A 115,343-nucleotide genomic window follows, 5' to 3' on the forward strand; every position below is an offset into this window, starting at 1 on the left:
GGGAGCTTGACTGCGAGACCTACAAGTCGAGCAGGGACGAAAGTCGGGCTTAGTGATCCGGTGGTTCCGCATGGAAGGGCCATCGCTCAACGGATAAAAGCTACCCCGGGGATAACAGGCTTATCTCCCCCAAGAGTCCACATCGACGGGGAGGTTTGGCACCTCGATGTCGGCTCATCGCATCCTGGGGCTGTAGTCGGTCCCAAGGGTTGGGCTGTTCGCCCATTAAAGCGGTACGCGAGCTGGGTTCAGAACGTCGTGAGACAGTTCGGTCCCTATCCGTCGTGGGCGTAGGAAATTTGAGAGGAGCTGTCCTTAGTACGAGAGGACCGGGATGGACGCACCGCTGGTGTACCAGTTGTTCTGCCAAGGGCATAGCTGGGTAGCTATGTGCGGAAGGGATAAGTGCTGAAAGCATCTAAGCATGAAGCCCCCCTCAAGATGAGATTTCCCATAGCGTAAGCTAGTAAGATCCCTGAAAGATGATCAGGTTGATAGGTTCGAGGTGGAAGCATGGTGACATGTGGAGCTGACGAATACTAATAGATCGAGGACTTAACCATATAATATGTAGCAATGTTATCTAGTTTTGAAGGAATATGCCTTCATAGTTTGGTGATGATGGCAGAGAGGTCACACCCGTTCCCATACCGAACACGGAAGTTAAGCTCTCTAGCGCCGATGGTAGTTGGGACCTTGTCCCTGTGAGAGTAGGACGTCGCCAAGCAAAAACCTAAGTCGATTCGACTTAGGTTTTTTTGTGTTTATTTTTATATAACCTTAAAGAATAAAAAAGAATGAAAATAAGGATATTCAGATTTTCCGAGTGCTCCTAAAATAATCTCTATGATAGGAAACGTTAAAAGTGTGATGGTATAAAGGGGTATTCGATCATTTCAGCAATGACTGCAATACAAAGGAATAAATGAGAAAGAGTGTAGTTGTTTTTTTGTTATTGTTCTCCCTTTTAAATGAATATAAACGATTATATGTAAGATAGATCTCTAGAAATATATATTCTAATTTCTTATCCTTCTTGCATATAGTTACAATTATCCTTTTGAATATAACTAAAACACGAACGTTATTGGTAAGTAATAAAAAAACATTCGATTATTTATTGACATTGTTTATGAAATATTGTTAATATAGCCATAGAAAGAATAATATATAAGACCTCATATAATCGCGGGGATATGGCCTGCAAGTCTCTACCTAACGACCGTTATTCGTTAGACTATGAGGGAAAGTCACTCGGTATTTTTCTATTCACAAGGGATACGTATGCCTGAGTAGAGCACTTTCTCTCATAGTAAAAGAGAAACTGTTCTATTTCAGGCTTTTTTTATTTGAATCGGGGGGATTCTAATATGAAATCACTAGTTGGAGTCATAATGGGAAGCACGTCAGACTGGGAAACAATGAAATATGCTTGTGACATTTTAGATGAATTAAATATACCGTATGAGAAAAAAGTTGTATCAGCTCATCGGACTCCGGATTATATGTTTGAATATGCAGAAACGGCTCGTGAACGTGGATTGAAAGTTATTATTGCTGGAGCTGGTGGAGCAGCGCATTTACCAGGAATGGTTGCAGCGAAGACGAATCTTCCTGTAATCGGAGTTCCAGTTCAATCAAAAGCGTTAAACGGCTTAGATTCATTATTATCCATCGTCCAAATGCCAGGAGGGGTTCCGGTTGCAACTGTTGCAATTGGTAAGGCTGGTTCAACAAATGCTGGTTTACTTGCTGCACAAATACTCGGATCATTCCATGATGATATACATGATGCATTAGAATTGAGAAGAGAAGCAATTGAAAAAGATGTGCGCGAAGGTAGTGAGCTAGTATGACGAGAATCATTTTACCTGGAAAAACAATCGGCATTATTGGAGGCGGCCAGCTAGGAAGAATGATGGCATTGGCAGCTAAGGAGATGGGATATAAAATTGCTGTTTTAGATCCTACAAAAAATTCACCATGTGCGCAAGTTGCTGATATTGAAATTGTTGCATCATATGATGATTTAAAAGCAATTCAGCATTTAGCAGAGATCAGTGATGTCGTCACATATGAATTTGAGAATATTGATTATAGATGTTTACAATGGCTAGAAAAACATGCTTATTTACCGCAAGGCAGTCAGTTGTTAAGTAAAACGCAAAATCGTTTTACAGAAAAGAATGCAATTGAAAAAGCGGGATTACCAGTAGCAACGTATAGATTGGTTCAAACGCAAGAGCAGCTTACTGAAGCAATCGCCGAGTTATCATATCCTTCCGTCTTAAAAACAACGACAGGTGGATATGATGGGAAAGGGCAAGTTGTTTTAAGAAGTGAAGCTGACGTTGATAAGGCGCGAGAGCTTGCAAATGCAGCAGAGTGTATTTTAGAGAAATGGGTGCCTTTTGAAAAAGAAGTATCAGTTATTGTCATTCGTAGTGTAAGTGGTGAAACGAAAGTATTTCCGGTAGCGGAAAATATTCATGTAAATAACATTTTGCATGAATCTATCGTTCCAGCGCGCATTACAGAAGAACTTTCTCAAAAAGCAATTGCTTATGCAAAAGTGCTCGCGGATGAACTAGAACTTGTGGGAACACTAGCGGTAGAGATGTTTGCTACAGCTGATGGTGAGATTTACATTAATGAATTAGCGCCAAGACCTCACAATTCAGGACACTATACACAGGATGCATGTGAAACGAGTCAGTTTGGTCAACATATTCGAGCAATCTGTAATTTACCTCTTGGAGAAACAAATTTGTTAAAACCAGTTGTCATGGTAAACATTTTAGGCGAACATATAGAAGGGGTCCTAAGACAAGTGAATAGATTAACCGGGTGCTATTTACACTTGTATGGAAAAGAAGAAGCAAAAGCGCAGCGAAAAATGGGGCATGTTAATATTTTAAATGATAATATTGAAGTCGCTCTAGAAAAAGCGAAGAGTTTGCATATTTGGGACCATCAAGAACAACTGTTGGAGGGAAAAAAATGATTAGTCGTTATACACGCCCAGAAATGGGTGCAATTTGGACGGAAGAGAACAAATTTAAAGCGTGGTTAGAAGTTGAGATTTTAGCTTGTGAAGCATGGGCTGAGCTTGGCGATATTCCAAAAGAAGATGTTAAAAAAATTCGTGAGCATGCATCATTTGATATTGATCGTATTTATGAAATTGAAAAAGAGACACGTCATGATGTAGTTGCATTCACTCGTGCTGTATCAGAAACACCAACATTAGGTGAGGAACGTAAATGGGTTCATTACGGTTTAACATCTACAGACGTAGTAGATACAGCGTTATCTTATATCTTAAAACAAGCGAATGAAATCATATTAAAAGACTTAGAAAACTTTGTAAGCATTTTAGCTAACAAAGCGAAAGAGCATAAGTACACGATCATGATGGGAAGAACACACGGTGTTCATGCAGAACCAACAACATTTGGTTTAAAACTTGGTCTTTGGTATGAAGAAATGAAACGTAACGTAGAGCGTTTCAAACAAGCTGCTGATACAGTTCGCGTTGGTAAATTATCTGGTGCGGTTGGTACATACGCAAATATCGATCCATTCGTAGAAAAGTATGTTTGTGAAAACTTAGGCTTAGAAGCAGCGCCAATTTCAACACAAACATTGCAACGTGATCGCCATGCTCATTACATGTCAACACTTGCACTAATTGCAACATCTATCGAAAAGATGGCAGTTGAGATCCGTGGTTTACAAAAGAGTGAAACACGTGAAGTTGAAGAAGCTTTCGCAAAAGGCCAAAAAGGTTCTTCTGCAATGCCACATAAGCGTAATCCAATCGGATCTGAAAACATGACTGGTTTAGCTCGTGTTATCCGTGGTTATATGATGACAGCTTATGAAAATGTTCCATTATGGCATGAGCGTGATATTTCTCACTCTTCAGCAGAACGCGTAATTTTACCAGATGCTACAATCGCGTTAAATTACATGTTAAATCGCTTTGGTAATATCGTTAAAAACTTAACTGTATACCCAGAGAATATGAAACGCAATATGACAAGAACATACGGCTTAATTTATTCACAGCGCGTAATGCTTACACTAATCGATAAAGGTATGGTACGTGAAGAAGCTTATGATATCGTACAGCCTAAAGCGATGGAAGCTTGGGAAACACAAGTACAATTTAAAGACCTTGTAGAAGCTGATGAGCGTATTACGAGCAAATTAACACAAGAAGAAATTAATGAATGCTTCAACTATGAGCATCATATGCAACACGTTGATACAATCTTTGAACGCCTAGGATTAAACGAAGCGTAAAATTTCATATGGCACAGAATAGAGTCATTCTGTGCCATTCTTTATAAAAACATTATTCACATTTTTCAAACTACAGGGGGCTTGCGAAATGCAAAAGCTAGAATTGCTGTATGAAGGTAAGGCAAAAAGAATTTATCGTACAGAATTAGCAGATATGGTTTGGGTAGAGTATAAAGATAGTGCGACTGCTTTCAATGGGGAGAAAAAAGAGACGATTACAGGAAAAGGTCGTTTGAACAATGAGATTACAACTTTATTGTTCAGAAAGTTACAAGAAGTAGGAATTAAAACACATTTTGTTGAGAAGTTATCTGAGATAGAGCAACTTGTTAAAAAAGTGAGTATTATTCCTTTAGAAGTTGTCACAAGAAATGTAATTGCAGGAAGTCTTTCAAAACGATTAGGAATGGAAGAGGGAACTGTACTTGCAGAACCAATCGTAGAATTTTACTTCAAAGATGATGATTTAGGAGATCCGCTTGTAACGGAAGATCATATTCGTGTATTAAACGTTGCATCGCCAGAGCAAGTAAGCGTATTACGAGAAATGGCTCTACAAATCAATCAAGTGTTGATTGATCATTTCGCAAGCTGTCGTGTAAGATTAGTAGATTTCAAATTAGAGTTTGGTGTAACGGAAGAGGGAAAAATTATTTTAGCGGATGAAATTTCACCAGATACTTGCCGTTTATGGGATGAAACGAGCAATGAAAAGTTTGATAAAGACGTATTCCGTCGCGATCTTGGAAATTTAACAGATGCTTATGAAGAGATTTTAAAACGTTTAGGGGGAATTTCACATGTATAAAGTTAAGGTATATGTAACATTAAGAGAAAGCGTATTAGATCCACAAGGAACAGCGGTAAAAGGAGCACTTCATAGTCTTTCATTTACAGAAGTACAAGACGTTCGAATCGGAAAATACATGGAACTAACAATTGATAAATCGGTATCTGACCTTGACGCAAAGGTAAAAGAAATGTGTGAAAAACTATTAGCAAACGTTGTAATGGAAGACTTCCGTTATGAAGTTGAGGAGGTTGTCGCACAGTGAAATTTGCCGTAATAGTATTTCCAGGTTCGAACTGTGATGTTGATATGTTCCATGCAATTAAAGATGAGCTCGGCGAAGAAGTAGATTACGTTTGGCACGATACAGAGAATTTAGATGAATATGATGCAATCTTACTACCAGGTGGATTCTCTTACGGTGACTACTTACGCTGCGGTGCTATTTCTCGCTTTGCGAATGCAATGAAAGCAGTGCAAAAAGCTGCTGAGCAAGGAAAGCCGATTTTAGGTGTATGTAATGGATTCCAGATTCTTGTTGAATCAGGATTACTACCAGGAGCGTTAATGAGAAACGAAAACTTAAAATTCATGTGTCGCACTGTTCAGTTGCGAGTTGAAAATAATGAAACGATGTTTACATCACAATATGAAAAAGATGAAGTAATCAATATTCCAATCGCGCATGGTGAGGGTAATTACTATTGTGATGAAGAAACGCTAAAAAGATTAGAAGAGAATAATCAAATCGCATTCCGTTACGTAGAAAATCCGAATGGAAGCGTTTCAGATATTGCTGGTATTGTAAACGAAAAAGGAAATGTACTTGGTATGATGCCACACCCAGAGCGTGCTGTAGACGAATTACTTGGCGGTGCTGAAGGGTTAAAAGTCTTTCAATCTATCTTAAAACAGTGGAGGGAAACATATGTCGTTAATGCTTGAACCAAATCCAACACAAATTAAAGAAGAGCGCATATATGCGGAAATGGGGCTAACAGACGAAGAGTTTGCCATGGTTGAAAAGATTTTAGGTCGTCTGCCAAATTATACAGAAACAGGATTATTCTCTGTTATGTGGTCTGAACATTGCAGTTATAAAAATTCAAAACCAGTACTTCGAAAATTCCCAACAACAGGTGAGCGCGTTCTGCAAGGACCTGGGGAAGGTGCTGGAATTGTAGATATCGGTGATAATCAAGCGGTTGTATTTAAAATGGAAAGTCACAACCACCCATCTGCTATTGAACCATATCAAGGAGCAGCAACAGGCGTTGGTGGTATTATCCGTGACGTATTCTCTATGGGAGCACGCCCAGTAGCTCTATTAAACTCACTTCGCTTCGGTGAATTACAGTCACCACGTGTGAAATATTTATTCGAAGAAGTAGTAGCAGGGATTGCAGGATACGGTAACTGTATCGGCATTCCGACTGTTGGCGGCGAAGTACAGTTTGATCCATGTTATGAAGGAAATCCACTTGTAAATGCAATGTGCGTAGGCTTAATTAACCACGAAGATATTAAAAAAGGGCAAGCGCACGGTGCTGGAAATACAGTAATGTACGTAGGAGCATCAACTGGTCGTGACGGTATTCACGGTGCAACATTCGCATCTGAAGAGTTATCTGAAAGCTCAGAAGCGAAGCGCCCAGCAGTTCAAGTAGGAGATCCATTTATGGAGAAACTTCTGATTGAAGCTTGCTTAGAACTTATTCAGTCGGATGCACTTGTTGGAATTCAAGATATGGGTGCAGCTGGTTTAACATCATCTTCTGCAGAAATGGCAAGTAAAGCGGGAATGGGTATTGAAATGTACTTAGATGATGTACCGCAGCGTGAAACAGGAATGACACCATATGAAATGATGCTATCTGAATCACAAGAACGTATGCTAATTGTTGTGAAAAAGGGTAGAGAGCAAGAGATAGTAGATTTATTTGAGAAGTATGGCCTTGCAGCCGTTACGATGGGGAAAGTAACGGAAGACAAAATGCTTCGCTTATTCCATAAAGGTGAAAAGGTAGCTGAAGTACCAGCTGATGCTCTTGCAGAAGAAGCACCGATTTATCATAAACCATCAAAAGAAGCAGCATACTTTGCTGAATTCCAGGCAATGAAAATGGAAACACCAAAAGTAGAAAATTATAAAGAAACGTTATTCGCTCTATTACAACAACCGACGATTGCAAGTAAAGAGTGGGTTTATGATCAATATGATTATCAAGTTCGCACAAGCACAGTTGTTACACCAGGTTCAGATGCAGCAGTTGTACGTGTACGCGGTACGGAAAAAGGATTAGCAATGACGACAGATTGTAACTCTCGCTACATTTATTTAGATCCAGAAGTGGGCGGTAAAATTGCAGTAGCAGAGGCAGCACGTAATATCGTATGTTCTGGGGGAGAGCCACTTGCAATTACAGATTGCTTAAACTTCGGTAATCCAGAAAAACCAGAGATCTTCTGGCAAATTGAGAAATCAGTAGATGGTATGAGTGAAGCTTGTCGTACATTACAAACGCCAGTTATCGGCGGAAACGTATCAATGTATAACGAACGTAGTGGTGAAGCTGTATATCCAACACCGACAGTTGGGATGGTTGGACTTGTACACGATTTAAAACATGTAACAACACAAGAATTTAAGCAAGCTGGCGATTTAGTTTATGTAATTGGAGAGACGAAAGCTGAGTTTGGTGGAAGTGAATTACAGAAAATGATTCACGGCAAAATTTTCGGTCAATCACCAAGCATCGATCTAGATGTAGAATTAAAGCGTCAAAAACAAGTATTAGCAGCGATTCAAGCTGGCCTTGTTCAATCTGCTCATGATGTTGCAGAAGGTGGTTTAGCAGTTGCGATTTCAGAAAGTGCGATTGGTGCTAAGGGCTTAGGTGCTACTGTGAAATTAGATGGAGAAGCAACAGCCGTATTATTCGCTGAATCACAATCTCGCTTCGTTATAACTGTAAAACGTGAAAATAAGGAAGCGTTCGAGAAAGCGGTAGAAGCAATTCAAGTTGGAGAAGTGACAAATACAAATGAAGTAACAATTCATAATGAAGAAAATGAAGTATTACTTACAGCAAATGTAGATGAAATGAGAAAGGCTTGGAAAGGGGCAATCCCATGCTTGCTGAAATAAAGGGGTTAAATGAAGAATGTGGCGTTTTTGGAATTTGGGGGCATGAAAATGCAGCACAAGTTTCGTATTACGGATTGCATAGTTTGCAGCACCGTGGACAAGAAGGCGCAGGCATCGTCGTAAATAATGGTGAGAAAATTGTCGGTCACAAGGGGTTAGGTTTAATATCGGAAGTATTTTCAAGAGGTGAGCTAGAAGGCTTAAACGGAAAATCAGCAATTGGACACGTACGATATGCGACAGCTGGCGGAAGTGAAGTTGCTAACGTTCAACCATTATTATTCCGTTTTTCTGATCATAGTATGGCATTAGCTCATAACGGAAACTTAATTAATGCAAAAATGCTTCGCCGCGAATTAGAAGCAGAGGGAAGTATTTTTCAAACAAGTTCAGATACAGAAGTACTTTTACATCTTATTAAACGTAGTACGAAAGATTCATTAATTGAGAGTGTAAAAGAGGCTCTAAATAAAGTGAAAGGTGCGTTTGCATATCTTTTACTAACTGGAAATGAAATGATCGTTGCGCTAGATCCGAATGGATTCCGTCCTCTTTCAATTGGAAAGATGGGGGATGCTTACGTTGTAGCATCGGAAACATGTGCTTTCGATGTAGTAGGTGCAACATACATTCGTGATGTAGAACCAGGTGAACTACTTATCATCAATGATGAAGGAATTCACGTAGATCGTTTTACAAATGAAGTAGATCATGCAATTTGTAGTATGGAGTACATTTACTTTGCACGTCCAGATTCTAACATTGCAGGTATTAACGTCCATGCAGCACGTAAAAACATGGGAAAACGTTTGGCGGTAGAAGCTCCTATTGAAGCTGATGTTGTTACTGGCGTGCCAGACTCTAGTATTTCGGCAGCAATTGGTTATGCGGAGGCAACAGGTATTCCATATGAGTTAGGATTAATTAAAAATCGTTACGTTGGACGTACGTTTATTCAACCTTCTCAAGAACTGCGAGAGCAAGGGGTTAAGATGAAGCTTTCAGCAGTAAGAGGTGTAGTTGAAGGAAAACGAGTTGTTATGATTGACGATTCTATCGTAAGAGGAACAACGAGTAAACGAATTGTTCGTATGCTTCGTGAGGCTGGAGCGACAGAAGTTCACGTAAGAATTGCGTCACCACCTCTGAAATATCCATGCTTCTATGGCATTGATATTCAAACGAGAAAAGAATTAATTGCAGCAAATCATACAGTAGAAGAAATTCGTGAAATAATCGGTGCAGACTCATTAACATTTTTAAGTGAAGATGGATTAGTAGATGCAATTGGACGTCCATATGAAGGGAAATATGGCGGTCTATGTATGGCGTACTTCAATGGAGATTACCCAACAGCTCTTTATGATTATGAGCAAGAGCTTTTAGAAAGTATGAAATAAGAAGAAAAAGGCTTCTACTTCTTTTGATGTAGAAGCTAGCTTCTTTCTTACAACGGCCGGCCCTAGATAGGGAGAAATTAAAAGACGAGGTGTAGATAACGATGGCGAATGCATATAAGCAAGCAGGAGTAGATATTGAAGCTGGATATGAAGCGGTATCTCGCATGAAAAAACACGTACAAACAACAATGAGAAAAGAAGTGCTAGGCGGTTTAGGCGGTTTTGGAGGTATGTTTGATCTATCAAAATTTGCATTAGAAGAACCTGTATTAGTATCTGGAACAGATGGCGTGGGAACGAAATTGATGCTCGCTTTTATGGCAGATAAACATGACACAATTGGTATTGATGCAGTAGCAATGTGTGTAAATGATATTGTTGTCCAAGGAGCAGAGCCGCTTTTCTTCCTTGATTATATTGCTTGTGGTAAAGCTGAACCTAGTAAAATTGAAAACATCGTCAAAGGTATATCAGAGGGCTGTCGCCAAGCTGGTTGTGCATTAATTGGTGGAGAAACAGCTGAAATGCCAGGGATGTATTCTACGGAAGAATACGATTTAGCTGGTTTTACAGTTGGTATTGTTGATAAAAAGAAAATTGTAACAGGTGAAAAAATTGAAGCTGGTCACGTATTAATTGGCTTAGCATCTAGCGGTATTCATAGTAACGGCTATTCTTTAGTACGAAAAGTATTACTAGAAGATGGAGCACTATCTTTAGATCGCATTTACGGACGTTTAGAACTACCTCTTGGTGAAGAATTATTAAAACCAACGAAAATTTATGTCAAACCTATTTTAGAACTATTGAAGAAATATGAAGTATACGGTATGGCGCATATTACAGGTGGCGGATTCATTGAAAATATTCCACGTATGTTACCAGAAGGAATCGGTGCAGAAATTGAATTAGGATCTTGGAAAATTCAACCGATCTTCAGTTTACTTCAAGAAGTTGGAAAACTAGAAGAGAAAGAAATGTTCAATATTTTTAACATGGGTATTGGTATGGTAGTAGCGGTGAAGGAAGAAGAGGCAAAAGATATCGTTCGTCTACTTGAAGAGCAAGGAGAAATAGCTAGTATTATTGGACGTACTGTACAAGGGGCTGGCGTTACCTTTAATGGGGGAGCGGCACTATGAGTAGATTAGCAGTTTTTGCTTCTGGGAGCGGCTCTAACTTTCAATCTCTTATCAATGCGGTAGAAGAAAAAAGATTAGACGCCGATATTAGTTTATTAGTATGTGATAAACCAGAAGCACGCGCTGTTGGACGAGCACATTATCATCATATCCCATGTTTCGCTTTTTCAGCGAAAGCATATGGATCAAAAGAAGCGTTTGAAAAAGAAATATTAAAGAAGCTAGAAGAGTATGAAATTGATTATGTTATTTTAGCTGGATATATGCGTTTAATTGGACCGACTTTATTAGAAGCTTACGGCGGAAGGATTATTAATATTCATCCATCACTACTGCCGAGTTTTCCAGGGAAAGATGCTGTTGGTCAAGCGTTAGAAGCAGGTGTAAAAGTAACTGGAGTAACGATTCATTATGTAGATGCAGGTATGGATACAGGGCCAATTATTGCGCAAGAAGCGGTAGTTGTTTCTGAAGGGGATACGAGAGAAAGCTTACAAAAGAAAATTCAACAAGTTGAACATAAATTATACGTAAATACAGTGAATCAAATTGTTCAATCTGTGAAAGAACCAACTGTTAACTAACATACAACCAGGGGTGAAGGATAGATGAAAAAGCGTGCATTAGTAAGTGTTTCAGATAAAACAGGAGTAGTAGAATTTGTTAAAGGTTTACTAGAACAAGGGATTGAAGTTATATCAACAGGTGGTACGAAAAAATTACTTGAAGAAAACGGCTTACAAGTAATCGGTATTTCTGAAGTAACTGGGTTCCCGGAAATTATGGATGGTCGTGTAAAAACATTACATCCAAATATTCATGGTGGTCTATTAGCAGTTCGCGATAATGAAACGCATGTAGCGCAAATGAATGAGTTAGGTATGGAGCCAATTGATTATGTTGTTGTTAACTTATACCCATTCAAAGAAACAATCGCTAAGCCTGATGTAACATTTGCTGATGCAATTGAAAATATTGATATCGGTGGTCCAACAATGATTCGCTCTGCTGCGAAAAATCATAAATTTGTATCGGTAATTGTAGATCCAGTAGATTACGATGTTGTATTAACAGAACTGAAAGAGAACGGTGAAGTAAAAGAAGAAACGAAACGTAAATTAGCAGCGAAAGTATTCCGCCATACAGCGGCATATGATGCGTTAATCTCTAACTATTTAACAGAGCAAATGGGTGAAGAAAGCCCAGAAACATTAACAGTGACATTTGAGAAAAAACAAGATTTACGTTATGGAGAAAATCCACATCAAAAAGCAACATTCTATAAAGCACCATTCGCTGTAACTTCTTCTGTTGCATACGCAGAACAATTACACGGTAAAGAATTATCTTATAACAATATTAACGATGCAGATGCAGCGCTTAGTATCGTGAAAGAATTTACAGAACCAGCAGTAGTAGCGGTAAAACATATGAATCCATGTGGTGTTGGAGTAGGAACTGATATTCATGAAGCATACACACGCGCTTATGAAGCAGATCCAGTATCCATTTTTGGTGGTATTATTGCAGCAAATCGTGAAATTGACAAAGCTACAGCTGAAAAGTTACATGAAATTTTCTTAGAAATTGTTATCGCTCCTTCGTTCTCACAAGAAGCTTTAGACGTATTGCAAAGCAAGAAGAACTTACGCTTACTAACTGTAGATATTGAAAAATCGACAAGTGCAAGTAAAAAATTAACTTCTGTACAAGGTGGTCTTCTTGTTCAAGAGGAAGATACGTTATCATTAGATGAAAGTACAATTTCAATTCCGACAAAACGTGAACCGTCAGAGCAAGAGTGGAAAGATTTAAAACTAGCTTGGAAAGTTGTAAAACATGTGAAATCAAATGCAATTGTTTTAGCGAATGATAACATGACAGTTGGTGTAGGTGCGGGACAGATGAACCGTGTAGGTTCTGCGAAAATCGCAATTACACAAGCTGGCGAAAAGGCACAAGGTAGCGCACTTGCATCTGATGCTTTCTTCCCAATGCCAGATACAGTAGAAGAAGCAGCAAAAGCAGGAATTACAGCAATCATTCAACCAGGCGGATCAATCCGTGACGAAGATTCTATCAAAGTGGCAGATAAGTATGGGATTGCTATGGTGTTCACTGGCGTACGTCATTTCAAACACTAATAGAGGATGTTTAAAAATTCCGGTCAAGATAACTGTCGCATGTCGTCGTTGCATTGCCAGTGCGGTACTCATGTAGGAAAACTACACTCCGTGTCCTCCTGGCGAATGCGCCTTGACCTGCTCGGTTCTCTTGATCCTCCTTTTTAAACCTTTATTGATATGGATGTTTAAAAGGTCCGGTCAAGATAACTGTCGCATGTCGTCGTTGCATTGCCAGTGCGGTACTCATGTAGGAAAACTACACTCCGTGTCCTCCTGTCAAATGCGCCTCGACCTGCTCGGTTCTCTTGATCCTCCTTTTTAAACTTTTATTGATATGAAAACAAACTAGGAGCATAGCTTCTAGTTTGTACTTATTTAAGTATTGGGGGATGAAATATGAATGTTTTAGTAATCGGACGTGGTGGGCGTGAGCATGCTTTAGCTTGGAAGTTTGCGCAATCTGAAAAGGTGGAAAAGGTATATGTAGCACCGGGTAATGAAGGTATGCGCGATGTTGCAACACCAGTTGATATTGATGAAAATGATTTTGATGCATTAGTTCTATTTGCCAAAGAGAATCATGTTGAATTAACTTTCGTTGGACCAGAAATTCCACTTATGAATGGAATTGTTGATCGTTTTAAAGAAGAGGGACTTCGTGTATTTGGTCCAAATAAGGCGGCGGCTGTTATTGAAGGTAGTAAGGCTTTTACGAAAGAATTGATGAAAAAGTATGATATTCCAACTGCGGCATATGAAACTTTTACAGATTATGAAGAAGCAGTACAGTACATTCAAAAAATTGGTGCACCGATTGTTATTAAGGCAGATGGATTAGCTGCTGGTAAAGGTGTAACAGTAGCAATGACACTTGAAGAGGCACTACAAGCTGCGAAGGAAATGTTACAAGATGTAAAGTTCGGCGAAGCAAGTAAGAAGGTTGTTATTGAAGAGTTTTTAGATGGACAAGAATTTTCATTAATGGCATTTGTGAATGGGACAACTGTGCATCCGATGGTAATTGCGCAAGATCATAAACGAGCTTTTGATGGTGATAAAGGTCCAAATACAGGCGGAATGGGCGCGTACTCTCCAGTACCACAAATTCCAGAATCAGCAGTTCAAGAGGCGATAAAAACGGTATTACATCCAACTGCTAAAGCGATGATTGCAGAAAACCGTTCATTTACAGGGATTTTATATGCGGGACTTATTTTAACAAATGATGGCCCAAAGGTAATTGAATTTAATGCCCGCTTTGGCGATCCTGAAACAGAAGTAGTATTACCTCGCTTAGAAAATGATTTAGTTGATGTATGTAACGCTGTATTAGATGAAAGTGAGTTAACGTTACAATGGTCAGAGGAAGCAGTAATTGGTGTTGTACTTGCTTCGAAAGGATATCCAGAAGCATATAAAAAAGGTGACATTATTAACGGATTAGACGCATTGCGAGATGTAATTGTTTTCCATTCAGGCACAGCGATGAAGCATGGTGACTTTGTAACAAACGGTGGCCGTGTACTATTTGTTGCTTGTAAGGCAAATAGTTTACAAGAAGCGAAAGATAAGGTATATAAAGAAATCGGCAAAATTGAGAGTGATGGTCTATTTTACCGAAGTGATATAGGATATCGTGCAATTGGGCATGAGATGATGAGAAGCTAGTAATATTAAATTTTTTAGTGGTAAGAAAAGCGGAGAATGATGTAGGTCATTCTCCGCTTTTCATGTTATTTTATTTAGGAACTTTTACAAGATCAATAATGTCAGGGCATTGTAATTGATAAGTTATTGTTGTTGATGAAACTTTCTTTGGAATTTTTTTGGCAACTACTATTGGAATATCGAATTTCTTTGTTTTCTGTATTTCGGTCGCTTATTTTTGAGTAATCAACATCATAATACAAAGAGGTTGTCTCTCTCCCTTTTTTTACCGTTAAATCTATGATGAGAGGTTCATCTTTTTCGTTAAATCGGGTGATGCGAATGGCATGACTCTTATTTGAATTATATTTTTTAATGAAGGCATCTAATTTTTCGATATTGTAAACTGTGTCATTCTTTTGAATGACATCACCATATTTTTTTGCGGTTTCAAAACTATATTCTTTATTGGATGTATCGATCGTTGGTCGTTTATTTGAGCAAGCGACAAGATTGAATGAGAGTAGTACAATGATGAATAAACTCGTTTTTTTATAGTAATGTTTTGTAGGCAAAGCGAACCACCTCTATTAATAATGTTATATTTGCATTTTACAATATAGTTACAAAGAAAACATCATCATTGTATTAAAAAAATCCCGCTGATTTCTCAGCGGGATTTTTTATGCATCTTTATCTTTTTTTAATTTTCCTTTTTGCTTTGCCATTTCTCGAAGCAAATATTCGATGTGTGCATTGACGCTACGAAACTCATCATTCGCCCATTTTTCGATGACAGCGTGTAATTCAGGATCAATACGTAATGGAAAGCTTTTCTTTTTAGCCATAATGATTTACAACCTTTTAGTATAGGCTTCCTGTATTAATAACTGGTTGCGCACCTTTATCTGAAACGATGGCAACTAATAAATTGTTCACCATATTTGCTTTACGCTCGTCATCGAGTTCCAGTACGCCTTCCTCATCTAACATATGGATTGAATCTTTCGCCATCTTCACAGCACCTTCAACAATCTCTTTTCGGGCAGCTAATACTGCTTTTGCTTGTTGACGTTGTAGCATTGCATGGGCAATTTCTGTTGCGTAAGCTAAATGTGTTAAACGAGTTTCTAATACTTCTACGCCAGCGATTTCAAGGCGTGCTTCTAACTCACGTTTTAATTCTTCAGAGATTTCTTCCGTATTTCCGCGTAACGTGATGCAAGTTTCATCTTGGAAATTGTCATAAGGATATTTTGTTGCAACGTGGCGGATTGCTGTTTCACTTTGAATTTCTACAAATCGATCGTAATGTTCAACACCGAACATTGCTTTTGCAGAATCAACTACTTTATATACGATAACGGCTGCAATTTCGATCGGATTTCCCTCAACATCGTTTACTTTTAATTTCTTACTATTAAAGTTTTCCACACGTAACGATACAGTTTGACGGAATGCGAACGGAATCGTTAAAAATAAACCATTTTGACGAATTGTTCCTAAGTAATTACCGAAAAACGTAATGACTTTCGCTTGGTTTGGTTGAACAATACCAATACCTGTAGCAAGAACTGCGGCTAAAATAATAGTTAATGCTGCTCCTATGAAAATTTCTTGCACGAGGAAAAATACACCGATAGCGGCTAAAATCAAAATTCCAATAATCCCAAGAAAACCATTAACATAAAATACTTGTTTTTCTTTCATATGATCGCCTCCTGATATAAAAATGATATCACTTTTATATCATTTTAAGCAAGGGGTTTACACCTAATTTTCTGAAATTTATTGATTGGGTATCTCTTATGTATATTTTAAGGTTTAAAATAAGAATATACGTTCTGTTTTGTGGTAAAATAAAGAAGACTTAACCGCCCACTGCAGCAGCTAAGTCCCTTTGAGAGCATCTTGCATCGTGACAAATGATTCAAAGCGGTTTTGCCAGGATTATATCTTCAATCGCTGACTCAATCTCTTTGTCAGAAGCGTCAAAACTTCCATTTGACCGTGGTTTGTCGTGATTGGAAGTTTGATTCACTTCTTCTTTAGCATGTCCCTTTTCAGTAAAATTCATGCTAGGCATTTTAAATGCCCCCATATTCATGTATTTTCCGAATTTCCACATTTCAACAACAGGGCAGAAACGAACAATTCCCTCTGCAATTTTCATTGCACCAATCCATAGCAAGACGTTAGACCAAGTGCACCACGGCTTGCGTACAAGTTTAGCGCTACTACAGCCGAAGAGGATAAGTCCGAGTGTAATTCGAATTAGGGCGTTTATTGTACCGATGTTTTGCTTCATTAGAAAAACACTCCTTTTTATGAAAGTTGAAATAGATAATACTATTTCTCTTATTAGTATCCCGTGTGATTTTTGGGATATGTAATCCAACATTTGACGTTGAAAAAGATGTTGGAATGTGCGTGTGTGTAAGTAGCTTTTTTTGTTATAATGAAAGAATGCATAAAAGGAAGTTCAAAATTAAATCCTCTAGTTTGAAAAAATATGGAAGAGGGAATTCCAAACTTAATTCTCCGTTTTAAACAAATATTTAAGATGAAGTTAAAAAATCCTAATGAAAATAAACTGTTATTTTGAACAGAAATATATATAAATAGAGAAAAGAAAGGGTGTTTTCATGTACGATATTTCCGGGTGGAAACATGTATTTAAGCTTGATCCAAATAAGGAGTTAAGTGATGAACATTTAGAAATGATTTGTGAGTCTGGAACAGATGCTGTTATTGTGGGCGGAAGTGATGGAGTGACAATTGATAATGTACTGCACATGCTAGTTAGCATTCGTAGATATGCAGTTCCTTGTGTGTTAGAGGTTTCTGATGTAGAAGCAATTACACCAGGATTTGATTTTTATTACATCCCAAGCGTTTTAAATAGCCGAAAAGTGGAATGGGTAACAGGCGTTCATCATGAGGCTTTGAAAGAATTTGGGGATATTATGGATTGGGACGAAATTTTCATGGAAGGGTATTGTGTTTTAAATCCTGAAGCGAAAGTAGCCCAGCTTACAGATGCCAAATGTGATGTAACAGAAGATGATGTGATTGCATACGCACGTTTAGCAGACAAGCTATTACGTTTACCGATATTTTATTTAGAATATAGCGGTACGTATGGAGATGTTGAACTTGTTAAAAATGTAAAAGCAGAATTAAAACAAGCGAAGTTGTATTACGGAGGCGGTATTTCTAATGCAGAACAAGCGAAAGAAATGGCGCAGTATGCTGATACAGTAGTTGTTGGAAATATTATTTATGATGATATAAAATCCGCGTTAAAAACAGTTAAAGCAGTAAAAGGAGAGTAGGTGCAGGCATATATGAGTAAGACAGATAGATTATTAAATGGTTTAAATCCGCAGCAACAAAAAGCAGTACAAACAACGAACGGACCACTTCTATTAATGGCAGGTGCAGGTAGTGGTAAAACACGTGTGTTAACACATCGTATTGCGTATTTACTTGGTGAAAAAGGTGTAGCACCATGGAATGTACTAGCTATTACCTTTACAAATAAAGCGGCTCGTGAAATGCGTGAGCGTATTGATACACTTGTCGGACCAGAAGCAGAAGATATTTGGATTTCTACGTTCCACTCTATGTGTGTACGTATTTTAAGACGTGATATCGATCGTATTGGTATTAATCGTAACTTTACAATCTTAGATTCAGGCGATCAGTTAACGGTTGTGAAGAAAATCATGAAAGAACGTAATATTGATCCGAAGAAATTTGAGCCACGCTCTATTTTAGCGGGTATTAGTAATGCGAAAAATGAATTATTATCTGCAGATAAATATGCAAAGAAAATTACAATAGCTGATCCATATGAAAAATTAACGAGCGATGTATATACAGAATATCAAAAACGTCTTCTGAAAAATAACTCATTAGACTTTGATGATTTAATTATGACAACGATTCATTTATTTGAACGTGTTCCAGAAGTACTAGAGTTTTATCAACGCAAGTTCCAATATATTCACGTGGATGAGTATCAGGATACGAACAAAGCGCAGTACCTTCTTGTTAAACATTTAGCAGCACGTTTTAAAAATTTATGTGTTGTAGGTGACTCAGATCAGTCTATTTATCGCTGGCGTGGGGCTGACATTTCTAACATTTTGTCATTTGAAAAAGACTATGAGAATGCGCAAGTTATTCTATTAGAACAAAACTATCGTTCGTCACAAAATATTTTAAATGCAGCGAATGCTGTTATTGAAAAAAATTCAAACCGTAAACCGAAAAAATTATGGACAGACAATCAAGTTGGAAGCAAAATCTCATATTACCGTGCTGCAACGGAAAAAGACGAAGCATATTTTGTTGCGAAAAAAATTCGTGACGATATTCAAATGGGAAAACGAAAATATACTGATTTTGCAGTGTTATATCGTACAAATGCGCAGTCTCGTATGGTCGAGGAGATTTTCCTGAAATCTAATATTCCTTACAAAATTGTCGGTGGTACGAAGTTCTACGATCGTAAAGAGATTAAGGACATTTTGGCGTATTTACGTTTAATTGGGAATCCAGATGATGAGATTAGTTTCGCACGTATTATAAACATGCCAAAGCGCGGAATTGGTGCGACTTCTATCGATAAAATTATTAATTACGGCGTACAAAATGGAATTTCATTAACAGCTGTATTCGATGAGATTGAGCATGTTGGAGTAAGTGCAAAAATTACAAAGGCAGTAAAAGAATTCGCAGGTTTATTACACAACTGGGTTAATAGGCAAGAGTATTTATCTGTTACAGAATTGGTAGAAGAAGTTATTGAAAAAACAGGCTATCGTGACATGTTGAAAAACGAGCGTACTTTAGAAGCGGAAGGTCGTTTAGAGAACTTAGATGAGTTTTTATCTGTTACGCAAACATTTGAATCTCAAAGCGAAGATAAGAGCCTTGTTGCATTCTTAACAGACTTAGCGCTTGTTGCTGATATTGATCGTGTCGATGAAGATCCAACTGCTGGTGAGGAAGTTATTTTAATGACGATGCACTCAGCGAAAGGGTTAGAGTTCCCAGTTGTCTTTATTGTTGGGTTAGAGGAAGGAATATTCCCGCATACTCGTTCTCTCATGGAAGAAGATGAAATGCAAGAAGAGCGTCGCCTTGCTTATGTAGGTATTACGCGTGCAGAAGAAGAGTTATATTTATCAAATGCACAAATGCGTACTTTATTTGGTCGAACAAGTATGAACGCTGCCTCTCGATTTATTACAGAAATCCCGGCAGAGCTAGTAGAATCGTTAAATGAAACAGCGCCGAAGCGTGAAACTTCGTTTGGTGCAAAAGGCAGAACGGCTAGTAACAGCAGAACGGCAATGACAACTACAACACGCTCTCGTTCAGCTTTCGCGAGTCCTGCAGCTAAGACGACAGGTGGCGAGCAAATCGGCTGGGCAGTAGGAGATAAAGCTTCCCACCAAAAATGGGGAGTCGGTACAGTTGTCAGTGTAAAAGGTGAAGGTGATGCAAAAGAATTAGATATTGCGTTCCCAAGCCCAATTGGTGTTAAACGTTTGTTAGCAAAATTTGCACCTGTGACGAAACAATAGGAAAGGAATGAGGATATGTCAAAAGAGATAGCAAAACAACGTATAGAAGAACTGCGTGATTTGTTAAATACATTTAACTATCAGTATCACGTATTAGACAATCCTTCTGTTTCTGATGCGGAGTATGACCGTAATATGCAGGAGCTTATAAAATTAGAAGCAGAGAATCCAGAGTTTATGAGTGAGGACTCTCCCTCCATTCGCGTTGGGGGAACTGTTCTTGATATATTTGAAAAAGTAACACATAAATCACCGATGTTAAGTTTAGGAAATGCATTTAACGAAGGAGATTTACGTGATTTCGACCGACGAGTACGCCAAGGAATTGATGATGCGAATGTAAGATATATATGCGAATTAAAAATTGACGGACTTGCTGTTTCACTTCATTATGAAAAAGGACGCTTTATTCAAGGGGCAACACGTGGTGATGGTGTAACAGGTGAAGATATTACCCAAAATTTAAAAACGATTAAAGCGATCCCGCTCCGTTTAAATGAAGAAGTAACGTTAGAAGCACGAGGCGAAGCTTATATGCCGAAGCGTTCATTCGTTAAGTTAAATGAAGAAAAAGAACAAAATGGTGAAGATGTATTTGCGAATCCGCGTAATGCGGCGGCAGGTTCAATACGCCAACTGGATCCAAAAATTGCAGCGAAGCGTAACTTATCTATGTTTGTGTACGGTCTTGCGAATGTAGAAGAAAAAACAATTCCATCACATAGTGAATCGCTTGATTTCTTAGGTGAACTTGGATTCAAAACAAATCCAAATCGTCGTACATGTGAAACAATCGAAGAAGTTATAGCTTATGTAGAAGAATGGCAAGAAAAACGCCCGCATCTTGATTATGAGATTGATGGAATCGTTATAAAAGTAGATGATGTTGCTCTTCAAGAAAGTTTAGGAACTACAGCAAAGAGTCCAAGGTGGGCAATTGCTTATAAATTCCCGGCTGAAGAAGTTGTAACAAGATTAACAGGTATTGAATTAAGTGTTGGTCGCACAGGGGTTGTAACACCGACAGCAGAGCTAGAGCCAGTGCGAGTGGCTGGTACGATCGTTCGTCGTGCTTCTTTACATAACGAAGATTTAATTCGTGAAAAGGACATTCGAATTGGTGACTATGTGGTAGTGAAGAAGGCCGGAGATATTATTCCTGAAGTTGTGAACGTTATTTTCGATAAGCGTACTGGTGAGGAAGAAGAATACCATATGCCAACGCATTGCCCAGCATGTGAAAGTGAACTAGTTCGTTTAGAAGAAGAAGTAGCACTTCGTTGTATAAATCCAACTTGTCCAGCTCAAATTCGAGAAGGGTTAATTCATTTTGTTTCAAGAAATGCAATGAATATTGATGGACTTGGAGAACGTGTCATTACACAACTCTTTGATGCGGATTATATTCGTACATTTGCTGATTTATATTCGTTGACGAAAGAGCAATTATTGCAGTTAGAACGATTCGGTGAAAAATCAGCAACGAATTTAGTGCAAGCAATTGAGAATTCTAAAGAAAACTCATTAGAGCGATTACTATTCGGTCTTGGTATTCGCCATGTCGGAGCAAAAGCAGCACGTACATTTGCAGAGCATTTTGAAACGATGGATGCACTTGTGAAAGCAACGGAAGAAGAGCTAAAAGCAATTAACGAGATTGGTGAAAAAATGGCTCAATCCGTCGTGACGTATTTTGATAATGAAGACGTATTAGAGCTATTACAACAATTTAAAGAGTATGGCGTGAATATGGCATACAAAGGTATAAAAATTGCTGATTTACAAAATGTTGAGTCGTACTTCGCAGGAAAAACTGTCGTTTTAACAGGGAAATTAGAAGTTATGGGACGTAGTGAAGCGAAGAAGAAGATTGAGGCATTAGGTGGAAAAGTAACAGGAAGTGTTAGTAAAAGTACGGATTTAGTTGTTGCAGGTGAAGCAGCGGGTTCGAAATTAGCACAAGCAGAGAAGCATAATGTTGAGGTTTGGAATGAAGAGAGGTTCTTACAAGAGCTAAATAAGTAAGAGGTGCAAACTTACCATGAAAAAAATAGCATTAGCGGTATTAAGCCTTGGTCTACTTGTAAGTGGATGTAGTGCAGGTGCCGATAAAGATGAAAAAGTGGTTGAGAAATCGGGGAAAGCAAAAGAACAAGCAATCGTTCCGAAGTACTCTATTTCGGATGAATATTATAAGACGACTATTCCATTTGACGCAGGAGCTGCACGTGGTTTAGTTGTACAAGGAGTAAGTAATCGTCTTGATATAGATGAATTTGAAACAGGATTAATGCGTATTGCAAAAGAATCCTTTAGTACGAAAGATCATTTCTTTAAAGGTGGAAGTGCTCTAGATACTCAAAATGTGCAGATGCTTGTTAAAAGAAAGCGTACAGATGCTGAACAAAAGGAACTAGAGGACAAGTTAAAAAAAGATGCCGTTAAATTTCCTAACATTGGGTTAAACCCAGCGTTAGGTGGAGGATCAGAATCATTAGAGGAAAAAAATAAAAAAAATCCAATATATATTTCAAATATTTTAGAGCATGATTATTATGTGAAAAAAGGTGAAACAGATGAACTCCAAGGTATTGTAGTTGGTTTAGCAATGAATTCGGTTCACTATTACGAGGAAGAGCATGGTTATCCGCGTGAAACTAAAATCGAGCAAGAAAAAATGTTAGCCGAAGGGAAAAAAATGGCGCAAGAAGTCTTGAAATTTATGCATGAAAAAAAACCTGACACAAAAAATGTTCCGATAACGTTTGCGATGTATCGTCAGGCTCCAAAGTCTTCGCTCGTACCAGGTAACTTTGTCTCTTATGCGAATGTAGAAAAAGGTAGTGAAAAGGTTGAGGATTGGAAACAAATTAATGAGAAGTATTATTTGTTCCCATCTGAACAAGCGAAAACAGATAATAAACGTGAAGATCTTGCGAGAGTATCGAACTTTAAAGCGAAACTAAGCGATTATTTCCAGGGCGACTATACAGCTGTTATCGGTACTGGTATGTATAGAGACGATGAATTAAGGGAAATAAAGCTTGATATTCCGGTCCAGTTTAATGGGAAAGCAGAAATAATTGGCTTTACACAATATGTAGCTGGGCTTGTGACAGAATACTTCCCGAATTATATGAAAGTACAAGTAACGATTAAATCTGTAGAACGCCCAGAAGCGATTATTATACGTGAAGCGAAGCAAGATGAACCATTTGTGAAAATTTTAGATTAAATAGGAGGGCCGTTCCTTTATGGAACGGCTTTTTTTCTTGAATAATTTTGTTATAATTTAAAATGTTATAAATAATGGGGGTAAGGGGTAAGCACATGGAAGAATTAAGTTTTCAAGTCATTATTTTATTAATTGCATTCGGCTTTTTAGCAGCTTTTATTGATTCAGTTGTTGGCGGTGGAGGATTAATTTCACTTCCTGCACTTATGTTTGTTGGTTTACCACCAGCTTCGGCAATTGCAACAAATAAATTAGCGGCAACGATGGGGACGTTTACGAGTGCAATTTATTTTATTCGATCAGGAAAGGTCGATTTTAAAATTGTAGGAAAGTTAATCCCGTTAACTATTATAGGGGCGGTCTCAGGTGCTTTAGTAGTAAAGTTTATTCCGCCGGATATTTTACGTCCGTTAGTGCTTGTGATGTTGGTGTTTATTGCTATTTATATTATTGCAAAAAAGGATTGGGGAAGTGTATCTACCTATAAGAAGATGACGAAAAGAAAAACATTAATATTTTTCTTTGTTATTTTAATGATAGGGTTTTACGACGGATTTTTTGGACCAGGGACAGGATCCTTTTTAATTTTTGCATTTTTATTAATTGGTTTGGATTTTATTCAAGCGGCAGCATCTGGAAAACTTTTGAACTTTGTTAGTAACATCGTATCTTTAATTACTTTTTTATTTTTAGACGTAATTCATTTTGAATACGGTATTATTATGGGATTGTCGATGATTTTTGGCGCTTATTTTGGATCGAAGTTTGCAGTCCAAAAAGGTGTTGGATATGTGAGAACTTTATTTTTATTAGTAACTATTTTATTGATTGGAAAAAACATTTTGGAATATACTCATATTTTGTAGAGTTATACGTATGTATAACTCTATTTTTTTATTATATTTTAAAAATTAATTAATTTTTAAAATATAAGTCTAGGAATATTTGAATAAATCTAAATTATCGTGTAGAATAATGTTGTAAAATGTAAACGTTTTTCTAAGGGGAGGCTAAAAAAATGGTAGTAGCATACAAACATGAGCCATTTACAGATTTTTCAGTGGAGGCTAACAAATTAGCGTTTGAAGAAGGTTTAAAGAAAGTAGAATCTTATCTTGGACAAGACTATCCATTAATTATTGGGGGAGAAAAAATCACTACAGAAGACAAAATTGTTTCTGTAAACCCTGCAAATAAAGAGGAACTTGTTGGTCGCGTTTCAAAAGCAAGCCGTGAGTTAGCTGAAAAAGCAATGCAAGTAGCGGATGAAACATTCCAAACTTGGAGAAAATCAAAGCCAGAAATGCGTGCAGACATTTTATTCCGCGCTGCAGCAATCGTTCGTCGCAGAAAGCATGAATTCTCTGCTATTCTTGTAAAAGAAGCAGGTAAACCATGGAATGAGGCAGATGCTGATACAGCAGAAGCAATCGACTTTATGGAATATTATGGTCGTCAAATGTTAAAATTAAAAGACGGTATTCCAGTAGAAAGCCGTCCAATTGAATATAATCGTTTCTCTTACATTCCATTAGGAGTAGGTGTTATTATTTCTCCTTGGAACTTCCCATTCGCAATTATGGCAGGTATGACAACAGCTGCTTTAGTTTCTGGTAACACAGTATTACTAAAACCAGCTAGTACAACTCCTGTAGTAGCAGCGAAATTCATGGAAGTATTAGAAGAAGCCGGCTTACCAGCTGGCGTAGTAAACTTCGTTCCAGGTAATGGTTCTGAAGTTGGTGACTACTTAGTAGATCACCCTCGTACACGTTTCGTGAGCTTCACTGGATCTCGTGATGTAGGTATCCGTATTTATGAGCGTGCAGCGAAAGTAAACCCAGGCCAAATTTGGTTAAAACGCGTTATCGCTGAAATGGGTGGTAAAGATACAATCGTTGTTGATAAAGAAGCAGATCTTGAATTAGCAGCTAAATCTATCGTTGCATCAGCATTCGGATTCTCAGGACAAAAATGTTCTGCATGTTCTCGTGCAGTAATCCATGAAGATGTATACGATCACGTATTAAATCGTGCTGTTGAATTAACGAAAGAATTAACAGTTGCTAACCCAGCTGTATTAGGTACAAACATGGGTCCTGTTAATGACCAAGCTGCATTCGATAAAGTAATGAGCTATGTTGCAATTGGTAAAGAAGAAGGTAGAATCTTAGCAGGTGGCGAAGGAGACGATTCTAAAGGCTGGTTCATCCAACCAACAATCGTTGCTGACGTTGCAGAAGATGCTCGCTTAATGAAAGAAGAAATCTTCGGACCAGTAGTAGCATTCTGTAAAGCAAAAGACTTTGATCATGCACTAGCAATTGCAAACAATACAGAATACGGTTTAACAGGTGCTGTTGTTACTAATAACCGTGACCATATTGAAAAAGCACGTGAAGAATTCCATGTGGGTAACTTATACTTTAACCGTGGATGTACTGGTGCAATCGTAGGTTACCAACCATTCGGTGGCTTTAACATGTCTGGTACAGACTCTAAAGCTGGTGGCCCTGACTACTTAGCGCTTCACATGCAAGCAAAAACTACTTCTGAAACTTTATAAGAAATAGTAGGAGAGATCTTCGCAGTATGCGAAGATCTCTTTTTTTTTTGAAAAACTTGCTATATGTGGATTAAGATAGATATCAGTAGAAAAACTAATGAAGTAATAAGGTTTACTTCAGTAAATAAGATATATTATATTTGTTGGATAGATTCTCTTTAAAGATAAGAAAAGTAGGTGAACAAAGTGGGAAAATATCAATTGGATTACAAGAGTCAGGTAGCTGTGGCAAAGTTTCATGAAAAACAGACGCCTGCCAAATTTGATAAAAAGCAACAAATTGAAAAATTGCGTGCGGAGTATTTGAAAAAGAAGCAAAAACAAACAGATAAATAATATGTTACGTTTTTGATAGGAGAAACTAGTTCTAATTACCATATATTACCGTTTGGTGATTAGAACTAGCTAAACCCTATTAATATCAGGATAAACATGTAAATAGAAACAAAACAACGAGAAAAATTGACTTATTAGTCATATTTTTTAGTATTCATTTTAAGGATTTCCTGTATAATACAATTTGAAAGAAAATCTATGGTTTGACAAGAAACACTCTTTTCGGTTTTGCTCACTGAAGGGAGTGTTTTTTTGTAGCCAAAAACTCCTCTGTACTCACTACATTTGCATAGACTCCATTTAAACTAGCTAAAATTGTGTTATGAATATAAACGGCTGGTATTGTAGCATTCTTAAAAGAAAGATCTTTTGTCGCACAAGCATCATGTATAACGGTACATGGAAAGCCGAAATCAAAAGCAGCCCTTACGGTAGCGTCAATACACATATGAGTCATCATCCCGCATATGACGATGTGCTCAATATTTAAACGTTGTAATTGTTCTAGAAGATCGGTTTCGCGAAAACTATTTGGATAATGTTTGAGTATAACGGTTTCTTCTCTAAGTGGGCGTACGCTTTCATGAATATGTACACCTTCTGTATTGGGTAGGAAAAAAGTAGCGTCATCTTTAATTGCTACATGTTGGATATGAAAAATAGGTTCGTTTTTCGTTCTAAAGAATTGTAGTAGCTGACTAGCGTATTCGCTGGCTTCTACTGGATTACGCAACTCCATCTTTCCGTGCGGAAAATAATCATTTTGAATATCAACGAGTAAAAGAGCTGTTTTCATATATTTATCTTCCTCCGATTTCATATTCAAATAATGGTATTCAATTTATCCGACATTAACGGGCAGTAAAACTCCCACCTCAAAATTCGGCTGGAGCAAAGAAGTTAGGTGGGAGATCAACTGTCCGTAAATGTCCGATTGGTGAGGGCTGATAATCAGTGGGGGATGAACAAAACCCCCACTGATTATAGTTTCACTTTATAGAGAGAATTCTCCTTTTAAAAAAATATGAAGGAAAAGAATTTTACATAACTTTAAAAATCACTATTGTAGTGTGATTTTTTTATTTGAAAATTTTAATAGAATAATAATTAATATTTTTCTAAAAAATGTATTGACTCTTATTATTCTGAGTTCTATAATGAGAATTAATTAAACGACAATTAAATCGATACATTCTTATCCAGAGAGGTGGAGGGACTGGCCCTACGATACCTCAGCAACGGGTTTTTTAATACCGTGCTAACTCCAGCAAGCCTATAAAAGGCTTGGAAGATGAGAAGATGTGACCGAGTACATATAAGTGCTCTCCTTCTTATCTTTATGGTTGATAAGAAGGAGAGCACTTTTTATTTTACCTCGAAAGCTCTACTTCAAGTTTTTACAGCATATAGGAGGGAAGAAAATGATTTCTTTTAACAACGTAAGTAAAGTATATGAATCAGGTGGGCAATCTGTTCATGCAGTGGAAGACGTAACATTATCAGTTGAGAAGGGCGAAATTTTTGGCATTATCGGTTTTAGTGGCGCTGGAAAGAGTACGTTGTTACGCTTAGTAAATATGCTAGAGAGACCGACGGCAGGAACGATTTCAATAGATGATAAAGATATTACATTACTATCGACGAAAGAATTACGGAAGCTAAGACAAAGAATCGGGATGATTTTTCAAAGTTTTAATTTATTTAATTCAAGAACAGTGTTTGGGAATATTGCTTATCCATTAAAATTAGCGAAAGTACCAAAGAATGAGATAAAAGAAAGAGTAAATGAACTGCTGAAGTTTGTAGGGTTAGAAGATAAAGTAAACTATTATCCAGAGCAACTATCAGGCGGTCAAAAGCAACGTGTTGGTATTGCTAGGGCACTTGCCACATCGCCAGATATTCTTATATGTGATGAGGCAACATCAGCTCTAGATCCAGAAACAACGACAGAGATATTAAACTTATTAAAGAAGGTAAATCGAGAATATAATGTAACAATTCTTCTTATTACACATGAAATGCACGTTGTGAAAGAAATTTGTCACCGTGTAGCTGTAATGGAGAAGGGGAGAGTTATTGAAGAAGGAAAACTGTTTGACGTTTTCACACAACCCAAAACAAAGACGACTCAAAACTTTGTACGTTCTATTATCAATGATCATTTACCAGAAAGTGTTCTAGCGAAAATTCAAAATGGAGGACAGATTTATCGCTTAACATTTACTGGTGAGGAGACAGGGCAACCAGTACTATCATATATCGCAAAAAACTATAACGTCGATGTAAACGTGCTTTACGGAAATATTATTGAACTTCAAAATGTGCTATTTGGAAACCTTCTTGTAGAACTGCAAGGTGAGCAAAAAGAAATCCAAAAAGCATTACAACATCTAAGACTGCAAGTGCAGCTGAAGGAGGTAGAAGCTCATGCGAGTTGATTGGAGTATATTTTGGCCCCGCATAGTAGAGGCGACGGGGGATACCCTCTTAATGGTAATCGTAACCCTTATATTCGCTACAATTCTTGGTATACCTCTAGGTTTACTGTTGTATGTAACGAGAAAAGGAAACTTTTTAGAAAATAAATGGGTCTTTTCTATTCTTAATATCATTATTAATACAATTCGCCCGGTTCCGTTCATTATCTTCTTAGTAGCTTTAAGTCCACTAACAAGAAGCGTTATTGGAACGACGATTGGAACAGCAGCAGCGATTTTCCCAATGACGTTAGTTGCATCAATCGGTATTGCGAGAATGGTTGAAACAAATCTTGTTTCAGTTCCAAAGGGAGTCATTGAAGCAGCGCAAGCAATGGGTGCTTCACCAATTAGAATTGTTTTTGAAATTCTTGTACCAGAAGCGTTAGCACCATTGATTTTAGGAGTTACATTTATGACAGTTGGTTTAATTGAATTTTCTGCAGTTGCTGGGCTTGTCGGTGGTGGTGGCCTTGGTGACTTAGCGATGACATATGGTTATCTACGCTTTGATACATCAGTTATGTTCGTAACGGTCGTTTTACTTATTATTCTTGTACAGGTAGCTCAAAATTTAGGAAACTACTTTGCGAAAGTCTTTTTACGCAGATCATAAAAGGGAAGAGGGGAAAAGAAAATGAAGAAAATTTTAGCATTTGCATTATCAGCAATTGTAGGAATTTCAGCATTAAGCGGCTGCACAAGTGGGGACACGGGGGCAGGAGCGAAAGAGAAAACAGTTCGCGTAGGTGTAACCGGAACAGATGGAGACGCTTGGGAAATTTTAAAGAAAAAAGCTGAAAAAGAAGGAATTAAAATTAAACTGGTTGAGTTTTCTGATTACACAACGCCAAATAAAGCGTTAGCTGATGGAGATATTGAACTAAACTCATTCCAGCATATTGCTTTCTTAGAGCAATTTAAGAAGGAGCATAAGCTAGATATTACAGCTGTTGGTACAACGCAAATTGCGCCAATGGGCTTATACTCTGAAAAATATAAGAAAGCAAGCGAAATCCCAGATGGCTCAGAAATTGCGATTCCAAATGATCCAACGAACCAAGCGCGTGCATTAAAACTTCTTGATGCAGCTGGATTAGTAAAGCTTAAGAAAGACTTTGGCTTATTCGGAGATCCAAGCGGAATTGCTGAAAATCCGAAGAAGTTAAAAATTACACCGGTTATCGCACAGCAAACACCTCGTGTATTAAAAGATGTTGCAGCTTCAGTTATTAATAACGGTGTTGCTGGTCAAGCTGGATTAGATCCAGCGAAGGATCCAATCTTCTTAGAAGATCCAAAGAATGAAAATGCGAAGCCATATATTAATATTTTTGCAGCTCGTACGAAAGATAAAGATGATCCAACACTGAAAAAAGTAATTGAACTCTATCATTCAAAAGAAGTAACAGATGCAATTAAGAAAGAAACAAATGATGGTTCCATTTCAGTAGATCTTTCACTTGAGGAGCTTGAAAAAATCGTAAAATAATTATCGGGTTTAACGATTAACAGTAGGAACCCCTCCGCTGTTAGCTCGTTCAACATATAATCTACTTAACAAACAAAACCCTAATTCTGTACCTTCCAATTTTGTATAACGTAGAATCCAATGTTTGTTAAGTAGAGTGATGGACCAGGAGTTTTCCTGGTCTTTTTTTATGAATGAAAGTAGCTAGCGAATAATAAAGTAATCCAAATTATAAAAGGATAAGAAAATAAGCTGCAAATGAGTGTAATTATGAATTGTTTTTTATGAATGAGGTGTTTTTCGAATGAAAAAAAGAAAATAGAAAAGATCATAATGAAAACTGCTGATATTACGCCAGGATTATAGGAATGATAAATGAAGAACAAAATAATATGTTGAATAGAGTTGAAGAATATCGCCCCTTGTATAAAAATAATCCAGTATATAGAAGACAAAAAGTTTAGTTGATATAGAAATACGATAAGTAAGACAAAGATTGTTAATGCGGAAACGGCAATGAAAAATTGTTGGCTTGTTATAAAATGAATGGAAAATTGATTAGCAAGATATTGAGGCATTTGGAAAGATTCTTCAAGGTTATGAATGAAAAATAACAAGGGAATAATCCAAAGCATAATAGTGGAATGTTTTTTCAACAACTTATATCACTCCAATATGGGATAGAAAGCCTAGAAAGGCCCTCTATCCAGAGATGTTCATTCAATTATGATACTTTTTAAATTATCTTCGTGATCCTCTCGTTCTTTCGGATAAGCAGCTAGCTCCTCTTGTAAAATGTTTAGCATTTGCTTAGCTGATTGCTGGATTGGTGCAGGTAACTCTTCTAATATATTCATACCGACTTTTATTTTTGCATGAATTACCTTTCTTAGTAATTCCTCACGCATGCACTACACCTCCAAATCGAATGTTTAGTACATCATCTTCGAATTTTGCTCCTTGAATAGAAAGGTGTGTTAACGTTTTGGGTAATGTGATGTTTCGTTTAACAGAACCAGCACGAATGATAAGCTCGTCACCTTTTTGATTTAATGCAAGTTCACTTTTGTTAGAGAAGGGAATGGACAGAACGAAAATATACTCATCGCCATCTTTTTTTACATATTGAGTGCGACCGTTAAATTTCACTTTCGTAGGAGAAGAATCTGATTTAAATAAAGCATCTCCTACACGCTCTAACATAGACAAACCAACAACTTCTTGTTCAAACATAGGAGCTTCGTAAATAGGAAGTGGATCGAAACTATTTTGAATTAATGTTTTATATTTCTTTTGCGTATCTTTCCATGCTTGAAAATAAGGATCGGTGACAGTGTTAGGGATGACGCGGTTAATCATAATCGCATCTACGTTATAATCGTATAAATTTAAATACGTAAAGCTACGCTGAGCCTCTTTAATGACCATTTTTTCGGGATTTACAACGATGCGGATACTTGTTACGTCTCGGTTTGATAAAATATCTCTCATTTCTCCAAGCTGTTCAAGTGTATTTGTTAATTCGTCCATAATATCATCGGTTGGAAGGGGGACACCAAGAAGTGGTTGAGCTACAGGGCGAACAACTTTTAAAACTTTTCTTTTAATAGGAAAGAGTTTTTCCATCCACCAGCCAAGCATGTCTGGAAAGCTGAGCATTGCTAATGTTTCTCCTGTTGGAGCACAATCAATGATAATAACATCATATGTGTTTCGTTTATAATAATCGAGTACGCGGAGTAAGCTAATTAAATCTTCCATACCAGGAAACATCGTTAACTCTTCTGTTGTAATATCGTCAGCTGCTTTGGAAGTGAAGAGTAGTGTAATATATTTCTGTAATTTTCCCCAGCCTTTTTCCATCTCATAAATCGTATTAATTTCTTGTGCCCACAAATTTTCACGAATTTCTAGTGGCTCAGAAGATAACTTTATACCAAATGAATCTCCTAAACTATGGGCTGGGTCTGTGCTCATTACTAATGTTTTTAATCCTTGTTTTGCGCTTTGAAGTGCTGTTGCTGCTGAAATGCTAGTTTTTCCTACGCCGCCTTTACCTGTATACAAAATAATTCTCATTATTCTATCCCCTTTATTTCGAGTGTCGGATATTACGAGTTACGAAATATTTTTTTGAATAAAAACCCTAGTAGGGTTTTATTCAATCGGAATGTTTTTCATTTTAGGTGTAGAAACCTTTTCTTCTGTTTTTTGCTGTGACGTAGCAATGTGGTTCATAATCTTTTGGAAGATTTGTAGTAAGAATGCTTTTTCTTCTTCTGATAATGCTTCTGTCACTAGGTTAAAGTAATGGGCTGCATTTTGTTTTACTTCTTGAACGAGCATTACACCGTCTTCTGTTAAACGAATTAATACAATGCGTCGGTCGTTTTCATCACGGTACCTTTCAATATATCCCTTTTTTACGAGGCGATTTACAACACCTGTCGTTGTACTCATCGGTATATCGAGAAGGTCAGCGATTTTTGTCATTGTAATATCTGTATTTCGTTCCATCCAAAGTAAACAAAATACTTCTGTCTTAGAAAGTGTTAAATCTAGGCTTACCCATTCCTCAGGATAGAAAAGTTTCTTGGCGTTATCTAGCAGTAAGTCTAAAAAATGTTCGTATTGCAACAATTAATTCCACTCCCGTATATTTCGAGGTTCGTAATATTTGTTTTTATTTTATGTAGAATTGAAATAAATGTCAATGTTTTTAACTGTTTTTTCAGATTAGACAGAAAACTAACTTTAAAATAGTATTATTTTATGATAGATTTATAAATATAAAACTAGAATTTACATAAAGTGAAACTTTAATCAGTGGGGGTTTTCTTCATCCCCACTGATTATTAGTTGAACCAATCGGACTTTTATGGGCAGTTGATCCCCCACCTAACTTCTTTGCTTTCGCTGAATTTTGTGGTGGGGGTCTTACTGCCCATTAAAGTGGGATAAAAATCCATCATGGTAAATATACTTATCTATAATGGATGTACAGCTAACGAGGGGGAGAACGATGAGAAGACGTAATACGCAAGCGTTCACGTTTTTAGCATGGACTTCATTTGTTTGCGCGCTTTCAGGTATGCTAATTGGAATTTATACGTTAGATGAAACGCTTAGTGTAAAAGGATATTATTTAATTGGAACATTATTTTTAACGATGTCTTGTTTTGTATTACAAAAAACAATTCGTGATAATGAAGAAGATAACGAGAGATTTCCGAAAAATAAACCGTTAGATAAAGAGTAAATCGTAAAGAAAGGCATTCGCCTTTCTTTTTTTATGTAAAAATGCAGTAAGTGCCGTGTGTTGACTTGCTTGAAGTACTGAAAATTTGGTATCATCAATAGTATTGTAGATTGAACGATATATTATGGAGGTGGCCTAGCCGTGTCAAGAATTTCCGTTGAGAATGTAAAGCACGTAGCACATTTAGCACGTCTTGCAATTACTGATCAAGAAGCTGAAAAATTTCAAAAACAACTAGATGCAATTGTTACATTTGCAGAACAGTTAAATGAATTAGATACAACTGATGTAAAACCAACAACTCATGTATTAACTATGAAAAATGTTATGCGTGAAGATGTACCAGAAAAAGGTTTACCAGTCGAAGAAGTATTAAAAAATGCACCGGATCACAAAGATAATCAAATCCGTGTTCCAGCAGTATTAGAATAGAGGAGGGGAATTTCGATGTCATTATTTGATCATTCCGTATCAGAGTTACATAAGAAGTTAAACAACAAAGAAATTTCCGTTACGGATTTAGTAGAAGAATCTTACAAACGTATTGCGGATGTTGAAGATAACGTAAAAGCTTTTCTTACATTAGATGAAGAAAACGCACGCGCGAAAGCGAAAGAATTAGACGCGAAAATTGGTGCTGAAGATAATGGTTTATTATTCGGTATGCCAATTGGTGTGAAAGATAACATTGTAACTAACGGTCTTCGTACTACTTGTGCGAGCAAAATGTTAGCAAACTTTGATCCAATTTATGATGCAACAGTTGTGCAAAAGCTAAAAGCTGCTGACACAGTTACAATCGGTAAATTAAATATGGACGAGTTTGCAATGGGTTCTTCAAATGAAAACTCAGGTTTCTACGCTACGAAAAATCCATGGAACTTAGATTACGTTCCAGGCGGATCTAGTGGTGGTTCTGCGGCAGCTGTAGCAGCAGGAGAAGTATTATTCTCTCTAGGTTCTGATACGGGTGGTTCTATCCGTCAGCCAGCTGCATATTGCGGCGTTGTAGGTCTAAAACCAACTTATGGACGTGTATCTCGTTACGGATTAGTTGCATTCGCATCTTCACTTGACCAAATCGGACCGATTACACGTACAGTAGAAGATAATGCATACTTATTACAAGCTATTTCAGGTATTGACCGTATGGATGCAACTTCTGCAAACGTTGAAGTAGGAAACTACTTAGCTGGTTTAACAGGCGACGTTAAAGGTTTACGTATTGCTGTACCGAAAGAATACTTAGGAGAAGGTGTTGGCGAAGAAGCTCGTGAGTCAGTACTAGCTGCTTTAAAAGTATTAGAAGGTATGGGCGCAACTTGGGAGGAAGTATCTCTTCCACACTCTAAATACGCTCTAGCAACGTATTACTTATTATCTTCTTCTGAAGCATCTGCTAACCTTTCACGCTTTGATGGCGTACGTTACGGTGTTCGTTCTGATAATGTAAATAATTTATTAGACCTTTACAAAAACACACGTAGCGAAGGTTTCGGTGATGAAGTAAAACGTCGTATTATGCTTGGTACATTTGCACTTAGCTCTGGTTACTATGATGCATATTACAAAAAGGCACAACAAGTACGTACATTAATTAAAAACGACTTTGAAAATGTATTTGCTAACTACGATGTTATTATTGGACCAACAACGCCAACTCCGGCATTTAAAGTGGGCGAAAAAGTTGATGATCCAATGACAATGTATGCAAACGACATTTTAACAATCCCAGTAAACTTAGCGGGTGTTCCAGCGATTTCTGTTCCATGTGGATTTGGTGCTAACAACATGCCACTTGGTCTACAAATCATTGGTAAACACTTCGATGAAGCGACAATTTACCGCGTTGCACATGCGTTTGAGCAAGCAACAGACTATCATACAAAAAAAGCAAGTCTGTAAGGAGGCGAGCATAGATGAATTTAGAAACAATTATTGGTTTAGAGGTTCACGTTGAGTTAAAAACAAATTCGAAAATTTTCTCTGCGAGTCCAACAGAATTCGGAGCGGAGCCAAATACACAAACAAGTGTAATTGACTTAGGATACCCAGGGGTACTTCCTACTTTAAATAAAGAAGCAGTTAACTTTGCAATGAAAGCTGCAATGGCATTAAACTGTGAAATCGCAACGGAAACGAAGTTTGACCGTAAAAACTATTTCTACCCAGATAATCCGAAAGCTTACCAAATTTCTCAATTCGATAAGCCAATCGGTGAAAATGGTTGGATTGAAATCGAAGTAGACGGTAAAAAGAAACGTATCGGTATTACACGTCTTCATTTAGAAGAAGATGCTGGTAAATCAACGCATACAGCTGATGGTTCATTAGTAGACTACAACCGTCAAGGTATGCCTTTAATCGAGATCGTATCTGAGCCAGATATGCGTACGCCAGAAGAAGCATATGCATACTTAGAGAAGTTAAAATCAATCATTCAATACACTGGCGTATCTGATTGTAAGATGGAAGAAGGTTCCTTGCGTTGTGATGCGAACATTTCCCTTCGTCCTGTTGGACAAGAGAAGTTCGGTACAAAAGCGGAACTGAAAAACTTAAACTCATTTACTTACGTACAAAAAGGTCTTGAGCACGAGCAAGTGCGCCAAGAGAAAGAATTGTTATCTGGTGGTATCATCCAACAAGAAACACGTCGTTATGATGAAGCAACGAAGAAAACAATCTTAATGCGTGTGAAAGAGGGATCTGACGATTACCGTTACTTCCCAGAGCCAGACTTAGTTGAACTTTACATCGATGATGAGTGGAAAGAAGAAATTCGTGCTTCGATTCCAGAACTTCCAGATGCACGTAAAGCTCGCTACGTTGCAGAAATTGGCTTACCGGCTTATGATGCACACGTATTAACATTAACGAAAGAGATGTCTGATTTCTTTGAAGCAACTGTTGCAGACGGTGCTGATGCGAAATTAACATCAAACTGGTTAATGGGTGAAGTACTTGCATACTTAAACAAGCAACAAAAAGAATTAAAAGACGTTGCATTAACGCCTGCTGGTTTATCTAAAATGGTTCAATTAATTGAAAAAGGTACAATTTCTTCTAAAATCGCGAAGAAAGTATTTAACGAATTAATTGAAAAAGGTGGAGACCCAGAAGAAATCGTTAAAGCGAAAGGTCTTGTTCAAATTTCTGACGAGGGTACACTTCGTAAAGTTGTAACAGAAATTCTTGATAACAATGAACAATCTATCGAAGACTTTAAAAACGGTAAAGACCGTGCAATTGGCTTCTTAGTTGGTCAAATTATGAAGGCTACAAAAGGACAAGCAAATCCACCGCTTGTTAACAAAATCTTACTTGAAGAGATTAATAAGCGATAATAGTAATAACTTTTAAAGATTAAGCAGAAAAACACCCGTACATGGGTGTTTTTCTAGGTTAATCAAACGTTTGTTTAAATGAGAGAAGATCATTTAAACAAACGTTTGATTAACTGTCAAAAGTGGAAAAATGTTTGTATAGCAACTATGGTATGATAGTTGCAAAAAGGTGGGAATAATGATAAATCTAGACATAGAGGTTTTTTTTCATCTCATGAAATAATAGATAATTATTATTCGTTATATGTAAATTGTTGTGAGGAAATAGATGGACATAAATTTTTTGTCAAATAAAACAAAACCATTGAAATGAATATTTACTTTTGATGGACTACACGAATCGGGTTCTTACTGCCTGTTTGAGCGGGATAAAAGAAGGATAGGAAGATGAGAGGAGGTAGGCATGGGAATACTGAATAGAAGTTCGGTATGTTCTTTTTCGATACATAAAGAAATTTCCTGTGCTAATAAATGATGAAGCGAGCAAGAATTATTTATAATCCTACTTCTGGGCGCGAGCTATTTAAGAAGAGCTTACCGGAAGTATTACAAAAATTAGAACAAGCTGGATATGAAGCGTCTTGTCATGCGACAACTGGTCCTGGCGATGCGACTGTGGCAGCGAGGCAAGCTGCGGATCGTAAGTTTGATGTTGTTATCGCAGCTGGTGGTGATGGTACATTAAATGAAGTGGTGAACGGTTTAGTAGGACATGAACATCGTCCGAAGTTTGGAATTATTCCAGTTGGAACGACAAATGATTTTGCGCGTGCAATCGGTGTACCTCGTGCGATTGAAGAGGCTGCGGATATTATTTGTGAAGGAAAAACAGTTCCGTTAGATCTTGGTAGAGCGAATGATACATATTTCATTAATATCGCTGGTGGCGGCCGTATTACAGAATTAACATATGAAGTACCGAGTAAACTAAAGACAGTATTAGGCCAACTTGCTTATTATTTAAAAGGAATTGAAATGTTACCATCATTACATCCAACATATGTTGAAATTGAGTATGATGGAAAGATGCTACAAGAAGAAATTACGATGTTTTTAATTACGAATACTCGTTCAGTGGGCGGCTTTGAAAAGGTAGCACCATATGCATCAATTAACGATGGATTATTTGATTTATTAGTACTGAAAAAAGGTTCTATCGCTGACTTAATTAAAGCTGCAACACAAGCGCAGCGTGGTGAACATATTAACAATCCAAAAGTGCTATACACACAAGCAAATCGAATTAAAGTACATTCACCGGATAAATTAATGATTAACTTAGATGGTGAATACGGTGGAGATGCACCGATGGAATTCGAAAATATATACCATTGTCTTGAACTATTTGTTCCTGAACATCAAGAGGATGCCCTGTAAAGGCATCCTTTTTATTATATAGAGGAATTGTAAATTGGAAGTTAGTTTGATTTTTATGGTATTTTTACAATTCGTTTATGTTATATCCATACTTTATTGATACACTGGAGGAGATAAGAAACGAGAGGTAGGATGCTATGGAGAAGGTAAAAGCAATACTATTTGATAAAGACGGTACGTTAATGGATTTTCACTCAATTTGGATAAAAGTAGCTGAAGAACTGGTGGCAGAATGTATAAATTTATATCAACTTCCAAAGTCAATGCAGCCTACTTTATTAAAAGAAATCGGTGTGGATGGGGCATTTGTGAACCCTCATAGCGCAATAGCGGCAGGAACAAGCCTTGATGTTGCAAAAGGGCTTTGTAAGTATATTACGTCATCTAAGGAAGAAGAGATGCATGAGTGGGTAAGTGAAAAATTATTTTCCCTTATGTACGAGCACCGTTCCTATATGAGAATGACGGCAGATTTACCAAGAATTTTACAAAGCTTAAAGGATAGAGGATTTATTTTAGGCGTTGTTACAGCTGATGATTTCGCACCGACAGAATTATTTTTAAAACAGTATCAATTAGAGTCTTATTTTGATTATGTTGTAGCTTCAGATACGTTTCCGGCACAAAAGCCAGATAAAAGAATTGTAGAATCGTTTTGTGAAATGTTTCATTTAGAGGCGTGTGAAGTAGCAGTCGTTGGAGATACTCCAACTGATTTACATTTAGCGAAAAATGGCGGCGATTGCTATGCAATTGGAGTACTATCTGGTACAGGGGATCGTCAAACTTTAGAACCACTTGCGGATTTAGTAGTACAATCTGTTGAGGATTTTATTTCTCATTCAGGTGAGTTTATTTGGGAACAAGGAAAGTCTAATGTGTAAGAAAAATAAGTCTATAGGGACTCTTAATGAGTCTTTATAGACTTATTTTTTATGCTGAAATAGAAGGCATATAGGATGAATGCTGGAAAAGAATGTTGGCATACATTTTGCAATGTAAAAAGAAAACAATGTAAAGAAAAGGATGGGGTACGTAATGAACACAAAAAAATTTGCTAAAGTAAATGAACAAATTCCTGGACCGAAAGCAGCGTCTTTATTAGAACGCCGCCAAAATATAGTACCAAAAGGAGTAAGTAACGGCATCCCAACGTTTGTACAATCTGCAAGTGGTGCTCTTGTAACAGATGTTGATGGCAATCAGTACATTGATTTCGCGGGAGCAATCGGAACAATAAACGTAGGGCATTGTCATCCAGCTGTTAAAGAGGCGCTCCATAAACAAGTAGATCAATACATTCATACTGGATTTAATGTCATGATGTATGAGCCATATATTGAATTAGCAGAAAAACTTGCAGCATTAGCACCGGGAAGTTTTGATAAGCAAGTACTATTTTTAAATAGTGGTGCAGAAGCAGTTGAGAACGCTGTGAAAATCGCTCGTAAATATACAAAAAGACCTGGTATTATCGCGTTTTCTAAAGGATTCCATGGGCGTACATTAATGACAATGACGATGACAAGTAAAGTAAAACCATATAAATTTGGATTTGGCCCATTTGCGCCTGAAGTCTATAAAGCGCCATTCCCGTACGAATATCGCCGCCCAGAAGGATTAACGGAAGAGCAGTATGATGACTTTATGATTGAAGAGTTTAAGAATTTCTTCATATCAGAAGTAGCACCAGAAACAATTGCAGCCGTTGTAATGGAACCTGTTCAAGGGGAAGGCGGATTTATCGTTCCAAGTAAGAAGTTTGTGCAAGAAGTGCGCAATATTTGTTCAGAACACGGCATCCTATTTGTAGCGGATGAAATTCAAACAGGATTTAGTCGTACAGGAAAATATTTTGCCATTGATCATTATGATGTCGTTCCAGATTTAATTACGGTATCTAAATCATTAGGCGCTGGTGTACCGATTAGTGGTGTTATTGGGCGCAAGGAAATTATGAATGAGTCTGCACCGGGAGAGCTTGGTGGAACGTACGCAGGAAGCCCGCTAGGATGTGCAGCAGCATTGGCAGTACTTGATGTAATAGAGAAAGAGAATTTAAATGATAGAGCGATAGAATTAGGAAAAATCGTAATGAACCGATTCGAAGAGATGAAAAATAAATATAATTGCATTGGTGATGTGCGTGGTTTAGGGGCAATGTGTGCATTCGAGCTAGTTCAAGGTCGTAAGACGAAAGCACCTGATAAAACGTTAACAGCTAACTTGTGTGCAGAAGCAAACAAACGTGGATTACTTCTACTATCAGCAGGGACATACGGTAATGTTATTCGTGTGTTAATGCCATTAGTTATTACAGATGAGCAACTTGAAGAAGGATTAACAATCATTGAAGAATCATTGCAAGTCTGTTATGAGAAAGCAAATACTGCGCATGTTTAAGAGCTAAATAATAAATCGCAAACATTCTGGCTGACTCTATATAAAATGCAGAAAATTCACTTTATAATAAAGATAGTGAAGTGAATCGATGGATTGGAAGTTAGGGGTGGCTAGGATGGTTGCAGAAAAGGAACGAATGTTAATGGATTTACAAGATGTATTTGAATATGCGTTTGACGAAATTTTTGTAACTGACGAAAAGGGAATCGTTGTGCGTGTAAATAGTACATGTGAAAGGCACTATCAATTAGCTGCCAAAGAGTTAGTAGGTAAGCATGTAAAAGAATTGCAGAAGGATGGTATCTTTTATCCATCGGCAACGTTAGAAGTAATTGAAAAAAAGAGACCGATTGAACTCGTTCAAACGACAAAATCAGGAGAGTATTTACATGTTCGTACAAGGCCTGTTTTTGACGATGAGGGGAATTTAAGAAGAGTAATTAGTTACTCTCGTGATCTTACAGAACTCTACCAATTACGTCAAAAGGTAGAGGAAATGGATAATCAGTTAAAAACATATAAAAAAGAATTAAGAGAAACGTATGAGCATGAAGGACTTATTTTTAAAAGTATCGCTATGCAAAAAATAGTCGAGACAATTAAGAAAGTATCTGTTGTAGATAGTACAGTTCTCGTTTTAGGTGAGACAGGAGTAGGGAAGAGTCGATTAGTACGTCATTTACATGAAGTGAGTAACCGGAAGAATGAAAGTTTCTATGAAATTAACTGTGCGGCATTGCCAACGAATTTAATTGAATCAGAGCTTTTTGGATACTCAGGTGGATCGTTTACGGGTGCGAATCGTGAAGGGAAAAAGGGACTATTAGAATCCGCGCATAAAGGAACTCTTTTCTTAGATGAAATTGGCGAAATGCCGCTTGAAATTCAAGCGAAGCTTTTGCAAGTGTTGCAAGAAAAAACGTTTCGCCCTATAGGCGGAAGGGAATTAAAAAAGGTGGACGTTAGAATTGTAGCGGCAACAAATCGAGATTTAAGTATGATGGTGAAACAGGGAACATTCCGGAAAGATTTATATTATCGTCTGAATGTCATTCCAATTTTAATTCCACCACTCCGGGAAAGAACCGAAGACATTTTGCCACTCATTTATCATTATTTACAGCACTTTAATGAGAAATATGGCCGGAATGTAAAATTAGCACCTAGCACATTGCAAATGTTTGTTGGTTACCCTTGGGAAGGAAATAATAGAGAAATTGAAAATGTGATTGAGCGAATTGTTATAACTGCTGACGATATCGTTACGATAGAAGATTTGCCAATAGCGATGCAAGAATCAACGGTTGAACAGTCCGGTCAAAGTCTCTATAAAATGTTAGAAGAAGTAGAACGGAATATTATTTTGAAAGCATATAAAACATATGGATCGAGTTATAAAGTAGCGGAGTTTTTAAAAATAAGTCAATCTGCTGCCACTAGGAAAATAAAGAAACTTATAGAGGAGGAAGAAAACATTGGATAAAAAAGCGACGTTTGTAAATGTGGAGAAAAAGGCGATGTATATAAATGGTGAGTGGATTACATTGCAAGAACAAATCGAAGTAAATAATCCAGCAACGAAGGAAATATTTGCGACGGTACCAAGGGGCGGAGTAACAGAGGCAAAGCAAGCTGTTGATGCGGCCCATGAAGCTTTTAAATCATGGTCTAAGTTAACAGCAGCAGACCGTGCAGTGAAGTTGAAAAAATGGTTCACACTTATTGATGAAAATAAAGAAGAGATTGCAGCAATCATGACGAGAGAACAAGGAAAGCCGTTTGCAGAAGCACTTGGTGAAGTGAATTATGCAAATAGCTTTGTTGAATGGTATGCAGAAGAAGGAAAACGCGTATACGGTGAAATGATTCCTGCTTCTCATCCGAATAAGCGTATTTTAGTTATGAAGCAACCAGTTGGAGTTATGGCAGCTATTACACCTTGGAATTTCCCTGCTGCTATGATTACGAGAAAGGTAGCCCCGGCGCTTGCAGCAGGATGTACAGCAGTTGTAAAGCCTGCAAGTCAAACGCCGTTAACTGCGTTGAAATTAGCTGAATTAGCTCATGAAGCGGACATTCCAAAAGGCGTAATAAATATTGTAACAGGCAGTGCGAAAGCAATTGCTGATACGTGGATGGAAGATGGACGTGTTCGAAAGGTTTCCTTTACAGGATCAACGGAAATTGGGAAAGAATTAATGGCTAGTGCTGCACAAACGATGAAAAAGGTTTCCCTTGAATTAGGTGGTCACGCGCCGTTTATTGTTATGAACGATGCGGACTTAGATAAAGCGGTAGAGGCGGTAATCGGTTCGAAATTCCGTAACGCAGGACAAACGTGTATATGTACAAACCGAGTATTTGTTCAGGAAGAAGTGTATGAAGTATTTGCAGAGAAGTTTCAAAAGGCAGTAGGGCAGTTGAAAGTAGGAGATGGTTTCGGTGACGGAACGACTGTAGGACCACTTATTGACGAGAATGCAGTTTCGAAAGTACAGGAACATATCGAAGATGCTATCCAACAGGGTGGAACAGTTTTATTTGGTGGTCAAAAGGTTGCAGAGCTAGATGGACACTTTATGCAACCAACTGTAATTGGATTGGCGAATGATACGATGCTTTGTATGAATGAAGAAACATTCGGACCAGTGGCACCAGTTGCGAAATTTAAAACGGTTGAAGAAGTAATCGAACGTGCAAATAATACACCATATGGTTTAGCTGCATATATTTTTACAAAAGATATTAGTCAAGCATTCCAAATTAGTGAAGCATTAGAGTACGGCATTATCGGATTAAATGATGGTCTTCCATCAGTTGCACAAGCACCGTTCGGTGGCTTTAAAGAGAGTGGTATTGGCCGCGAAGGAGGCCATTTCGGTATCGAAGAATATTTAGAAATTAAATATATTTCATTAGGACTATAAGTAGTATACTAGAATCTCTATAAGGTAACAGAGAAGGAGATTCTAGTATGGTATATTGGCTATTATTACTCGTAACAATTATTTTTGAAGTAGCTGGAACAATTGCGATGAAATTATCGAATGGTTTAACAAAGCTCGTTCCAAGTGTACTGATTTTCGTATTTTATGGAATTTGTTTCAGCGTATTTGCTATCGTTGTCAAAAAAATTCATTTAAGTATCGCTTATGCCATTTGGTCTGGCGTAGGAACATTACTTATTACAATCATTAGCGTGTATTTCTTTAAAGAGCACATTAGCTTATTCCAAGCATTTTGTATTCTCTTTATCGTTTTAGGAGTAATTGGACTTAAGGTTTCATCGGCATCATAAAAGGCTATCTTCCGATGTGGAAGATAGCCTTTTATTTGTATTAAAATGCCCAGTTACCTTTACGGAAGATTGGTTCATGTCTTCCATCATCTGTAATACCATCGATATCAAGCTCGGCTGATCCGATCATGAAGTCGTTATGTGTAATACTAGTATTTGCTCCGTTTTCAGCAAGTTCTTCTTTAGACATTGTTTTTCCGCCAACTAAGTTGAAAGCATAAGCACTTCCGATTGCAAGGTGGCAAGATGCGTTTTCATCAAATAGCGTATTGTAGAATAAAATATTTGTGTTTGAAATTGGTGAGTCATGAGGTACTAAAGCCACTTCTCCTAAGAAGTGAGAACCTTCATCTGTTTCTACTAAATGTTTTAAAGCTTCTTCACCAGTTTCAGCTTTATAGTCTACGATACGTCCGTTTTCAAATGTTAACGTGAAATTATCGATAATGTTACCTGCAAATGCTAACGGTTTTGTGCTAGATACTTGACCGTTTACACCTGTTTTAAGTGGCATTGTAAATACTTCTTCAGTTGGAATGTTCGCCATAAATGGTACGTTCTTTTCATTTAAGCTACCAGCACCAGCCCATACATGCTTTTCTGGAAGTTCGATTGTTAAATCTGTTCCAGGACCTGTATAGTGAAGAGCTTTATAATGCTTTTCGTTTAAGTAATCAACTTTTGTATGTAACGTTTCATCGTGTTCTTTCCATGCTTCCACAGGATTTTCTAAATCAGCACGAGTAGCTTTGAAAATAGCATCCCATAGTTTTGCTTCCTGTTCTTCTGGTGCAACGTCAGGGAATACTTTCGCAGCCCATTCTTTCGTAGGAACAGAAATGACACACCAGCTTACTTTATCAGCTTGTACGTAATCACGGTATACTTTCATTGCTTCACCAGCTACTTTATGAGCTGTTGCGATACGCGTTGCTTCTACACCTTTTAATAAATCTGGGTTTTCTGCATAAATAGACATAAATGCAGCGCCTTCTTTTGCTAATTCTTCACGAGCGCGTGCTTTCCAAGATGGGAACTCAGCGAATGCTTCTTCAGGAGCTAGATCGAACTTTAAGCGTGTTAACGTCTCATCATTCCAATCCACATATACGTGTTTTGCACCAGATTTATATGCTTTTTCTGTAACAAGGCGTACAAATTGTACAGCTTCAAGAGGTGCACTAATTGATAATGTTTGTCCCGGTTGAATATTAACACCAACATTGACTGCAAGAGCAGCATATTTCTCTAACGTTTGTTCAAATGACATATGTATAATCTCCTTTAATTTGAAAGATTTCTTACTATATATAATACAAGAAAATTCAAAAAATATATATAAATATAGCATAAAAAGAGAGCTCAAAATATATTGAGCTTTCATCGTTATTTAATCGAAGAAGCAAATTGTTCTACAGTCGTCGAATTGTGTATGCGAACGCGTTTCATTTTTAACAACTCATCGGGTTCACCTTTTGTGATGAACTTTCCGGGTTTTGTTGTCGTCGCAAATTGATAATATTTCTTCGTTTCTGCAACGACTTTATCATCTACATGACCGAATGGATAAGCAACTGCGATAACGGGCTTACCTGTTATTTTTTCTAGCTTTTCTTTCGAGCCCTTTAATTCTTCTTCATAGTTTGTAATCTTCGGTAAGTCTGCATGCGTTGCAGTATGAGATTGCATGGAGAAAATGCCGGAATCAACCATTTCTTTGATGTCAGATGTAGACAGTGATCCTTCTACATCAACGTTATCAACAATCATATATTCTGTTGCTGTTGGTTTAAACGTATCGTTTTTTAGCTTTTGCAAAATATGAAATGCATTCATATTATTTTTCATACCGTCATCAAATGTAACAAAGATAGGTTTATTCACTTTATTTATATCGCCCCAGCGTTCAAAAGTTAGTAATGTATAATCATTGTCTTTTAAATATTTCATTTGGGCTTCGAAGTTAGCGGGGGATACGAATAAATCTTTAATGCCTTGTCCGTGATAATCATCGATTGCATGGTACATAAGAACGGGAACCTTTTGCTCGAAAGTAATAGCAGATTTTGTGAGCGGAATGGTTTTCCCATCTTCTTTCATTCCTATTGCTTCAATTTGAAACTCACCGCGTTTTCCTTCAAATTCTTTGATGTCAAAAGGCATTGTAAACTGTTTATCCTTTTCTTTAGAAGAAAAAGATTTAGTGTGTTCTTTTCCGTCAGCTGTGCGCCAAATTTTATATTGTACCTCAGTTAAAGTATCCTTTATATCTGTCATATGAATAGTAGTGTTTGTAGATTCATGTGTAATTGGAGTATAAGAAATTTTACCTTGTTCTTGTACGGTCACTTCTTGTTTCTTAGTCTCTTGAACCTTTTTCTCTTTTTTAGGTTCAGGACTTACGTTGCTACTGTTACAGCCAGCTAAAATGGCAGATGTACATAAAGCGATTGCTGCGTATTTTTTCATAAAATCACCTTCTATTGTGTATTATGTTGCATGCTTATATTTAAAATCCCCACCGCTGTTAGAGAGGTGGGGACATACCCTTGTTCATCATATCATTTGAGGAAAATGGATGGAATGAGAAAAGTAACAATAGATAAAAAAATCACCTTACTTCAACGAGTAAGGTGATTTTTTATTAAATAAACAATCCAGCGATTGTTGCAGATAAAATAGAAGCAAGTGTTGATGCAAATAGCATTTTCCAACCAAATTTAGAAACGATGCTTCCTTGTTTTTCAGAAAGGGCACGGATTGTACCTACAATCGCACCAATTTGGCTAATACTTGCGAAGCTAATTAAGAATACTGTAACGATTCCAACTGTACGTGGAGATAATGTTGCTGCAACATCTTTTAAATCAAGAATTGCTACAAACTCGTTTAATACAATCTTCGTACCCATAATACCACCAGCTGGGATAATATCTTGAGTTGGAATACCCATTAAGAACGCGAATGGAGAAAGTATATAACCGAAGATTTGTTGTAAAGTAACAGCATATCCCATTGCACCTGAAGCTGCGCTAATTACGTAGTTTACAACTTCCATTACACCGATGAAGGCAATCATTAATGCGGCAACGATACCAGCTACCTTTAAACCATCAAGCGCACCGTTAATCATTGCACCGATAAAGCTGTCTCCGAATAAAGTTCTATCAAATTTTTGAATTACTTCATCTTCTTTCTTCGTATCAACTGGTGTTAATAGCGAACAAACGATCAAGCTTGAGAATAAGTTTAGCGGAAGAGCTGCTAGTACATATTTCGCATCTAACATCATTACGTATGATGCTGTAACAGAAGCAGAAACTGAGCTCATCGCAGAACAACAAATGATAAACATACGGTTTTTGTTAAAATGCTGTAAATCGTTTTTAATAACGATTAACGCTTCACTTGAACCGAAGAATACAGAGTTTACTGCGTGGAATGACTCGACGCGTGGTAAACCAGTGATTTTTGAAATGGCACCGCCGACAACGCGAACGATGAATGGTAAAACACCTAAATAGCTAAAGATAGAAAGTAGTGCTGAGAAAAATACGATAATTAATAGTACGTTTAAGAAAAAGACAAAATCTCTTTGAATTCCATTAAAGAGAAAATCGACACCTGTCGTACCAAGTTTAATTAGTTTGTTGAAAACTTTACCAATGAAAATAATGATTTGTTGACCAACCTTTGTGCCAAACATAAACCAACCGATTAAAATTTGAAAACCAATCATAATAGCAATTGCACGGAAGTTGATTTTACTTCTATTGTTTGACAAAGCAAAGCATAAACCTAAAACGACAAGAATACCGATAATGCTCATTACATATTGCATGTAGTTGCCCCTTTCAGAAGTTCGTATAAAGTTTGTACATAAAACGCTCGTTATATTACTAAAAATAAAACAAAGAGGTTTTATGTCATACGTAAGATGTCTGACCTTTTAGAAAAATAAAAATAAAAAAAGACCCATATGGATTCACTTTCATCTATGAGAGAAAGCTAATCAATATGAGTCTTTTTTTGCACATAGGCTAATATTCATTAGTTTTCCCCATAGTCCAGCAATTTAAGGTTGCCGGGTAGAAACTTTCGATCCATATTATCGAATATATATGAGGTAACATCGTCCGTATTAAATTAGTAGTAGCGTAACATTAACAGAGAACTATCGTCAATAGCTTTTTTTCTTCCGATAGAAATAGACCATATAAGTATGATAAAATGTAACGCAGTGTTATGAAAAAGAGAGGTCGGAAAATGAGTACAAAAATGACGCCACCAGTTGAGAAAAATGAGTTTATAGATGTAGTATTTGAAGATTTAACACATGATGGTGCCGGTGTTGCGAAAGTAAAAGGCTATCCTATTTTCGTTAAAAACGGATTACCAGGTGAAGAAGCACAAATTAAAATTATTAAAGTGAAGAAAAACTTCGCATTCGGTCGTTTAATGAAACTTCATACAGAAAGTCCATATCGTAAAGATGCAGAATGCCCAGTGTACAATCAGTGCGGCGGTTGTCAGCTTCAGCACTTAACATATGAAGGACAATTACAAGCGAAAGAAAAACAAGTACGTGACGTTATGCAGCGTATTGGCGGATTAAGCGATGTTCCTGTGCACCCTGTACTTGGCATGAAGAACCCATGGGTATACCGTAACAAAGCACAAGTACCAATTGGAGAACGTGAAGGTGGACTTGTCGCTGGTTTCTATCGCCAAGGAACACATGACATCATTAATATGGAATCATGTTTAATTCAGGCAGAAGAAAACGATACATTAATCCAGGAAGTAAAACGTATTTGTGAAAAACACGGTATTTCGGCATACAACGAAGAGCGTAATAAAGGAACACTTCGCCACGTAATGGCTCGTTACGGACAAGTAACAGGGGAAATTATGCTTGTCTTTATTACTCGTACAGCAGAATTACCAAACAAGAAAGCAATCATTGAAGAAATTGCTGCAAAATTCCCAGAAGTAAAATCGATTGTTCAAAACGTAAACACGAAACGTACAAACGTAATCTTCGGAGACACAACGACAGTACTGTACGGATCAGAATATATTTATGACTTTATAGGTGACATTAAATTTGCAATTTCAGCACGTTCATTCTATCAAGTAAATCCAGAACAAACGAAAGTGTTATACGACAAAACGTTAGAATACGCAAAACTAGATGGCAACGAAACAGTAATTGATGCCTATTGCGGAATTGGATCAATCTCCTTATTCTTAGCGCAAAAAGCGAAAAAAGTGTACGGCGTTGAAATCGTTCCGGAAGCAATAGAAGACGCAAACCGAAACGCAGCACTCAACAACATGACAAACGCTGAGTTTGGCGTAGGGGAAGCAGAAGTAGTTATTCCAAAATGGTACAAAGAAGGCATAATCGCCGACACAATGGTCGTAGATCCACCGCGTAAAGGTTGTGATGATGCACTACTAAACACAATCATCGACATGAAACCAAAACGCGTCGTATACGTATCATGTAACCCAGCAACATTAGCACGTGACTTAAAAGTACTAGAAGAAGGCGGATATAAAACGCAGGAAGTACAACCTGTTGATATGTTCCCGCACACGACTCATGTGGAGTGTGTAGCTTGGCTGAAGTTGGTATAATAGGAAAGCAGTTGATATAGGAAAATCTATACCATCTGCTTTTTGGTTTATCCCGCTTTAATGGGCAGTAAGACCCCCACCTCAAAATTCAACGAAAGCAAAGAAGTTAGGTGGGGAATCAACTGCCCATAAAAGTCCGATTGGTTCAACTAATAACCAGTGGGGGATGAAGAAAACCCCCACTGATTAAAGTTTCACTTTATTGAGAGTTTGAAATTGCATTCATATTGAGAGGATTTGAATTTGAAATGATAGATAATTTTTGGCGTGATTTACCACGACCATTTTTCGTACTTGCACCAATGGAAGATGTGACAGACGTTGTTTTCCGTCACGTAGTAAGTGAAGCTGGTCGCCCAGACGTATTCTTCACAGAGTTCACAAACTCGGATAGCTATTGTCATCCAGAAGGTATGAAAAGTGTACGTGGCCGTTTAATTTTTACAGAAGATGAACAACCAATCGTGGCGCATATTTGGGGAGATAATCCTGAATATTTCCGTCAAATGAGTATTGGTATGGCCGAGTTAGGATTTAAAGGCATCGATATTAATATGGGCTGCCCTGTACCGAACGTAGCATCAAGAGGAAAAGGTAGTGGCCTTATTCTACGTCCAGACGTTGCGGCAGAACTTATTCAAGCAGCAAAAGCGGGCGGACTACCTGTCAGTGTAAAAACGCGACTGGGCTTTAAAGAGTTAAGCGAATGGGAAGATTGGTTAACGCATATTTTCAAACAAGATATCGCAAACCTTTCTATTCACTTACGTACAAGAGAAGAAATGAGCCAAGTGGATGCGCATTGGGAACTAATTCCGGAAATTAAAAAATTACGTGACCGTATCGCACCAAATACACTAATAACAATTAACGGCGACATTCCTGACCGTAAAATCGGACTGGAACTTGCTGAAAAATACGGCATTGATGGTGTTATGATCGGACGAGGTATCTTTAAAAATCCGTTTGCTTTCGAAAAAGAGCCAAGAGAGCATAGCAGTAAAGAACACCTAGATCTTTTAAGACTACAACTTGATCTTCAAGATCAATATGCAGAAGTATTACCACGCTCCATCACAGGACTACATCGCTTCTTCAAAATTTATGTAAAAGGCTTCCCTGGAGCTGCTGAACTAAGAAATCAATTGATGAGTACAAAATCAACTGATGAAGTACGCGCATTACTTGATAAGTTTGAGGCGAGTGTGAATGTGGTAGAAAGTAGTGAAACGGTGTAACTCCCTGAAGTAGAGGGGATGGATTCTATTTATTGTTGGCTTCTTTTGTAGATTACAATAGAAAAAAAACAGTTTTATAAACGTATTGAACCAACCAGCGCTTTTGTATTTCCACGTATACTCTGTATATGTGGAGTTTGTGACTGGCGTGTAGAGATAGTTTGAATATGCAGATGGGAATTTTGACTCAGATGAGTAGGGATCCCCATCTGTTTTTTTTGTTTTAATGTATTAAAAAGCAATAAGTAATGTTGTACATTGTTACCTGAATGAAGTGGTATTTGTTTCATTTTAAGTAAGCTGATTTGTATCATCAGTAAATGAATTTTTGTGGCTGTATGACCTTTAGTAATGACAACGTATGTATCGCGCAACTGAGTAATAAAAATATTAAATGATTATGCAAACAATTCCTATATTAAATCTATAAAAAACATTATAATAGTGAGAAATATGAAATATTTTGTCGAATTAGTAATGATTGAATAGTAAACTGATAGTATTGGTTGGTTTTAAATAAGAATTTAAGTTTGAATATAAATAGATATTTTCAATGAAATGGAGTTCGTTTTTATGTTGAAGGAACAAACGAGGTATTCTCGACTTGCGAATATAACTAAAATGATTAATACAAAGCTGGATTTACGTGAAGTTTTAGAGCAAGTCACAATAGCAATTTCTGAAGAAATCGTTCAATGCGATTCTGTTGGTATATATTTACCACAGGAAGATGGGACGTTTAGGGGGTATGTAGGAAAACCGGAAGTTATTAATGGATGGACACTGGATATGCATGTCATTGATACAGATATTGATCTGCTGGCGAAAGAAGTAATTGAAACAAAAAAAGCCATCTATATACCTGATACATCAAAGGATAGTAGGCCGGATCCAAGAGCAGTGGAAGGGTTTCGAATTAAATCTTTATTCGTACTTCCTATCTCTTTTGAAGAAGAGTTATTTGGTCTAGTTTTTTTATTTGATTATGGAATTCCCATGAATTTAACAGAGTCAGAAATTCAAACAGTTGAGGCATATGTGAATATGGCGGCTGTTGCCATTCAAAATGCGAACAATTTAACTCATAAGGTAAACCTTATTGCTGAAAAGCAGCTCTTGCTTGATGTGACACGGGATCTATCTATGTGTTCCTCCATGCAGGAAAGTCTGGATACTTGTTTTTCTTATTTGGGAAAGGTTTTAGGTAATTATAATATCGGGGTTCATTTACTAGAGCCTTTAGCTGAGAAAAGAATTAGACCAGTGAAATTAAGTAAGGATTCCGAGTGGACAGAAGAAGATTGGATGAAGACACACGATAAGATACAATTTGATCAAAGCAATGATAGAGTTACGCAAGAAGTTATTAAAACAAAAAAACCAATCTGGATTCCAGATGTTTATGCGGATTCGCGGCCAAACCATGATGTTTGTCGTAATTTTGACATGAAGGGACTTTTGATGCTGCCACTGGTTTCAATGGGAGAGGTATTAGGGCAAATATCTGTAGTCAATCTAGGTGATAGTAATTTCAATTATTCTGAAGCACAAATACAGCTGTCACAATCTATTGTCGATGCAACTACCTCTACGCTATCGAATCTTCTATATATGGAAAAGCAGGAAGTCATTATCGAAGAGAGAACCTCAGAAATTACCGTGAAAAATAAGGAACTGGAACGAGTAATAACGGAATTGCAGCAGCTTAGCCGTGAGAAAGAATTGATTCTCAATTCTGCTGGGGAAGGGATTTTTGGTTTAGATCTTGAAGGGAATATAACCTTCTGTAACCCGGCTGGTGCCTCCATGTTAGGTTATGATATGGAAAATGAACTAATAGGAAAACCATCCAGTATGGTTTTCAACGGAATTGAAACAGGAAAGAAAAAGCAGGCTATTTCCGATTGCGATGAGAGTTGGAATCTGTACGATAAAACCGAGCAATTTTTTAGAAAAGATCGATCCCGCTTTCCGGTGGAATATGTCATTTCTTCTATAAAAGAAGAGGCCGAGATTGTCGGAGAAGTTATTACCTTTAAAGATGTAACGCAACGGAAACAAATGGAGGAAGAAATAAAATATCATGCCTATTTTGATAGTTTAACGGATTTACCTAACAGAGTTTTATTAAAGGACAGGCTAACCCAAGGGCTGACATATGCTCAATTAAATGCTGAAAAATTAGCAGTTCTGTATTTGGATTTAGACAGGTTTAAATTTGTGAATGATACACTTGGACATAGCTTCGGTGATTTATTACTACGAGAAGTTGCAAATCGGTTAAGTGCTTGCGTCTCTAAAAGTGCTACGGTATCGAGGCAGGGCGGGGATGAATTTACTATTTATTTACCTAATATCAAAAGCGAAAAAGAAGTGTTAAAGGTAGTAAATCGTGTCATTGATTCTTTTTCAAGGCCTTTTCAGTTAGTAGACAATGAAATCTATATGAAAACGAGTATTGGTATTAGTATATTTCCTGATAACGGTGATACAACTGAAATCTTAATTAAAAATGCAGACACAGCTATGTACAAATCTAAAGAAATATCAGGAAGTAGCTATCATTTCTTCAGTGAAGGGATGGATACCAGAACCTTTGAAAGCGTCAAGCTAGAAAATGATTTGTATAAGGCTTTGGAACAAGAGGAACTTGAAATCTATTACCAACCGCAAATAAATGGTAAAACGAATAAGATTGAGGGAGTAGAGGCTTTAATTAGGTGGAACCATCGAGAACATGGGATGATATCGCCTGATCAATTTATCCCAATAGCTGAAGAAACCGGATTAATAGTCCCGATAGGTGAATGGGTTCTGGAAGAGGCCTGCAAGCAATTAAAGAAATGGCACGATCAAGGATTTCCATTAATTAGTATGTCGGTGAATTTATCTGCACGTCAATTTGAACAAAGTGATTTATTTGCTGTCGTAAAAAACGTTTTAGAGAAAGTAGAGCTATCACCGAAGTATATACAACTAGAACTCACGGAAAATTTAATTGTTAAAAATACAGAATCAACTTTAAAAACAATGAAGAAATTAAAAGGGCTAGGAATAAACCTCGCTATTGATGATTTTGGCACTGGTTATTCATCTTTAGGGTATTTAAAAAGCTTGCCTATTTCAACGTTGAAAATTGATAAATCCTTTGTTCGTGATATGACAAAAGATGATGCAGCCATTACGAATACTATTATTACGCTGGCTAAGAATTTGAATCTTGATGTTATTGCTGAAGGTGTTGAGACAAAGGAGCAGGTCGAATTTTTATCTGCACGAAATTGTTATTTGATGCAAGGGTATTTTTTCAGTCGTCCTATAACGGCTGAAGACATAGAAAAACTTTTTAATAGAGAAAATCAATTTTAAATGAATGGGGAATAAACATGAGAGCAGCTCGAAATGTATTAGAATATTTAATAGCTAATGAAGTTCAACATATATTTGGTATTCCAGCCGGTTCTGTAAATGCGTTTTTCGATGAGTTGTATGATATGCCTGAATTAACACCAATTGTAGCAAAGCATGAAGGGGCAGCATCCTATATGGCTGCCGCTTATGCGAAATATACAAATCAGCTAAGTGTATGTATTGGTTGTAGCGGACCAGGTGCAACAAATCTTGTAACAGGCGCTGCCAATGCTATGCGGGAGCATTTACCCGTTTTATTCATTACAGGTGCTGTACCCATGAATACGGTAGGTTTGAATGCATCACAAGAATTAGATGTAGAACCAGTCTTCAGGTCTGTTACAAAATATAGCGTTACGGTTAATGATGTAAAAGATGTACTTAAAGAAGTCGCGCTAGCTATCGAAATAGCTATATCCGGAGTGCCAGGACCTGTCCATGTTGCGATACCGATTGATATTCAACACGAAAATATAGAAAGTGTTGGAATGCCATCACTTCCTAAAAGACTTCCTATTGTTCCTGACCTAGATACAATAAAAGAAACAGCTAGAGAGCTAGTAAAAAGGGAGAAGGGCTATATTTTTGCAGGACAGGGAATAAGAAACTCTGTTGAGTCATTAATAGAGGTGGCAGAACTGCTGAATTGGCCGATTATAACAACTCCACAAGCAAAGGGATATATCCCTGAGGAACATCCTCTTTTAGTCGGGGTGTTTGGATTTGCTGGTCATGAGGCTGCTTCAGCGTTGATTAATGAGGGTGATGGAAAAGCATTATTGATTGTAGGTTCCAGCTTGGGAGAAACTGCGACAAATAATTATAATGGAAACTTAATAAAAGATCGCTTCTCTGTTCAAATGGATTTTGACCAATCTGTCTTTAATCGGAAGTACAACGTGGATATTCCAGTACTAGGCGATATAAATTTAAGTTTATTATTGTTAATAGAAGAATTAAAAGCTTTAGGATTGCAAAAGGAGAGCGCTGAGCTTACCGCTGAAAAGAAAAAAGAGGAAGAGAATACGGAGGAATACAATACGAAAAATGTTCTCCTGACCCTTCAAAAATGTTTACCGTCAACTACTAGGTATACCATTGATATTGGTGAGTTTATGGCGTATGTTATCCATCACATGAAGGTCATAGATTTTGACTCCTATAATATTAATGTGCATTTTGGCGCAATGGGAAGCGGGATTGGTTCAGCGATTGGTTCAAAACTGGCTGAACCGGAACGCCCTGTTGTATGTATTACGGGTGATGGTTGTTTCTTCATGCACGGAATGGAAATACTGACGGCAAAGGAATACAATTTGCCAATTTTATTTGTTGTGATGAATAATGCCCGTTTAGGGATGGTATATCATGGTCATTCGCTACAGTTTCGTAGGACTCATCCATCCTTCGAACAGGAATCCATTCATATTAGCGCAATGGCCGCGGCTATGAATATCCCAAGTTACAGAATCACTGAATTAGAAGATATCAATCAAGATGTTATAAACGGCTTAATGAATTCAAATGGGCCAGCAGTTTTAGAGGTTGCTTTAGTCGATAACAATACTCCTCCTATGGGAGATAGAGTTAAATTTTTATCGTCTTTCGGAAAATAAAGTTGTTGTATTCACCGACTATAAAAAAATCATATAGGGAATCCCTATATGATTTTTTTTATAAAGATTGATATGAATCGTGAATTTTCTTCAGAATTGTTCCGATGATCTGCCCCTTAAAGGCATCTGGAATTGCTTCTCCAGATGGATTTGAGTAATAATATCCGTGTTCTTCATCGCAAGAGAACCCAAAGTTTGTTAATGATTGCTGTAGGGTCTTTGGCAATTCCTCTAATCCAGTTTGTTCAGTGAAATAGTCGGTAGGAAAAATTTTTACATCAACATCTCCTAATCCAGTATGAACAACAAATAAGTCTTGTCCATCTCGAACAACCCACTGCTCTTTAGAAAATAAAGAAATTCTTGCTCCCTCTAAAGAGGATATCGCATCTAAGTTAATACCAAAAATTTGATTGATAAGTTGGCGAATCTCTATTCCTGTAACCTTTTCTCCGTAACGGGAAAGGGTAGAATCTATGGCCATTTTAGCAATGTTTTCAGTTGAGGAAACTGCTTCTGCCATTATCCATTCTTTGGATAGAACAGGTTTAGTTGTTAAATCAAATTTGAAAATAGACATTACAATGTTACAAATCTCGGTACTAGTTACTTTTCCTTGATAAGAATCAAGCTGTTTGTCCATTAATTCTACTTTTTTCACTCGTTCTAAACCTTTTTTAAACATGACCAACAAACTCCAATCGTAAAAATAAAGTAGGTTTTTTATCCGTAACATAGAAAGAGTTTACAAATTAAATTACGCTTCTGCTGAAAACATAGGCTGGATATTCTCCACTCAACTGAAAGCTCTTAAAATGTTGTTACTCTATTATACTAATTAACATCTGTGTATTGTTATAAAAAAATAATATAGGTAAAGGTGACCCAAAAAGCATTCAAATCCCTTCTTAGGTTTAATCCCCACACGCATTAATCCACCTAAGACTACAAAACCTCCCCCTAAAATGTTAAAGTAGTAACTTAACGACATTCATTTATACATGCTAAAAGCATTACTATAATCAACATTTCAGGAGGAAAAACAATGGCAATGAGCAACAATGATATATTAAAAAGAGTAAGGTACGCTTTAGATATAAGAGATATAGATATGGTAGAAATCTTTAAACTTGGTGGTATGGAAGTAACGAAAGAAGACGTAGTTGATATGCTTACAAAAATAAAGAGAGCGCCTCAGCATGAAGTTGAAAATGATGATGTGGTCGAAGACGAGTACGTATTAACATGCGATATGATGATGTTAGAGGCATTTTTCAATGGATTTATTACTTTAAAAAGAGGGAAGCAAGATCCGAAACCAGGACAACCGGCACCTGTACAAAGCAAAGAGAGTGCGAATAACCTTCTTCTAAAGAAAATGAAAATTGCACTATCTTTAACGAGTGAGGATGTACTTGATATATTAGATAGCGTAGGCGTTACGGTAACAAAGGGAGAACTAGGAGCCCTATTGAGAAAAAAAGGCCATAAAAATTACAAAGAGTGCGGCGATAGATACGCAAGGAATTTCATTAAGGGATTAGGCGTAAAGTATAGAGGGTAACGAGTTTGTTAAAGCGGTAAATGATATAATAGGTAGAGTAGGGCGTTCGTATCCTACTCTTTTTTATTTGTAAAATAATACGTTAGGTGATGAAATGGTACATACATATTTAGGTGAGACAATTAATTTTCATATAACTTATAAAAAGAAAAAGTCGGTGCGTCTTTTTGTAGATTCGTACGGAAATGTGGAAGTGCAGGCTCCAAAGGGAACACCTGTTGAATACTTAGTCCAGTTGCTAGAGGAGAAATGGGATTGGATTCAGAAAACAGGTAAGGAAATGCAAGAGCGAGCGCTTGGACCGCAGGAAAAAGATTATGATCAAGGAGAGGGCTTTCTATATTTAGGAAATACGTATCCGATACAGATTTCTCAAGATGCAAGTATTACGCAAGACAGTGCAGTGTTTGAAGGAGATAAGCTACATATTTATGTGGAAGAGCTTAAGGATGAGAAAATACAACAAGCGTTAAAACGATTTTATTATAAGCAGTGTAAGTCATTAGTAGAGAAGAGTATTAAAGTGCATCAAAGTAACTTCAAAACAAAACCACGTTCTATTCGTATTACAGATAGTAGTCGCACGTGGGGTACTTGCGATTCAAATTTACAGCTAACATTCAATTGGAAACTAGCGATGGCACCACAGCGAGTAATTGATTACGTAGTTGTTCATGAAATGTGCCATATGGTTCATTTAAATCATGATCGATCTTTTTGGCGTCTTGTCGGGAAAATAATGCCTGATTATAAGGAAATGGAGAATTGGTTAGCATTATCTAGTTGGAAGATGACGGTTTAGTAATGCGCTTTATATAGGTTGCGATTATTGGCAATGTGTGTCGGTAAGTCGATATATTTCAAAAATCGCTGATATATTTGGAGTTGCGCCGATATATCTTGAAAATCGCTGATATATTTGGAGTTGCAATCGATATGTTCAATAAAGAAAAAGGAGATGTCACAGCAGACATCTCCTTTTTCTTACTTAGCAATTATCGTCCAAATTTCACAACAAAATCTCCGTCTATTTTCTCCATCTCATACCCACGATACCCCTCCGAAATTAACGCCTGCTGTCCACCAGCATCGCTCATCAGAACGTTCTCAATCTCTGTCCAATCGCTTACCTTGTCCCCACGCAATTCCTTCACAAACACATACCGCATACTACCACCATATTTCTCCTTCAATGCAGCAATCTCCATTCCTTGCGCAAACTTATCCTTCAAACTCGGAATGTTAAAAGGGGCAACGGTGCAACAAACATAGTCGTATTTGCTATCTTCTTTTTGTAATTCGTCCATAATAACTGTCGCTAATATTTTTTGCATCCCATTTCCTCGGCTGTTCGGGTGAACATTTGAGATTTCTTGATAGATAACGCGGTGCAGTTCACTTTCTGCTATACCAATATCAAGTCCTAAATGTTCATCGTCAATAGGAGGGACGAGTAGGGCACGAAATGCGATGAGTTCGTTTTCGATAAAAGCACCGATCATCATGCCATTTCCTTCTAGAATGTATTGAAATTCTTCTAACGAGAGTGGTTGTAGGCGACTTTTATCCTCTAGCGCTTCAACTACAACGTTTTGTAGTGATAAGATTTGATCGATGTGCTCTAGTGATAGTAATGTAACGTGAAATGGCTCGTTATTTTGTTTTAATGATCCTTTGTATAGAACTGTCATGTGTTTAGTCCTCCTTTAGCGTACAACGTCTTGAAAGACGGTTAGTTCTTGTAATGTATCTTCATTTATTTCAATGCCGAGTCCTGGCTTTTCGTTTAAGCGAATAAATGGTACGTCGTAATGCAAGTTTCCGATGTCTTTCGTGAACTTTAATGGACCTGTAAGTTCAACGCTCGTAATGATTTTTTTCGAGAAAGCGACATGGAATCCTGCGGAAGAGGCAACGGATGATTCGACCATGGATCCAACTTGGCATTCAATGCCGGCCATTTCTGCTTGGTGAGCGAGTTTTACAGCGGGATATATGCCGCCGCACTTCATTAGTTTGATATTTACTTTATCAGCCGCGTCTAATTTAATGATTTGGCGCATTTCACGAGAACCTTTTAATCCTTCATCAATCATAAGCGGAAGGTCTGTTTTCGAACGAATGTGAGCCATTGCGTCAATATCGTCTGCGACAACAGGCTGTTCAATCCAATCGATGTTTAAATGAACTAATGAACGAAGTGCCGTTAATGTGTTGGCGCTATTTTTCCACCCTTGGTTTACATCAACACGAATTGCGATATCATTTCCTACACGTTCACGTACCGCTTCAATTCTTTTTACATCTTCGTTTACATTCGTACCGACTTTCATTTTGAAAGATTGATAACCTTTTTGAATCATGGAAGCAGCTTCTTCAGCCATGTCTTCAGGTTTGGCGATACTTAAGACGTGAGTGACAGGGAAGTCTTCATGGTAGCGCCCGCCAATTAATTGATATACAGGTTGATTTAGTTTTTTGCCCATTATATCAAAACAAGCAATATCAATCGCAGCCTTCGCAGTAGGCACACCGTAAATTGTATTGTCCATCATATCGTGTATTTTCTCGATATTCATTGGATTTTGCCCGATGAGCGCAGGAGCAAGTGTATGTTTTAAAGTATGGAAAGTACTTTCCCATGATTCGCCTGTAACGTGATCATCAGCAACACCTTCACCGTAACCGATAATACCTTCATCTGTTTCCATTTTGACGATAATAGAAGGCATATCAGAATAAGAACCATAACTAATAACAAACGGATCGCGAAGCGGTAAACGAATTGCATAAAGATGAATAGCTGTAATTTTCATTAGGTAGAGACCCCTTCCTGTTTACAATAGTTTTGTACATTTGATATAGTTGACGTTAAATAGTCGTTAATTAATGATAAGGAGTTAGAAAAATGATGATAAAAATTGCAGTCGTCGGTTCAAAAGAGTTTATGGAGACACTTTTACCTATTGCTCATAAACTAGAAGAAATAGAGATTGATCCATATATTTACCTTCATCCGGCAGAATCTTCTGAACTATTAACGCGTTTAAAGCCTTGTGACTTCATCTTTTTCTCAGGTGCTTTACCTTATTATATGGCAAAAGAAATAAGAGAACAATTACGAATTCCAAGTACGTATTTACAGCAAGACGAGACCACTGTCGTATCTTCCATTCTTTCTGTCATGTATCACCAAGGAATTCAACCACATAAAATTTCAATTGATTTAGTAGATCGCTCATTCATTACAAATGTGTTCCATGATATCGGTATAAAAGAAAGTCCACAAGTGTTTGATTATGAAAATATGCTGTGGAGTAAAGATGAAATAAATAGAGTTACGGATTTTCATATAGCTAAATATCAATCAGGAGAAGCTCATTTAGCTTTAACTAGTATCCACGCTGTCTATGATGAACTGCAAAAAATAGGTATTCCTTCAGAGCGTATGATAGATCCGAAGCAATCCATTATACATGGGTTAAAAGATGCAAAAATAAAAGCTGAGTTAGCAAAAAGCCATTCAGCTACTGTCGGTGCTTGTATGATTTCTTCTTTAGAATTACGAGAAGATTTGCTTGAGCAATTAGATGCCATTTCAAAAGCACTACATGGTTCATTTAAAAAAGTTGATGAAATGACGTTCATTTTGTATACGACTCGTGGTGATATTGAATCGATTATAAAAACAAATATGATAAATACTTTATTTGCGAGTATAGAAGGAACGATAGCTATGGGATTTGGTTACGGGAAAACTGTGAAAGAAGCGGAGCAAAATGCTAAAATCGCTCAAAGTTTCGCGAAGAATAATCCAATAGACTACTGCTTTTATATACTAACAAGTGATAAAGAACTATTTGGCCCGTTCCCGAAAGAACAGAGAGTACAAAGTTTGAAGAATGAAAATCCGGAACTCATGAAAATAGCGAAGGAAACGAAACTTAGTCCAGCAAACTTATCAAAAATTATTCAATTTAGTCAATCACATCCGTCATTGAAGTTTACAGCAGCAGATCTTTCTGAATACTTACAAGTGACTCGCCGATCAACAGAAAGGTTATTAAAGAAACTAGTTGATTATGGGTATGCTCATATTTGCGGCGAGGAAATGCCCTATCAACAAGGGCGCCCTCGCGCAATATATGAGCTGAATTTACCGTTATCTTTAAGCTTCTAATTGAGCTTGTTGTTTTTTTAGTAGTTCTGCTTTTTCAATGTCTGATAGTTTCGTAATTGTGAGACCAGTTATGCCGTAAAGGATTGAAATAATAGGTACGATGAAATTCAATATAGCATAAGGAGCATATTCGAATGCGCCAACTCCAAGTGTTGCGAGTATAAATACACCACATGTATTCCAAGGTACGAAAACAGAAGTTAATGTTCCGCCATCTTCTAATGCTCTGGATAAATTTTTAGAATGTAGTCCTTTTTCTGTGTATGCATTTGCGTACATTCTTGAAGGAACAACAATTGAAATATATTGTTCAGAGCAAGTAAGGTTAGTTGCAAAGCAAGATGCGATAGTAGAAGCGATAAGTCCTTTTGCTGATGTCGCTAATTTTAAAATTTGATTTACAATTGAGCGAAGAATGCCAGTATGTTCTAGTACTCCTCCGAAAGTCATAGCGACAATTGTCATAGAAACTGTATTCATCATCGAATCTAAGCCACCGCGGTTAAAGAGTTCGTCTACTAGCTTGTTGCCAGTGTCTATGACAAATCCATTTTGGAGTGCACCGACAGATGCGGAGACAGAACCGCCTTGAATAAAGACTTGTGATAAGAATCCTAAAATAATACCTACGAGAATAGCTGGGATCGCAGGAACTTTTTTAGCGACCAATACCATAACGACTACAGGTATAATTAATAGGAAAGGTGAGATAACAAAGTTTTGTTGCAATACTTGTAACGTTTGATCGATGCTTTTTGCATCAATATTGTTATCGCCGAAGCTTCTTCCTAAGAACGCATAAACGATAAGAGTAATAAGTAAACCTGGAATTGTAGTAAATAACATATGACGAATATGTGTGAATAGATCTGTATTTGTTAATCCTGCAGCTAAGTTTGTTGTGTCTGAAAGCGGTGACATTTTATCGCCGAAATAAGAACCGGAAATGATAGCACCGGCAACCATTGGAGCAGGGATTCCCATACTTAGGCCAATTCCCATTCCTGCAACACCAATTGTTCCCATTGTAGACCAAGAGCTACCGATAGCTAATGCAACAATAGAACAAATAATTGTAATTGAAACTAAAAATAGCGATGGAGTTAAAAGATTTAAACCGTAATAAATCATTGTTGCGACGATTCCGCCGCCAATCCAAGCACCAATCGTTAAACCTACTAGAATAATGATAACGATAGCGGGTAATGCGAGGCGAATTCCTTTATACATTGCTTCTTCAATATCGTGCCATTTGTAACCGTAACGCCAAGCGACGATAGAAGCAACGGTAGTACCGATAATAAGTGGGACGTGAGGGCTTTGTTTTAATACAACAATTGTAACCATCATAACTGCAACTGTAACGATAACAGGGATCATTGCTACGCCAAAAGGTATTTCTTTTTTCATAAACTGCCTCCTCATTATTTATGTTTGTATTTTTAGAATTGTCGCAAAATAGACGTTATTAAATTATAATAACTAAAAACTGATATGAGCGTCAATAAAAAACAGAAAATAAGGAATGTTCTATCGTTATGGAATGAGTGGAAATGAGTTGTTGATCGTATTTAAAAATAAACAATTGACTTTTTTCTTAAAATTCAATATGTTCATAAAAACATCTGTTTTTCATAAGTATAATTAACCTGAATGGTTTTGGAATTTGGGAAGGAGAATGTAGCTTTGAAAACATTAGAACTACAAGAGCGTTTAACTGAAATTTTTCAGCATTTACATGAAAACCCTGAAGTGAGTTGGAAAGAGTATGAAACGACAGCGTATATTACTAACTTTTTAAAAGAAGAAGGAATTTCATATAAAATATTTGATGATTGCCCAGGCGTGATTGCTGAAATCGGAAGCGGGAATCCAGTTATTGCGATTCGTGCAGATATGGATGCACTTTGGCAAGAAGTGGACGGAGAATTTAAAGCGAATCATTCATGTGGTCACGATGCTCATATGACAATTGTGATGGGGCTTATTTTACAATTGAAAAATATGAGATGGAATAGTGGAACAGTTAGATTTATTTTTCAGCCGGCAGAGGAAAAAGGAAATGGTTCTTTAAAGATGGTAGAGAAGGGTGCCGTGGATGATGCAGATTTCCTATTCGGTGTTCATTTGCGCCCGATTGAAGAACTACCTTTGAAACAAGCTGCCCCATCTATTCGTCACGGAGCAGCAGGATTTTTAGAAGGAACGATTCATGGAGATGATGCACATGGGGCACGTCCGCATCAAGGGATTAATGCAATTGATGTCATTTCTATGATTAATATCGGTTTAAAAAATATATGGTTACCACCGCAAAGTTCCTATTCAGTGAAGATGACGAGGTGCCAAGCTGGTGGAGATAATTTAAATATTATTCCGGGGAACGGCCATTTTAGCTTAGATGTTCGAGCAGAAAATAACATATTACTAAATGAATTGAAGCAAAAAATAGAGCGAGTAATTCTGTCGGCTGAATCAATGGGATCTAAAGTATCGTATGAATGGATCGACCTCGCACCAGGAGCTGAAGTGTCAGAAGAAGCTGAGCGCTTTATGCGAAAAGGCATTCTTGAAGTATACGGGGAAGAGGGATGCACTGGACCACTGTATACGACAGGAAGCGATGATTTCCATTACTACACAGTGAAGAGACCGCATTTAAAAGCTGTCATGCTTGGACTAGGGGCCAATCTACAACCTGGATTACACCATCCGTATATGAAGTTCGATCATAGTTGTATTATGGATGGAGTAGAAATATTGAAACAAACTGTATGGAAAGTATTAGAGGACAGGGGCTAGAGAGCTCCTGTTTTTTTTTGTAGGAATTTGTCGGTAAGTCGATATTCCTTGTCGAAACGTCGATATATTGAAAGAATCGTTGATATATTTGAAGTTATGATAGATATATTCAGAAAATCGTCGATATAATTTCACGTATCAGTTAATCCAATGAAAAATGAGTCTCCAGTACATGGTGTATAATAATAAGTACCATTTCTTAATAGGAGAAAATCAATGAACGAACAATATTATGATGCAGTTTTAAATATAAAAACTGTCGGTGAGCAAAAGGGCTTTAACAAGTCTATGCACTATCATCGTTATGAACCAACGCCATATAGCGGATTAGATGAACTATTAAATCAATATGAAATAAGAAGTAGCGACCGAGTTGTAGACTTTGGATGCGGAAAAGGACGATTAAACTTTTACATGCACCATAAGTGTGGCGCTTCAGCGGTTGGAATTGAAATGAATGAAGAGTTTTATAAAGAAGCAATGGATAATCTAGAGCGCTATGCACGAAAGGTAAGAAACAGTAAAGATAAGATTGGGTTTGAATGTTGTTTAGCGCAGGAATATGAAATCGATCCACGGGATAACCGGTTTTATTTCTTCAATCCATTTTCTGTACAAGTATTTATGAACGTAGTAAATAATATTTTACTTTCGGTAGAAGAGACGGAGAGAGAAGTCGATATTATTTTATACTATCCTTCTGAAGATTATATTTTCTTCTTGGAGAATCAGACTGCGTTTGAGCTAAAGAGGGAAGTAAGGTTGCCTGGGGCTTATGAGAAGAATGGGAATGAGAGGTTTTTAGTTTATACATTAAGATTATAAAAAAAGCAGGTGCCAAGGCACCTGCTTTTTTTTACTCACGTCTATATAATTAGTTACGGATTAAGTAATCAAATGCACCTAAAGCTGCGTTTGCACCTGAACCCATAGAGATGATGATTTGTTTGTACGGATTATTTGTACAGTCACCTGCAGCAAACACTCCTGGTACGTTTGTAGCGCCGTGCTTGTCTGTTACGATTTCACCGCGAGCGCGTTCAACTGTTTCGCCTAACCAGTCTGTGTTTGGCACAAGACCGATTTGTACGAATACACCTTGTAATTCAACGTGATGAACTTCTTCAGTTTCACGATCGATGTAAGAAATACCGTTTACTTTATCAGTACCAGTGATTTCCTTCGTTTGAACGTTTTTCAGAACAGTTACGTTTGGTAAGCTGTTAAGACGCTCTTGTAATACAGCATCAGCTTTTAATTCTGGCATGAATTCAAGAACAGTTACATGCTTAACAATACCTGCTAAGTCGATAGCTGCTTCAATACCAGAGTTACCTCCGCCGATAACTGCTACGTCTTTTCCAATGAATAATGGACCGTCACAGTGTGGGCAGTATGCTACACCTTTATTTTTGAACTCAGCTTCACCTGGTACGCCAACGTTGCGCCAGCGAGCACCTGTTGAAACGATTACGCTCTTACTTTTCAGAATAGCGCCGTTTTCAAGTTCCACTTCAATAAGTTCTTTTTTCTCTAAACGTTTTGCACGTTGTAGATTCATTACATCGATGTCGTATTCTTTTACGTGCTCTTCAAGGCTTGCTACTAGCTTAGGACCTTCAGTGCGTTTTACGCTGATGAAGTTCTCAATACCCATAGTATCCATTACTTGACCACCGAAGCGCTCAGCAACGATACCAGTACGGATGCCTTTACGTGCTGCATAAATTGCCGCACTTGCACCAGCAGGGCCGCCACCAACAACAAGAACATCGTATGGATCTTTATCAGAAAGCTCTGATGCATCTGGACCGTTACCCATTTTAGCTAAAATTTCTTCAAGTGTCATACGACCGCTTCCGAAAGATTCGCCGTTTAGGAAAACTGTTGGTACTGCCATGATGTCTTTGCTTTCTACTTCCTCTTTGAATGCAGCGCCATCAATCATAGTATGTGTAATACCAGAGTTTAGAACGCTCATTACGTTAAGAGCTTGTACAACATCAGGACAGTTATGACAACTTAGGCTGATATAAGATTCAAAATGATATTCGCCTTGAATGTTTTTAATTTGATCGATTAATTTTTGTTCAACTTTTGGAGCGCGTCCACTTACTTGTAGTAAAGCTAACACTAATGAAGTAAATTCGTGTCCTAATGGAATACCAGCGAATACGACACCAGTGTCTTCACCAGGGCGATTTACGCTAAAGCTTGGTGTTCTCTCTAATTCAACTTTTTCTACTGTAATCTTAGATGACATAGTAGCTAATTCGTCTACTAGAGCTAACATATCTTTAGATACGTCGTCGTCTCCAGCGCTTACTTTAAGTAAAATATCGTTCTCCATTAACTGAAGGTATTGGGATAGTTGTGTTTTTATATCTGCATCTAGTATCATTTTGATCGAACTCCTTAGATTTTGCCTACAAGGTCAAGGCTTGGTTTAAGTGTTGCAGAACCCTCTTGCCATTTAGCTGGGCAAACTTCACCTGGGTTGTTACGTACGTATTGAGCTGCTTTAATTTTGTTAACAAGAATGCTTGCGTCACGGCCGATACCGTCAGCATTGATTTCCATAGATTGGATAACGCCGTCTGGATCGATGATGAATGTACCACGAGCAGCAAGACCTTCTTCTTCCATTAAAACGTTGAAGTTTGTAGTGATTGTGCGAGTTGGGTCACCAATCATAATGTATTCGATTTTGCCGATAGTTTCTGAGCTATCATGCCATGCTTTGTGAGTGAAGTGAGTGTCTGTAGATACAGAGTATACTTCAACGCCTAAGTCTTTAAGAGCTGCGTATTGGTTTTGTAAGTCTTCAAGTTCAGTTGGGCAAACGAATGTGAAGTCAGCTGGGTAGAAACAAACTACACTCCATTTTCCTTTTAAACTTTCGTCAGTAACTTGGATAAATTCTCCATTATGGTAAGCATTAGCTTTAAACGGTTTTACTTCTGTGCCGATTAATAACATATTAAAATTCCTCCTAAATGTTGGTTTTGAGCATCAAAAAATAGTGTGCTCATAAAATATATTTTTTAATTAACTATAATAATTCTAATTCGATATTAATTATCATATAGAAGTGGTTATTTTGTCAAGAGAATAAACCAACTTTATATCAATTTAATTAATATTTATTCTCAATTAAGATGATAAAACAGTTTGGCAGTGATAGAGTAGAAAATTTAGTTGTAAAGGAATCAGTATAATCATAGGTGGAAGGTTGTTTACATTTAAGTTTGAAACATATAGATGATAATTAAATGTTTTGAGGAAAGATTTTTTAGTAGGTTATGTGGTTGAAAAGTAACTTCTTACTTTATTGTACAAAGAATGATGAGATAAATAAAACAAAATGAATCGGAATCTTTTTGAAAAATTACTGTTATTTTAATTATTCATTTATTGGACATATATTGAAGTGTAAATTGTTTCGCGAGGGGTTAGAGAAAAAGAAATAACTCAGCTTCTTTTGTAAAATTAAAGGATTAAAAAATCCCCTATCAAGTGTAATGTGACTTGATAGGGGACCTTTTAATCCTTTTTTAATGCGTGTAGGGCGTTATGTATATTGCTGTTCAGTGTTTCGAAAAATGTACGCAATTTAGAACTTAACTGAATGTTTTTATGGATAAATAATTTTTCGGCAACGAGTAGTTCGCCATGTATACCAAAACATTGCATGTGTACGGATATTTCCTCGTTATTTTCATGAATGGTTGGGAAAACGTAATGGAATGCTGAGCTTGGAATCATGTACTCTTTGATCGTATAAATTTCAGAATCGCAATTTGGTGTATGTTTTATGTAAATCTTTACACTGTCTTTTGTGACGATAAATTCTAACATGGTGCATTTTATAAGATTAGGATCGAAATCATTGGATTCTTGTAAATATAAATTAAAATTGGTCCTGTCAGAAATGGATTCAATGTTTGTAAGCATAATATCTGGATTATTGTGAGTGCTCATTTTTTTCTCCTTATATAGATAGTAAGAAAATAGTTTTATGAAATGGGATAATACTTTAAATATGATTTATTTGTATTTATTAATATATCAAACGTTTCTCTCAAAAATCTCTCAAGGTATTTGTTATAAAATAAGAAACCTGTTTCAGCTTAGAAACAGGTTTCTTAAAGTTGTATATTTTGAAGTTTGTAAGCCCATAAATATCCTTTGGACTCTAATAATAGGTCGTCGGTATTGTGTGTTTCTATAAATTGAACTGTTTGGTTAATCTGCATTTCATAACCATCAGTTGTACGCTCGATTTTGAGAGGGATATTTAGCTCGCTAAATAGTTGGCGTATTCGGTAAATAGTATTATACAAATTTGCTAATGCACGTTTTTCATCTATGTTAGGCCAAATATCATCAAGGATCTGCCACTTCGAAACAGCTTTTTCTTTATGGAGAAGGAAGTAATAAAAAAGCTCTTCTGTTACACGGGTAGGCCACTTTAGTGATTGATGGTCTTTTTTTATAAATGTATTACCGTACAGTTGTACTTGAAGTGTATTTGAACTTCTTTGTTGATTCGGAACACCGTAATATTTTTTTAGGCGGTAATCTAAATCTTGTACAGCGTTAGGTGTTAACGGTTTTAATATATAATCGAGAGCTTGTACCCGAAACGCTTCTAAAGCATAATTGGGGTAAGCAGTAGAAAAGATAATCGGGACATCGATACCGTCATCTACTAATTTCTTAGCGAGTTCAATTCCTGTCATTTTAGGCATTTCAATATCTAGTAAAATAGCGTCTAATGTGTAATCCGGAAGCATGTTAATTGCCTCTAATGGTGATTGGAAAGTATCAATAATTTGAAATCCACCATGTTTTGTTAATAAATGATTATGTAAATCTAGAATAGGCTTTTCATCCTCTATTATTACTATTCGCCACACTACATTCTCTCCTTTAATGGAATCGTTACATTAATAGTTGTTCCTTTATTTTCAATAGAATAAATCTCTATAGTTCCATTGGAAAACTTTCGAACACGACGTAAAACATTGGAAAATCCAATTCCTTGGTTCTGAAGAGTCCCATTTAACAAATTGTGTATGGTTGTTTCTGACATTCCAATCCCGTTATCTATTACTTGTATAAATAAAATTTCTTTTATTTGTTTTATATTAATTTGTACATGACCGTTTCCTTCTTTCTCAAATAGACCGTGGCGTATTGCATTTTCCACAAGTGGTTGTACGAGTAAATTAGGTATATATATTTCATCTAAAGATTCAATAGTATTAACTTCATATGAAAAAGAAAGACGTTCGCCAAATCGTGCCTTTTCTATTTCTACATATGCTTGAATGATAGAAACTTCTTTTTGTAATGTAGAGTAATTTGTTTCGTTTCCAGATTCAAATATATAGCGTAAGTAGGAGCTTAGCATCGTTAGGAGATGTGCAGCCCGTTCGCTATCTGTATAACAAAATGAAATAATATTACTCATTGCATTATATAAGAAGTGCGGTTTAATTTGTGCCTGTAGAAAGGCCATTTCATTTTCAAATGCTTTCAGTATCGCTTCTTTTGTTTGGAAAATAGTATGTAATCTAGCTAATAGTACTTGCTTTGTACAAGGTTTGACTAAGTAATCAGTTATTCCACTTGCAAATAAATGATCTACATTCGTTGGATAATCTTTTGAACTTAACATTAGAATAGGTAATTCTAATACTGATGTTTTTTTGCGTATATGTTTAGCTAGTTCGACGCCTCCAATCTCAGGAAGAGTTTCATCTATGATAAGAAGCTCGAAATCTTTCGTGCTCTCTAATAAGAAAATAGCATCTTGAGCCGAATGCACAATGGTAATATTGTATGTTTCTGCTAGTAAAGATTTTAGTACCTCTGTATGTATGACATCATCATCTACAATTAAGATTGTTGGCAGCATACTAGTGTTTGCTTGAGAAACTTCTTTAAAATTATGTTGTTCCTGTAAAATAGTATGTATTTCTTTATATTCATAAAAAGGAACTTGGATTTTAAATAAGATAGAAGTTTTATAGTAATCTACCTGCAAATGTCCATCCATACGTTCTAGTAGTTCTTTACTTATTAATAACCCGATTTCAGTGCGAGTATCTTCATAAGTAACGGTAGAGTTGCTAGTTGCTTTAAAGGTTAAATGAATATTTTCTCCTATATGCTGAGCATCAATAACAATTTTTCCATCTACTGCATAGTAACAACATTCTTCTAAAATGCGGTAAAGCACTTGTGTTAATCGGTCTTCATCTACTAATCCGTGTAAATTATTTGGTACATATTCTTGATACGTAATATGTTTTCTTGAGAGAGGTAGTTCCATTAATTTATAAACATGATTCACAACCATTTTTATATTTGTTGATTTTGCTGTAAAAGAATAATCATGAAATTTAATTTTTGTAAAATCTTGTAGATCATTAGTAAGGTATAGTAAACGTTCTGTAAGCTGTTCTAATACATGTAGCTCATTTGAATGTTTCTCCTTTTTATCATTAGCTTTTACAGATTTAATTAAATTAATTGCATGGTATAAAGGATCTTTTAATTCTTGTGTTGTTACTTTTAAAAAAGAATCTTTTGTGAAATGAATAGCTTCTAATTTTTTTGATAAGTGCTCGGCCTCTTCGGTACGATTAATAAAACGTGTGCCTAAAAAAACATTCATCATAATAATGAACCCTAGTAGCCCAAAGCGGTTAAATATATTACGACCTGATGCAAAAAGTTGTTCGAGTGTACCGCTAAAAAGAAACATAAATAGAGTAAGTAACATCAGGGTGAAAATTAAAATTTCGTTTTTACTAATAATCCACTTTTTTTGTATGATGAGCTGAGTCATTCTCAGAATAATCCACAACAACATTATATTCATATAAAAAAAGAATGGTGTTTGTAGATTTGACAGTGCTCGAGCTGGAAATAGGATTATACATACGCTATAAATAAAGAAAGGCGAAAATAATAAAAGCAGTTGTTTTTTATTTATAATAGTCGGCATAGTTTTTGAAATAAATAGTGGTAATAAAATAGCACTAAAAAATGTAATAGAGTCCTGTAAGCGAAAATAAAATTCAAAAGGGATATTAGGAACCGCACGAAGTAATATACGTTCTCCTCGTGTCATAACAATTAGTGCTAGGCTTAGGAAATAACAACCGCTATAAAAAAAGCCATCATCTTTTTTACGTAATAAAAAGATAGTTAGATGAAAAATACTAAAAACTAATAAGATGGAAACGGCTGTCCATTCGATATTTGTATCTTCAGCTACGTCTTCTTGCATCGCTTTAGCGTCACCGAAATCGATTGGGAAAATAATACCTCCGCGTACATTGTAAAAATTTGAAACGTGAATTGTTATGAGCAATTCTTTTGTTTTCGGTTTTAAATACATTTCATATGATGGATTTTCAGGTTTTGTAGCTTCTTTTGATTTTCCAATCTGACCTATTTCAGAACCCTTTTCGCCGTTTACATAAATGGTATGGGCGGACCAAATGTTTCGAATGCGAAAACCAACTTCAGAAAAATGCTTAGGTAGCTCGATTTTTAATTGATAAGAACCATATTGTGCCTTGGATTCCCACTGTCCTGGCACAAGTTGATTTGGAGCTTGTTCTTGAAATTGGTTCACATCCACAAATTTATTTGGGGTGAATTTCCATTCGCCTGCTAAAGATAATATTTTCGCATTTGAAGGAAGATCACGTAAGTCGATTGTCCCATTTTGTGCACGTTTTTGAATGAGATTTGTATCACTATCTCGAAAGTTAATATGTATCATTAAAAAAATCATCACAGTGATGAGAAGCCAACCGATGGCTTGTTTCCACATGGAGTAATCACCTCTTCTTCAATAATATATAATAAAATTTCCAATATTTAAATTGTATATATTAAATATAAAGATTTAATGTATTTACATGTTATGAAATCTGTGGTTTTTAATGACGTATCCTGTAATGTAGAGGAAATAATGTTCTACATGAAAGTTCAAAGATAAGGAAAGGGGTTAGATGAATATAGCCATTGTAAGTATGGGAGTGGTGCAAATGAATTATCAGTAGCACTGAAATTTTCCTTTATTTAGAGAAAATAGACTAAGAAAGGAGAAGCATTGACTCCCATTTTTAACAAGATATAATAAAACCTAGATATACCTTTCAAAAAGAAGAAAATATAATATAGGATGAAAAAATTTTACCCTATTATTTTTATAGCTTTTAGAAAACGCTTACAATTGGTGTGGAGGGGAAACCATGTCTAAGTTCACGAAGTATTTTTTAATGGAAGCTAGCGATGTGATTGTGTATGTGAAAGAGAAATTATCTAGGTTTGAGGATGCAAAGGGGTTGCAGTGTAAAGAAATAGGCGATGGTAATTTAAATTATGTATTCCGCGTTTGGGATGAACAAAAGAATATTTCTGTCATTGTAAAGCAAGCTGGGCATACAGCACGCATTTCAGATGAGTTTAAGTTGTCGACGAATCGTATTCGTATAGAATCAGATGTTTTGCAGTTAGAGGAAGAGTTGGCACCTGGGCTTGTTCCAGAGGTGTATTTGTTTGATAGTGTGATGAATTGTTGCGTAATGGAAGATTTATCTGATCACACTATATTGCGTACAGCACTTATAAATCATCAAATGTTTCCAAATCTTGCGGATGATTTAACTACTTTTATGGTAAATACTCTTCTATTAACATCAGATGTTGTAATGAATCATAAAGAGAAGAAGGAACTTGTGAAAAATTATATAAATCCTGAGTTATGTGAAATTACAGAAGACCTCGTCTACGCTGAGCCATTTACAAATCATAATAAGCGTAATGAGTTATTTCCGTTAAATGAAGGATGGATTAGAGAGCATATTTATAGTGATAAAGAGCTTCGTATGGAAGTAGCAAAACTTAAGTTTTCTTTTATGACGAATGCACAGGCACTTATTCACGGTGATTTACATACTGGTTCTGTTTTTGTAAGAGATGATTCTACAAAGGTTATTGATCCTGAGTTTGCTTTTTATGGACCGATGGGATATGACGTTGGGAATGTAATGGCGAACTTAATGTTTGCTTGGGTAAATGCAGATGCGTCCATGCCGCCCGGGGCTGAGAAAGATACGTATATAGATTGGCTACAATCAACAATGGTAGAGGTAATTGATTTATTTAAGAAGAAGTTTTTAGACGCTTGGAATATGCATGTGACAGAGATTATGGCGAAGGAAGAAGGCTTTAACGAAGTATATTTACAATCTGTATTAGAGGATACGGCTGCAGTGACGGGCCTTGAGTTAATTCGTCGTATTGTTGGGCTAGCGAAAGTAAAGGATATTACTTGTATCGAGAACGAAGAAGCACGTGTTAGAGCAGAACGCATTTGTCTTCAAGTAGCGAAGAAGTTTATTTTACAGGCGAATCAATATAAAACAGGTACAAGCTTTGTAGAAACGTTAAAAGAACAGTCCATGCACTATGCGAAGTAAGGGGAGAAGATGATGGAAGAACAATTAATACCAATTCAGTGGAAAGATGATGCTTTAGTTTTATTGGATCAAACATTACTACCGAATGAGATTGTCTATGAATCTTTCAAGACAGCTGAAAGTGTGTGGGATGCCATTCAAGTAATGAAAGTAAGAGGAGCGCCAGCGATTGGTGTTTCAGCAGCTTATGGTGTGTATTTAGGAGCTAAGGAAGTTACTCAAAGTACGGTGGAAGAATTGATAGAGGAAGTAAAAAAGGTATGTGCATACTTAGCAACATCAAGACCGACAGCAGTAAATTTATTTTGGGCACTTGAAAGAATGGAGGCAGTCGCGACAGAGAACGGACACTTATCAATCGCCCAATTGAAAGATAGATTACTAGAAGAGGCAAAAGAGATTCATAGAGAAGATGAAGAAATTAATCGTCAAATTGGAGAACATGCATTAACGTTATTCCATGATGAAATGGGAGTATTAACACATTGTAATGCTGGTGCGTTAGCGACGACTAAGTATGGTACTGCGACAGCTCCAATGTACTTAGCGAAAGAAAAAGGATGGGGCTTGAAAATCTATTCAGATGAAACACGTCCTAGATTACAAGGTTCAACGTTAACAGCATTAGAACTACAGCGAGCGGGGATTGATGTTACTGTTATTACGGATAATATGGCAGCTATGGTCATGTCACAAGGAAAGATTGATGCGGTGATTGTTGGATGCGACCGTGTGGCAGCTAATGGTGATGTAGCAAATAAAATTGGGACATTAGGCGTATCTATTTTAGCGAAATACTACAACATTCCGTTTTATGTAGCAGCACCAACACCGACAATCGACTTAAAAACACCGACAGGAAAAGAAATTCCGATCGAGGAAAGAGATGCTTCTGAAGTGATTAATCGCTTCGGACAATATTCTGCTCCGAAAGAAAGTAAAGTATATAATCCGGCATTTGATGTCACGCCACATGAAAATATAACAGCGATTATTACGGAAAAAGGGATTGTAAAAGCACCGTTTACGGAGAACTTAAAAAGTTTATTTCAATAAGTAGCTAGAGTTAAAAAGGCAGTCATCATAAGCTTCATACTTAGGGGGATGTATATGTTATTACAAAAAGAAAGAGAAGAAATTGTAGCGTATGGAAAGAAAATGATTTCTAGCGGTTTAACAAAGGGGACAGGCGGCAATATTAGTATTTTCAATCGCGAGCAAGGTCTTGTTGCCATTAGCCCAAGTGGCTTAGAGTATTATGAAACAAAACCTGAGGATGTAGTTATATTAAACTTAGATGGTGAAGTGGTAGAGGGAGAGAGAAAACCATCAAGTGAGCTCGATATGCACCTTATTTATTATAGAAAGCGTGAAGATATAAATGCGCTTGTGCATACACATTCTCCTTACGCAAAGACGATTGCATCATTAGGATGGGAACTTCCTGCAGTATCGTATTTAATTGCTTTCGCAGGCCCGAATGTACGCTGTGCACCGTATGAAACATTTGGTACGAAGCAATTAGCAGATGCAGCTTTTGAGGGCATGATTGATCGTCGTGCCGTTTTACTTGAGAACCACGGTTTAATTGCAGGTGCAAATAACATAAAAATGGCGTTTACTGTTGCAGAGGAAATTGAGTTTTGTGCACAAATTTATTATCAAACGAAAAGCGTCGGAGAGCCGAAGCTATTGCCAGAAGATGAGATGGCGAATTTGGCGAAGAAGTTTGAAGGGTATGGGCAGCAATAGAATGAAATAAGAAACACCCTCAAGAAAAAATCTTGAGGGTGTTTCTTACGCCTTTTTAAGCAACAAATACATAAAGTAAGGAGCGCCAATTAAAGCAACGACAATACCAGCTGGAATACCGTTAGGGTCGACGATATTACGTCCGATTGTGTCTGCTAATAGCAATAGCCATCCGCCGATTAAAAGGGCGATAGGCATGAAAATTTGATGTCTTGGACCTACTAAAGATTTTGCGATATGAGGAGCCATTAGTCCGACAAAGCTAATTCCGCCTGTTACGGAAACAGCTGCAGCAGCAAGCGCAACGGCTGCAACTAATAAGTATCTGCGTTCTTTTTCAATTTCAATTCCAACGCCGATTGCGACTGGTTCGTTTAATGCTAGAATGTTTAATCGATTTGCTTTATAGAAAACGAACGGAATTAATACGATTAACCACGGGAGCATTGCGAAAACGAAGACCCAGTCATCTCCCCAAATATTTCCTGCAATCCATTTGGCGATAAAGTCCACTTTCATACGATCAGCGGATGAAATAAGGACAATCATCATTCCAGATAGTGCAAATGAAAAACCAATACCAGTTAATGTTAGTCGGATTGGCTGAAGTCCAGTTGATTTACTATAAGAAAATACGTAAATTAGAACAGCTGTCAGAAATGCGCCGATAAATCCAACAACAGGTAGTAAGTAAAGAAATGAACCTACATCTATTGGAAAGTATAAAAAGAAAATAGCAACAGCAACACCAGCCCCGGAGTTGATTCCGAGAATACCAGGTTCCGCTAAATCATTTCGGGTAATACCTTGCAGGATAGCACCTGATAAAGCGAGAGCCATACCAGCTAATAATGTAATAATAATTCTAGGTAGCCGTAAAGAGTATAAAACAAACTCCTCTTTAAAAGTCCCTTGTCCCATTAATGTTGGGAGTAGTCGATCATAAGATAAAGATGCTGAACCAAGTCCCATTCCAACTACAATGGTTGTGATGGTTAGTATAAGTAAAGCAAGTATAATAAGACGTTGTTTTCTTAGAATAGATTGCATCATGAGAATGTTTTTCCTCCTTTACGTACAACGAATAGGAAGAATGGCAGCCCTACAATTGCGACAATAGCGGCAACTGGTGTTTCGTACGGAGCGTTAATAGTACGTCCGACTGTATCTGCAAGTAGCATAAAGGAAGCTCCAGCAATTGCTGACATCGGTATAACAAAACGGTAGTCCGGCCCAACAATTGGACGTACCATATGAGGCACCATTAAACCGATAAATGCCATATTTCCGACAAGCGCTACAGATGCACCAGCAAGTAATATAATAATGATAAATAGAATGGTTTTAATAACAATAATTTTTTGGCCTAGTCCAATAGCCACTTCTTCACTGAAACTAAGAACTGTCAATTTTTTTGCTAGTAAGATAGCGATGAAGATACTAATTGAAATGACTGGAATAATAATTTTCAATTGGCCCCAAGTTGTTCCAATTACGCCCCCAGCAGTCCAAAGTGATACCTCTTGTGAAATTTTGAAGTAAATGCCGACTCCTTCTGAAATTGCGAGTAGAAATGCTGAAACGGCAGCACCAGCTAATACAATTCGAAGAGGGGACAGCCCGCCTTTTTTCACCATACCAATTCCAAATACCATAATTGCGCCAATTGCAGCACCGATAAAGCAAGCAAATGTTAAGTAAAGATAGCTGATGGAAGGATTGAAAGCAAGTGTCAGTGCAAGCGCAGCATTTGCTCCACCAGATAATCCTAATAGTCCAGGATCTGCAAGTGGATTTCGTGTTAACCCTTGCATAATTGCTCCAGAAACAGCAAGTCCAGCTCCTACAAAAATTGCAGCTACTTCACGTGGTAAACGAATTTCTCGAATAATAGATATTTTGTCCCCTTTAGCAGAAGAAGTGAGCGCTAACCATACATCTTTTATTGAAGTATCGGCAGCCCCTAATACCATTGCCACCATAAAAATAAGAAAGAATGCAATTATGCTCAAAATGAGTTTGTATGTAAAAGCTATAGAACGTGGATTGTCGTGATCTTTTGTCATTCGTTTCACATCTTTTCTATTCATAGAATAAAGGAAGAGGAATTCTTAATTTAAGAATTCCTCATGTTTGTATTATTTACCAAGAAAGCTCTTCTTGAAGAAGTCTAGTTGGAAGTCTAATGTAAGTGGATCATTGAAATAGAATTCCATCATGTTTGCTTCGTATACGCGATTATTTTTTACTGCTGGGATGTTTTTATATGATTCTGTCTCTTGGAATGAGTTATCAGTATCTTTGTTTTTACTTACGATTAAGTAATCACCAGCAAACTCAGGTAATACCTCAGTAGATAATGCGTAGTAACCTTCTTTTAATGCTTTTTCTTTTACTTTTTCAGGCATTTTTAATTTCATTTCTTGGTACAGAATTTCTGTTCCACGGCCCCAGTTTTCGCCGTATACATAAAGCTGTTTGTTGAAGTTTTCTACAACAGAAACTGTTGCATCTTCACCGATTTTTGCTTTAATTTCTTTACCAGCGTCTTGTGCACGTTTCTTGAAGTCATCAACCCAAGTTTTTGCTTCTTTTTCTTTGTTTAATAACTTACCGATTTCTAAATGCTGTGTTAAGTAATCAACTTTTCCGTAAGTGTATGTTACAGTAGGAGCGATTTTCTTTAACTTATCAACATTTTTAATATTTGATAAACCAATGATTAAATCTGGATTTAGTTCAGCGATTTTTTCAACGTTTTCATCTGATACTTCAGCAACATCTTTCAGTTTGCTATCAAAACGTGGGTTTTGTTTAGACCATGAATCTACCCCAACAAGATTTACTCCTAATGACATTACGTTACCAGCGAATGATGATAAAACAACAACGCGTTTTGGATTTGCAGGAACTTCTACTTTACCATTTTCAGATTGGTATGTAATTGTTTCTGATTTACTACCTTTTGCATCGTTCTTTTTGTCTGTAGAGCCATTGCTACAAGCGCTCATAACAAGAACGAAAAGAACTGTTAGTGAAATAAATAACTTTTTCATCGTCTTTCTCCTTTAACATAGATGATATGTGTATACAATAATTTGTTTAACTGCAATCTGTTTGAAAGAGTAGTGGTAATGCAAAATGTGTATTAAAAATCTTGAATATGAGATTTTACAATATAGTATATAACCATATTAGTGAAAGAAGATGTAATCTCAAATTTGCTAATTATTAACAAACTGATAATGATTATCACTATTGATTCTTTAAATAATATAATTTTATCTAGGTGTATTGTCAATAGCAATTTTGATTGTAAATTTTGCGGAAACAGGTTATATTTTATTGAGAATGATAATCAATGATTAGTAGCTGAGGAGTGAAGGTGAATGAATAGAGAAGAATTGTTTGATGTAACCGTGATAGGCGGGGGACCTGCAGGGCTTTATTCAGCTTTTTATAGTGGACTCAGAGAGATGAAAACGAAAATAATAGAATTTCAACCACAGTTAGGTGGAAAAATACATGTTTATCCGGAGAAGATGATTTGGGATATTGGCGGATTATTACCGGTTACTGGTGAAAAATTAATTGAGCAACTTGTACAACAAGGTTTAACATTTCAGCCTGAAGTGGTAGTAAATACAAAAATAGAATCGATTATTCGTAACGAAGATGGCACTTTTACGTTAAAGGCGAGTAATGGAGAAGAACACTTTTCAAAAACAGTGATCGTTGCAACTGGAAGCGGTATATTGAATCCACAAAAGTTATCAATTGAAGGTGCGGAGCGATTTGAAGTATCAAACTTAAATTATACAGTTAAATCTTTAAAACGTTTCAAAGATAAAACGGTCATTATTTCAGGCGGAGGTAACTCTGCAATTGATTGGGCAAATGAGTTAGAACCAATTGCGAAAAAAGTTTATTTAACATATAGGAAAGAAGAATTATCTGGTCATGAAGCACAAGTGAAGCAACTTATGAACAGCTCAGCGGAGTGTTTCTTTAATACCTCTATTACAAAATTAATTGCTGGTGATAATCATGAAGCAATTGAATATGTAGAATTAACAAATCACGAGACAGGTGAAGTTGCCCATCTACCTATTGATGAAGTGATTATTAACCATGGGTATGAGCGTGACATTACGTTATTAGAAAATAGTGAGTTAGACGTTGCCATTATAGATAATTATTATATTGCAGGGAATGCAAATAGCGAGTCTTCAGTAGATGGATTATATGCTGCGGGAGATATTTTAAAGCATGAAGGGAAATTACACTTAATTGCGGGAGCGTTCCAAGATGCTGGAAATGCTGTAAATAAAGCGAAACAATTTATTCAACCAGATGCAAGCGAGTATGGAATGGTTTCTTCGCATAATGAAGTATTTAAGAAGAGAAATCGTGAATTGATTAAGCAGATGATGAAATAATAAAAAAACAAGTATACCCCCATTTACTTCTCTATTCGAGTGATTAGAGAGGCAAATGGGGGTTTTCCTGTTTACTATATTTTCAATCATTATAATGACACCGGTTTCATCAGTTCATGTGATATGAACGTTTTATTTGTAAATCTTCCTAGAAAACAATGAATCTATGTTTTGCTGACACAGAACAGTATTACATTATGCTGTCCCTTTAGCTCGTTCGTTAGGAAATGGCATATTTAATATAGACGCAATGTACTGTTTTCCATGCATTCGAGCTAATGATTCTAATATTTGACGGACGCGTTTTGTAAGATGTCCTTGTCCCTTTATAGCCTCACAATATGCATCATAGAAAGCGTATTTAGCCCAAAGGAAATCATCTTGTTGGAATAAAAAATGATTTTTGTACCATTCCCCAATTGTATGGTAACAATTGTTTTCATGTATTGCTGAACTTTGAGAAAGAATACGATCAGATAAAGACGTAGTTAAATGAGAAATTGTGTTTTCTGTTTCAACCTGTAATGTATTTTCTAACATTGTAATGATGTGACGAGTAGCCATATGTTAACTCTCCTTTGTGTAAATGGGTAGTACCATTCTATATTTAAAAAATCCTTACTATATTATTATACAATATATGGAATGCATCCACCTTCTTTTTAAATTGCATTTACAAAATCTTTTTTATTTGTTTACAAAAATAAAGTAAGATACAGTATATAGGAAAAAACAATAAAGGAATGAACGCGTTGTATATAACAGTAGAAGAAGCTGCGGAGTATTTGAATTTACCAAAGTCGTATATTGAAGAGCTAATTCAGCAAAAGAAAATTCGTGCACTGTTTGATGGAGAGCAATATTTATTAAATAAAGAACAATTCAATACACATTTAGAACAAATGGAGAAATATAAGCATTTAGTGGAAGAAATATTGAACGAGCCAATTCCAGAAGATATGGATGTTAAAGACGAAGATTAAACGATGGGAAATCCCGTATGAAGATATGCAGAAATGTATCTTCATACGGGATTTTTTTTTGTGAAGATGCCAAATGTAATAGATCTTAAGCGTTTTGTAGGAGTTTGATAGGTAAGAGTCTACCATGTTAAAAGCATATTTTTTTCTAGCTAGGACAAACATAGAGAACGTAACCTGTACAGATACATATACTATCAGTGCAAAAGCTTATAAATTAATGGAAGGGGTTTTCTCGTGAGTTTATTTCATTGTGATTTTCTGAAAGATTTAATTGGATCTTTTGTGAGAGTAAACAGAGGTGGTCCAGAATCTCAAAAAGGGACAATAGTCGCAGTATGTTCGGATTACTTTGTATTAAAGAATGAAAAAGGAGAGCTCTATTACTATCAGATTCGTCATCTGAAAAGTGTTACAAAAAATGCGAAAGATTGTAAAGCAGATGATTGCGGATGGTTTGAATGTGAATGTGAAGATGACTTTGAAAAGCTACTTCAAAGCTTCAAGTATCGCTGGGTGAAAATTAATCGTGGGGGTCCGGAGAAAGTTGAAGGTATTTTACAAGATGTTTCTTGTGAATTCGTGACATTAATTGTAAAAGAAGAAGTTATATTAGTTGCAGTATCTCATATTAAGAGTGTCACAGTAGAGTGCGGAGAGAGCGAAGAAAGCAAAGAAAGCAATAGTGAAAGCACTTCTTCAGGTCGAGATCGCGCACAAAGACAATCAAGTAGAGGAAGATAATAAGAAAGGAGGATATAAATTTGGAGAGTGTATTATGCTGTGAGCAAATTAAGTGCTTAGTTGGTGAGACTGTAAAAGTAAATCTTCGTGGACCAGAGAGTCGAGTGGGGGTACTTGTATCGTTAGGAAGAGATTACCTTACATTACAACTTCCTCTTGGTGAATTAGTATATTACCAATTGAAACACGTGAAGAGTCTAGTTAAGAAAGTGAAAGAAAGTAAATGTGGCGATTGCTATGTTTCATGTTTCTGCTCTGATGATGATACTTTTGTCGATGTATTACGTGACTTGAAGTATAAGTGGGTAAAGATTAATCGTGGCGGCCCAGAGTGTGTGGAAGGTTTATTAAGTGAAGTGCATGAAGAATGTATTACGCTAGTAAACTGTGATGAAGTCATTTATATCATTAATTATCATATTAAGAGTGTGAGTCAAGTAGTGAAATGTAAAAAGAATGAAGATGAATAATGTTTAATAAATAAGAGGGGCATTATGAGGGAAAGAGAAGAATAATTTCTTATTTCGATAGTATGAAAAGGAATTAATTACTATTCAGACAGAACATTGCCCTGATTATTTTTTTGAAATGTAAGATAGGAAAGGTGAAGTCCATAGGAAGGAGGATATAGATGAATGAGTTGAATAAAAGTATTGGAGAAAATATATATGTTAAATTAATCGGTGAAAAGAGATTTAAAGGCGTATTAATTGATGTAGGAAATGATATCGTTGTTATTTACAATGGACAAGACTACGTATATATATCTTTATACCATGTACAATATTATAAATTTTTAAGACCACATGATGAAGAAGTATCAAAACCAGATGTTGATTCTGTAATTAAGAGGGAATCCCCTTCCATTTCTTTGAGAAAAGTATTAAGTACGTCTAAAGGAATTTTTACAGAAGTTTATGTAGCAGGAAATGCTCCAATACATGGTTATGTTACAAGTGTAATGAATGATTATATTGTTTTTTATAGTCCAGTTTATAAAACAGTATATATATCTTTAAAGCATTTAAAATGGTTAATTCCGTATAAAGAAAATCAAGTCCCTTACGCCCTCAATAAAAATGAACTCCCCGTGAATCCGTTAAATATTACGTTAGCTAGAACATTTGAAGAGCAGCTTATTAAAATGGCTGGAAAAATTATGGTGTTCGATTTAGGTGAGGAATCTAATAAAATCGGAAAGATGGCGAAGATTGATGAAGGGCATATTGAAATATTAAAAGCGCGTGATGCAAGAATGTATGTAAATATTCAACATGTAAAATCTGTCCATTGTCCGTAGACGAGTTGAAAGGGCTGGCTTTTTCTTTTAGATGCAAAAGAAAAGGTCGAGCCTATTTATTTAGTTTGATTTGGATGTGAGGGGAAAAATGAATTGAAGATAAATATATTAGCGATCTATGGAGAGCTAATCTTGTGCAAAATTATAAAAAATATGTACGAGTCATCTTTTTGTATATTCAATTTATTTTTTGGAGGGAGAACTGTTCAACTACTATATTAAAGGGGTTTTGTTGGTGGAACAGTTTTCAAATTCGTCATCGATTACATTACTTGGTAGTGCTGGTGGAGCAGCAAAAGCAGTTTTAGCTATTTTAAATCAAGCGATAGTAAATGAAAAAGATCCGATTTATGAAGCGATAAGGAATGTTCAATTTCATTTGGTTGATATAAAACAAAAAGATAGGACTTATTATGATGAGTTGTTTCCAAATTTGAAAAATCAATTGTTTTTATATGAAATTGACCTTCAAGATGTAGTGAAATTCAAACAACATTTGAAAGACAAAAGTACGGGTGTTGTTATTGATGTTTCGGGGGCAGATACGATCAGAGTATTAAGCTGTTGTAATGAACTTGGAATTTGTTATATAAATTCAGCTTTGGAAAATGAAGTAGTAGACCAGGATGATAGTTTAATCGGTTTTCAGCTTACGGAAAGATATACGAGGTTTGAGAAGGAGAAAGAGAAATTTACAAATACAAAAGCAATTATAGGCTCAGGTATGAATCCAGGTGTTGTGCAATGGATGGTCGTTGAACTTATGAAGGAACGACCAAATGAAAAGCCAAGGGCATGCTATATAGTGGAACATGATACTTCATTTTTGAACGATACAGCACTGATAAAGCCTCATACACTTTATGCTTCATGGGCAGTAGAACGATTTCTAGATGAAGCGATATGGAGCTATCCGATGTATATGAGTCATCATCGTCCCCTTTACTTTTATGAAGATGTATATGCTTCAGAGTATAAAGTAAAGTTAGGAGAGAAAGAGTTTCATGGTTGTTTAATGCCACATGAGGAAGTTTTAATTTTAGGGAAAAATTTCAATATGGAAGTGGGCTTTCTGTACCGAATTAATGAGTATACGACCAACGTAATTAGACAGAACTTAGACCAAGTAGAAGATTTATGGAATTGGAATCGTAAAGTATTTAATCCAGCGGAAGAAGAGATTGCAGGGGAGGACCTGGTTGGTGTGCTACTCGTTTATGAAAATAGCGAGACGTATATGTACAATGTAATGAATAGTAGCCAGGTTTTTCATAAATATAAAACGAATGCAACTTACTTTCAAGTAGGGTGCGGGATTTATGGAGGCTTGTGCAGTTTACTTTTAGATCACTTTGGACAAGGTGCTTACTATGTCGAGGAATTATTATTAAATACAGAGAGTAAGTACGGCGAATATCTAAATTTATATATGAATAATTTTGTAATAGGACATAACAATTTTACGGATGGCCTGCTACATGATCGGTTAAGATGGATATAAGTTATAGCGAAAGGGAAGGGGGAAATCTTCTTCCTTTTCGTATGATAAGGTTGTATATTGCCCTGAGAGCAATTTCATACTTATAATTTAGAAAGATAACATGTGTATGGATCATGAGGAGTATTTATATGAACAAATTTAAAAGCTTGATTTATGAGGAAAGAGAAGCTTTAAAAGTATTTAAAAAAATTAACGGATTTTTTAGGGAAAACAAAGCCAACAAATTACGAATGATGTAATATACGAGCAATCCTTTTATATGTTGTACAACTAATGGAAAGTTATGCAGTGCAATATAGAGTGAGATTTCATTTGCAAGTAGATGGGACTAGGAACGAAAGTGGAATTTTCTTTACCGACAGCATAATGTGCTAGAAGAAAATATTTTTCAGAAAAGTGTTCTTGTTGTGTAAATATAAACATTTTATAAAATGTTTCAAGAAGGGTTTTTTTTATAAAATACTTCGTTTATAATGGAGGAAAATATCGACATGAGATTTGTTATTCATGTAACGGTTCGGTAGTGTTAGGAAAAGAAGGGGTGCACGCGCATCCTTTTTTCTATGCAGATATTATGAAAGAGGTGGTATGATGGAATTAACATTAAATTCGACTGTATGTTTACACACGATTCAATTTAGAAAAGAGCAAAAGAATTATATTGTAAAAGATACAATTACAGGAGAAAAATATGAAATGCCGCCACTTTGGATTGATGCATTGGCAATGATGCGTGACGGTTTTTTATTGGGAGAAATTGAGGAGAAATTAAAAGAAGAGTATCCAGACGAAGAAATAAATATGTTAGCATTTACGAGGCAACTGTTAGAGCTAGAGCTTGTCGGAATGGTAGATGGGGAAGAAATAGCTTGTACAAAGAAAAGAGAGAAAGATTATTTAGCTTGGTTACGTCCTCGTGTTGAGCAATTCTTTCTTAGTTTAAATAAAAAAAATAGAAGCAAAGGTCAATGATGATCTTTGCTTTTTTTGTATAGTTTGTTTAAAAAATTACAGCGAATGCCCTGGCAAAAGCACCATCGCTATCTTTAATTTTTAAAGGTGCCGCTGAGAAAAAGAAACGTTTCGTGTGAATGGCATCTAAGTTTGTTAAGTTTTCAATTAAATAAATATTATTCCCAAGTAGTATGTGATGAATTGGTGATGTTTCTGTCGTTACCTCATCAGGAGAAATGAAATCTAGGCCGACCGATTTTATTTTTAATTGAACTAATTCCTCGGCTAATTCTTCAGAAAGATAAAAAGCTTCTTGCTCATATGCCTCTGTATTCCACTTAGTAGATAGATTGGAATGGAAAATAACAATATCCCCTTCTTTTATGTCAGCATTGTGCAATACTTCTTTAGGTATTTTTCGTTCTTGTACATGAGTTACATCAATAAGAACCGCCTCGCCTACAAATTGATCTAGGGGTAATTGATCAATAGTCGTTGCGCCTGAAATGAAATGAGCAGGAGCATCACAATGCGTGCCAACATGAACGACAGAATGAAAATCTGTAACTTGATAGCCTGTCTCTTCAACGCTTGTAATGGCCCCTAAATTGATTTTTGGTGTTCCAGGGAATTGGGACATATTGTTTTCAAATGTTTGTGATAGGTCAATTACTTTCACTTTACATACCTCCAATATATGTTTTGAAATAAAAAAACTCACCTTTCGTAATCAAGAAAGATGAGTTTTGCACACAATAGTTACGTTTTATCTTTCAAAATGCAATGCATTTTGCAGGAATTAGCACCTATTCAGTTTGTATAAACTGAGGTTGCTGGGCTTCAAAGGGCCGGTCCCTCTGCCTCTCTTGATAAAGACATATTTAATTTTAGTTCTGAATATTCATTGTATTTAAATTGTAATTCATTTCCTTTTTTCGTGCAATACAAAATAGGTATTCACCCAAATAAAGATGCTCGCATATTGTAGCTTATGTAAATAGAATGCTGCGAAGGAGTGAGTGCAGTGACAGGGACTGTATTGAATTATTATGCTGGTGGAAATACAGCTAGAGGATTTCATAATTTATATGATGAGAATTTAAAAGGGTTAGACAGATTATTTATTTTAAAGGGTGGCCCTGGAACGGGGAAATCTTCTTTAATTAAGGCAATAGGTCGTGAATGGGTTGAAAAAGGATATGATATTGAATTTTTACATTGTTCTTCCGATAATAAATCGGTTGATGGTGTAATTATCCCGAAGTTAAAAGTAGGAATTGTTGATGGAACATCTCCGCATGTTATCGAGCCGAAAATGCCAGGAGTTGTTGAGGAGTATATCAATTTAGGGGTTGCTTGGGACTCAGATAAATTAAGAAAGCAGAAGGTGGAAATTGAACGATTTGTTTCAGAGGCAAGCAAAGCTTTTCAAACTGCCTACGCTTGCTTTCACGAGGCGCTAATTATACATGATGAGTGGGAGAAAATATATATTAATAACATTGATTTTAATAAAGCAAATGAACTAACTGATCAGCTGATTCAGAAGCTCTTTACGGATAAAGGTGGGAAACAATCGCTTGTGAAACATCGTTTTTTAGGAGCAGCTACACCAAAAGGAGCAGTTGATTTTGTTCCTAATTTAACAGAAGGATTATCACATCGTTATTTTATAAAAGGGCGCCCAGGCTCTGGAAAATCAACTATGCTCAAAAAATTAGCTAAGGCAGCAGAAGAAAAAGGCTTTGCGGTTGAAGTATATCATTGTGGATTTGATCCAAATAGTCTTGATATGGTTATCGTAAGAGAGTTAGGGTTTGCAATTTTTGATAGTACCGCACCACATGAATATTTTCCAAGCCGTGAAGGTGATGAAGTTATAGATATGTATGCCCTAATCGTGACACCAGGGACAGATGAGAAGTATGCGACAGAAATTCGCGACGTGTCAATTCAATATAAAGCAAAAATGAATGAGGCGATGTCTTTCTTAGCGAAAGCGAAATCAGTTCGTGATAAATTAGAACGAATTTATATTGCGGCTATGGATTTTTCAAAAGTAGATGCATATAAAGAGGAGATTCAAAAAGAGTTTGAAAGAATTGCGGTTAGTGTAACAGAAAAGAACAAGTAAAAAATAAGGGATTTTGGCAGGCTGTCGGGAATTTTCTGACAGCTATTTTAGTATGTAGTAAACTTAGTAATATATTTGTCGAATTTCCAAGGAAATAATCAAAAAATGGAGAGGGTATGAAATGAGAGAGAAAATTAAAGCGGAGTTAGCAAGAATTGAAAAAGAGAATGATGTGAAAATCTTATTTGCAGTGGAATCAGGAAGTCGTGCTTGGGGATTTCCATCGAAAGATAGCGATTATGATGTTAGATTTGTTTATATGCATCCGGTAGAGTGGTATTTATCAATTCATGATAAACGAGATGTAATTGAGTATCCAATTAGTGATGATTTAGATATAAGTGGATGGGATATTAAAAAGGCGTTACAACTATTCGCAAAATCAAACCCAGCTTTACTTGAATGGATTCGATCACCGATTTTTTATTCGAAAAACACTCATTTTCCAGAACAACTTCAGCAAATGAGTGATAAGCATTTTGACCCCAAAGCAACGATATATCATTACTTACATATGGCTTCAAAAAATTATCGTGAATTTTTACAAGGCGAGAATGTAAAATTGAAAAAGTACTTTTATGTATTGCGTCCTATTTTAGCTTGTAAGTGGCTAGAGGAGAAAACAACTTTGCCTCCCGTAGAATTCGATCGATTGATTACAGAATTATCATTAGAACGTAGTGTATTAGATGAAATTGAACAGTTATTAGTAAAGAAAAAGGCAGGTACTGAATTAGATATGGGATTAAAAATTGAGGTTTTGAATCAATTTTTAGAAGAACAAATTCATTACTATGAGCAATATGTAAAAGGAATCGAAAAGGGATCAGGGATTGATATTGAGAGTTTAAATACATTGTTTCGAGATATGTTGTTTGCAGTATATGAAAAAGAGCACAAGTGAGTTTGTGCTCTTTTTTATTTTGTAGGAATAAAAAAACAGATATAGCTGCTATGAGACCTGCGAATGAGAATAAGTCAAAATTACATGCTAAGTCATATTGCATTGTCTACTCATTATCAACTCGTTTTAACGGTTGATCTGCTGGACCTTCCATAACATCGCCCTCAATTGAAAAGCGGGAACCGTGGCAAGGACAATCCCAAGTACAATCACCATTATTCCACTCAACCTCGCAGCCAAGATGTGTACAAGTTGTATCGACAATATGTAATTTTCCATCTTTGTCCTTATAAGCACCTGCTCGTTTCCCGTTAACATGTACGACAGATCCTTCACCAACTTCGAGATCTTCTGGTTTACGTAATGCAGTTTCAATCTTTCCTTCAATTAAATGTTTCGCAACATCAAGGTTTTGAGAGAAGAACGTTTTTATATCTGGATTTGCATGGAAGCGTGATGGTGCATACAGTTCTTTATATGGGCTGTGTACTTTTAAAATGGAATCCTTCAGTAAATGAGCGGCAGCAGTTCCAGTTGTCATTCCCCATTTACGATATCCAGTTGCAACAAATATATTTGGATTCCTTTCGTTAATATGTCCGATATAAGGAAGTTTATCTAGCGTGATTAAATCTTGTGCTGACCATCTATAGGGAACTTCATCTACTCCAAACGTTGCTTCCGCAAAAGAATACAGTGCTTCGTAATGAAGCATCGTGTTAATTCCTTGTCCTGTTTTATGACTTTCGCCGCCAATTAAAATTAATTTTTCCCCATTGTTTGTTGTATAGCGCAAAGAGCGTTTTGGGTCATCAATACTTAAATACATGCCACCTGGATAATCCGTTTTTGCTTTGATTGCAAGAGCATAAGAGCGTTCAGCATACATGCGTGTAAAGAAAAAGCTATTCGCATCATAAAAAGGAAAATGCGAACAAGAGACAATATATTTGCAAGTGATGCGATGTCCGCCCTTTGTAATGACTTGCGGATAATCACCTTTTTCCACATCAATGGCTGTTGTTTGTTCATAAACTTTTCCACCCATCTCCACAAACTTTTCTAAAAGTGTTTTCAAATAAAGGATGGGATGGAATTGTGCTTGGTTTTTCATGACCAGTGCAGATTGTACGGGAATCGGAATCGATAGAGATTGAACATAGTCACAAGGTATATTTAATTTTTGATAGGCTTCATATTCTTTTGATAAATTTCTTAATCCATTATCAGTAGTTGTATATAAATATGAATCTTCATTTGAGAAATTACAGTCGATTTTATATGTTTGTACAGTCTCATTTATAAATTGAAGAGCATGATTATTTGATTCATAGTAAAGCCTCGCTTGTTCCAAGCCGAAATGATTGATTAATTCATCATAAATAAGATCGTGTTGCGCTGTTACCTTTGCTGTTGTATGCCCAGTCGTTCCATTTAAAATGAGGCCAGAATCAATTAAAACAACGTTCATACCTTCTTTTGCAAGTAAATGGGCAGTTGTAATGCCTGTAATCCCAGCTCCGATAACAGCAACTTCAGTTTTTGTATCTTCAGATAAATGAGGAAAAGCAGGGATTTGAGTAGATTCAATCCAATAAGATAATGGGAATTGTGGAAATGTATCGCTTGTCATTATAGAAACCTCCCGATTTTAGAACAATTTTCCTTTTAATATTTCCATATGATATGAAATTCATGTGTGTTGTTTTAGAAGGTGTCTATTTTTATTAAAAGAAAGATGAAATTATTTTAATATAATTATTCAATGTCATCGGTATGAAGAGGTAGGAGTTGTGTAAAGCTAGATTCAAGTGAGTTTATTTGTTGTTTACATAGAGGGTTCTTGAATAAGATAGAGTCTATAGTATGTCAGTGTATGTATATGCATAATGGATGAAACCTTATAAAATCTATGTTTTTTCTTTAGTGAAATAAGGTATGATTATAAAAATATAACCAACTTTTATTACTAGGTCATAAAAGTTGTTGACAATATAGAAATTCTATTGATATGATTCATCATGTGGAAAGGTTGATAGAGAGTAAAAAGAGAAATGTTTTTCATTGATAATAAAAGCGAAAAAATAAGTGACGATAGAGTGAGTATATTTTCCTTATAATAGATGCTTTTTTGATCATCTAGTAAAATCAATCTGGAAGCAAGAATTGATATATGTAAGTTGCGCAAGGCGCGGCATAAGAAAGGGGCAAAAGGATGAAGGAGCTTCATACGTTTGGGTGGTATGCAGCACGTGTATCACCACATTTGCCGAAAAAAGCATTTAAACCAGTTCCTACTCGTTTATTTGGTGGACTGGCTTATTTGCTTGTGGCATTGGCGGGGTTAATATCGATTGGTGTATTTGAATTGAATGTGTGGGCGAATCTAGGAATTGCGATTGTTCTTGGATTATGTTTTGCTTCACTTGGGTTTTTAGGGCATGAAATTTTACATGGAACTGTTGTAAGAAAAGCATGGCTTCGTGATTTCTTAGGCGCGATTGCATTTATGCCATTATCAACAGGTCCTAAACTTTGGAGAAAGTGGCATAATGCAACGCATCACGTTCATACACAGCATGAAGAGAATGATCCAGATGCATGGCCGACACTTGAGAAGCTTAAGAAGAGTAAGTTTTTGAGCTGGGTATATCGTATGCCCCTTCATGTACGTTCATTCTTTAGTTTTCTGTCACTAACCATTCAATTTACATTACATTCGACTCGAATGTTCTTTCATTTTATAAAAGAATTTAAGTCATCCAATCAAAAATCTGTATGGCTTCAACTTCTTTTGCCTTGGACAGTTTGGATTAGTTTATTGTTTATTATGGGACCAGCAAAATGGTTATTTGCATATGTGATTCCGTTGTTAATTGCTAACTTTATTGTAATGGCATATATCGCAACAAATCACCGCTTAAATCCAATTGTTCCAGTAAATGATCCGTTAGCAAACTGTTTATCAGTAACAGTGCCGCGCTGGGTAGATGTTTTACATTTCAATTTCTCATATCATACAGAACACCATTTGTTCCCTGCTATGAGCTCTAAATACTATCCGTTAGTAAAAGAGAAAATTAAAGAAATGTGGCCGGAACGCTATCATGAGATGCCAATGACAAAAGCTTTGGCAGCGCTATGGAATACACCACGTGTGTATTATCAAGGAAGTGAATTAGTGGATCCGCATAGAGAGCATTTCTATGGTTCTTTAGGAAATGGACTAGATCCTCATAATATTTCATATCGTGAGGAACATATAGAGGAAAAAGAGAGTATTAAAAAAGTAAATCAGTAAAAATTGATATATTTTGCAGTGAAAAAGCAAGCCATCTCAGGCTTGCTTTTTCTTATAAAGAGACTTCTTTTTTATTCTTTCTACTAACTTGAACTGAATTGGTTTCTTTTCTTTGTAATCGTTGCTCTAAAAGATTAACAAAGTAAGTAAATAGAAGAACTAGTACGAGGTAATATAAACCAACGATTATGTATGTATCTAATTGTTGGAAGTTACTTGCAGCAATTGATAAACCTGATCCCCATAATTCAGACAATCCTACATATGCAACGAGCGAAGAATCCTTTAATCCAATAATAAACTGATTTCCTAAAGGAGGAAGAGATTGCCGAAATGCTTGCGGTAATATAATACGGCGCATCGCTAAAGGATAAGGCATACCTAGAGAGCGAGCGGCTTCTAACTGTCCACGGTCGACAGATTGAATGGATCCGCGGAAAATTTCAGTAATATATGCACCGTTATGGATTGCTAAAGCAATTGCCCCTGCCCAAAAAGGAGTGAAGACAATAATTGATGTAATACCGAAATAGAGAATGGCAATTTGAACAATTAAAGGTGTACCACGAATAATGGCGATATATACATGAGCAATACTATTTAAAACCTTATTGTTAGAGATTCGAAAAAAGGCGAATAGTAATCCGATTAGTGAACCGAGTAATAGGGATGTTAGTGTTAATTGTAATGTGACAATAGTAGCCTTTAAGAGTGTGGGATAAGTAGACATAAAAATTTCAAACATATGTGTCACCTCATATTGTATGGATTTTGGTAGGGAATGAAATACCCCACATAAAAAGTGGGGCATAATGTATGAAACATTTGACTAGCTAATTTACTTCGTTTTTTCCTCTTCACCGAGAATATTACGCCCAAACCATTTTTTACTAATTTTTTCATACGTACCATCTTTAATGATTTCATCTAAAGCTTTATTTACTTTCTCAACCATTTCTTTATCATCTTTACGAATAGCAATTCCCATTTCATCAAGATTTAATGGTTTTCCAGCTTCTTTTATATTTGATTTCCCTTCTTTGATCATACGTAATCCGACCATTTGATCAGTGATTACTGCATCAATACGCCCAGGCTCTAAGTCCATAAGTGCAGTAATATCGCTGTCATATTCTGTGATTTGATCTGTATGTTTTGCAACAAGGTCTTTAAAGGTACTAGCTTTTACAACACCAATTTTCTTACCTTTCAAATCCTCTGGGGAAGAGATAGATGTATTCTTTTTAGCCACAAAAATTTGGGCACCAGAACGATAATAAGGATTTGAGAAATTAACAGCTTTTAAGCGTTCTTCTGTAATTGCCATACTGCCCAATATAGCATCATATTTTTTCGATTGTAGACCTTGAATTAGCGTTTCCCACGGATTTGTAATAGGAGTGGGTTTCATATTCATTTTTTTCGCAAGTGCCTCACCAATTTCCACATCAAAACCGGCAAGCTTTCCGTCATTTTCTTTATAGTTAAAAGGTTTATATAAGCCACTCATCGCATAACGGAATTCTTTTTCACCATTTGAAGAAGTAGTAGCACTTTCCTTACTACAGGCTCCTAGTATGAAGGATGTACATAATGTAATACTCGCAACAATGGTTAATAGTTTTCTTTTCATAAAACCCCTCCTATATATTGATCATACGGATGGTTTTAAGTATGTTATTGAGTTGTGCACCGTATGAATGTATTTCTTTTCATTTGAAACAGAAGTTACATTATAAAACGTTGCGTAAAAATTGTTTTGCTCGTTCATGTGATGGAGCTGAAAAGAATTGCGCTGGCGGAGCGTCCTCTACAATTTTTCCATCATCCATAAAAATGACGCGATCAGCTACATCTCTTGCGAAATTCATTTCATGAGTAACAATAATCATGGTCATTCCTTCTTCAGCAAGTTCTTTCATAACTTGCAATACTTCTCCAACAAGTTCAGGGTCTAAGGCTGAGGTAGGTTCATCAAATAGCATAATTTTAGGGTTCATAGCAAGAGCTCGTGCTATAGCAATGCGCTGTTTTTGACCACCTGATAGGAGGTGAGGCGTCACATCTGCTTTATCTTGTAGGCCGACTTTTTGCAATAGCTGATTTCCGATTTCCTTTGCGTTTGCTGCTTCTAATTTTTTTACATGAATAGGTGCTTCTATGATGTTTTCTAGTGAGGTCATATGGGGAAAGAGGTTAAAGTGCTGAAAAACCATACCGACATTCTCGCGGACTTTGTTTAAATTTGAATGCTTAGGATCAATTTGTTCCCCTTGTAAGTGAATTTCACCTTCATCGTACATTTCTAAAAAGTTCAGACAGCGAAGTAATGTACTTTTACCGGAACCACTGGCACCAATTAAAACAACAACTTCTTTTTCTTTTACTTCTAAATCAATTCCTTTTAAAACATCAAGTGAGCCGAATGATTTTACTAGATTTCGAACCTGAATCATACAAAACCCCCAGTCAAAAATATATTTTGCAAATGTTGCCCCTTATTTCTGTTATTAGCCACAAATTGTCAGAATCCTTCATTTTTTTCGGAGGATAGTTCCTATATAAATAAATCTGAATGTATAATTCAATTAGAAAGACCACCTAATTTAGGTGGTCTTTCCTATGCTTACAAATTTTTAATTTTAAATTGAGTTGCGAACGCTTCTAATTCTTCAACAAGTTTTTGCATTTGAAGAGACATATTTGTAATATCCTGTATTGATACCGACTGGGCTTGTGAAGATTGAGATGTATAATTAGTCTCCGAAACTATATTTTGTGAAATTGAAGAGATATTAATAAGTGCGCTATTTATTTCTTCTGAGCTTGCTGACATTTCTTCTGCACTTGCTGTTATATCTTGTATTTGATCTGTAACCTCATTAATATGATTCACGATATTATGGAATGCTAATTTTGCATTTTGAACGGCATGAATGCCTTCTTGAATTTCTTGTTGTCCTTTCCCCATAACGTTGACTACATCTTTTGTATCATTTTGTACGAGTAAGTTTAGTTTTGTTATATCTGTAGCTGCTTGTTTTGATTGTTCAGCAAGCTTACGAACTTCTTCAGACACAACTGCGAATCCTTTTCCATGTTCACCGGCGCGAGCAGATTCAATGGCAGCGTTTAAAGATAATAGATTTGTTTGTTCAGAAATGTAAGTAATAGTTTGTAATGCTTTATCGATATCTTGTGTACGAACAACTAATTGATCTACCACTTTATATATTTCATCCATGACGGTATGGATAGTTGTCATTTGAGAAATGGATTTCTCAATGATTTCGCTTCCTATATTCGCCTTATCAGAAGTAGAAATAGCTAAGTTTGAAATCGTTGTAGAAGATTCAGCTATGCTTTGCACGCCATTTGCTATTTCATCCATAGCTGTAGAACTATCTTTAATATTCGCAGACTGATCATTAATATGGTGAGACAACTGCTTCATTGTATTTGCAATGTTATCCATAGTGGAAGAGGAAACGGTTGCTGTTTCAACAATGTGGTTTGTAGAGCCTTTTACTTTTACACTTGTTTGAATCACATTGTTAATAATTTGCTGTAAATTTAATATCATTTGATCAAAACTATTAAACATATGACCAAATTCATGACGATATTGTTTTGGTACAGCAACGGTTAAATCACCTTTTCCAGCTGTATTCATTATGTTTCGTAATGAATTGATTGGATTGATAATAGATTTAGCAGTAAATAAGGAGATAAGAATGCAAAGAACTAAACATGCAATGAATAAAATAATTGTTACGCTTATCACTTGCTTATAAGAGTGTTGACTTTCGTTATACAGATTTTCAGCTATCTTTTCGTTATAATCACTAAGATTTTTTAAAGAATCTACTGTAGCCGATAAATTAGGTTCAACTGTAGTTAGATAAAATGAATATGCTTGATTAAGTTTATTCTCTTTAATGAGATCAAGCATTTGAGCACGATGCTTTTCATAGTTTGCAAGTTTTTCTTTATATTGGTTGAGGAGTTTTTTTTCTTCGCCTGTTACATATGTATTTTCATATTGAGCTCGTAATTTTTCGGTTTCTTTATTTGCATCATTTAATTTAATTAAAATTGTAGTACGTCGATTCTCATCTTCAGTAATAATGAGTTCCTTTACATAACTAAACTCTTGGTACATGCTGCTCTCAATAGAGCCTAGCCATTTAATAGGTTGTAGACGATCCACATATACTGTTTGAAGCTGTTTGTGCATTTGTTGTAAATTTATATAATTTACAACGCTAATAATTAGTATGGAAAGAATGGGTACTGCCACTAACAATATAAATCTATTTATAACACTTAAACGATCTAAAGTTTTTAACATAGAATCACCTAACCTTACATTATTTAGTTGAATATATAATTGGCATCCAAATAAAAGTATACATTATTTTTATTCTATATACAGAAAAAGTAATGTAATGAATATGTAAATAAAAAAACAAAAATCGATATATCTTTCTATAAGGAAAATATGGATAATAATATATAGATAGTATGTATATTACTTATGAGGAGGAATGAGAAATGGAAAAGGAGAAGAAAACTTTTTCCTTTGGTTTACGTACACAACTTATGCTATTTACTACAGTTTTAGCTTTTATTACATATTCAACAAGTATATTTTTTATTTACGTGATATACGATTATTTTCAAAGTTATGTAAGTCAAACTGTCTATAATATTATCGTTATGTTACTAGGTGTAGTATGGTCTGGAATTTTAGCGTATGGAGCAGCAATCTTTTTAATTAAACCGCTTCGAAAATTGGAGGAGGCTGCAAGGAAGGCCGCCGATGGTGATATTCGTGAAGATGTCCCGTTACCAAAAACAGATGATGAGATTAAATCTTTAAGTGTTGCATTCAATATGATGCTAGGGAACTTAAGAGGTATGGTAAAAAATATTGATACTACATTTTCGTATACAAATAATCAAGTTCAGCAAATTAGAAGACAAACAGGGGAAGCAACAAAGCAAGCACGAGGTGTGTCTGAAACCCTTGCAGAGATTTCTTCTGGCGCGGAGCAATCAGCAGCGTCCATTCAGGCGATTGTTTCGGCTGTCGATACAACAACTTCCATTGCAAGTGAAGTAGAAGAAAAAGCAAAACAGTCTGACGAGTTGTCTTTAGAAATGGTTCAAGCTTTAGGGCAAAGTACACGAGTCTTTACTTCCTTAATTCAAGGTATTCAAACATTGGCAAAAGAAAATGAAAATTCGATGCAAAATGTACAGAAGTTAGAAGAACGAATGAAACAAGTGGAACATATCGTTTCTGTTGTGAGTGAGATTGCTAGTCAAACGAATTTATTAGCACTGAATGCTTCTATTGAAGCAGCCCGTGCTGGAGAGCATGGAAGGGGCTTTGCAGTTGTAGCTGAAGAAGTACGTAAACTTGCTGATGAAAGCGATCATTCTGCAAGAAATATATCGCAATTATTACAGAATATGCAAGAAGAAGTGCAACAAGTCGCATTGAAAATGACAGAGCAAGTGAAAACAGCTAAAGAAGAGGCACAACGTGGGGCAGCTACCGAATTAATTTTAAAAGAAATGTCATCGAGTATTATGGAAGTTGCCGATGCAACGAAGCAAATTAGTGGCTATATGAACGAACAAGTGAGTCACATTCATCAAACAGGAGCACAGACGAAGGCTGTAGCAGCAATTGCTGAGGAAACATCAGCTGGTTCACAAGAAGTAGCGCGTGTGACGTTGCAACAATCAAAAAATATGGTACTAATCGATCAATTATTAAAGGATTTAGAGAAGCAAGCAGCGGACTTGAAACAAACAATTGAACGATTTTCAATGTAAAAAGGAAGAACAGCATTCTGTTCTTCCTTTTTTACGTATGAAAAGGAGGGATACTTTGTTGAAAATGAAAAACATTGCACGGATCATATATGGTTTTCACTTTACGCAATCTTTGAAAGTTAGGACCATAATAACTAGTTTGCCAATTTTTAATGTCGATATCGGGCCAATTGACATAGTCACCTAGTGTATAAGGATCTAAGCTTTCTCGTAAATCTTTAACCCAACGTATGTTAAGATTTTCTTCATCATCGCATTTCCAAGAGGTAATGTATTCTTGCGCAATAATTGCTTTACGATGAAAATAAGCTGTTTCAGTAGGCGGAATATTTTCAACAGCGCCCACGAGCGATTGGTGCCAAATACTCGCATCTTTATTTGGAGCATGAGAAAGAAAATGTTGCATGATTTGAATTCCTTTAAGAGGGATAGGTTTATACACGTAGGAACCAGAACGCTTAAAGTTTTCAGGAATATTACCACTATTAAAGAATTGAACAGCTTTTATATATGGAACTTCATCTATAAAAAGTGAGGGGGTACCAGTTTCAAGAAGAGGAGATAATAAGGAATAGAGTTCAGAGGAAGGGCCAACAAATTCACCTTTTACTTCAATTTTATTTCGTTGCTTTGCGAATAATTCAATTGATGAAGTGAGACGCTCGTCTATATAAGGTGCCCAGTTTTGCCACGCTTGAAATGCAGCGATAAAATCTTCCCATTCCCATGTAATTGAGAAGATTGATACATTCTTTATGGAATGCACTCGAAAAGTTAAAGAAGTAACAATTCCGAAGTTTCCACCACCACCACCGCGGCATGCCCAAAACAAGTTATGGTTTTCATGTTCGTTTGCGCGAATGATTTTTGCTCCAAATTTACCGCACGCTTGTACCATTTCAACTTCTACTAATTGATCACATGTTAATCCAAATAAGCGTGAAAGCATACCGATACCACCGCCAAGTGCTAATCCAACAATTCCAACGCTTGCACTTGTACCAGCCGGTATTGTCACACCATAATTCCAAAGCTCTTTATAAACAGTGCCAAGATTTGCACCAGCTTCAATTGTTGCTGTTAATGTATCTGTATTAACAGTAATGCGATGCATTTCACTCACATCAATAATAAGTCCTCTATTTAAAAGAGAAAAATTTTCATAGCTATGACGGCCGCTTCTTAAGCGAAATGGTACATGACGTTCGCGTGCCCATTTTAAGGCATTGCACACATCATTTTTATTTTGGCAAAAAACAATAATACAAGGGAGTTTTGGAATACTTAAATTTAAATTCATTCGGGCTACGTCATAGTCAGGATCTGAGGGAACAACAATACGACCTGTTAATTTTGTTTGTTTCAATTTATCACTCCTTTCTAAAAATAAGCAGTGCTTTTTATTAATATATGAAAAGCGTATGTAACATGCGTGGACAAGAGCAGGTGAGGAATGAGATTTGCTTTTGTGAGAAATAAATAAAGCATAAGAATAAGGAATCTACATAGAGTTCAATGAAAACAGTTGCAAACTATTTATATTTTGTTATGATAGTGTTACGAAAACGTTTGCATAAATTTTCCGATGGGATGCAAAAGGAGAGAATGACTATGAATAAGACATGGTGGAAAGAAGCGGTTGCTTATCAAATTTACCCACGTAGCTTTATGGATTCAAATGGTGATGGTATTGGAGATTTACAAGGTATTATTGCGAAACTAGATTATTTAAAAGATTTAGGTATAGATGTAATTTGGATTTGTCCAATGTATAAGTCACCTAATGATGATAATGGTTATGATATTAGTGATTATCAAGATATCATGGATGAATTTGGTACGATGGAAGACTTTGATGCTTTACTAGATGAAGTTCATAAGCGTGATATGAAGCTTATTATTGATTTAGTTATTAATCATACAAGTGATGAACATCCATGGTTTATTGAGTCTCGTTCATCTAAAGACAATCCGAAGCGTGATTGGTATATTTGGCACGATGGTAAAGATGGTGCAGAACCAAACAACTGGGAAAGTATTTTTAATGGTTCGGCATGGGAGTATGATGAAGTAACAGGACAATATTATTTACATTTATTCTCGCGTAAACAACCAGATTTAAACTGGGAGAATAAAGAAGTTCGCGAAGTGTTATACGATACAGTTAATTGGTGGCTTGATAAAGGAATTGATGGTTTCCGAGTGGATGCAATTAGCCATATTAAAAAAGAAGATGGCTTTAAAGATATGCCAAATCCAAAAGAACTAAAGTATGTACCATCTTTTGATAAACATATGAATGTGGATGGTATTCAACCTTTATTAGAAGAGTTAAAAGAAAATACGTTTTCTAAGTACGATATTATGACTGTTGGTGAAGCGAATGGCGTTAAGATTGAAGATGCTGAGCTTTGGGTTGGAGAAGAGCAAGGTAAGTTCAATATGGTATTCCAATTCGAGCATTTAAGTTTATGGGATGCAGAGAAGAAGAAAGATCTTGATGTTGTAGGATTGAAAAAGGTATTAACGAAATGGCAAAAAGGGTTAGAAAATAAAGGATGGAATGCTTTATATATTGAGAATCACGATAAGCCACGTATCGTTTCAACTTGGGGAGATGATAAACAATATTGGCGTGAAAGTGCAACAGCTCTTGGAGCAATGTATTTCTTTATGCACGGTACACCGTTTATTTATCAAGGACAAGAAATTGGGATGACGAATGTTCAATTCCCAAATATTGAAGATTACGATGATGTAGCAATTAAAAATTTATATCGCGAGAAAATTGCAGAAGGTGTATCACATCAAGATATGATGGAGATTATATGGGCTTCTTGCCGCGATAATTCACGTACACCTATGCAGTGGAACGATGAGATGAATGCTGGATTTACAACAAGTGCACCTTGGTTTGGTATGAATCCAAACTACAAAGAAATTAATGTTGAAAAGCAAAAGAATGAAGAAAACTCTATTTTCAACTTCTATAAGAAAATGATTGCCCTGAAAAAAGAGCATGATGTACTGAATTACGGTACGTACGATTTACTTTTAGAAGATGATCCGCAAATTTATGTATATACTCGAACATTAAACGATGAAAAAATCGTTGTAATTAGTAATATCTCAAAAGAGGAAGCAGTGTATAATGAGGGCTCATTTGCACTAGAACGCAAACGTTTGCTTTTAAATAACTATAAAGTTGCGGAACATGAACAAGTGACGACAATTACGTTAAAGCCTTATGAAACAAGGGTTTATCGCATTTCGTAATAAAAAAGGATGCTCTTAGAGCATCTTTTTTTATGAAAAAAAATAAATTTCTATTGCAAAGTGAAAACGCTTTTATTAAAATAGATTTATGAAAACGGTTGCGTAAAGATAAAAATAAAGTAGTATAAGGAATCGTTTTCATAATAGAAACAGAAATTATAATTTAAATCATTATGTTGTTATAAATAAAGGGGAGGAAGAACAGATGAAAATTACGTCTTTTGATTTTTGGCAAAAGTTCGGGAAAGCATTATTAGTTGTTGTAGCTGTAATGCCAGCAGCTGGTTTAATGATTTCTATCGGTAAGTTAATTGGGATGTCTGCTGGGGATATTAACGCAGTTCATACAATCGCTCGCGTAATGGAAGACATCGGTTGGGCAATTATTACAAATCTACACATCTTATTCGCAGTAGCAATTGGGGGATCTTGGGCGAAGGATCGCGCAGGTGGTGCATTTGCCGCGCTATTAGCATTCGTCTTAACGAACAGAATTACAGGAGCTATATTTGGCGTAAACGCTCAAATGTTAGCGGATTCAAAAGCGACAGTTTCTTCAGTATTAGCAGGAGATTTAGTTGTGAAAGATTACTTTACTTCTGTACTTGGTGCACCAGCATTAAACATGGGTGTTTTCGTAGGGATTATCACAGGTTTCTTAGGAGCTACTTTATATAACAAATATTATAACTATAACAAACTGCCACAGGCATTAGCATTCTTTAACGGAAAACGATTCGTACCATTCGTTGTAATTGTTTGGTCTACAGTTACTGCAATTGTATTATCACTTTTATGGCCATTCATCCAAAGTGGATTAAATGAATTTGGTCGCTGGATTGCAGCATCTAAAGATAGTGCACCAGTTGTTGCACCATTTGTATATGGAACGTTAGAGCGTTTACTATTACCATTCGGTTTACATCATATGTTAACGATTCCGATGAACTACACAGAGCTAGGCGGAACGTATACGATGTTAACTGGCTCAAAAGTGGGACAAATTGTAGCAGGACAAGATCCATTATGGCTTGCATGGATTACAGATTTAAATAACTTATTAGCAAATGGAGATACAAAAGCATATAACGATCTATTAAATAATGTTGTACCAGCTCGTTTCAAAGCTGGACAAGTTATCGGTTCAACAGCAGCGTTAATGGGTATTGCTTTCGCGATGTTCCGTAATGTTGATAAAGAAAAGCGTGCAAAATATAAACCAATGTTCTTATCTGCAGCATTAGCAGTATTCTTAACAGGTGTAACAGAACCAATTGAATTCATGTTCATGTTTATTGCTCCAGTATTGTATGTTGTATATGCAATTACAACAGGACTTGCATTCGCATTAGCAGATTTAATTAACTTACGTGTTCACGCATTTGGATTTATTGAGTTAATTACTCGTACACCGATGATGGTTAATGCAGGATTAACTAGAGATTTAATCAATTTCGTTATCGTTTCATTAGTATTCTTCGGTCTGAACTTTACATTATTCAATTTCTTAATTAAAAAGTTCAACTTACCAACACCAGGCCGTGCAGGTAACTACATTGATAATGAAGATGAGTCATCAGAAGGAACAGGAAATGTACAAGATGGTTCATTAGCAACAAAAGTTATTGATTTATTAGGTGGTAAAGAAAATATTGCTGACGTAGATGCTTGTATGACGCGTTTACGTGTAACAGTAAAAGACTTAGATGTTGTTGCACCAGAAGCACAATGGAAACAAAATGGTGCTTTAGGACTTATCGTAAAAGATAAAGGTGTACAGGCAGTATATGGCCCGAAAGCTGACGTATTAAAGTCAGACATTCAAGATATGTTAGGTGCGTAATAAGATGAAATTGCTAACTTTAAACTGTCACTCTTGGCAAGAAGAGAATCAACTAGAAAAGATAAAATATCTTGCTAATGTCATTCAAGAAGAAGATTATGATGTGATCGCATTGCAAGAGGTAAGTCAGTCTATACAAGCTGAAAATGTATGCGGTCACAAGAAAAAAGATAATTTTGGACTTTTACTATTAGAAGAGTTAAGAGCGTTACATGTAAAAGATTACAATATTACTTGGGATTTCTCTCATATTGGATATGATGTGTATGAAGAAGGATTAGCGATTCTAACGAAACATAATGTTATAAATGAAGATACGTTTTTTGTATCAGAAAATAAGGATACAACGTATTGGAAAACACGCAAAATTGTAAGTGCAACAATTGCTTATAATGGTAAGAACATCGCGTTTTACTCTTGTCACCTCGGTTGGTGGAATGATGAAGAAGAGTCATTCAAAGGTCAAGTTGATCGTTTAATGGAGCGTGTAGATAGCAATGAACTATCCTTCTTAATGGGTGATTTTAATAATAACGCCCGCTTGCAAGGTGAAGGTTATGAATATATGATGCAAAAAGGTTTGTATGACACATATGAACTAGCAGTAGAGAAGGATGAAGGAACAACTGTCCAAGGTGAGATTGCTGGTTGGGATGAAAATAAACATAACTTACGAATCGATCTAATATTGTGTAACCAAAGTGAAAAGGTTCGTTCTTCAAAAGTCATTTTTAATGGTAAGAACAGAAATGTAATTTCAGATCATTTCGGTGTAGAAGTACAAGTAGATATATAATAGAAGAAAACCTCACAGATGTTGAAAAGCTGTGAGGATTTTTTTTAGGAATACAAGTATTTCCAAGATAAAATACTTGTATTTTTTATGACATTTCCTATATATTTGTTATTATTGAATGTAAAACCGATTTGGTCATTTTGTATTCATACTTTGACTGACTTCGTTATATAATGTAGTAAGTCAAAGTTAATGGGAAAAAATAGTTCGTTTTTGGTTAATCCACGATGTAGAAAGTGATATAATTGCAAAATGTATGTATCATTTTCTAAAGAAGGAAAAATATATAATTAGGTGATAACTTCTATGAAACAAATTTGGCGTATTTATAAGACAGATTTACGGAATGTAGCTAAACATTGGGCTGCAATTGTTATTGTTTTAGGGTTAATGATTTTACCATCGTTATATGCATGGTTTAACATTAAAGCTTCCTGGGATCCTTACGGAAATACGAAAGGAATCCAGATTGCAGTTTCTAACCAAGATGCTGGATCAAATTTAAGAGGGAAAGATATTAACATCGGGAAAGAAATTGTAGATTCACTTAAGAAGGACAAAAATTTTGGTTGGAAGTTTGTTGATGAAAAGCAAGCGATTTATGGGGTAGAACGTGGAGATTATTCTGCAAGTATTACTATTCCAAAAGATTTCTCTGAAAAGATTGCAACAGTCTTGAATGAAAATCCAGAGAAACCAGAAATTGAGTATTACGTAAATGAAAAGGTAAATGCCATTGCGCCGAAGATTACAGCTAAAGGTGCATCGGGTCTTACAGAAGAGATTAGTAAAAACTTTGTTAAAACGGCAAACGGCGAGATTTTTGAAATCTTCAACGATCTTGGAATCGATTTAGAAACGAACTTGCCGAGTATTGAGAAGGTCAAGGATCTTGTCTTTAAGTTAGAAGCGCAGTTCCCAGAAATGAATACACTCATGGATAAGGCGTTAGATGATGCGACTCGAGCAGAAGATGTTGTGAAGGTAGCACAAAAAGAGTTACCGGTTGTAGAAAGCGTTATGAATGATGGGCAAGAAGCGTTAGGGAATTTAGATAAATTCTTTGCGAGAAATGATGAAACATTGCAACGTGCTCCAGGAACTATTAAGAATAATTTAATTGTAATGCAAAAAGGGTTAGATGGTGCGGTAGCAATTACGGATTTCTTAAAGAATCCATCATTGGATTTCAATCTGGCACTTCCAGATCCATCCAAGTTCCCGGAATTACCGAATGTAACTATTCCTCAAATACCAACGCTTCCAGAGTTACCGCAAGTGAATGGTGAGGGATATAAAAATATTGCTAAAAATATTGATCAAACTGTAAATAATGTTTTTAGTTCAATACGTGTTGGAACAACTTATGCACAAGGCGTTATAAACGGATTGGGAAATGGTAATTTCGATCCGGAAAAAGCAAAACAAGACCTTAATAAGGTTTCTGAAAATCTTAAAGGTCGTGCAGATAGTGTTTCATATTTAATTGATGTCTTTACTAAATTTAAGGAATTTGCACCAACTGATTCTGGAAAAGACTTCTTCCAAAAACGAATAGATAAATTAACGAATCTTAAATCAGCTATAGAAAATGCAAATGGCGGTGTTAAAGATATCGCTAATATTATTGGTACAGGGCAAGAAGTGAAACAAGACGCAAGAGATGCTGCTAATAAGAAGTTAGATGCAATAAATAACTTAGTAAATCAAGCGGAAGCAGATTATAATGCGACGTTTGTAGCGGACTTTGAAAAAGCAGTAAGCACAGCTGAACAATTGAAAAATAAGGCTGACAATGTAAAAGAAGATGCTCAGCAGCTCAGAGGAAATTTAAATCAAGATATCAACAAAGCTAATGAGATATTAAACAATGGTAGAGAGAACTATGATCAGGCTGTAGCGGATTACGCAAAACTAAAAACTAGTCTGGAAAAGGCGAGAGCAGATTTAAGCAATAAAGGTGTTAACGGTTTAGACTCTACAAAAGTAGCCTTAAATGATTTAAATGGACAGTTCCAAGCAGGATGGAATTTAGTTAATGATATGATTCCAGTTCTGGAAAGTACAAATAAAGTTTTAGCTGATGTGAATAGTGATAAAAACCTTAATGGTACAATTGCTAAGTTAAATAAAGCAAAAGATGGTTTGCAAAAAGGAATGGATTTAACTGATAAAGGAATTGACGCTATTAATAAAGGTCAAAAACCAGCAGCAGATGTTATTGAGAGTATTAATGAAGTGTCTAAAAGTGTTTCAGCTCAATTAGGTGATATTTTGGCTAAATATGATTCTGAAATCACTCCAAATTTCAATGCAGCTATTGCTCGTACAAAAGAGATGTCTAAAAATACATCTCAAATTTTAAAAGAAGCAGACAAAAAGCTTCCAGATGTTAAAAAGTTACTAGAAGATTCATCAAAAGGCTTAGTAGACGGTAAAAAGAAATTAGCTGACATTAAAGCTGAGATGCCGGAGACTGAGAAAAAGATTAAAGACTTAGCAAATAAAATTCGTGATTTTGAATCAGAAGAGGATATAAAAGACATCATACGCTTATTGAAAAATGATGTTGAAAAGCAAAGTGATTACTTCGCGAATCCAGTAAATTTAAAAGAGAATAAGTTATTTGCAATGCCGAACTACGGTTCAGCAATGTCACCATTCTACACAGTGCTTGCATTATGGGTAGGCGCATTATTAATGGTTTCATTATTAACGGTAGAAGTACATGAAGAGGGCGCGAATTATAAGAGCCATGAAATATACTTTGGACGTTTATTAACATTCTTAACGATAGGTCTTTCACAGGCGTTTATCGTATCAATGGGGGATATATTCTTACTCGGTACGTACGTAGTCGATAAATTCTGGTTTGTGTTATTTAGTTTATTTATTGGCGGAGTATTTGTTTGTATCGTGTACTCACTTGTTTCTATTTTCGGGAACGTTGGGAAATCGATGGCAATCATTTTACTTGTGCTTCAAGTAGCAGGATCGGGTGGTACGTTCCCAATTCAAATGACACCACCATTCTTCCAAGCGATTTATCCGTTCTTACCATTCACATATGCAATTAGTGCAATTCGTGAAACAGTAGGTGGAATGCTTTGGGATATAGTTATTAGAGACTTACTTGTATTAAGTGTTTTCGTAGTAGTCATGGTTATCGCTGCGTTATTACTAAAAACACCTATTAATAAATCGAGTGAAAAGTTTGTTGAGAACGCAAAAGGAAGTAAAATTATTCATTAATAATAAAAGGTTCCTACCGAGAGTGGTAGGAACCTTTTTGTTTAATCGAATTTTAATTTTTTTAATGCTTCTGTTTGGTGATTCTTAAACGAGTTATGTCAATTATGACTGATATATAAGGTGCCCCTTACTGCTCTTCGTGAAAACTGTGGTATATTAGACGGTATATAGTTAGTAAAGGAGTTCGAATAAAAAATGGTAAAAAGTGTAGTGATTGCTGAGAAACCATCAGTTGCACGTGATATAGCAAAAGTATTAAAGTGTACAAAAAAAGGTAATGGATTTTTAGAAGGTGACAAATACATCGTGACTTGGGCACTTGGGCATTTAGTGACGCTTGCAGATCCTGAGGCTTATGATAATAAGTATAAAACATGGAATCTTGAAGATCTTCCAATGCTTCCAGAACGTATGAAATTAGTTGTTATAAAGCAAACGGGAAAACAGTTTAATGCTGTGAAACATCAACTTACTCGAAATGATGTTAATGAGGTAATTGTGGCTACCGATGCAGGAAGAGAGGGCGAGTTAGTCGCACGTTGGATAATTGAAAAGGCAAAAGTAAATAAACCAATTAAGCGTTTATGGATTTCTTCTGTAACAGACAAAGCAATTAAAGATGGTTTTAATAATTTAAAACCAGGTAAAGCATATGACAACTTATACGCTTCAGCAGTTGCACGCTCAGAAGCTGACTGGTATATCGGTCTTAACGCGACTCGAGCTTTAACAACTCGCTTTAATGCCCAACTGAATTGCGGCCGTGTACAAACACCTACTGTCGCTATGATCGCTAATCGTGAAGATGAAATAAAGAACTTCAAAGCTCAAACTTACTACGGCATCGAAGCGCAAACAACTGATAAGTTAAAACTAACTTGGCAAGATGCAAACGGTAATAGCCGTAGTTTTAATAAAGAAAAAATTGATAACATCGTAAAAGGTTTAGATAAACAAAACGCCACTGTTGCGGAAATTGATAAGAAACAGAAGAAGTCATTCTCTCCTGGTCTTTACGATTTAACTGAATTACAACGTGATGCAAATAAAAAGTTCGGTTACTCTGCAAAAGAAACATTAAACATTATGCAGAAATTGTATGAGCAACATAAAGTGCTAACGTATCCTCGTACAGATTCACGCTACATTTCATCAGATATCGTTGGAACACTTCCAGAGCGTCTAAAAGCGTGTGGCGTCGGAGAATATCGTCCTTTAGCACATAAGGTACTCCAAAAAACAATCAAGCCTAATAAATCATTTGTTGATGATAGCAAAGTAAGTGATCATCATGCAATTATCCCAACAGAAGGCTATGTGAATTTCTCAGCTTTCACAGATAAAGAACGTAAAATTTATGATTTAGTTGTAAAACGGTTCTTAGCTGTGTTATTCCCGGCATTCGAATATGAGCAGCTAACATTACGCACAAAAGTTGGTAATGAAATGTTCATTGCACGTGGAAAAACAATTTTACATGCCGGCTGGAAGGAAGTATACGAAAATCGCTTTGAAGACGATGATGCAACTGATGAGGTAAAAGAGCAACTTCTACCTCGCATTGAAAAGGGCGATACATTAACTATAAAGCTAATTATGCAAACATCAGGTCAAACAAAAGCACCTGCACGATTTAACGAAGCGACTTTACTTTCAGCAATGGAAAATCCTACAAAATATATGGATACGCAAAATAAACAACTTGCTGATACGTTAAAATCAACTGGTGGATTAGGTACTGTAGCAACGCGTGCTGATATTATCGACAAGCTATTCAATTCATTCTTACTTGAAAAACGCGGTAAAGATATTCACATTACTTCAAAAGGCCGTCAGTTACTTGATTTAGTGCCAGAAGAGTTAAAATCACCTACACTAACTGGTGAGTGGGAACAAAAACTCGAGGCAATTGCGAAGGGTAAACTGAAAAAAGAAGTATTCATTTCAGAAATGAAGAACTATACGAAAGAAATTGTTTCTGAAATTAAATCGAGTGATAAAAAGTATAAACATGACAACATTTCAACAAAGTCTTGTCCTGACTGCGGTAAACCAATGCTAGAGGTAAACGGTAAAAAAGGAAAAATGCTTGTATGCCAAGACCGTGAATGTGGTCATCGTAAAAATGTATCTCGTACAACAAACGCTCGTTGTCCGCAATGTAAGAAGAAGTTAGAATTACGTGGTGAAGGTGCAGGACAAATTTTCGCATGTAAATGTGGCTATCGCGAGAAATTATCGACATTCCAGGAGAGACGTAAAAAAGAATCTGGAAACAAAGCTGATAAGCGCGATGTTCAAAAATATATGCGTCAACAGAATAAAGAAGAAGAACCACTAAATAATCCGTTCGCAGAAGCCTTAAAGAAACTAAAGTTTGATTAAATCTGTATTTAAAGGGCTATACACAAAGATTAAAAGTTTTTATGAATAAAACTTATTTAGTGTAGCTTTGAACAAAATTTTGATAAAAAGAGCTCTCAAAGCTATCTTTTCTTTTTAATTTAGTATAGACCTCTTATACTAGGGGAAATCACTTTGCGTGTACTTTACAAGATCCCTGCTTATTTTTTATGTCTAGAGGATTTGAGAAAGGGCTCCGATATGAATTTATAGCTAGTTTAATGAAGCTAACCGTTACATTAATAAGAATTGTCAGTATATATCATGCTTTTTCCTTTTAATTCGGAACAAAGATGGTATAAAATCAAAGGGAAGTATAGTATAGGGGGACAATTCAATGATTACTAATAGTGGCAGCGGTAAAGTAGAAACACATCTTTATTTTATTGAAAATCTAGGTACAAGTAGACTATAAGAATTGTATATTGGTGCAGTTACTTTGAATAATGCTAACCAAGCAGAGTACTATGGAAAAATCATTTTAACAGATCGCTCTGACTACATGAACACTTGGAAGAAGTTAAATGCGACAAATAGGCAGGACGCTTTAACTGAATTGAAAAAAATTGTAGATGAAGATTTCAATAAATAAGGAAGAAAACGCTCGGATTAATTTGAGCGTTTTTTTCTCTTTTTACAATAGCATTAATAATAAAAGTTGTTCTTATTAAATTAACCTGCTCACTTTAGTGAAAAGTAAAAATTTAGAACTCAGTTCACTTCAATATGTATTAATATAAGCAATTAACTTGAAATAGAGACTTGCTTACAATTAAATAGGTTTGGCCTACTTGAGTTGTTCTCGATATTCACAAACATATCAATGCTCGCATAATTCTTATTTAAATAGTTTTTGTTCAATGCGGGTTTTAAATTATAAATTAGACCAGCTTCCAAATTCCTTAAAAGCTTTTTAGAATCCTCAAGTGGTTGTATAAATTCTAAAGGCATATATTGTTTTGTATGGTCTAAGAAAACAACTGTACCAAAATATATATGTTTGGAAAGCCCCTCATACTCAGGTGCATGAAGTTTCAGTGCAGCACTATGACCACCTGAGAAACGATGTGTCTTGGCTGATGTTTTCCCAATATATACAATTTTTTCGCTTTGACCATCACCAACCGATATAAAATAAATAGGGTAGCAAGCAGTAGGTGGTGTTTTTAGTTGATACTCAATTTCACGAATGATTTCTCTATCAACATTCCTTAACTTTTCTTTTTCTTCAATCTCCAGCTCTTCACTATACTCACCAGTAATAATTTGAAAGGCGTTAGCAACATAGTCATTCACTTCATTCCATGTGGCTCCTAAACTTTGAGCATTCATTTCCAATACCTTATAAAGTGGAAAACAGGCATCTAAAGCTATAAAGCAACCATATTCAGAATTAATGTCCTTTAATCGATATCTATCTAGAATAGGCAAGTAGCCTGTTCTTAAGTAATATTCTAAAGAGTGATGTACAGTCAATTATTTTCCCACCTTTTAATATATTTATAGTAAAGCCAATGATAATGGATTAGGAAGGGGTAGGGCTATTAAAAAGATTTTGAATGACCAATTAAGCTGCTCCTACGATATTACTTCTATGCATACATCTATTTTTCTTCCTCAGCTAATCCGTGGGTTGAAGTAGTTTGTATATTAAAAATCTTATTATTATGAAACAACTAATTCTTCTTCAAAAAGTTTAGATTCCCAAGAATTTATGTGACTCAATTTGATTTCGTTCATAACAATTTTTTGAGGGCGAATATTTGTTTCTTTTTGTCTTACGATATAATCTGCCCTTAGATAAGGAGGGAATATATCGTAAGATAACGAAATTGGATAATAATAATTATTTTGTTACTTGAGCCAATAGGAATTACGATGAAGTCCCAAATATTGACTTGTCAAAAGTAATGAACTCTCTAAGAAAGGTGGTGAAAACAATGGCTAGAAAGAAAGCAGTGAAAGTATTACGTAAACAAAAGAAAAGAGAAACGATGCAACGTTTCACGCAGAAACAGAATATCGGACGAGCTTGCCTCACAGCTAAAGAATTCCGCTTACTGCAACGCATGTCGCATAGTTCAAAAGCGTTACGAAATGTTGGATTGTACACGATTAAACAAAGTTACTTGAATCATAACAAGATGGCTACTGTAAAAGAAGTGGACACTGCCATGCAAGTTGATATGAATTATTGGGGCGTTCAATCAAACTCTGTGCAGGCTATTCGTAGAGCTTTATTTACAGAAGTGAAGAGTTTTTTTAAAGCAATGGAACAGTGGAAGCAAAAACCTGAAACCTTCACAGGTCGTCCTAAGTTTCCTAATTATTCTCGTTCAACTGACAAACGAATCATTGAAATCTATCAAGTTCCAAAAGTGGATGATAACGGGTATTGGATGATTCCGATGAATGTTGCATTCAGAAAAAAATTCGGTTCCATTAAAATACGTATACCGAAAAACTTAAGACATAAAAAAATCTCCTACATTGAGATTGTACCGAAGCAAAAAGGTCGGTTCTTTGAGGTGCATTACACATATGAAATGCACGTTTCTCAAATGAAGAAACCATCCACGACTACTAGTAATGCTTTGAGTTGCGATTTAGGTGTAGATAGATTAGTAAGTTGCGTAACAAATACAGGTGATACATTTTTAATTGATGGAAAAAAACTAAAATCTATTAACCAGTACTTCAACAAAATGATACGTAATCTCCAACTGAAAAATGTGGGGAATGGACTTTCTAAACGAGTTGTAACGAACAAAATGGCTGCACTTTGGCATAAACGGGAGAGACAAATAAATGGTTACATTTCACAAGCTGTAGGCCTGTTGTTCAAAAAAGTGAAAGCATGTAACATAGATACGGTTGTCGTAGGGTATAACGCTGGTTGGAAACAAAAATCTAATATGGGAAAAAAGAATAATCAAACATTTGTGCAAATCCCATTTTATAAATTGATTGCAGCGATTGAGAATAAATGTGTAAAAGAAGGTATACGATTTTTAAAACAAGAAGAAAGCTATACTTCAAAAGCTAGTTTTCTTGATAAAGATCCGATTCCAGTTTGGTCTAAGGATGATAAGACGTATTATCGTTTTAGTGGTAAACGAATCACTCGTGGCCTGTATCGAAGTCAATCAGGAAGATGTATTCACGCTGATATTAATGGTGCGCTGAATACATTGGGAAAATCAAGGGTTGTAGAATTGGATGAAAATCTCAAAGTGAAAACGCCGATTCGATTAGAAGTGCAAAAACGTAAGGCTGTTGCTTCGCGCATAGCTTAGTGGGTGTGTCAACCATCCATGTGTACTCGACTTGTCGGGGCTTGTAGCACACGCCGGATTTATCTGAGTGGTGGCTTTTTCTATAAGGAAGAACTGCTCTTTTTCGAAAGGGTGGTGTAAGTGGAGAAACGATTGTTCGTTTCTAGTACCAACCAAAAACATACTTGGGGTGTTACCGTAAGGTGGCATGAATTCTAGAGCGTCAACTGTCTAGCAATAGACGAAAAGACCTAGAGTTCTAACTCAAGCTCCTACTGAAACGCTTCAGCTCAGTGGGGGGAGTTGACATTTCACATCGTAGCTTTCTGGATCTGCTAATGTAACAAGATGACCTAAAGCCCAAGTTACAATATATTTACTACCTTCAAGGTAGCCATTTCCTTTTTTATCGCACTTAAGTACACGCGCAATATCACGTGCAACGGAAGGCTTTTCAGCGATTATAACGCTTTTTGACATATTTAAAACATCCTTTCAAATTTCCATACGTTAACTATAGCATACATCTTCTTGAGATTCAGTTTCGCTCCAGATTTGAACGGTTTTTAGTGGGATAACATCCATTTGAAGGTGAATGATGGCGATAGAACATAATATGCACCATGATGAGACTATGAGAAATAGATATTTATTATGCGTGTTGTTTTATTATTGCTTCTATGTGAAATAGAAAAGTAAAGAACTTGTTATTTTAGTAGAATAAGAGTAGACTTTGAAGTAGAAGAATACAAAACACATGGGAGTTTGTGGATGCAAACTGAGAGTATGACTAATCCGTCATTGACCATTTGAACCTGTTGGATAATGCCAGCGTAGGGAGAGTGTAAAAGCACATGTTCAGGCACTTTGCGTACGCGCAAAGTGCCTTTTTGTGTATCTCCCATCACTATAGTTAGGGGATGAGAAGGATGAATATGAAAGAAATTAGTAAAGTAGTGGATTTGGTGAGAGAATCTAATCCACTCGTTCATAATATTACAAATGTTGTTGTAACAAATTTTACAGCTAACGGTTTGTTAGCGTTAGGGGCATCGCCTGTAATGGCGTATGCAAAAGAAGAAGTAGCAGAAATGGCTAGCATTGCTGGAGCGTTAGTATTAAATATGGGGACACTTCGTCCTGAAGAAGTAGAAGCGATGTTACTTGCGGGTAAATCAGCAAATGTGAATAATGTACCAGTATTGTTTGATCCAGTTGGTGCAGGAGCAACATCGTATCGAACAGAAGTTGCAAGACATATTCCAGCTGAAATTGATTTAGCGATTATCCGCGGAAATGCAGCTGAAATAGCGAACGTTATTAATGAGAGATGGGAAATTAAAGGAGTAGACGCCGGTGCTGGAAATGGAAATATTGTAAGTATCGCAAGGCAGGCAGCTGATGAATTAAATACAGTTGCGGTGATTACTGGAAAAGAAGATGTTGTTACAGATGGAGAGCGAACGATTCTTATTCGAAATGGTCACTCTATTTTAACGAAAGTTACGGGAACTGGTTGTTTACTAACTTCTGTAATAGGAGCATTTGTAGCAGTAGAAAAGGATTATGTAAAGGCAGCAGTAGCTGCATTAACGTTTTATGGTGTAGCTGCGGAACTGGCAGCTGCTAAGACGGTGGAGCAGGGACCTGGTAGTTTCCAAATTGAATTTTTAAATCAGTTAGCGAATATAACTTCAGATGATATTGAGAAGTATGGGAAGATTGAGCTTATATAGTAAGGAGGGGGAATTAGATGTCACGTATTACAAAGGCTGAAATGTCTAGATTGTTATCAGTATATTTTATTATGGGAAGTAACAATTGTACGAAAGAGCCACTACAAGTGTTGAGAGATGCACTCGAAGGCGGTATAACAATTTTTCAATTTCGTGAAAAGGGAGAAGGCGCTTTAACGGGAGAGGAACGCATTTGTTTCGCAAAAGAACTACAAGCAATTTGTAAGGAGTACGGTGTACCATTCATCGTAAATGATGATGTGGAACTAGCTATCGAGTTAGATGCAGATGGCGTGCATGTTGGACAAGATGATGAAGGAATTACTTCTGTTCGTGAAAAAATGGGAGATAAAATTGTTGGTGTATCTACACATACAATTGAAGAAGCACACTGGGCAATTGAAAACGGAGCTGATTATTTAGGGGTTGGCCCTATTTTTCCAACGAGTACGAAAAAAGATACGAAAGCAGTTCAAGGAACGAAAGGTTTAGTTCATTTTAGAGAACAAGGAATTACAATACCGATCGTTGGGATTGGTGGCATTACAATTGAAAATACAGCTTCAGTTATAGAAGCAGGTGCGGACGGTGTTTCAGTTATTTCTGCGATTAGTTTAGCGGAATCTGCGTATGAAAGTACGAAGAAGTTAGTAGAGGAAGTAAATAAGAGTTTGTAGAAAAAAGCTATGTAGTATTAAAATGTTACATAGCTTTTTGGGTATTAATAATTAGAAATAGGGGGGATTATTTGAAACGGAATAGGTTTGTAGCGTTGCAAAATGAGTTGTTTCGTTTATTTGAAAAAGGAGAATTTGATGCAATTTATAGATGCATAGGTGAAGCGGAAAGAGAATTTCCTGAAAGAATAGATAAAACGAGTTTTTGGAAAGCTTGTGCATATTCAGTAGAAGGCAAGGATGAAGAGGCGATTGCTATTTTAAATGGGGCTATGCAAAAAGGCATATGGTGGAATCCACATACACTTATGTATGATGAAGACTTAAAGGGGCTAC

The 115,343-nt window shown here is 36.3% G+C and carries 97 protein-coding genes, 2 rRNA genes, 5 pseudogenes and 5 riboswitches (2 of these 109 only partly in view); of the genes and pseudogenes, 69 read left to right on the top strand and 35 right to left on the bottom strand.

Going from position 1 to position 115,343, the window contains the following annotated elements:
• The 14 genes from MHB74_RS01725 to purD all read left to right on the top strand — a co-directional run.
• Positions 1–563 (top strand): 23S ribosomal RNA (locus tag MHB74_RS01725) (it extends 2,359 nt beyond the left edge of the window).
• 48 nt (positions 564–611) lie between these two features.
• Positions 612–727, top strand: a 5S ribosomal RNA gene (gene rrf / locus MHB74_RS01730).
• Positions 728–1,158: 431 nt separating this feature from the next.
• Positions 1,159–1,260: riboswitch (purine riboswitch) on the top strand.
• Between the two features lie 110 nt (positions 1,261–1,370).
• On the top strand, positions 1,371–1,856 hold the full coding sequence (gene purE / locus MHB74_RS01735) for a 5-(carboxyamino)imidazole ribonucleotide mutase (protein ID WP_000839367.1): 486 nt from the start codon (positions 1,371–1,373) through the stop codon (positions 1,854–1,856).
• Complete coding sequence (gene purK / locus MHB74_RS01740) at positions 1,853–3,004, top strand: 5-(carboxyamino)imidazole ribonucleotide synthase (RefSeq protein WP_061680296.1); 1,152 nt, start codon at positions 1,853–1,855, stop codon at positions 3,002–3,004. Before purE ends, purK begins: the two co-directional genes overlap by 4 nt.
• On the top strand, positions 3,001–4,308 hold the full coding sequence (gene purB / locus MHB74_RS01745) for an adenylosuccinate lyase (RefSeq protein ID WP_061680297.1): 1,308 nt from the start codon (positions 3,001–3,003) through the stop codon (positions 4,306–4,308). The genes purK and purB overlap by 4 nt, the downstream gene beginning before the upstream one ends.
• 88 nt (positions 4,309–4,396) lie before the next feature.
• Positions 4,397–5,116, top strand: a complete 720-nt coding sequence (purC, locus tag MHB74_RS01750) for a phosphoribosylaminoimidazolesuccinocarboxamide synthase (RefSeq protein ID WP_061680298.1) — start codon at positions 4,397–4,399, stop codon at positions 5,114–5,116.
• Positions 5,109–5,363 carry a phosphoribosylformylglycinamidine synthase subunit PurS gene (gene purS / locus MHB74_RS01755; protein WP_000278820.1) on the top strand — a complete coding sequence of 85 codons (255 nt, stop codon included), beginning with the start codon at positions 5,109–5,111 and terminating at the stop codon, positions 5,361–5,363. Before purC ends, purS begins: the two co-directional genes overlap by 8 nt.
• A complete protein-coding gene (purQ, locus tag MHB74_RS01760; RefSeq protein ID WP_048375606.1) occupies positions 5,360–6,043 on the top strand; it encodes a phosphoribosylformylglycinamidine synthase subunit PurQ in 684 nt (227 codons plus the stop codon). Before purS ends, purQ begins: the two co-directional genes overlap by 4 nt.
• Complete coding sequence (purL, locus tag MHB74_RS01765) at positions 6,027–8,246, top strand: phosphoribosylformylglycinamidine synthase II (protein ID WP_061680299.1); 2,220 nt, start codon at positions 6,027–6,029, stop codon at positions 8,244–8,246. The genes purQ and purL overlap by 17 nt, the downstream gene beginning before the upstream one ends.
• Positions 8,231–9,646: an amidophosphoribosyltransferase gene (gene purF, locus MHB74_RS01770; protein WP_061680300.1), complete on the top strand. Its 1,416-nt coding sequence runs from the start codon at positions 8,231–8,233 to the stop codon at positions 9,644–9,646. Before purL ends, purF begins: the two co-directional genes overlap by 16 nt.
• Before the next feature lie 101 nt (positions 9,647–9,747).
• Entirely contained in the window at positions 9,748–10,788 is a 1,041-nt protein-coding gene (gene purM, locus MHB74_RS01775; RefSeq protein ID WP_061680301.1) for a phosphoribosylformylglycinamidine cyclo-ligase, read from the top strand.
• Positions 10,785–11,372 (top strand): phosphoribosylglycinamide formyltransferase, encoded by a 588-nt coding sequence (purN, locus tag MHB74_RS01780; RefSeq protein ID WP_000088565.1) that lies wholly within the window; start codon positions 10,785–10,787, stop codon positions 11,370–11,372. Before purM ends, purN begins: the two co-directional genes overlap by 4 nt.
• Positions 11,373–11,396: 24 nt before the next feature.
• Positions 11,397–12,932, top strand: coding sequence for a bifunctional phosphoribosylaminoimidazolecarboxamide formyltransferase/IMP cyclohydrolase (gene purH, locus MHB74_RS01785; protein ID WP_061680302.1), 1,536 nt, complete (start codon positions 11,397–11,399; stop codon positions 12,930–12,932).
• A 378-nt stretch (positions 12,933–13,310) separates the two neighbouring features.
• Positions 13,311–14,582 carry a phosphoribosylamine--glycine ligase gene (gene purD, locus MHB74_RS01790; RefSeq protein ID WP_061679440.1) on the top strand — a complete coding sequence of 424 codons (1,272 nt, stop codon included), beginning with the start codon at positions 13,311–13,313 and terminating at the stop codon, positions 14,580–14,582.
• Positions 14,583–14,652: 70 nt separating this feature from the next.
• On the opposite strand, the pseudogene MHB74_RS01795 reads toward purD, so the two are convergent.
• The 4 genes and pseudogenes from MHB74_RS01795 to MHB74_RS01810 form a co-directional block, all read right to left on the bottom strand.
• Positions 14,653–15,136, bottom strand: a pseudogene (locus MHB74_RS01795) (DUF4362 domain-containing protein).
• 108 nt (positions 15,137–15,244) lie between these two features.
• Positions 15,245–15,409, bottom strand: coding sequence for a toxin-antitoxin system HicB family antitoxin (locus tag MHB74_RS01800; RefSeq protein ID WP_001085171.1), 165 nt, complete (start codon positions 15,407–15,409; stop codon positions 15,245–15,247).
• Positions 15,410–15,425: 16 nt separating this feature from the next.
• Positions 15,426–16,271 (bottom strand): SPFH domain-containing protein, encoded by an 846-nt coding sequence (locus MHB74_RS01805; protein ID WP_000660687.1) that lies wholly within the window; start codon positions 16,269–16,271, stop codon positions 15,426–15,428.
• A 220-nt stretch (positions 16,272–16,491) separates the two neighbouring features.
• Positions 16,492–16,869 (bottom strand): YgaP family membrane protein, encoded by a 378-nt coding sequence (locus MHB74_RS01810; RefSeq protein ID WP_000812333.1) that lies wholly within the window; start codon positions 16,867–16,869, stop codon positions 16,492–16,494.
• 337 nt (positions 16,870–17,206) lie between these two features.
• Between MHB74_RS01810 and MHB74_RS01815 the strand changes: the two genes are divergently transcribed.
• From MHB74_RS01815 to MHB74_RS01845, 7 genes are all read left to right on the top strand, one after another.
• Positions 17,207–17,896: a heptaprenylglyceryl phosphate synthase gene (locus MHB74_RS01815; protein ID WP_000272092.1), complete on the top strand. Its 690-nt coding sequence runs from the start codon at positions 17,207–17,209 to the stop codon at positions 17,894–17,896.
• Between the two features lie 12 nt (positions 17,897–17,908).
• Complete coding sequence (pcrA, locus tag MHB74_RS01820; RefSeq protein ID WP_061679441.1) at positions 17,909–20,158, top strand: DNA helicase PcrA; 2,250 nt, start codon at positions 17,909–17,911, stop codon at positions 20,156–20,158.
• Between the two features lie 15 nt (positions 20,159–20,173).
• Positions 20,174–22,183 carry an NAD-dependent DNA ligase LigA gene (gene ligA / locus MHB74_RS01825; protein WP_000031462.1) on the top strand — a complete coding sequence of 670 codons (2,010 nt, stop codon included), beginning with the start codon at positions 20,174–20,176 and terminating at the stop codon, positions 22,181–22,183.
• Positions 22,184–22,199: 16 nt separating this feature from the next.
• Entirely contained in the window at positions 22,200–23,393 is a 1,194-nt protein-coding gene (locus MHB74_RS01830; protein ID WP_061679438.1) for a CamS family sex pheromone protein, read from the top strand.
• A 95-nt stretch (positions 23,394–23,488) separates the two neighbouring features.
• Positions 23,489–24,259: a TSUP family transporter gene (locus MHB74_RS01835; protein ID WP_061679437.1), complete on the top strand. Its 771-nt coding sequence runs from the start codon at positions 23,489–23,491 to the stop codon at positions 24,257–24,259.
• Positions 24,260–24,411: 152 nt separating this feature from the next.
• Positions 24,412–25,959, top strand: a complete 1,548-nt coding sequence (gene pruA / locus MHB74_RS01840; protein WP_000259556.1) for an L-glutamate gamma-semialdehyde dehydrogenase — start codon at positions 24,412–24,414, stop codon at positions 25,957–25,959.
• A gap of 186 nt (positions 25,960–26,145) precedes the next feature.
• On the top strand, positions 26,146–26,295 hold the full coding sequence (locus tag MHB74_RS01845) for a hypothetical protein (RefSeq protein WP_061679436.1): 150 nt from the start codon (positions 26,146–26,148) through the stop codon (positions 26,293–26,295).
• A 232-nt stretch (positions 26,296–26,527) separates the two neighbouring features.
• On the opposite strand, the gene MHB74_RS01850 is transcribed toward MHB74_RS01845, so the two are convergent.
• Entirely contained in the window at positions 26,528–27,091 is a 564-nt protein-coding gene (locus tag MHB74_RS01850; RefSeq protein WP_061679435.1) for a cysteine hydrolase family protein, read from the bottom strand.
• A gap of 396 nt (positions 27,092–27,487) precedes the next feature.
• Positions 27,488–27,593: riboswitch (SAM riboswitch) on the top strand.
• Between the two features lie 123 nt (positions 27,594–27,716).
• On the opposite strand from MHB74_RS01850, the gene MHB74_RS01855 reads away from it, so the two are divergent.
• Genes MHB74_RS01855 through MHB74_RS01865 form a run of 3 tightly spaced genes read left to right on the top strand, consistent with a single transcriptional unit; the run spans position 27,717 to position 30,267 of the window.
• Positions 27,717–28,736 (top strand): methionine ABC transporter ATP-binding protein, encoded by a 1,020-nt coding sequence (locus MHB74_RS01855; RefSeq protein WP_061679434.1) that lies wholly within the window; start codon positions 27,717–27,719, stop codon positions 28,734–28,736.
• Positions 28,726–29,391 carry a methionine ABC transporter permease gene (locus MHB74_RS01860; protein ID WP_061679433.1) on the top strand — a complete coding sequence of 222 codons (666 nt, stop codon included), beginning with the start codon at positions 28,726–28,728 and terminating at the stop codon, positions 29,389–29,391. Before MHB74_RS01855 ends, MHB74_RS01860 begins: the two co-directional genes overlap by 11 nt.
• A gap of 21 nt (positions 29,392–29,412) precedes the next feature.
• Complete coding sequence (locus tag MHB74_RS01865) at positions 29,413–30,267, top strand: MetQ/NlpA family ABC transporter substrate-binding protein (RefSeq protein ID WP_061679432.1); 855 nt, start codon at positions 29,413–29,415, stop codon at positions 30,265–30,267.
• Between the two features lie 167 nt (positions 30,268–30,434).
• Here MHB74_RS01865 and MHB74_RS01870 read toward each other — a convergent pair whose 3' ends face one another.
• From MHB74_RS01870 to MHB74_RS01885, 4 genes are all read right to left on the bottom strand, one after another.
• Positions 30,435–30,905, bottom strand: a complete 471-nt coding sequence (locus MHB74_RS01870; RefSeq protein ID WP_081110360.1) for an HXXEE domain-containing protein — start codon at positions 30,903–30,905, stop codon at positions 30,435–30,437.
• 57 nt (positions 30,906–30,962) lie between these two features.
• On the bottom strand, positions 30,963–31,154 hold the full coding sequence (locus MHB74_RS01875) for a DUF3926 domain-containing protein (protein ID WP_061679431.1): 192 nt from the start codon (positions 31,152–31,154) through the stop codon (positions 30,963–30,965).
• Positions 31,147–32,328: an ArsA family ATPase gene (locus MHB74_RS01880; protein ID WP_081110359.1), complete on the bottom strand. Its 1,182-nt coding sequence runs from the start codon at positions 32,326–32,328 to the stop codon at positions 31,147–31,149. The genes MHB74_RS01875 and MHB74_RS01880 overlap by 8 nt, the downstream gene beginning before the upstream one ends.
• A 75-nt stretch (positions 32,329–32,403) precedes the next feature.
• Complete coding sequence (locus MHB74_RS01885) at positions 32,404–32,886, bottom strand: MarR family winged helix-turn-helix transcriptional regulator (protein WP_000942464.1); 483 nt, start codon at positions 32,884–32,886, stop codon at positions 32,404–32,406.
• A gap of 382 nt (positions 32,887–33,268) precedes the next feature.
• On the opposite strand from MHB74_RS01885, the gene MHB74_RS01890 reads away from it, so the two are divergent.
• The 10 genes from MHB74_RS01890 (at position 33,269) to MHB74_RS01935 (ending at position 43,930) form a co-directional block, all read left to right on the top strand.
• Positions 33,269–33,505 (top strand): YiaA/YiaB family inner membrane protein, encoded by a 237-nt coding sequence (locus MHB74_RS01890; protein WP_001254393.1) that lies wholly within the window; start codon positions 33,269–33,271, stop codon positions 33,503–33,505.
• A gap of 141 nt (positions 33,506–33,646) precedes the next feature.
• Positions 33,647–33,937 carry an Asp-tRNA(Asn)/Glu-tRNA(Gln) amidotransferase subunit GatC gene (gatC, locus tag MHB74_RS01895; protein WP_000086999.1) on the top strand — a complete coding sequence of 97 codons (291 nt, stop codon included), beginning with the start codon at positions 33,647–33,649 and terminating at the stop codon, positions 33,935–33,937.
• A 15-nt stretch (positions 33,938–33,952) separates the two neighbouring features.
• Positions 33,953–35,410 (top strand): Asp-tRNA(Asn)/Glu-tRNA(Gln) amidotransferase subunit GatA, encoded by a 1,458-nt coding sequence (gatA, locus tag MHB74_RS01900; protein ID WP_000051449.1) that lies wholly within the window; start codon positions 33,953–33,955, stop codon positions 35,408–35,410.
• A 14-nt stretch (positions 35,411–35,424) separates the two neighbouring features.
• The gene (gatB, locus tag MHB74_RS01905) at positions 35,425–36,852 is read left to right on the top strand and encodes an Asp-tRNA(Asn)/Glu-tRNA(Gln) amidotransferase subunit GatB (protein ID WP_046958896.1); all 1,428 of its coding nucleotides are present in this window, start codon (positions 35,425–35,427) and stop codon (positions 36,850–36,852) included.
• Positions 36,853–37,323: 471 nt separating this feature from the next.
• The gene (locus tag MHB74_RS01910) at positions 37,324–38,229 is read left to right on the top strand and encodes a diacylglycerol kinase (protein ID WP_061679429.1); all 906 of its coding nucleotides are present in this window, start codon (positions 37,324–37,326) and stop codon (positions 38,227–38,229) included.
• A gap of 137 nt (positions 38,230–38,366) precedes the next feature.
• The gene (locus MHB74_RS01915) at positions 38,367–39,113 is read left to right on the top strand and encodes an HAD family hydrolase (protein ID WP_061679428.1); all 747 of its coding nucleotides are present in this window, start codon (positions 38,367–38,369) and stop codon (positions 39,111–39,113) included.
• A 154-nt stretch (positions 39,114–39,267) separates the two neighbouring features.
• Positions 39,268–40,632, top strand: a complete 1,365-nt coding sequence (gabT, locus tag MHB74_RS01920) for a 4-aminobutyrate--2-oxoglutarate transaminase (protein ID WP_061679427.1) — start codon at positions 39,268–39,270, stop codon at positions 40,630–40,632.
• 115 nt (positions 40,633–40,747) lie between these two features.
• Positions 40,748–42,115: a sigma-54 interaction domain-containing protein gene (locus tag MHB74_RS01925; protein ID WP_061679426.1), complete on the top strand. Its 1,368-nt coding sequence runs from the start codon at positions 40,748–40,750 to the stop codon at positions 42,113–42,115.
• Complete coding sequence (gene gabD / locus MHB74_RS01930; RefSeq protein ID WP_061679425.1) at positions 42,108–43,559, top strand: NADP-dependent succinate-semialdehyde dehydrogenase; 1,452 nt, start codon at positions 42,108–42,110, stop codon at positions 43,557–43,559. The genes MHB74_RS01925 and gabD overlap by 8 nt, the downstream gene beginning before the upstream one ends.
• Positions 43,560–43,606: 47 nt before the next feature.
• Positions 43,607–43,930 (top strand): DMT family transporter, encoded by a 324-nt coding sequence (locus tag MHB74_RS01935; protein WP_000263262.1) that lies wholly within the window; start codon positions 43,607–43,609, stop codon positions 43,928–43,930.
• Positions 43,931–43,970: 40 nt separating this feature from the next.
• Here the strand turns inward: MHB74_RS01935 and MHB74_RS01940 are convergent, their stop codons facing one another.
• The 3 genes from MHB74_RS01940 to MHB74_RS01950 form a co-directional block, all read right to left on the bottom strand.
• Positions 43,971–45,200, bottom strand: a complete 1,230-nt coding sequence (locus MHB74_RS01940) for an aminopeptidase (protein ID WP_061679424.1) — start codon at positions 45,198–45,200, stop codon at positions 43,971–43,973.
• A gap of 116 nt (positions 45,201–45,316) precedes the next feature.
• Positions 45,317–46,399 (bottom strand): polysaccharide deacetylase family protein, encoded by a 1,083-nt coding sequence (locus MHB74_RS01945; protein WP_061679423.1) that lies wholly within the window; start codon positions 46,397–46,399, stop codon positions 45,317–45,319.
• 175 nt (positions 46,400–46,574) lie between these two features.
• Positions 46,575–47,771, bottom strand: coding sequence for a NupC/NupG family nucleoside CNT transporter (locus MHB74_RS01950; RefSeq protein WP_061679422.1), 1,197 nt, complete (start codon positions 47,769–47,771; stop codon positions 46,575–46,577).
• Between the two features lie 202 nt (positions 47,772–47,973).
• Positions 47,974–48,075: riboswitch (purine riboswitch) on the bottom strand.
• A gap of 121 nt (positions 48,076–48,196) precedes the next feature.
• Between MHB74_RS01950 and rlmD the strand changes: the two genes are divergently transcribed.
• The 4 genes from rlmD to MHB74_RS01970 all read left to right on the top strand — a co-directional run bounded on the left by rlmD (position 48,197) and on the right by MHB74_RS01970 (position 55,838).
• On the top strand, positions 48,197–49,573 hold the full coding sequence (gene rlmD / locus MHB74_RS01955) for a 23S rRNA (uracil(1939)-C(5))-methyltransferase RlmD (protein ID WP_000105045.1): 1,377 nt from the start codon (positions 48,197–48,199) through the stop codon (positions 49,571–49,573).
• A gap of 248 nt (positions 49,574–49,821) precedes the next feature.
• Positions 49,822–50,811 carry a tRNA dihydrouridine synthase gene (locus MHB74_RS01960; protein ID WP_061678079.1) on the top strand — a complete coding sequence of 330 codons (990 nt, stop codon included), beginning with the start codon at positions 49,822–49,824 and terminating at the stop codon, positions 50,809–50,811.
• A 573-nt stretch (positions 50,812–51,384) separates the two neighbouring features.
• On the top strand, positions 51,385–54,180 hold the full coding sequence (locus MHB74_RS01965) for an EAL domain-containing protein (RefSeq protein ID WP_061678078.1): 2,796 nt from the start codon (positions 51,385–51,387) through the stop codon (positions 54,178–54,180).
• A gap of 17 nt (positions 54,181–54,197) precedes the next feature.
• On the top strand, positions 54,198–55,838 hold the full coding sequence (locus MHB74_RS01970) for a thiamine pyrophosphate-binding protein (protein WP_061678077.1): 1,641 nt from the start codon (positions 54,198–54,200) through the stop codon (positions 55,836–55,838).
• Between the two features lie 58 nt (positions 55,839–55,896).
• Here MHB74_RS01970 and MHB74_RS01975 read toward each other — a convergent pair whose 3' ends face one another.
• Positions 55,897–56,523, bottom strand: coding sequence for a hypothetical protein (locus MHB74_RS01975; protein ID WP_061678076.1), 627 nt, complete (start codon positions 56,521–56,523; stop codon positions 55,897–55,899).
• A 360-nt stretch (positions 56,524–56,883) separates the two neighbouring features.
• On the opposite strand from MHB74_RS01975, the gene MHB74_RS01980 reads away from it, so the two are divergent.
• Positions 56,884–57,402 carry a YehS family protein gene (locus MHB74_RS01980; protein WP_061678075.1) on the top strand — a complete coding sequence of 173 codons (519 nt, stop codon included), beginning with the start codon at positions 56,884–56,886 and terminating at the stop codon, positions 57,400–57,402.
• A gap of 94 nt (positions 57,403–57,496) precedes the next feature.
• On the top strand, positions 57,497–58,204 hold the full coding sequence (locus MHB74_RS01985; RefSeq protein WP_061678074.1) for a M48 family metallopeptidase: 708 nt from the start codon (positions 57,497–57,499) through the stop codon (positions 58,202–58,204).
• A gap of 193 nt (positions 58,205–58,397) precedes the next feature.
• Here the strand turns inward: MHB74_RS01985 and MHB74_RS01990 are convergent, their stop codons facing one another.
• Complete coding sequence (locus MHB74_RS01990) at positions 58,398–59,093, bottom strand: hypothetical protein (RefSeq protein ID WP_061678073.1); 696 nt, start codon at positions 59,091–59,093, stop codon at positions 58,398–58,400.
• 15 nt (positions 59,094–59,108) lie between these two features.
• Entirely contained in the window at positions 59,109–60,218 is a 1,110-nt protein-coding gene (locus tag MHB74_RS01995; protein ID WP_061678072.1) for a mandelate racemase/muconate lactonizing enzyme family protein, read from the bottom strand.
• A 92-nt stretch (positions 60,219–60,310) separates the two neighbouring features.
• Here MHB74_RS01995 and MHB74_RS02000 point away from each other — a divergent pair, with 92 nt between their 5' ends.
• Entirely contained in the window at positions 60,311–61,582 is a 1,272-nt protein-coding gene (locus tag MHB74_RS02000) for a hypothetical protein (RefSeq protein WP_061678071.1), read from the top strand.
• Here the strand turns inward: MHB74_RS02000 and nhaC are convergent.
• Complete coding sequence (gene nhaC, locus MHB74_RS02005) at positions 61,571–62,992, bottom strand: Na+/H+ antiporter NhaC (RefSeq protein ID WP_061678070.1); 1,422 nt, start codon at positions 62,990–62,992, stop codon at positions 61,571–61,573. The genes MHB74_RS02000 and nhaC overlap by 12 nt on opposite strands.
• Before the next feature lie 276 nt (positions 62,993–63,268).
• Between nhaC and MHB74_RS02010 the strand changes: the two genes are divergently transcribed.
• Together MHB74_RS02010 and MHB74_RS02015 are read left to right on the top strand one after the other, a co-directional pair.
• Positions 63,269–64,384, top strand: coding sequence for a M20 peptidase aminoacylase family protein (locus tag MHB74_RS02010; RefSeq protein ID WP_061678069.1), 1,116 nt, complete (start codon positions 63,269–63,271; stop codon positions 64,382–64,384).
• A gap of 216 nt (positions 64,385–64,600) precedes the next feature.
• Entirely contained in the window at positions 64,601–65,209 is a 609-nt protein-coding gene (locus MHB74_RS02015; RefSeq protein WP_061678068.1) for an SAM-dependent methyltransferase, read from the top strand.
• A gap of 49 nt (positions 65,210–65,258) precedes the next feature.
• Here the strand turns inward: MHB74_RS02015 and ahpF are convergent, their stop codons facing one another.
• The 5 genes from ahpF to MHB74_RS02040 all read right to left on the bottom strand — a co-directional run bounded on the left by ahpF (position 65,259) and on the right by MHB74_RS02040 (position 72,239).
• Complete coding sequence (gene ahpF / locus MHB74_RS02020; RefSeq protein WP_000599491.1) at positions 65,259–66,785, bottom strand: alkyl hydroperoxide reductase subunit F; 1,527 nt, start codon at positions 66,783–66,785, stop codon at positions 65,259–65,261.
• Between the two features lie 14 nt (positions 66,786–66,799).
• Positions 66,800–67,363: an alkyl hydroperoxide reductase subunit C gene (gene ahpC, locus MHB74_RS02025; protein ID WP_000924417.1), complete on the bottom strand. Its 564-nt coding sequence runs from the start codon at positions 67,361–67,363 to the stop codon at positions 66,800–66,802.
• A 564-nt stretch (positions 67,364–67,927) separates the two neighbouring features.
• A complete protein-coding gene (locus tag MHB74_RS02030) occupies positions 67,928–68,365 on the bottom strand; it encodes a DUF3978 family protein (protein WP_061678067.1) in 438 nt (145 codons plus the stop codon).
• A gap of 164 nt (positions 68,366–68,529) precedes the next feature.
• Positions 68,530–69,303 carry a response regulator gene (locus MHB74_RS02035; protein WP_061678066.1) on the bottom strand — a complete coding sequence of 258 codons (774 nt, stop codon included), beginning with the start codon at positions 69,301–69,303 and terminating at the stop codon, positions 68,530–68,532.
• Entirely contained in the window at positions 69,303–72,239 is a 2,937-nt protein-coding gene (locus MHB74_RS02040) for a histidine kinase (protein WP_061678065.1), read from the bottom strand. Before MHB74_RS02040 ends, MHB74_RS02035 begins: the two co-directional genes overlap by 1 nt.
• Positions 72,240–72,663: 424 nt before the next feature.
• Here MHB74_RS02040 and mtnK point away from each other — a divergent pair, with 424 nt between their 5' ends.
• From mtnK to MHB74_RS02055, 3 genes are read left to right on the top strand one after another with little or no spacing between them, the layout of a single operon-like run.
• Positions 72,664–73,893 (top strand): S-methyl-5-thioribose kinase, encoded by a 1,230-nt coding sequence (gene mtnK / locus MHB74_RS02045; RefSeq protein WP_061678064.1) that lies wholly within the window; start codon positions 72,664–72,666, stop codon positions 73,891–73,893.
• A 12-nt stretch (positions 73,894–73,905) separates the two neighbouring features.
• The gene (gene mtnA, locus MHB74_RS02050) at positions 73,906–74,949 is read left to right on the top strand and encodes an S-methyl-5-thioribose-1-phosphate isomerase (protein WP_061678063.1); all 1,044 of its coding nucleotides are present in this window, start codon (positions 73,906–73,908) and stop codon (positions 74,947–74,949) included.
• A gap of 54 nt (positions 74,950–75,003) precedes the next feature.
• The gene (locus MHB74_RS02055) at positions 75,004–75,645 is read left to right on the top strand and encodes an L-fuculose-phosphate aldolase (protein WP_000926556.1); all 642 of its coding nucleotides are present in this window, start codon (positions 75,004–75,006) and stop codon (positions 75,643–75,645) included.
• Positions 75,646–75,690: 45 nt separating this feature from the next.
• Here the strand turns inward: MHB74_RS02055 and MHB74_RS02060 are convergent, their stop codons facing one another.
• From MHB74_RS02060 to MHB74_RS02070, 3 genes are read right to left on the bottom strand one after another with little or no spacing between them, the layout of a single operon-like run.
• Complete coding sequence (locus MHB74_RS02060; protein ID WP_061678062.1) at positions 75,691–76,698, bottom strand: FecCD family ABC transporter permease; 1,008 nt, start codon at positions 76,696–76,698, stop codon at positions 75,691–75,693.
• Positions 76,695–77,735 carry a FecCD family ABC transporter permease gene (locus MHB74_RS02065; protein ID WP_061678061.1) on the bottom strand — a complete coding sequence of 347 codons (1,041 nt, stop codon included), beginning with the start codon at positions 77,733–77,735 and terminating at the stop codon, positions 76,695–76,697. The genes MHB74_RS02060 and MHB74_RS02065 overlap by 4 nt, the downstream gene beginning before the upstream one ends.
• Before the next feature lie 48 nt (positions 77,736–77,783).
• A complete protein-coding gene (locus MHB74_RS02070) occupies positions 77,784–78,701 on the bottom strand; it encodes an iron-hydroxamate ABC transporter substrate-binding protein (protein WP_000732577.1) in 918 nt (305 codons plus the stop codon).
• A gap of 333 nt (positions 78,702–79,034) precedes the next feature.
• Between MHB74_RS02070 and MHB74_RS02075 the strand changes: the two genes are divergently transcribed.
• The gene (locus tag MHB74_RS02075; RefSeq protein WP_061678060.1) at positions 79,035–80,084 is read left to right on the top strand and encodes an NAD(P)/FAD-dependent oxidoreductase; all 1,050 of its coding nucleotides are present in this window, start codon (positions 79,035–79,037) and stop codon (positions 80,082–80,084) included.
• Between the two features lie 195 nt (positions 80,085–80,279).
• Here the strand turns inward: MHB74_RS02075 and MHB74_RS02080 are convergent, their stop codons facing one another.
• The gene (locus tag MHB74_RS02080) at positions 80,280–80,648 is read right to left on the bottom strand and encodes a hypothetical protein (RefSeq protein ID WP_061678059.1); all 369 of its coding nucleotides are present in this window, start codon (positions 80,646–80,648) and stop codon (positions 80,280–80,282) included.
• A 179-nt stretch (positions 80,649–80,827) separates the two neighbouring features.
• Between MHB74_RS02080 and MHB74_RS02085 the strand changes: the two genes are divergently transcribed.
• The 7 genes and pseudogenes from MHB74_RS02085 (at position 80,828) to MHB74_RS02115 (ending at position 85,581) form a co-directional block, all read left to right on the top strand.
• Positions 80,828–81,067, top strand: a complete 240-nt coding sequence (locus MHB74_RS02085) for a helix-turn-helix domain-containing protein (protein ID WP_080467727.1) — start codon at positions 80,828–80,830, stop codon at positions 81,065–81,067.
• A 234-nt stretch (positions 81,068–81,301) separates the two neighbouring features.
• Positions 81,302–81,808, top strand: coding sequence for a hypothetical protein (locus MHB74_RS02090; RefSeq protein ID WP_061678058.1), 507 nt, complete (start codon positions 81,302–81,304; stop codon positions 81,806–81,808).
• 20 nt (positions 81,809–81,828) lie between these two features.
• Complete coding sequence (locus tag MHB74_RS02095; protein WP_061678057.1) at positions 81,829–82,278, top strand: hypothetical protein; 450 nt, start codon at positions 81,829–81,831, stop codon at positions 82,276–82,278.
• Between the two features lie 161 nt (positions 82,279–82,439).
• Complete coding sequence (locus MHB74_RS02100) at positions 82,440–83,108, top strand: hypothetical protein (protein WP_061678056.1); 669 nt, start codon at positions 82,440–82,442, stop codon at positions 83,106–83,108.
• A 235-nt stretch (positions 83,109–83,343) separates the two neighbouring features.
• Positions 83,344–84,609, top strand: coding sequence for an S-adenosylmethionine decarboxylase related protein (locus MHB74_RS02105; RefSeq protein WP_061678055.1), 1,266 nt, complete (start codon positions 83,344–83,346; stop codon positions 84,607–84,609).
• Between the two features lie 201 nt (positions 84,610–84,810).
• Positions 84,811–84,936, top strand: a pseudogene (locus tag MHB74_RS02110) (ATP-binding protein); the annotation flags it as partial.
• Between the two features lie 264 nt (positions 84,937–85,200).
• Complete coding sequence (locus tag MHB74_RS02115) at positions 85,201–85,581, top strand: hypothetical protein (RefSeq protein ID WP_061678053.1); 381 nt, start codon at positions 85,201–85,203, stop codon at positions 85,579–85,581.
• Between the two features lie 28 nt (positions 85,582–85,609).
• Here the strand turns inward: MHB74_RS02115 and MHB74_RS02120 are convergent, their stop codons facing one another.
• Positions 85,610–86,242, bottom strand: coding sequence for a cyclase family protein (locus tag MHB74_RS02120; RefSeq protein WP_061678052.1), 633 nt, complete (start codon positions 86,240–86,242; stop codon positions 85,610–85,612).
• Positions 86,243–86,326: 84 nt separating this feature from the next.
• Positions 86,327–86,439, bottom strand: a riboswitch (SAM riboswitch).
• Positions 86,440–86,587: 148 nt separating this feature from the next.
• Between MHB74_RS02120 and MHB74_RS02125 the strand changes: the two genes are divergently transcribed.
• Positions 86,588–87,697, top strand: a complete 1,110-nt coding sequence (locus tag MHB74_RS02125) for a PRK06851 family protein (RefSeq protein WP_061678051.1) — start codon at positions 86,588–86,590, stop codon at positions 87,695–87,697.
• 121 nt (positions 87,698–87,818) lie between these two features.
• Positions 87,819–88,601 (top strand): nucleotidyltransferase domain-containing protein, encoded by a 783-nt coding sequence (locus MHB74_RS02130; RefSeq protein WP_061678050.1) that lies wholly within the window; start codon positions 87,819–87,821, stop codon positions 88,599–88,601.
• 14 nt (positions 88,602–88,615) lie between these two features.
• On the opposite strand, the pseudogene MHB74_RS29155 reads toward MHB74_RS02130, so the two are convergent.
• Positions 88,616–88,707, bottom strand: a pseudogene (locus tag MHB74_RS29155) (MFS transporter); the annotation flags it as partial.
• Positions 88,708–90,234 carry an FAD-dependent oxidoreductase gene (locus tag MHB74_RS02135; protein ID WP_061678049.1) on the bottom strand — a complete coding sequence of 509 codons (1,527 nt, stop codon included), beginning with the start codon at positions 90,232–90,234 and terminating at the stop codon, positions 88,708–88,710.
• A gap of 582 nt (positions 90,235–90,816) precedes the next feature.
• Here MHB74_RS02135 and MHB74_RS02140 point away from each other — a divergent pair.
• On the top strand, positions 90,817–91,902 hold the full coding sequence (locus tag MHB74_RS02140) for a fatty acid desaturase family protein (protein ID WP_061678048.1): 1,086 nt from the start codon (positions 90,817–90,819) through the stop codon (positions 91,900–91,902).
• 52 nt (positions 91,903–91,954) lie between these two features.
• Here MHB74_RS02140 and MHB74_RS02145 read toward each other — a convergent pair whose 3' ends face one another.
• The 4 genes from MHB74_RS02145 to MHB74_RS02160 all read right to left on the bottom strand — a co-directional run bounded on the left by MHB74_RS02145 (position 91,955) and on the right by MHB74_RS02160 (position 96,253).
• Positions 91,955–92,647 carry an amino acid ABC transporter permease gene (locus tag MHB74_RS02145; RefSeq protein WP_061678047.1) on the bottom strand — a complete coding sequence of 231 codons (693 nt, stop codon included), beginning with the start codon at positions 92,645–92,647 and terminating at the stop codon, positions 91,955–91,957.
• Positions 92,648–92,740: 93 nt separating this feature from the next.
• Complete coding sequence (locus tag MHB74_RS02150) at positions 92,741–93,535, bottom strand: ABC transporter substrate-binding protein (RefSeq protein WP_061678046.1); 795 nt, start codon at positions 93,533–93,535, stop codon at positions 92,741–92,743.
• Between the two features lie 100 nt (positions 93,536–93,635).
• Positions 93,636–94,358, bottom strand: a complete 723-nt coding sequence (locus MHB74_RS02155) for an amino acid ABC transporter ATP-binding protein (protein ID WP_061678045.1) — start codon at positions 94,356–94,358, stop codon at positions 93,636–93,638.
• A gap of 170 nt (positions 94,359–94,528) precedes the next feature.
• On the bottom strand, positions 94,529–96,253 hold the full coding sequence (locus tag MHB74_RS02160; protein WP_061678044.1) for a methyl-accepting chemotaxis protein: 1,725 nt from the start codon (positions 96,251–96,253) through the stop codon (positions 94,529–94,531).
• A 368-nt stretch (positions 96,254–96,621) separates the two neighbouring features.
• On the opposite strand from MHB74_RS02160, the pseudogene MHB74_RS29160 reads away from it, so the two are divergent.
• Together MHB74_RS29160 and MHB74_RS02165 are read left to right on the top strand one after the other, a co-directional pair.
• A pseudogene (locus MHB74_RS29160) lies at positions 96,622–96,807 on the top strand (HAMP domain-containing protein); the annotation flags it as partial.
• Between the two features lie 15 nt (positions 96,808–96,822).
• Complete coding sequence (locus tag MHB74_RS02165; RefSeq protein WP_412676350.1) at positions 96,823–97,749, top strand: methyl-accepting chemotaxis protein; 927 nt, start codon at positions 96,823–96,825, stop codon at positions 97,747–97,749.
• A 31-nt stretch (positions 97,750–97,780) separates the two neighbouring features.
• Here MHB74_RS02165 and MHB74_RS02170 read toward each other — a convergent pair whose 3' ends face one another.
• Positions 97,781–99,115 (bottom strand): FAD-binding oxidoreductase, encoded by a 1,335-nt coding sequence (locus MHB74_RS02170; RefSeq protein ID WP_061678042.1) that lies wholly within the window; start codon positions 99,113–99,115, stop codon positions 97,781–97,783.
• 245 nt (positions 99,116–99,360) lie between these two features.
• On the opposite strand from MHB74_RS02170, the gene MHB74_RS02175 reads away from it, so the two are divergent.
• The 6 genes from MHB74_RS02175 to MHB74_RS02200 all read left to right on the top strand — a co-directional run bounded on the left by MHB74_RS02175 (position 99,361) and on the right by MHB74_RS02200 (position 109,911).
• On the top strand, positions 99,361–101,025 hold the full coding sequence (locus MHB74_RS02175) for a glycoside hydrolase family 13 protein (RefSeq protein WP_061678041.1): 1,665 nt from the start codon (positions 99,361–99,363) through the stop codon (positions 101,023–101,025).
• Between the two features lie 205 nt (positions 101,026–101,230).
• Positions 101,231–102,868 carry a PTS transporter subunit IIBC gene (locus MHB74_RS02180; RefSeq protein ID WP_061678040.1) on the top strand — a complete coding sequence of 546 codons (1,638 nt, stop codon included), beginning with the start codon at positions 101,231–101,233 and terminating at the stop codon, positions 102,866–102,868.
• A 4-nt stretch (positions 102,869–102,872) separates the two neighbouring features.
• Positions 102,873–103,664, top strand: coding sequence for an endonuclease/exonuclease/phosphatase family protein (locus MHB74_RS02185; protein WP_061678039.1), 792 nt, complete (start codon positions 102,873–102,875; stop codon positions 103,662–103,664).
• 306 nt (positions 103,665–103,970) lie between these two features.
• Complete coding sequence (locus MHB74_RS02190) at positions 103,971–106,916, top strand: YhgE/Pip domain-containing protein (protein ID WP_061678038.1); 2,946 nt, start codon at positions 103,971–103,973, stop codon at positions 106,914–106,916.
• A 195-nt stretch (positions 106,917–107,111) separates the two neighbouring features.
• A complete protein-coding gene (gene topB / locus MHB74_RS02195; RefSeq protein ID WP_061678037.1) occupies positions 107,112–109,301 on the top strand; it encodes a DNA topoisomerase III in 2,190 nt (729 codons plus the stop codon).
• Positions 109,302–109,758: 457 nt separating this feature from the next.
• The gene (locus MHB74_RS02200) at positions 109,759–109,911 is read left to right on the top strand and encodes a hypothetical protein (protein WP_179885524.1); all 153 of its coding nucleotides are present in this window, start codon (positions 109,759–109,761) and stop codon (positions 109,909–109,911) included.
• A 152-nt stretch (positions 109,912–110,063) separates the two neighbouring features.
• On the opposite strand, the gene MHB74_RS02205 is transcribed toward MHB74_RS02200, so the two are convergent.
• The gene (locus MHB74_RS02205; RefSeq protein ID WP_061678036.1) at positions 110,064–110,795 is read right to left on the bottom strand and encodes a hypothetical protein; all 732 of its coding nucleotides are present in this window, start codon (positions 110,793–110,795) and stop codon (positions 110,064–110,066) included.
• 464 nt (positions 110,796–111,259) lie between these two features.
• Between MHB74_RS02205 and MHB74_RS02210 the strand changes: the two genes are divergently transcribed.
• Positions 111,260–112,615 carry a transposase gene (locus MHB74_RS02210; RefSeq protein WP_270421751.1) on the top strand — a complete coding sequence of 452 codons (1,356 nt, stop codon included), beginning with the start codon at positions 111,260–111,262 and terminating at the stop codon, positions 112,613–112,615.
• 282 nt (positions 112,616–112,897) lie between these two features.
• On the opposite strand, the pseudogene MHB74_RS02215 reads toward MHB74_RS02210, so the two are convergent.
• Positions 112,898–113,074 (bottom strand): annotated as a pseudogene (locus MHB74_RS02215) (hypothetical protein); the annotation flags it as partial.
• A gap of 267 nt (positions 113,075–113,341) precedes the next feature.
• A riboswitch (TPP riboswitch) is annotated at positions 113,342–113,451 on the top strand.
• A 63-nt stretch (positions 113,452–113,514) separates the two neighbouring features.
• Between MHB74_RS02215 and thiM the strand changes: the two are divergent.
• The 3 genes from thiM to MHB74_RS02230 all read left to right on the top strand — a co-directional run.
• Positions 113,515–114,330 carry a hydroxyethylthiazole kinase gene (gene thiM, locus MHB74_RS02220; protein WP_098375383.1) on the top strand — a complete coding sequence of 272 codons (816 nt, stop codon included), beginning with the start codon at positions 113,515–113,517 and terminating at the stop codon, positions 114,328–114,330.
• A gap of 17 nt (positions 114,331–114,347) precedes the next feature.
• Positions 114,348–115,007, top strand: coding sequence for a thiamine phosphate synthase (gene thiE / locus MHB74_RS02225; protein ID WP_061676682.1), 660 nt, complete (start codon positions 114,348–114,350; stop codon positions 115,005–115,007).
• Positions 115,008–115,078: 71 nt separating this feature from the next.
• Positions 115,079–115,343: the 5' end (the start) of a hypothetical protein gene (locus MHB74_RS02230; protein WP_061676683.1), read on the top strand. The gene runs 671 nt beyond the window's last position; 265 of the gene's 936 nt are visible here — the first part of the coding sequence; it begins with the start codon at positions 115,079–115,081; the stop codon falls past the right edge of the window.

This window comes from Bacillus sp. FSL K6-0069 (assembly GCF_038007785.1).
GTDB classification, from domain to species: domain Bacteria; phylum Bacillota; class Bacilli; order Bacillales; family Bacillaceae_G; genus Bacillus_A; species Bacillus_A mobilis.

Coding starts and splice junctions, on each gene's coding strand:
- MHB74_RS01805 (WP_000660687.1), bottom strand. CDS start 16,271: ATGAAAGAAAAACAAGTATTTTATGTTAATGGTTTTCTTGGGATTATT.
- MHB74_RS02135 (WP_061678049.1), bottom strand. CDS start 90,234: ATGACAAGCGATACATTTCCACAATTCCCATTATCTTATTGGATTGAA.
- MHB74_RS01975 (WP_061678076.1), bottom strand. CDS start 56,523: ATGTTTAAAAAAGGTTTAGAACGAGTGAAAAAAGTAGAATTAATGGAC.
- MHB74_RS02030 (WP_061678067.1), bottom strand. CDS start 68,365: ATGAGCACTCACAATAATCCAGATATTATGCTTACAAACATTGAATCC.
- MHB74_RS01960 (WP_061678079.1), top strand. CDS start 49,822: ATGATAGATAATTTTTGGCGTGATTTACCACGACCATTTTTCGTACTT.
- mtnA (WP_061678063.1), top strand. CDS start 73,906: ATGGAAGAACAATTAATACCAATTCAGTGGAAAGATGATGCTTTAGTT.
- MHB74_RS02100 (WP_061678056.1), top strand. CDS start 82,440: ATGAATGAGTTGAATAAAAGTATTGGAGAAAATATATATGTTAAATTA.
- MHB74_RS01935 (WP_000263262.1), top strand. CDS start 43,607: ATGGTATATTGGCTATTATTACTCGTAACAATTATTTTTGAAGTAGCT.
- pcrA (WP_061679441.1), top strand. CDS start 17,909: ATGAGTAAGACAGATAGATTATTAAATGGTTTAAATCCGCAGCAACAA.
- MHB74_RS02185 (WP_061678039.1), top strand. CDS start 102,873: ATGAAATTGCTAACTTTAAACTGTCACTCTTGGCAAGAAGAGAATCAA.
- purM (WP_061680301.1), top strand. CDS start 9,748: ATGGCGAATGCATATAAGCAAGCAGGAGTAGATATTGAAGCTGGATAT.
- MHB74_RS02065 (WP_061678061.1), bottom strand. CDS start 77,735: ATGAATAGAAAAGATGTGAAACGAATGACAAAAGATCACGACAATCCA.
- thiE (WP_061676682.1), top strand. CDS start 114,348: ATGTCACGTATTACAAAGGCTGAAATGTCTAGATTGTTATCAGTATAT.
- MHB74_RS01865 (WP_061679432.1), top strand. CDS start 29,413: ATGAAGAAAATTTTAGCATTTGCATTATCAGCAATTGTAGGAATTTCA.
- MHB74_RS01850 (WP_061679435.1), bottom strand. CDS start 27,091: ATGAAAACAGCTCTTTTACTCGTTGATATTCAAAATGATTATTTTCCG.
- purB (WP_061680297.1), top strand. CDS start 3,001: ATGATTAGTCGTTATACACGCCCAGAAATGGGTGCAATTTGGACGGAA.
- MHB74_RS01875 (WP_061679431.1), bottom strand. CDS start 31,154: ATGCGTGAGGAATTACTAAGAAAGGTAATTCATGCAAAAATAAAAGTC.
- ahpC (WP_000924417.1), bottom strand. CDS start 67,363: ATGTTATTAATCGGCACAGAAGTAAAACCGTTTAAAGCTAATGCTTAC.
- MHB74_RS02140 (WP_061678048.1), top strand. CDS start 90,817: ATGAAGGAGCTTCATACGTTTGGGTGGTATGCAGCACGTGTATCACCA.
- MHB74_RS01910 (WP_061679429.1), top strand. CDS start 37,324: ATGATGAAGCGAGCAAGAATTATTTATAATCCTACTTCTGGGCGCGAG.
- MHB74_RS01800 (WP_001085171.1), bottom strand. CDS start 15,409: ATGGCTAAAAAGAAAAGCTTTCCATTACGTATTGATCCTGAATTACAC.
- MHB74_RS02060 (WP_061678062.1), bottom strand. CDS start 76,698: ATGATGCAATCTATTCTAAGAAAACAACGTCTTATTATACTTGCTTTA.
- MHB74_RS01855 (WP_061679434.1), top strand. CDS start 27,717: ATGATTTCTTTTAACAACGTAAGTAAAGTATATGAATCAGGTGGGCAA.
- MHB74_RS02130 (WP_061678050.1), top strand. CDS start 87,819: ATGAGAGAGAAAATTAAAGCGGAGTTAGCAAGAATTGAAAAAGAGAAT.
- MHB74_RS01860 (WP_061679433.1), top strand. CDS start 28,726: ATGCGAGTTGATTGGAGTATATTTTGGCCCCGCATAGTAGAGGCGACG.
- MHB74_RS01830 (WP_061679438.1), top strand. CDS start 22,200: ATGAAAAAAATAGCATTAGCGGTATTAAGCCTTGGTCTACTTGTAAGT.
- MHB74_RS02055 (WP_000926556.1), top strand. CDS start 75,004: ATGTTATTACAAAAAGAAAGAGAAGAAATTGTAGCGTATGGAAAGAAA.
- MHB74_RS01890 (WP_001254393.1), top strand. CDS start 33,269: ATGAGAAGACGTAATACGCAAGCGTTCACGTTTTTAGCATGGACTTCA.
- mtnK (WP_061678064.1), top strand. CDS start 72,664: ATGTCTAAGTTCACGAAGTATTTTTTAATGGAAGCTAGCGATGTGATT.
- thiM (WP_098375383.1), top strand. CDS start 113,515: ATGAGAAGGATGAATATGAAAGAAATTAGTAAAGTAGTGGATTTGGTG.
- MHB74_RS01815 (WP_000272092.1), top strand. CDS start 17,207: ATGTACGATATTTCCGGGTGGAAACATGTATTTAAGCTTGATCCAAAT.
- gabT (WP_061679427.1), top strand. CDS start 39,268: ATGAACACAAAAAAATTTGCTAAAGTAAATGAACAAATTCCTGGACCG.
- MHB74_RS01940 (WP_061679424.1), bottom strand. CDS start 45,200: ATGTCATTTGAACAAACGTTAGAGAAATATGCTGCTCTTGCAGTCAAT.
- MHB74_RS02080 (WP_061678059.1), bottom strand. CDS start 80,648: ATGGCTACTCGTCACATCATTACAATGTTAGAAAATACATTACAGGTT.
- MHB74_RS02085 (WP_080467727.1), top strand. CDS start 80,828: ATGAACGCGTTGTATATAACAGTAGAAGAAGCTGCGGAGTATTTGAAT.
- gatA (WP_000051449.1), top strand. CDS start 33,953: ATGTCATTATTTGATCATTCCGTATCAGAGTTACATAAGAAGTTAAAC.
- MHB74_RS01990 (WP_061678073.1), bottom strand. CDS start 59,093: ATGACAGTTCTATACAAAGGATCATTAAAACAAAATAACGAGCCATTT.
- MHB74_RS02075 (WP_061678060.1), top strand. CDS start 79,035: ATGAATAGAGAAGAATTGTTTGATGTAACCGTGATAGGCGGGGGACCT.
- MHB74_RS02175 (WP_061678041.1), top strand. CDS start 99,361: ATGAATAAGACATGGTGGAAAGAAGCGGTTGCTTATCAAATTTACCCA.
- MHB74_RS02180 (WP_061678040.1), top strand. CDS start 101,231: ATGAAAATTACGTCTTTTGATTTTTGGCAAAAGTTCGGGAAAGCATTA.
- MHB74_RS02165 (WP_412676350.1), top strand. CDS start 96,823: ATGGTAAAAAATATTGATACTACATTTTCGTATACAAATAATCAAGTT.
- purC (WP_061680298.1), top strand. CDS start 4,397: ATGCAAAAGCTAGAATTGCTGTATGAAGGTAAGGCAAAAAGAATTTAT.
- MHB74_RS02015 (WP_061678068.1), top strand. CDS start 64,601: ATGAACGAACAATATTATGATGCAGTTTTAAATATAAAAACTGTCGGT.
- MHB74_RS01835 (WP_061679437.1), top strand. CDS start 23,489: ATGGAAGAATTAAGTTTTCAAGTCATTATTTTATTAATTGCATTCGGC.
- rlmD (WP_000105045.1), top strand. CDS start 48,197: ATGAGTACAAAAATGACGCCACCAGTTGAGAAAAATGAGTTTATAGAT.
- MHB74_RS02145 (WP_061678047.1), bottom strand. CDS start 92,647: ATGTTTGAAATTTTTATGTCTACTTATCCCACACTCTTAAAGGCTACT.
- purK (WP_061680296.1), top strand. CDS start 1,853: ATGACGAGAATCATTTTACCTGGAAAAACAATCGGCATTATTGGAGGC.
- MHB74_RS02210 (WP_270421751.1), top strand. CDS start 111,260: ATGGCTAGAAAGAAAGCAGTGAAAGTATTACGTAAACAAAAGAAAAGA.
- MHB74_RS01925 (WP_061679426.1), top strand. CDS start 40,748: ATGGTTGCAGAAAAGGAACGAATGTTAATGGATTTACAAGATGTATTT.
- MHB74_RS01970 (WP_061678077.1), top strand. CDS start 54,198: ATGAGAGCAGCTCGAAATGTATTAGAATATTTAATAGCTAATGAAGTT.
- MHB74_RS01945 (WP_061679423.1), bottom strand. CDS start 46,399: ATGAAAAAATACGCAGCAATCGCTTTATGTACATCTGCCATTTTAGCT.
- MHB74_RS02190 (WP_061678038.1), top strand. CDS start 103,971: ATGAAACAAATTTGGCGTATTTATAAGACAGATTTACGGAATGTAGCT.
- MHB74_RS02070 (WP_000732577.1), bottom strand. CDS start 78,701: ATGAAAAAGTTATTTATTTCACTAACAGTTCTTTTCGTTCTTGTTATG.
- MHB74_RS01915 (WP_061679428.1), top strand. CDS start 38,367: ATGGAGAAGGTAAAAGCAATACTATTTGATAAAGACGGTACGTTAATG.
- topB (WP_061678037.1), top strand. CDS start 107,112: ATGGTAAAAAGTGTAGTGATTGCTGAGAAACCATCAGTTGCACGTGAT.
- gatB (WP_046958896.1), top strand. CDS start 35,425: ATGAATTTAGAAACAATTATTGGTTTAGAGGTTCACGTTGAGTTAAAA.
- MHB74_RS01950 (WP_061679422.1), bottom strand. CDS start 47,771: ATGCAATATGTAATGAGCATTATCGGTATTCTTGTCGTTTTAGGTTTA.
- nhaC (WP_061678070.1), bottom strand. CDS start 62,992: ATGAAAAAAGAAATACCTTTTGGCGTAGCAATGATCCCTGTTATCGTT.
- MHB74_RS01995 (WP_061678072.1), bottom strand. CDS start 60,218: ATGAAAATTACAGCTATTCATCTTTATGCAATTCGTTTACCGCTTCGC.
- MHB74_RS01810 (WP_000812333.1), bottom strand. CDS start 16,869: ATGAAGCAAAACATCGGTACAATAAACGCCCTAATTCGAATTACACTC.
- ahpF (WP_000599491.1), bottom strand. CDS start 66,785: ATGATACTAGATGCAGATATAAAAACACAACTATCCCAATACCTTCAG.
- purL (WP_061680299.1), top strand. CDS start 6,027: ATGTCGTTAATGCTTGAACCAAATCCAACACAAATTAAAGAAGAGCGC.
- MHB74_RS02040 (WP_061678065.1), bottom strand. CDS start 72,239: ATGTGGAAACAAGCCATCGGTTGGCTTCTCATCACTGTGATGATTTTT.
- MHB74_RS01980 (WP_061678075.1), top strand. CDS start 56,884: ATGGCAATGAGCAACAATGATATATTAAAAAGAGTAAGGTACGCTTTA.
- MHB74_RS02000 (WP_061678071.1), top strand. CDS start 60,311: ATGATGATAAAAATTGCAGTCGTCGGTTCAAAAGAGTTTATGGAGACA.
- purE (WP_000839367.1), top strand. CDS start 1,371: ATGAAATCACTAGTTGGAGTCATAATGGGAAGCACGTCAGACTGGGAA.
- MHB74_RS02150 (WP_061678046.1), bottom strand. CDS start 93,535: ATGAAAAGAAAACTATTAACCATTGTTGCGAGTATTACATTATGTACA.
- MHB74_RS01965 (WP_061678078.1), top strand. CDS start 51,385: ATGTTGAAGGAACAAACGAGGTATTCTCGACTTGCGAATATAACTAAA.
- MHB74_RS01985 (WP_061678074.1), top strand. CDS start 57,497: ATGGTACATACATATTTAGGTGAGACAATTAATTTTCATATAACTTAT.
- MHB74_RS02160 (WP_061678044.1), bottom strand. CDS start 96,253: ATGTTAAAAACTTTAGATCGTTTAAGTGTTATAAATAGATTTATATTG.
- purF (WP_061680300.1), top strand. CDS start 8,231: ATGCTTGCTGAAATAAAGGGGTTAAATGAAGAATGTGGCGTTTTTGGA.
- purD (WP_061679440.1), top strand. CDS start 13,311: ATGAATGTTTTAGTAATCGGACGTGGTGGGCGTGAGCATGCTTTAGCT.
- purN (WP_000088565.1), top strand. CDS start 10,785: ATGAGTAGATTAGCAGTTTTTGCTTCTGGGAGCGGCTCTAACTTTCAA.
- purS (WP_000278820.1), top strand. CDS start 5,109: ATGTATAAAGTTAAGGTATATGTAACATTAAGAGAAAGCGTATTAGAT.
- ligA (WP_000031462.1), top strand. CDS start 20,174: ATGTCAAAAGAGATAGCAAAACAACGTATAGAAGAACTGCGTGATTTG.
- MHB74_RS02155 (WP_061678045.1), bottom strand. CDS start 94,358: ATGATTCAGGTTCGAAATCTAGTAAAATCATTCGGCTCACTTGATGTT.
- pruA (WP_000259556.1), top strand. CDS start 24,412: ATGGTAGTAGCATACAAACATGAGCCATTTACAGATTTTTCAGTGGAG.
- MHB74_RS02115 (WP_061678053.1), top strand. CDS start 85,201: ATGGAATTAACATTAAATTCGACTGTATGTTTACACACGATTCAATTT.
- purH (WP_061680302.1), top strand. CDS start 11,397: ATGAAAAAGCGTGCATTAGTAAGTGTTTCAGATAAAACAGGAGTAGTA.